The following is a 115,343-nucleotide window of genomic DNA, read 5'->3' as shown; positions in this document are numbered from 1 at the left end:
GAGCAGGTATGGGGTCGTGATCTCTCCGATTACGATCCGGACGGTCCACTACCCGACATCGACCCGATCGCCGATGCCGCCATCAGTCAGGGGCGGGTCCGCCATGCCGATCCGGTCGCCGTCGCCCGCCGGTACCGCGAGCGCTCCCAGGCCGAGAACCTCTCGATCCGTGAGCTGGTCATCGCGGTGACCAGCCGTCAGCAGTTCGTCGGTACCCCCTCGCACATCGCCGACGAGATCGACCGCTACGTTCAGGCCGATGCCTGTGACGGGTTCATCCTGGTGCCACATCTGACACCGCACGGTCTGGATGAATTCGTCGACCGGGTGGTGCCGCTACTGCAGGAGCGCGGCGCCTTTCGCACTGCCTACACCGGTCAGACGCTGCGAGACCATCTGGGGCTTGCGGGTTTGCCCAGCTAGTGGGCGTGGCCACCAGAACCAGCGGCCCAATAGCGTTGCGACGGCGGGCATCATGAACGACCGCACGACGAGGGTGTCGAACAGCAGCCCGATCATGATCGTGGTTCCGATCTGGCCCACCACGCGTAGATCGCTGAACAGCATCGAGCCCATGGTGAAAGCGAAGACCAGGCCGGCGGTGGTGACGACGCGCCCGGTGCTGGCCATCGATCGAATCATGCCGGTTTTGAGGCCGGCACCGATTTCCTCCCGAAACCGGGCGACCAACAGCAGGTTGTAATCCGAACCGACGGCCAGCATGACGATGATTGCCATCGGTAGCACGAGCCAGTGCAAGGGCATATGCAGGATGTGTTGCCAGATGAGCACGGACAGCCCGAACGCTGAGCCCAGCGACAGGGCGACTGTGCCGACGATGACCGCGGAGGCGACCGGGCTTCGGGTGATGCCCAGCATGATGATGAAGATCAGGCAGAGCGCGGCAACGACCACGATCATCAGGTCATACGTGGTGCCCTCGTGGATGTCCTTGAATGTGGCCGCGGTGCCGGCCAGGTAGATGTGAGCCGCCTGCAGCGGTGTTCCCTTCACGGCCTCGTCGGCGGCCAGCATGATCTTGTCGATATGTGAGATGCCTTCGGCGGTGGCGGGATCACCCATGTGGGTGATGACGAATCTGGCCGAGGCGCCGTCGGGGGACAGGAACAGCGTCAGTCCGCGCTGAAAGTCTGGGTTCTGGAAGGCTTCTGGTGGCAGGTAGAAGGAGTCGTCGTTTTTTGACCCGTCCAGTGCCTGGCCCATCTGGGTCGAGTTGCGGGTCATGTCCTCCATTTGAGTGATCAGTGCCGAGAAGGTGCTGGCCAGGGTTTAGGCAAGCGTCTTGACGGTCTGCATCGTGGCGATCAACTGGGGTAGTTGCGCGAGCAGCTGTGGCTGGATCATGTCGATTCGATCCGTGGCACGAGCCATACCGCCGACGTCCTCGCTGAGCTTGTCGACACCGTCGATGGCGTCGAACAGGGACCGCAGCGACGCGCAGATCGGGATATCGAAGCAATGGCGTTCCCAGTGCAGATAGTTTCGAATCGGCCGCCACGTGTCGTCGAAGTCCGCGAGCTGGTCGCGGAACTCGTTGGTGTTCTGCTCCATCCGCCTGGTATGAGCGGTGACGTCGTGGTTTGCCTCGGTGAGCTGTCGGGTTAGGTACTCCTGACGCTGGGTGATGTCGATCATGCGTTGAATCTGATCGGTCAGCGTGGACAGATCGGTGACGCGTTCTTTGAGGTCGCTGAGGTTCTCGAGTGTCACCGCGCTTTGCATGTTGAGCTGGAACGGGATCGAACTGTGCTCGATGGGGGAACCCAACGGCCTGGTGATGCCCTGTACTCGGGCGATGCCGGGGGTGTGGAAGATGCCTCTGGCGATTCTGTCCAGGATCAGCATGTCTGTGGGGTTGCGCAGGTCGTGGTCTGCCTCGACCATCAGAAGCTCTGGCTCCATGCGGGCTGGTGGAAAATGCCGGTCTGACGCTCGGTAGCCGATGTTGGAGGGTGCCTCGGCGGGGATGTAATGGCGCTCGTCGTAATTGGTCTCGTACTTGGGCAAGGCGAGCAACCCGATCAGCGATATCAGCAGGGTGGCCACCAGCACCGGGCCGGGCCAGCGGACCACGATGGTGCCGATGCGTCGCCAGCGGCGGGTGGTGGTCGCGCGCTTGGGGTCGAACGCACCGAAGCGGCTGGTGAGCACGATCACGGCGGGCGCGAAGGTCAGCGAAGCCAGGACTACCACGAACAGACCTATCGAGCACGGCAGTGCGAGGGTTTGAAAGTAGGGAAGCCGGGTGAAACTCAGGCAGTACATCGCGCCGGCGACGGTCAGGCCCGAGGTCAGGACTACGTGACCAGTGCCGCGAAACGTGGTGTAGTAGGCCAGTTCTCGGTCCTGGCCAGCAGCTACCGCCTCCTGGTAGCGGCCGACCAGAAAGATGATGTAGTCCGTTGATGCGGCTATCGCCAGTGCCACCAGGACATTGACGGTAAACGTCGACAGGACCATCAGTCCGTTGGTGGCAAGCACCGCGATGACGCCACGGACCGTGATGAGTTCAATCCCGACCGTCAGTAGCGTGAAAAGAACCGTCCAAAGTGAGCGGTAGGTAATTGCCAACATCAGTGCGATCACCGCGATGCTGATACCGGTAATCACTTGCAGGCTTCGGTCGCCGTAGATGACGCGATCGGCGCCTAGCGGGCCCGGGCCGGTTAGATATGCCTTGATACCGGGCGGCGGCGGCATGTCGCCGATGATGCGTTGCACAGCGGTGACCGACTCGTTGGCTTGCGAGCCGCCCTGATCCCCGGCGAGATAAAGCTGGACGTAGGCGGCTTTGCCGTCGGCGCTCTGCGAGCTGGCCGCGGTGAGCGTATCGCCCCAGAAGTTATCGATATGTTCGACATGAATCTTGTCTTGCGCCAGCTTGCCTACGAGCCTGTCGTAGTAGCGGTGCGCGTCCTCGCCCAATTCGTGCTGCCCTTCCAACACCACCATCGCTATGGTGTCGGACTCGAATTGCTGAAAGTTCTTGCCGATGCGCTTCATTGCGAGTAGCGACGGAGCGTCGTGTGGCCCCAGCGCCACCGAACGCGCCTTGACGACCGCTTGCAGTTGCGGTGCGATGACATTCACGAGGACGGCTAGCCCCACCCAGAACAAGACGATCGGCAGCGACAATCTCCGCACCCACCGGGCGGCGCCAAGTACGTACCCGGTTGAATTCAAGGAACTCATGCCGATTTCACCAGGCAGCTTGTATGAGCGTTATATGACTCGACTTCCCGTTCGGCGCGGACCACGCCATTGACGGTGATGCGACAACCCAAAGATGTACTGTCGCTTCGCGCCACCACATTTGCGATGACGGCTGAAAGTGTGGTCACGACGGTAAGCGACCACGGTATCGCCGTATTGGTGACTTCGTGTGGTTGGGCCTCGGCGTCCAGGTAGTTGATGGTGGCCAACGATCCTGGCGGGCCGGTGACTTCGTACAGGACGCGCTTCGGATTAAATGCAACAATCGAATCGGCATTGCTCGCCGCCGTCGTTGTGCGACTACATGGAGCATTCGGCTCGCCTCGGAATCGGCCGGGCACACCGACCACCAACAACGCCGGAGCCCTGAGTAGGGCCGCTATGGGACTTTCTCGCCGAGAAGAAATCGGCAATCACCGAATATCCGGCTCGCAGGTTGGGTGCGGCAGCGGCGGACTGGCTCGGCGACGAACAAGAGACGATCTATGGCTGTTTCTTGGAAGACGTCGAAGGATTCGACAACAAGTTCTTTGACATTCCGCCGGATGAAGCCGCGCTGATGGATCCGCAGCAGCGCTTGCGGCTGGAGACGTCATGGGCCGCGCTGGAGCACGCGGGGATTCTTCCCAAGACATTGAAGCTTTCTCACACCGGGGTATTTGTCGGGGTCTCGTCGACCGACTATGTGCGGCTCTTGTTCCCCGGCGGGCGAAAGCCCACCATTTGGGACAACACGGGTGGATCGTCAAGCATCATCGCCAACAGGCTTTCGTACTTCCTGGACGTGAACGGGCCGTCCCTCGTTATCGACACGGCTTGCTCATCGTCGCTGGTCGCCGCACACCTGGCCCGCAAGAGCCTGGCTTCGGGGGAATGCGACCTGGCCGTCGTGGCGGGAACAAACGTTCTTATCTCGCCGGAAGTATGGCGCGGATTTCAAGAAGCCGGCGTGGTGTCGCCCACCGGATCCTGCCGCGCTTTCGACGCGCGAGCCGACGGAATGGTGCGCGGTGAGGGGTGTGGCGTTGTCGTCCTGGAACGTCTCAGTGATGCGCGACGTGCCGGGCGAACCGTGCTGGCGGTCCTGACCGGTTCGGCAGTCAATCAGGATGGCCGGTCCAACGGGATCATGGCCCCCAATCCCAGAGCGCAGATTTCTGTTCTTGATAGCGCCTGCAAGTGTGCCGACATCGATCCCGCGGAAATCGACTATGTCGAAGCCCACGGCACCGGAACATCGGTGGGCGACAGGATCGAGGCGCACGCGCTAGGCCAAGTCTTTGGCCGCGGGCGACAGGCGGCCAAGCCCCTGATGATTGGCAGCATCAAGCCCAATATCGGGCATCTGGAAGGCGCAGCCGGAATCGCCGGCCTGATAAAGACCGTCTTGATGCTGCAGCGCGGACAGTTGTTGCCCAGCGGCGCGTTTGAGGTTCCGAACCCCAATATTCCGTTCGCAGAATTGGGACTTGCGGTCGTCGAAGAGTTTCAGGAGTGGCCGGCGGTGGTGGGGCGGCCGCGGCGGGCTGGGGTGTCCTCATTCGGTTTTGGTGGCACGAATGCGCATGTGATTGTTGAGCAGGCTGTTGAGCGGGTTGTTGAGCGGGTTGTTGAGGTGGGTCCGGGTGTGTTGGCGTGGGTGGTGTCGGCGCGGACGGCGGCGGGGGTGGGTGCTCAGGCGGGGCGGTTGTTGGAGTTTGTGCGGGCTGGTCGGGAGCTTGATGCGGGGGATGTTGGGTATTCGTTGGTGACGACGCGGTCGTTGTTTGAGCATCGGGCGGTGGTGGTCGGTGCGGGCCGTGATGAGTTGTTGGCGGGGTTGGCTGAGGTGGTTGAGGGCCGTCCGGGTGTTGGGGTGGCTAGTGGTGTGGCGATGCCTGGGGGCAAGACGGTTTTCGTGTTTCCCGGTCAGGGTGCGCAGTGGCTGGGTATGGGTCGGGAGTCGTGTGCGGGGTATCCGGTTTTCGCTGCGGCTTTTGATGCGGTGGTTGCTGAGTTGGATCGGCATTTGGCTCGTCCGTTGCGTGAGGTGGTGTGGGGTGCTGACGCGGAGCTGTTGAACACCACCGAGTTTGCGCAGCCGGCGTTGTTTGCCGTGGAGGTGGCGCTGTATCGGTTGTTGGAATCGTGGGGGATGCGGCCGGGTTTGGTGATGGGCCATTCGGTGGGGGAGTTGAGTGCTGCTCATGTCAGTGGGGTGCTGGATTTAGCGGATGCGGCGTTGTTGGTGGTGATGCGGGGGCGGTTGATGCAGGCGTTGCCCGGTGGTGGGGTGATGTATGCGGTGCAGGCTGGTGAGCAGGAGCTGCGGCCGTTGCTGGGTGAGCAGGTCAGTGTGGCCGCGGTCAATGGTCCGGGGTCGGTGGTGCTTTCCGGTGCCCGGGAGGCGGTCAGTGTGGTCGTGGATCGGTTGGCGGCTCAGGGGCGGCGGGTGCGTCGGCTTGCGGTGTCGCATGCTTTTCATTCGGTGTTGATGGAGCCGATGCTCGAGCAGTTCCGGGCGGTGGCTGATGAGGTGTATGCGGGGCGGCCGGCTATTCCGGTGATCTCGAATGTGACCGGTCAGTTGGTGGCTGAGGATTACGGGTCGGCTGATTATTGGGTGCGCCACATTCGGGAGGCGGTGCGTTTTGCCGACAGTGTGTGTTTCGCGCATTCGGCGGGGGCTACCCGGTTTGTTGAGGTGGGGCCGGCCGGTGGTTTGACGCCGTTGATCGAGGAGTCGTTGGCGCAGGTGTCGGTGGTGGCGGTGCCGACGTTGCGTAAGGATCGGCCCGAGCCTTTCGCTGTGGTGGGCGCGGTGGCGCAGGCGTTTGTCCGGGGTGCGGGTGTGGATTGGGCTTCGGTGTTGGCCGGGTGTGGTGGGCAGCGGGTGGGGTTGCCGACCTATGCCTTTGCCCATGAACGGTTTTGGCTGGCCGATCGGTTCGGGGTGGGGCAGCAGGTTTGTGTTGGGCAGGTGCTCGCCGATGAGGCCGGTCCGGGCGCCCACGAGGCTGCTGGCGCGGCGGTGGGCCAGGGGTTTGCCGCCCGGTTGCAGGGTTTGTCCGATGCCGAGCAGCAGGCGGCGGTGCTGGCGATGGTGTGTGAACACACCGCGGCGGTGTTGGGTCGTGACGGGGCAGCCCAGCTCGATGCCGGGCAGGCGTTTAGCGACGCCGGGCTCACCTCGCTGAGCGCGGTCGAGTTACGTAACCGGCTCAAGACCCTGACCGGGGTAACACTTTCAGCCACCACCGCTTTCGACTACCCCACCCCAACCCAACTAGCCGATCACCTGCTATCGCACCTACACCACCAAAACCCCACCGGTGCAACGCCAGAACTCGATCGAGTCGATGCGCTCACCGACCTGTTTCTTCAAACGTGCGACGCGGGTCGGGATGATGACGGCTGGCAGATCGTCGCGCTGGCGGCCAACGGCCGCGAGCGGATGACCACGCCGGTCCCCAAGCGGGAGTGGAAAGAGGTCGTTCTACTAGCGGGCGGCGGATCGGATGTGGCCGTGGTGTGCCTGCCCACCTTGACAGTCCTGTCCAGTCCGCATGCGTATCTCGATGTTGCGCGTGCGATGGCGGGCCGCCATTCAGTCCACGCTCTTTCGCTACCTGGTTTCGATCCCGACGACGCGTTGCCCCAAGACCGAGAGGTGGTTCTCGAAGGCGCCGCCCAGGCAATCCTTCATGCCGTGGGCGACCATCCGCATTTGGTGCTGGCCGGCTCTTCCTCGGGTGGGGTGTTGGCCCATGCCCTCGGCTCCTATCTGGCCGAGCGACACCAACGGACACCGCTCGGAGTCGCCCTCATCGACACCTATCTGCCGAGCCAGATCGTGAACGCCGACAACCCCGATCAGGTCGGCGTCAACGAAACGGGAGCCCTCTTTTCCCGGCGAGTGACCAGCATGGCCCGCGAGCTGGATCAACTGAATGCGACCCGGTTGACCGCTGCCGCAAGCTACGCCGCGCTCTTTGGTACCTGGGAACCCGTCGTGTCGGCTGTTCCGCTGCTCAACATGATCGCGATGGACGAAACAGCTGCCTGCGAGCGGGTGCGCGCAGAACGGATCAATCGCTGGCGAGTCGCCACCGCAGAGGCTTCCTACTCTGTGGTTGAAGTCCCCGGTGATCATTTCGACATGATCACCACATCCAGTGATGCGACAACGACGGCGCTTCACGGGTGGATTTCTGGATTGATCCGCGCCGGGTAAAGGGCGCGATCCCAGACGCCGGCTCAGCGTTGGGCGCGAGCCCGGGCCTCCTCTGTGGCCAACCGAATTGGCCCGCGCCAGAGGCTCCCATGGCCGGGCGCCAAGGTGTCTGCTTCCACCTGGGCCAGCGTGGACAGGCTGCGGATGCACCTTTCCTGGACCTTGCTGAACACCGCCGGTAGCAGTTGGGGCCCCCGATGGCGCAGCATGGGATGACCGGTGATCAGTGCGTCGCCGCTGGCTAGTACGCCGTCGACCAGATATGAGCAATGTCCGCTGGTGTGACCCGGCGTGGGAATGGGTATCGGGTGACCTGGCAGGGCCGCAGCCACTTCGGCGCTCAGGGCCTGCGTGCTCGGAACGCCGGCGCGCCGTAGGCCGCCCCTAAACACCAGATGAATGCCCCACAACGCGGTGCGTGGGCGCCAACTGCGCAACACGACGTCGAGCGGCGAGGCGCTCTCGTGGTACTCGCGCTTGGCGTGCCCGACTTCGTTGGCATCGCAGTACACCGGGGTGCCGTGCTGGGCGGCGAACCAGATCGCGGTGCCCAGGTGATCGATGTGGGCGTGAGTCAGCAGGATCGCGCGTACGTCGCCGGGGCCGTAGCCCAGCGTGCGCAGCGACGTCAGCACGTTGTTGCGGTCGCCGGGATAGCCGGCATCGATCAGCATGACACCGGTCTCGTCGGTGACCAGCACCCAGTTGACCGCGGGTCCTTGGGCGAGATGGACCTTGTCGGTGACCTGGACGAGCTCCGTGCGCTGGTGGGGCATGCCCGCGAGTGTAGGACGGGCGCGGCGGGTCGCGACCGAGGGCGTGGAGCGATCGCGAGCGCGGCGGAGCCGGGCGCGGCGGGTCGCGACCGAGGGCGTGGAGCGATCGCGAGCGCGGCGGAGCCGGGCGCGGCGGGTCGCGACCGAGGTCCTACTCCCAGCCCGAGGGCCTAGGAGTAGAAAGAACTAGTGGCTGAACTGAAACTCGGATACAAGGCATCGGCCGAACAATTTGCGCCGCGTGAGCTCGTCGAGCTTGCCGTGGCCGCCGAAGCGCACGGCATGGACAGCGCCACCGTCAGCGACCACTTTCAGCCGTGGCGTCACGAAGGTGGGCACGCCCCGTTCTCGCTGGCCTGGATGACCGCGGTGGGCGAGCGGACCAAACGGATGCAGTTGGGGACCTCGGTGCTGACCCCCACCTTCCGCTACAACCCCGCCGTCATCGCCCAGGCGTTTGCCACCATGGGCTGTCTCTACCCGAACCGGATCTTCCTCGGCGTTGGTACCGGTGAGGCGCTGAACGAGGTTGCCACCGGCTACCAGGGCGTCTGGCCCGAATTCAAGGAGCGATTCGCCCGGCTACGCGAATCGGTGCGATTGATGCGCGAACTGTGGCGCGGCGACCGCGTCGACTTCGACGGCGAGTACTACCGGCTCCGAGGGGCTTCGATTTACGACGTGCCGGAAGGGGGAGTGCCGGTCTACATCGCCGCGGGCGGTCCGGCGGTGGCCAAGTATGCGGGCCGTGCCGGCGACGGTTTTATCTGCACCTCCGGCAAGGGCGAGGACCTCTACAGCGAGAAGCTGATGCCAGCGGTCCGCGAAGGCGCCGCGATCAACAACCGCAATATCGACGACATCGACAAGATGATCGAAATCAAGATCTCCTACGACCCCGATCCTGAACTGGCCTTGAACAACATTCGGTTCTGGGCGCCGCTGTCGCTGAGCGCCGAGCAGAAGCGCAGCATCGGGGACCCGATCGAGATGGAGGCGGCCGCCGAAGCACTGCCCATCGAGCAGATTGCCAAGCGCTGGATCGTGGCCTCGGACCCCGACGAAGCCGTCGAGAAGGTCGGCCAGTACGTGGCCTGGGGTCTGAACCATCTGGTGTTGCACGCGCCCGGCCACGACCAGCTCCGGTTCCTGGAACTGTTCGAAAAGGACCTGGCCCCCAGATTGCGGCGACTTGGCTGACCAACAGGTGTCGACCGGCTCGGGCGCCACCGGCATATACATCGCCGCCCCGGAACCGGAGAGCGGCAAGTCAACCATTGCCCTGGGTATCCTGCACAGATTGGCCGCCACCGTGGCCAAGGTCGGTGTGTTCCGGCCGATCACCCGCCGCGGCGAGCGGCGTGACTACATTCTCGAATTGCTGCTGGAGCAGACCACTGCCGGACTGTCCTACGAGCAATGCGTCGGCGTCACCTACCAACAGCTGCACGACGACCTCGAAGCCGCGATAGCGGACATCGTCGCCGCCTACCACGCGATGGCCGATGCGTGCGACGCGGTGGTGATCGTCGGCAGCGACTACACCGACGTCACTACGCCCACCGAGCTGTCGGTCAACGCGCGCATCGCGGTCGACCTCGGAGCCCCGGTGCTGCTGGCCGTGAGCGCAAAAGGCCGTGACGCGGATCAGGTCTCCGGAGTCGTCGCGGTGTGCCTGGCCGAGCTGGCCGCACAGCACGCCCACACCGCGGCCGTGGTGGCCAACCGATGTGAGCCCGCGCAGTTGGCGGCCGTCGGTGATGCGTTGCGGGCCTTCGCCCCGCCCAGCTATGTGCTGCCCGAAGAACAGTTGTTGTCCGCGCCGACGGTGTCCGAGTTGGAGAAGTCCGTCAACGGAACACCGATCAGTGGCGATGCCTCGCTGTGGGGCCGGGAGGTCACCAGCCTGCTGGTCGCCGGGATGACCGCCGATCATGTGCTGGAGCGGCTGCGTGACGGCATGGCCGTGATAACTCCCGGTGACCGCTCCGATGTGGTGCTCGCCGTGGCCAGTGCCCATGCGGCCGAGGGCTTTCCATCGCTTTCCTGCATCGTCCTCAATGGCGGGTTCGAGTTGCACCCGTCGATCGCCTCGCTGGTTGCCGGGCTGCGGCTGCGACTGCCCATCATCGGAACCGATCTGGGCACCTTTGACACCGCCAGCGCTGCCGCGACGGCTCGCGGCCGGGTCAAGGCGACGTCGCAGCGCAAGATCGACACCGCTCTGGGATTGATGGACCGCTACGTTGACATCGAGGATCTGTTGGCGAAGCTTGCGATCCCGATCCCGACGGTCACCACACCGCAGATGTTCATGTACCGCGTGCAGCAGCAGGCGCGTTCGGATCGCCAGCGCATCGTCTTGCCCGAAGGTGAAGACGACCGGATTCTCAAATCCGCTGGGCGGCTATTGCAGCGCAACGTTGCCGATTTGACCATTCTCGGTGACGAGGCCGAAATCCGTTTGCGTGCGGCTGAACTCGGTGTCAGCCTGGATAGCGCCACGGTGATCGACCCGCGTACCAGTAGCTTGTGCAACGAGTTCGCCGATCAGTATGCGCAGCTGCGTAAGGCCAAGGGGATCACCCACGAGCAGGCCCGCGAGATCATGAACGACGCAACCTATTTCGGTACCATGCTGGTATACAACGGCATGGCCGACGGCATGGTTTCCGGCGCCGCACATACCACGGCCCACACGGTTCGCCCCGCGCTGCAGATCATCAGAACCGTTCCGGGCGTGTCCACCGTCTCCAGCATCTTCTTGATGTGCCTGCCCGATCGGGTGCTGGCCTACGGTGACTGCGCGATCATCCCGAACCCGACCGTCGAGGAGCTGGCCGATATCGCTGTCTGTTCGGCGCGCACCGCCGCGCAGTTCGGCGTCGAGCCGCGAGTGGCCATGCTCTCCTACTCCACCGGCGCATCGGGATCCGGGGCGGACGTCGACAAGGTAAGAGCGGCAACCGAACTAGTGCGCGAAAGGGATCCGCAGCTAATGGTGGAAGGCCCCATCCAGTACGACGCCGCGGTGGACCTGTCGGTCGCGGCTACCAAAATGCGCGATTCTGCGGTTGCCGGCCGGGCGACGGTGCTAATCTTCCCGGATCTCAACACCGGCAACAACACCTATAAGGCGGTGCAGCGCAGCGCCGGTGCGGTGGCGATCGGCCCGGTACTGCAGGGCCTGCGCAAGCCGGTCAACGACTTGTCCCGGGGTGCTCTGGTGGAGGACATTGTCAACACCGTCGCTATCACCGCAATTCAAGCTCAGGGTGTTCATGAGCGCTAGCCGTCCGAATCGTGTTGTGCTGGTCCTCAACTCTGGATCCTCATCCCTGAAGTTTCAGCTCGTCGAACCCGATTCAGGTATGTCACGGGCGACGGGAAACATCGAGCGCATCGGCGAAGAATCGTCATCGGTGCCCGACCACGACGCGGCCCTGCGCCGAGTGTTCGAGATCTTGGCCGAAGACGACATCGACCTTCAGTCCTGCGGCCTGGTCGCGGTGGGGCATCGGGTAGTGCACGGCGGCAAGGACTTTTACGAACCGACGTTGCTCAACGATGCGGTGATCGGCAAGCTCGATGAGCTATCGCCGCTGGCCCCGCTGCACAATCCGCCCGCGGTGTTGTGCATCAGGGTGGCGCGTGCGTTGCTGCCCGACGTACCGCACATCGCGGTCTTCGACACCGCCTTCTTTCACCAGCTCCCGCCCGCGGCGGCCACCTACGCCATCGATCGCGAGTTGGCGGACGTCTGGAAAATTCGCCGCTATGGCTTTCACGGGACATCCCATGAGTACGTCAGCCAACAGGCCGCGGAATTCCTGGGCAAGCCTATTGGTGATCTGAATCAGATTGTGCTGCATCTGGGTAACGGCGCGTCGGCTTCAGCGGTTGCGGGAGGACGGCCGGTGGAGACGTCGATGGGTCTGACGCCGCTGGAGGGTTTGGTGATGGGCACCCGCAGTGGTGACTTGGACCCCGGGGTTATTGGATACCTTTGGCGCACCGCAAAGTTGGGTGTTGATGAGATCGAATCAATGCTTAACCACCGGTCCGGGATGTTGGGGTTGGCAGGCGAGCGGGACTTTCGCCGGCTGAGGGCAATGATCGACGACGGCGACCCGGCGGCTGAATTGGCTTACGACGTCTTCATTCACCGGCTGCGCAAGTACGTTGGCGCTTACCTGGCGGTGCTGGGCCACACCGACGTGGTGAGCTTTACCGCCGGGATCGGCGAGCACGACGCGGCGGTGCGCCGAGACGCCCTGGCCGGGATGGCCGAACTGGGGATCAGCCTGGATGAGGGGCGTAACGCCTGCCCGTCCGGTGGCGCGCGCCGGATCTCCGCCGACGACTCGCCGGTCACCGTTTTGGTGATACCGACCAACGAAGAACTGGCTATTGCCCGGCATTGCTGCTCGGTGTTGGTCGCCGTATAGGAAGCCGAGCGCGGGAGATCTGTGAGCGTGCGTCCAGGGCTTTGAGCGTGCCTGTCGGGCGGAATCTGCCCAGCCGCGGTGCCGTCGGCGCACGCCCGAAGCCCACAGCGCACACTCGATGCCGAACCTGTGCAAAGACGAAGACGCCGAACGCGGTTGGCGTGCGAGTCTTCGCGTCATGTGTGATTTGAGAGCTCCGTTTATCGGTAGTAAGGCACTGGCGTGTGGAGCGGTTACGCGCCATCAATTGCGGACCCGGTACCGGCCGGTCCTGCCGAACGTCTATCTGTCCGCCGGGGTGCACCCGTGCCTGCAGAGCAGGATTGCCGCCGCCTGGCTGTGGTCGCGCGGTTCGGCGACGGTCGGCGGTGCGGCGGCAGCGGCCTTGCACGGCGCGAAGTGGATTCCCGAGGACGTCCCGGTTGAGCTGATCTGTGCTCGCTCCCGCCCACCTCGTGGCGTGCTGACCCGCCGCGACGTGCTGATCGATGGCGAAACTCAGTTCCTGGGCGGGTACTCGGTCACCACGGCCGAGCGCACCGCTTTCGACATCGGCCGCCGTGGAGCCATGCGTTCGGCGGTGGTACGGCTGGACGCGCTGGCGCGCGCAACCGGGTTCACGGTGGCCGATGTGCTGCAGGTCGCCAGAAACCACCGCGGAACTCGTGGATTGCGGCAACTGGAGACCGCGCTGGAATTGGTCGACCCGGGAGCACAGTCGCCGCGAGAGAGCTATCTGAGGCTGTTCCTGATCGACGCCGGACTCCCTCGGCCTCAGACCCAGCTGCCCGTGCTGGGCGTCAACGGTATGCCCGTCGCGTATCTCGACATGGGGTGGGAGCGGTACATGGTGGCCGTCGAATACGACGGCGATCACCATCGCAGCGACCGCCAGCAGTACGTCAAAGACATTCGGCGCGGTGAAATGCTCGAGCGGATGGGGTGGATCGTCATACGGGTGGTGGCCGAGGACCGCCGCGTCGATATCCTGCGCCGGGTGACCGCTGCCCTGGCTGAGCGCAGATCGGCCGTGCCGTAGCGAGTTTGACTGCGCGTGTGCGGCTTCGAAGGTGCCGGCAGGGATATGGTTCCCGGATTTTTACGCCCGGATCGCACACCCGAGTCCACCGACACACACCCGATGTAAAGAGCGTGAGCGCACCCTAGAACGTGCTGGTGGGCCGCACCTTGTTGGCCATGTCGACCAGGGTGTAGCGGTGCCGCTGGGTGGGGGCGACGCGGGCCAGGCTGCGCAGCGAGGCCTCCACGCCCAGCCGGAGCCCGTGATCGGTGAAGGGAAAGCCAAGGATGTGGTTGGTGCTGGCCTCGTTGTCCTGCAACCAGTCCATCGCGCCGCCCAGTACCAGGGCGCGGATCTGCAGCACACGCGGTTCGGTAGGTGGCAGTGCCTCGACTCTGCGTGCGGCGTCGCGGATCTGTTCTTCGGTGATCTCGCCGTGCGACCGTCCCGAGAGCAGGGTCACCGCACTGGTCAACCGCGCCGTGGTGAAATGCCTCGAGCTAGGTGGGACTTCATCGAGGGTGCGTACCGCACCGGCGCGTTCGCCTTGCGCGGAAAGGGTTCTGGCCAGTCCGAATGCCGCCGAGATGACGCCGTCGTTGGTGCTCCACACGGTCTGGTAGAAGTTGGTCCCGTCGGTGTATCCGGCCAGTTCGGCGGTCGCGGCCAGCGCCAGTTTGGGCGCAAGTTCACCCGGGAAGGTGTCCAGAACTTCGGTGAAGTGTTTGATCGCGGCGTCATAGGCGCCAGTGAGTAACTCGGAGACGGCCCGGTACCAGACCAGCCGCCAGCGCCAGCCCACCCGCTCGGACAGGTCGTCGAGTTTGCGGGTGGCCTTGGCGACGTCGCCGAGATCCAGCAGGGCACGAACCTCCATCAGCGGCAGTTCCACCGATTCGGAGAGGTCGGTGCCGTCGGAGTCCAGCGCGCCGTGTCGGGCGGCGCGCAGTGAGTCCAGGGTCTGGACGGGCTGGGAGAGCACCGTCGCCTGCAGGACGGAGGCCGCGACGTCGGTCCGATCGACCAGCGGTACCTGCAGTGCCGTCACGATCTCCTTGGCGGTCAGCTTCTCCGAATGCACCTGACCGTCCTGATATACGTCAGTGTGCGCGACCAGCAGGTCAACCCCAAACGTCGAGCGGCTGGGGCTGAACACTGTCGACAGGCCGGGGCGGGGGACCCCGGTGTCTTGGGCAACCACCTCGCGCAAGACACCCATCAGCTGCCCGGACATCTCCTCGGCGCTGGCGAACCGCCGCCGTGGGTCCGGGTCGATGGCGCGGCGCAGCAGGCGGCCGAACGAGTCGTAGCTGGCCAGCACCGGATCGTCGTCGGGCAATCCATCGAGGTAGCGGCCATTGCGGGTAGGCAGGTTCAAGGTGAGCGCGGCCAGCGTGCGCCCCACCGTGTAGATGTCGGTGGCCACGGTGGGGCCGGTCCGCACGATCTCGGGCGCCTGGAAGCCGGGAGTGCCATAGAGGTAACCGAAGGAGTTGATCCGCGACACCGCACCCAGGTCGATGAGCTTGAGCTGTTCTTCGGTGAGCATGATGTTCTCCGGCTTCAAGTCGTTGTAGACCAGGCCGAGAGCATGCAGGTAGGCCAATGCCGGAAGGATTTCCAGGAGATAGGCGATCGCCTCGGAGACCGGAAGCTTCTCGCCCTTGCGCCGTTTGAGCGACCGCCCGCCGACGTACTCCATGACGATGTAGCCGACCGGATCCCCGTGCTTGTCGGTGTGCTCGACGAAGTTGAAGATCTGCACGATCGACGGGTGGACCACCTCGGCGAGGAACTGTCGCTCCGCCATTGCGATGGCCTGGGCCTCGGCATCGCCCGAATGCACCAGGCCTTTGAGCACGACTGGCCGGTCGTTGACGTTGCGGTCCAGGGCCAGGTATATCCAGCCCATTCCGCCGTGCGCGATGCAGCCCTTGACCTCGTACTGGCCGGCAATGGTGTCACCGGGGCTGAGCTGGGGCAAGAAGGAATACGGGCTGCCGCAATACGGGCACCAGCCTTCCGATGCCCCCTTGGTCTCCGAGTCGCTGCGGCCGACCGGACGCCCGCAGTTCCAGCAGAACCGCTTGGCTTCCGGGACTACCGGATCGGTCATCAGCGCTTTGAGCGGATCGGTATCGGGCACCCTCGGGATCTCGACGAGGCCGCCGCCGAGTCGTCGGACCGGTAGCCGCGCTCGCGTCGCGGCCGCCAGCGGTCCCTGCGGCTGCATATCGAGGGTGCCCAGCGTGATGTCGTCTTCGTCGTCATCGTCGAAATTCGGCCGGAACAGTGCCTGGGTGCCGATCGGCCGGCTCCAGGCGGCCGCGCCGGTCTGCACGTCGGCCGGCGGCGTTCCGGGGCCCGCTTCCTGTTCGTCTTCGGCGGGCCGCGGATTCTCGGTTCCCGACGTGTCTTGCAGGCCCTTCTTGACCGCCTCGGCCATCAGTCCACGTACCTAGGCCGGGGCGGTGCGGGCGCCGGCCCGAGCACCGACAACCATTTGCGGTAGAGTGTGTTCCAGGTCCCGTCATTGCGGATGCGTTCGAGCGTGCCATTGACGAATCGGACGAGTCCGGTGTTGTCCAGATTGATCCCGATGCCGTAGGGCTGATTGGCCATGTTTGGCCCGACGATATGCAGGTAGGGGTCCTCTTCCACCAGCCCGGCCAGGATCGTGTCATCGGTACTGACGGCGTCGATCTCGCGTTGCTGCAGTGCCACCAGGCAGTCAGCCCAGTTCACCACCGACACGATGACCGGCGGCGGTGCGATCTCGCGGATGCGGCGCAACGACGTGGTGCCGCGGGCCACGCAGACTCGCTTGCCGGACAGGTCGGACACCTTGAAAATCGGCGAGTCGCGTGAGGTCAGAATCCGCTGGTTGGCGTCGAGGTAGACGGTGGAAAAGTTCACCAGCTTGCGCCGCTCGCAAGTGATCGTCATGGTCTTGACCACCACGTCGACCTGGGAGCTCTGCAGCGCGGTGATGCGTTCGGCCGCCGACAAGATCCGGTACTCGACATGGGTGGGGCCGCCGAAGATGTCGCGTGCCACTTCGCTGGCGATGTCGACGTCGAAGCCGGTGATCTCGCCGGTGATCGGGTCGCGGAAACTGAACAGGTTGCTGCCGATGTCGAGTCCGACGATCAGCCGTCCCCGCGCGCGGATGTCGGCCACCGCGGCGTCGGCCTCGGCTTTGGCGGGAAAGGGGCGCAGGCTGGCGGTGGGATCGCAGTCCTGGCTGGAGCTGTCCGCTGGAAGCGGAGGCTCCGGCGGCATGACTTCCATGCCGACCGGGGTGGGCAGCGGCAGGGTGGGCGTCGACTCGACTTTCAGCGGCTCGGAGTGACCACACCCGTCCAGCGTGATGACCAGGGCGAGCACTGCGAGCGCAGATGCCGCCCTCCGGAGTCCGGGCAGGCGCCTCATCAGCGATATTCTTTCAGCCTGGGCCACAGACCGAGGGCCACCGCGATCGCGGCGCTCAAGCTCAGCACGACACCACCCATTTGGGCGCCGGCCAATCCTCGGCGCGCGTTGCGGACGTCGGTACGCAGGTGATTGCGGCTTTGATCCATGGCCCTGGTCAGCGCTTCGTCGAGCTTGTCGAAAGCCGGGGTGGAATCGTCCTCACTCTCGCCCAGTGCCACCTGGGTAGCGGCACGATAGTTGCCGACCGAGATGTAGGAGTTGATCCGGTCGTTGGCCTGTTGCCAGCGCACCAACAGCTGTTCGGCGCCCTGTAAGTCGGGCTTGTCGACCGCATCGGGGCGGGCCATGTACTCGTCGAGCTGGCGATGCATGTCCTCGATGCGCTGGTAGAAGGATTGCTTGCGGACCTCTTGATCACCGCGCCGGATCAGCGACAGCGTTTCATCGGCTCGTGCCTGCTGGGCGGTGATGGCCAAGTTGGTGACCGTCTTGAGGGACTCGGCCGCGGTGTCTTTAGCGATACGGCTCGCGGCCGTTGAGAGTGTCAGCGCAGTTCCTACCCACACCACCATGACGAGAATACCGAGCGCTCCGACCACAAGGCCGGGGTTGATTCGTCGCCTGGTCCGGCGGGCCAGCCAGCGGTGCGCGAATGCGCCGAACGCCACCGTGGTGGCAACGACGAGGATCACCGGAGCCGGGATCTGGGTGGACGCGATGGTCTCGCTGTCCACTCGCGTCGATGTCGCCTCGTAGAGCTGTTGCGCGTCGGGCAGGATCGTCGACTGCATCAGTCCCGATGCTTCGGACAGATACGAGGACCCGACCGGGTTACCCGCTCGGTTGTTGGTGCGCGCGATCTCGACGAGTCCGGTATAGACGGACAACTCGGCGTTGATTCGGCCCAGCAGCTGCACCAGCGATTCATCGGTGAGGCCGCTGGACGCGCGGGTCACCGCCACCGACGCGTCGGTGATGGCCTGTTCGTAGCGGAGCCGGACGGCGCGGGGTTCGGCCTGTGCGATGAATGCGGTGGCCGCCGCGGCGTCAGCCACCGACAGCGTGGTGTAGAGCCGTCCGGCCGCGAACGAGAGCGGCTCGGTGTGGTCGAGCACCGTGGTCAGCACCTGCTGGCGGTGGTTGATGGTCGTCGAGGTGGCAAACGCGCTGGCAACGCCAAGCGCCGCCAACACGATGCCAATCGTCAGAATGCGCCCGGGCGTCGTCGAGACGAACCACCAGCGGGGATGGGCCGGCTCGGCCGGTGACCGCGATCCCAGCGGTTCGGTCGACGGGTGCGCCAACTCAACCGTCACGTCTGCTTGGACCTCGTCTTTCGGCCGTGTCAGGAAACCGTATAAGCGGATTCTAAGAGAATGTTCCGACAGATGCCGGTGGCGACGGACCAAATTTGGCCCCCAAATTCCCCGGAACTTCGTTGAACCTCCGCCTGCCTATCCTTGATCCGTGCGGGGCGACGGCGACGGTTGGGTCATCTCCGAGAGCGGTGTGCACTACTGGGGCCGATTTGGCTCGGCCGGGCTGCTGCTTCGAGCGCCGCGACCCGACGGCACCGCAGCCGTGTTGTTGCAGCATCGAGCGTTCTGGAGCCATCAAGGCGGCACCTGGGGCTTGCCGGGGGGCGCCCGCGACAGCCACGAGACTCCGGAACAGACGGCGCTGCGCGAAGCCCACGAAGAGGCACGACTGCCGGCCGAGCGGCTGACCGTGCGGGCGGTGACGGTGACGGCCAGGCCCAGCGGCACCGCATGGACCTACACGACGGTGATCGCCGACACCCGGGAGTTGCTGCACGCGGTCCCCGATCGGGAGAGCGCGGAGCTGCGCTGGGTTGCCGAGGCCGAAGTGGTGGACTTTCCGTTGCATCCCGGATTTGCCGCCAGTTGGCAGGGGCTGCGCTGCGCCCCGGTGACCGTGCCGCTGGAGCGGGGCGATCAACGTCGTGAACTCCTGCCGCGCACTGTGGAGGTTGAGCCGGGCGTGTTCGTCTGGTGCATGCCCGGGGACGCCGATCAGGTGCCCTCGCAGCTGAGTCCGCGGGTCATATCGCTGCTAGAAGCTCTGACTTGAGCTTTGCCGCGGCCTCCCGCGGGTCGTCGGCCGCGGTAATCGCCCGCACCACCACGATCCGTCGGGCACCGGCGGCGAGAACCTCGGGCAGGCGCACCCCGTCGATGCCGCCGATGGCAAACCACGGTTTGGCGCCGGCGACGTCGGCGGCGAAACGGACCAAGTCCAGGCCCGGCGCCGTGCGGCCCGGCTTGGTCGGGGTGGGCCAGCAGGGCCCGACGCAGAAATAGTCGACCGCCCCGATCGCGGCCGCGGAAACCTGGTCGCGGTCATGAGTGGATTGGCCGATCAGCGTGGCCGGTCCGGTGATTGCGCGTGCCACGTCGACCGGAAGGTCACGCTGACCGAGGTGCAGCACGTCGGCGCGCGCCGCGCGGGCGATATCGGCGCGGTCGTTGACCGCGAACATGGCTGCGTGTCGAGCGGCCGCGTCGGCCAGGATCTCGCAGGCGGCGAGCTCGTCACGCGCTTCGAGGGGGCCAAACCGCTGTTCACCGGCCGAACCTTTGTCGCGCAGCTGGATGATGTCGACACCGCCGGCCAGGGCGGCGTCAGCGAAATCAGCCAGGTCACCGCGCTCACGGCGGGCATCGGTGCACAGATAAAGCCTTGCGGTAGCCAGTCGGGAGTGCATACCGAGACGTTAGCGCGCTAGCTTAGAACCGGAGCGCAACCCTGAAGAACACGGGAATCCCGGGTAACCAGCGGGGCTGAGAGTGGGCACAGCCGGTGTACAACCGGGCCTGTCCTGACCGTCACACCTGATCCGGGTCATGCCGGCGAAGGGAGCAGTAGATGTCATCCCCATCCATGGGGTCGCTGGCTGTCATTGGTGGCGGCGTTATTGGCCTGTCGGTGGCACGGCGGGCAGCACAGGCCGGATGGGCCGTGCGGGTACATCGCCGTGCCGAACCGGGCGCCTCCTGGGCAGCCGGTGGAATGCTTGCCCCGCACAGCGAGGGTTGGCCCGGTGAAGAACGGTTGCTGCGGCTCGGGCTGGAGTCGCTGCGGCTGTGGCACGAGAGCGGCTTTCTGGACGGGCTGCCACCGCAGGTGGTTACCGCGCGGGAATCGCTGGTGGTGGCGGTGGACCGAGCCGACGTCGCTGACCTGCGCACCGTCGCGGATTGGTTGTCCGAGCAGGGGCACCCGGCGAGTTGGGAATCGGCCGCCCGCGATGTCGAACCCCTGCTGGCCCAGGGCATCCGGCACGGCTTCCGTGCCACCACCGAGCTGGCGGTGGATAATCGCGCCCTGCTCGACGCACTGGCCGTCGACTGTGAGCGACGTGGCGTCACCTGGGCGGGGCCGGTCGCCGATTTGTCCGATGCCACCGGTGACGCGGTGGTGATTGCCAATGGCATCGACGCTCCCGCCTTGTGGCCGGGCCTGCCGGTTCGTCCGGTGAAGGGTGAGGTGCTGCGGTTGCGTTGGAGAAAGGGTTGTATGCCTTTGCTGCAGCGGGTGGTACGCGCCCGCGTACACGGGCGCCAGGTGTATTTGGTGCCGCGCGCGGATGGGGTGGTGGTGGGGGCGACCCAGTATGAGCACGGACGTGACTTGGCCCCGGTGGTGTCGGGCGTGCGTGACCTGCTCGAGGATGCTTGTGCGGTAATGCCGGCCCTCGGCGAGTACGAGTTGGCTGAGTGCACAGCCGGATTGCGTCCGATGACACCGGACAACCTGCCCATCGTGGGCCGCCTGGACGCACGCACGCTGGTGGCCGCGGGCCTAGGCCGATCGGGATTCCTGTTGGCACCGTGGACCGCCGAGCAGATCGTGTCCGAGCTTGTTCCGATCGGAGCGCACTCATGATCGTCGTTGTCAACGAGCGCCGTGTCGAGGTCGAGGAGCAGACCACCGTGGCAGCGTTGTTGCAGTCGTTGGGTTTCCCCGATCGGGGCATCGCGGTGGCATTGGACTTGGCGGTGCTGCCACGATCTGACTGGGCGACAGAGCTTTCCGAAGGTGATCGACTCGAGGTGGTAACGGCGGTGCAAGGTGGTTGAGTCCAAGCTGACGATCGCCGACCGCAGCTTTGCTTCGCGGCTCATCATGGGCACCGGGGGAGCGAGCAATCTGGCGGTGCTGCAGGAGGCGCTGGTGGCTTCGGGTACCGAACTCACCACCGTCGCGATCCGCCGGGTTGACGCCGAGGGCGGCACCGGACTGCTCGACCTGCTCAACCGGCTCGGGATCACGCCGTTACCCAACACCGCCGGGTGCCGCAGCGCGGCCGAGGCGGTGCTGACCGCGCAATTGGCTCGCGAGGCGCTCGCCACCAATTGGGTAAAGCTCGAGGTGATCGCCGACGAACGCACCTTGTTGCCCGATGCGATTGAATTGGTCAGAGCGGCAGAACAGTTGGTCGACGACGGCTTCGTCGTGCTGCCCTACACCAATGACGACCCGGTGCTGGCCCGTCGCCTGGAAGACGCCGGTTGCGCGGCAGTGATGCCGCTGGGATCGCCGATCGGGACCGGCCTGGGGATCACCAACCCGCACAACATCGAGATGATCGTTGCCAGCGCGGGTGTTCCCGTGGTTCTGGATGCGGGTATCGGCACCGCCAGTGATGCGGCGCTGGCGATGGAATTGGGTTGTGACGCCGTGCTGTTGGCCACCGCGGTGACGCGGGCGGCGGACCCGGCGGCGATGGCCGCGGCGATGTCGGCCGCCGTCACCGCCGGCTACCTGGCGCGTCGTGCCGGCCGGATACCGAAGCGCTTCTGGGCCCAGGCGTCGAGCCCCACCCTGGTGACGACGCAGTCACCCGGTGCGGAGTCGGGCAATTGAGTTCCATCCCCACGGCGATGAAACGTTATGTCGCCCTCGGTAGTTCGATGGCGGCAGGTCCAGGCATCTCCCCGCGCGCACCGGGCGCGCCTCGGGGATCGGGGCGATCGGCACGCAACTACCCGCACCTGGTGGCCGAACGACTGAATCTGGATCTGGTCGACGTCACCTACTCGGGTGCGACCACCGCTGCCGTGCTGACCGACAACCAGCGGGGGGCGCCGCCCCAGATCTGCGCATTGGACGGATCGGAAGCCCTGGTAACAGTCACCGTCGGGGGCAACGACGTCGGCTACATCCCGTTGCTGATAGTCGCCTCGCTGCCCAACTTCGCGCGGCGACTACCGATGCTTCGCGGCTGGGTAGCAGATCTGCTTGACCGTGACGCCCGGGATCGTGCCTTGGCAACGGTATTCGATTCACTGTGTGAGGTTGGCCGTTCGATACGGAAGCGATCTCCAAGTGCCCGGGTTCTGTTTGTCGACTATCTGACGTTGTTGCCGCCGGCGGGAGTTGGCGCCCCGCCGTTGTCCGAGGCCGACGCGGCGCTTGGTCGCCATGTCGCCGAAACGCTGGAGCGACTCACCGCCGAGGCCGCCGTCGAGACGGGTTGCGAGATCGTGCGTGCCGCGGCGGCCAGCCGCGACCATCACGCGTGGTCGGTGCAACCCTGGGCGGAAAAAACCGGGAGACTCGCGAGATACGTTGTCCCGCTGCTGGGCCGGCCTGCGCCACTTCACCCTAACGAGGCCGGGATGCACGCGGTGGCGCGGGCGATCACAGCGCAGTGGGGGCGGTGAGGTCAGCCGTTGTTCTGCCACCACCGGTAGAGCGAGGGCACGTCGGTATTGGCGCCACGTATGTCGCTGAGAACGTTTTTGGCATCGGTGGTCCAGATGATCTCGGCCGCACCGTCGTGGGTGCCGCAGGCCACCTGTCCAGCTGTCCCGGAGGTGCCCTGGTGCCAGGTGGTGGGTGACTGGCTCTCCCCACAGGAGGTCAGTGTCTCGTCGTTGAGACCCGCTTTGAACTTGCCGTTCATGGCGTCGGTGTTGGCAAACAGGATGTACCTGGCCTCAGCGGGTCCGGCGGAGTCGGCGCTCTGGTCGCACACGAGTTCGGCCAGCTCGCCTGGGTTGATGGGTTGGGGGGCGCAATTGGTGAGGTCGTAGCCCTTCGACAATGACTCGGCAAGCGTGTCCACATCGGCCGGGTTGCCGTTGGCGGATTCTGCGCTTGCGGTACCGATGCCAATACCTAGGTAGGCGAAGCTTCCCATCAGTGCGGCAGTCGTGGCGGCGCGCAGCACGGTGGTGAGGTGAGTCATCCATGACTCCTTCGGGTCGTCGGGGCGAGGCGGATTCACGCTGGCACCCAGGAGTTTATTTGTGTTGCACATGGGAAAACAGACCCTTTCCGGCAATTGGCGGCATGACGATGTGACCATGCAACATGTTCCGATAGCAATTGTCTGTCTTGGAATCGATAGTGATACGCGGTGCACGCGCTCGTATTCGCGACTGTTTCGAGGTACCTCCAGGCGAGCCCCGGCGCGAGCTGATGTCTCGCTGAAATAACAAGGGGAGCAGTCTATTTAGTGGATACTCCGGGGCGGCGAAACCGGCGTCGAGGCTCGGCCGAACGGGCCTGGTTCAGGCTCCGGCGCGGCGGCCAAGCGGGGCCGAAAATTTCGACGAGTGCATGGGTGCTTGGACCGCAGATGCGTGGCCGCACAATTTGCTCGTAGTTGCTGCCATCGAGACGGTCACTCCGGTATGGTAGGCACCGCTTTACGTCAGCTAACTTCTCTTGATCTGGAGAATCCATGACACAGCCACCACCGCCCGGATACCCGCCGCAGCAGCCGCCTGCCGGGCAGCAACCCGACAACTATTTGGTCTGGTCCATTCTGGTGACGTTGTTCTGCTGTCTTCCCCTCGGGATCGTTGCGATCGTCAAGTCCACGCAGGTGAGTGGCTTGTGGGCGCAAGGGCGTTACGCGGAGGCCCAAGCGGCTGCTGACTCTGCCAAGAAGTTCACCATGTGGTCGGCGATCGCCGGGATCATCGTGTTCGTCATCTACGGCATCCTGATGGCCGTGGGCGCGCTGAACGCGGGGACGTCGAACGCTGCGATGCTCGCGGCGGGGATGTTCTAAGCAGGGTTGAGTTCATGGTGACCCACCAAGGGGCGGTCCGGCTGAGTCTGGGCGCGCCGCTGTCGGTGGCGGCGTCCACGACATTGGTGTGCGCCGCCATCTGGGTGGGGGATCCAACCACTCCGCACGGCCCACTACCGGTGTGTCCCACCAAGGCACTACTGGGAATTGACTGCCCGGGCTGCGGCAGCCTGAGAATGCTGTACAGCCTGATGCACGGCGATCTGTTGGCCGCAGCCAGATTCAACGCGCTTGGTCTGGCGGCCACAGCGCTCTTGGTGTGGGCCTACCTGGTTTGGACGTACGGTCGTTTGGTTGGCCGGCGAATAGGCGGTTGGCAACGCAGTCGCTGGGCAGCACCAGTGACGTTGTCGCTGGTGCTGGTCTGGTTCGTGGTGCGCAACATACCGGTTGCGCCGTTCAACGCGCTGTTCGTCTGATTTGATTTGGTACGCCACGAAAGCCGTATCCGCTTGTGCGGGTGCGGCTTTCGCAATAGGGAAGGGTTCACGCCCCGGTCCGGCGGCCGGTCAAGCGGCGAAGCGCATCCGATGCGGTCTAATCTGGGCGCGATGGTGAAAAAATCACGGACCATGCCGGCGATGGTTGCCGTGGCTGTTGTTGCTTTCCTTGTGGTGGGTTGCGTTCGCTGGTCGACGCAGACGCAGACGCAGACGCAGACGCAGACGCAGACGCAGACACAACCGCAGCCTGCTATCAGCAACCCCGCCGCAGCCGAGTTCGCCGAGGCGTTACGCAATCGGGTGACCACCGAGGCCATGATGGGGCACCTGGCCAAGTTGCAGGAGATCGCCGACGCGAACAACGGCACGCGGGCGGTGGGCACGCCTGGCTATGAGGCCAGTGTCGACTATGTGGTCAACATCCTGCGCAACAGTGGTTTTGACGTGCAGACGCCCGAGTTTTCGGCCCGGGTGTTCCATTCCGAAAAGGGATCGGTGGACGTCGGCGGGATGACTGTGGAGGCGCACGCGCTGGAGTACAGTCTCGGCACCCCGCCGGACGGGGTAACCGGGCCGTTGCTGCTCGCGCCGTCGGATGACAGCCCGGGTTGCACTCCCTCCGACTACGACAACCTGCCGGTCAAAGGCGCGGTGGTACTGGTGGACCGCGGCGAGTGTCAGTTCGCTCAGAAAGAAGACGCCGCCGCGCAGCGCGGCGCCGTTGCACTGATCATCGCCGACAATGTCGACGAGCAGATGATGGGCGGCACCTTGGGGGTGAACACCGACGTCAAGATCCCGGTAGTGAGTGTCACCAAGTCGGTGGGGCTGCAGCTGCGCGGCAAGTCCGGGCCCGCGACGATCAAGCTCACGGCGAGCAGTCAGAGCTTCAAGGCCCGCAACGTCATTGCTCAGACCAAGACGGGGTCTACCAGCGATGCCGTGATGGCGGGTGCGCATCTGGACAGCGTGCCGCAGGGGCCAGGCATCAACGACAACGGTTCGGGCGTGGCTGCGGTATTGGAAACCGCGGTACAGCTGGGTAATTCGCCACACGTGCACAACGCTGTTCGCGTTGCGTTCTGGGGCGCCGAGGAGCTGGGCCTGATTGGATCGCGCAACTACGTCCAGTCCCTGGACCTCGATGAGCTCAAGAACATTGCGCTGTATCTGAACTTCGACATGCTGGCCTCGCCCAATCCCGGATATTTCACCTATGACGGTGATCAGTCGCTACCGCTGGATGAGCGCGGCCAGCCGGTGGTGCCCGAAGGTTCGGCGGGAATCGAGCGCACTCTGGTCTCCTATCTCAGGTTGTCCGGCAAGATCGCGCAGGACACCTCGTTTGACGGTCGTTCCGACTACGACGGATTCACCTTGGCGGGGATCCCGTCGGGCGGCCTGTTTTCCGGTGCTGAGGTCAAAATGACCGAGGAACAGGCAAAGCTGTGGGGCGGCACCGCCGATGAGCCCTTCGATCCCAACTATCACCAGAAATCCGACACCATCGACCACATCGACCGCACGTCGCTGGGCATCCAGGGAGGCGGCGTGGCCTACGCCGTGGGTTTGTACGCGCAAGACCTGACCGGCCGAAACGGCGTTCCAGTCATCGGGGACCGTACCCGCCACGTGCTCGCCAAACCATGATCCGGGCAACGGTGCAGCGTTTCGGCGCGACACTGGTACTGGCTTGTGCGTTGGCGGGATGCGCGGCGCCTAAATCACTACCCCCGACCGCGGCGCCGGACCTCAGTCGTGACCTGGCGGCAAAGGTCACCGGCGACGGCATGTTTGCGCATCTGCGGGCGCTGCAGACAGTCGCCGACTCAAACGGCGGAAATCGGGCAACGGGGACACCGGGTTACGACGCAAGCCTCGACTACGTGGTGAAAGCGTTAAAGGCCAAAGGATTTGAGGTAACCACCCCGGAATTCCAACGGTTGTACACCGTGTCGGAGGGGAAACCGACACTGACGGTCGCCGGCCGCAGCTATTCGGTGGACCAGGCCTCGCTGCTGGTCCAGACGCCACCGGGCGGGCTGGCCGGACCGCCGGTCCGGCCCAGCCGGTCAGACGGTTGCGCCGTGGCCGACTACCCGCCAGCGCTGCCCGACAACGCGATCGCCGTGGTCGACGATACGGGGTGTTCGGTGGTCGATAAGCACAACAGTGCGGTGGCCAAGGGCGCTGCCGGGCTGATCGTGATCAGTGCGGCACCGGATCGGGGAAGCTCGGCCAACCTGTTCGGTCCCGGTTACTACAACCAACTCAAGGTGCCGGTCGCGGTGGTCGGCGTCAGCGGCGCCGCAGCCCTGGCCCGCACCAACGCGCCGATCCGGCTGGTGCTCGATACCGAGAACATCCAGATCAAGTCCCGGAATGTGCTGGCACAAACCAAAACCGGCACGCCGGATGAGGTGGTCATGGTCGGCGCGCGCCTGGACAGCCCGCCGGGAAGTCCGGGGATCAACTCCGCGGGTTCCGGGGTGGCCGCTGTGCTGGAAACGGCGTTGCAGTTGGGTCCGCTGCCGCCGGTGACCAATGCGGTGCGGTTCGCTTTCTGGGGGGACGGGATCAATGGCGCCATGGACTACGTCTTCGGAATGGATAGCGAACAGCTCAACAGCATCGCGTTGTATTTGAACTTCGACATGCTTGGATCCCCCAACGCCGGCTATTTCACCGATGACGGTGATCAGTCCGGTCTGCCCGGGACCGGCGTGAGATCGGCAGATGTGCCGGAAGGCTCAGCGGCCATTGAGCGGACGTTGGCCGGGTATTTGAACCTGGCGGGAAAGCGCCCAGCGGACATGCCGCTGAGTATCAGGTCCGACTACCACCCGTTTCTGGTGGCGGGGGTGCCGATCGGGGGCATGACCACCGGCGCCTCGCAGACGAAAACTACTGTGCAGGCCAGGCTTTGGGGTGGACAGGCCGGTGTCGCGTTCGATCCCGAGTATCTGAGCGTCGGCGACACCATCGACAACATCAACAGACAGGCATTGGAGGTCATGGGCTCGGGAGTGGCGTTCGCGGTGGGGGCGTATGCGGAGTCCATCAGGGGTGTCAACGGCGTCACCCCGCACGACAAGCGCCACCGCGCGCGAGTGTCGTGATGATGGCCGACATCGCTCGTCGGCGCATTCCGACGGTAACCGCAGGGCAACCGAACTAGGATAATTTCCTTTGTTGCTGCCGTGCAGACCAGTGTGGGACGGGGTTGGTCGAATGGATAATCGCGGGCGGAAATGGCTTGGTGTGCGTCGGTCGCGCCACAGCGGGCTGATCGCCTCGCTGTGGGCGGCCACGGCCTTCCTGACAGCACTGTTGGTGGTGGCTGGCTGTACCACGATCGTCGACGGACGTGCGCTGTCGATCCTCAACGATCCGTTCCGGGTCGGGGGTCTACCCGCGACCAACGGGCCTAGCGGCCCTCGGCCGGATGGACCCCCGCCTACCGGCACGGTGATCAATACCAACAACGGCCCGATCGACAAGCTCTCGCTACTGTCGGTCAACGACATCCAGGACTACTGGAAAACCAACTACGAGCCCCTGCAGGGCACGTTCAGGCCGGTCAGCAAACTGGTGTCCTACGACTCCAACGACCCCAACAGCCCGATTGTCTGCCACAACGACACCTACGAGCTGGTCAACGCCTTCTTCACCTCCCGCTGCAACATGATCGCCTGGGACCGCGGCGTCTTCATGCCGGTGGCGCAGGAGTATTTCGGTGAGATCTCGGTGACTGGCGTGCTGGCGCATGAGTTTGGGCATGCCCTGCAGGTGATGGCCAAGCTGGTCACCAGGCGCGACCCCACCATCGTCCGTGAGCAGCAGGCGGACTGCTTCGCGGGCGTCTATCTGTACTGGGTGGCCGAAGGTAAGTCGCCCCGGTTCCGGTTGAGCACCGCGGACGGGCTTGACCACGTGCTCGCCGGGATCATCACGACGCGGGACCCGGTGATGGATACCGATGAGCAAAACGACGACGAGCATGGGTCGGCGCTGGACCGGGTCAGCGCGTTTCAGATGGGCTTTCTCAGCGGCACCCCCGCCTGTGCGGCGATCAACGAGTCGGAGATCGTGCGACGCCGCGGAGATCTGCCGACCGGCTTGCGGGTGGACAGCAGCGGGAACCCGGAGACCGGTGAGGTACCGATCAATCAGGACACCTTGACCACGCTGATGGAGCTGCTGGGCAAGATCTTCTCGCCGACGGATCCGCCGACGTTGTCCTATCAGCAGGCCGGTTGTCCGGACGCGAAACCCAGCCCACCGGCGTCCTATTGCCCGGCTACCAACACCATTACGGTCGACCTGCCCGCCCTGGCCGCGATCGGCAAGGTCGCCGACTCCAAACAGCACAGCCTGCCGCAAGGCGACGACACCGCACTGTCCATCGTGATGTCGCGATACGCGCTGTCAGTGCAGCATCAACGTGATCTGCCGATGCAGAGCCCGTGGACTGCGCTGCGGACCGCGTGCCTGACCGGAGTCGTGCACCGCGAGATGGCCGAGCCCATCGAGTTGCCGTCCGGGCAGCAACTCGTCCTCACCGTCGGGGACCTCGACGAAGCGGTTTCAGGGCTGCTTACCAACCGCATGGTCGCCAGTGATGCCGACGGAATCAGCGTGCCGGCCGGGTTCACCCGGATCGCCGCGTTCCGTGCCGGAGTCAGTGGCGACATGGAGGCGTGCTACTCCCGGTATCCGGGATAACGCTTCGGCGCGCGATCAACGGGGACGACATCAGGCCGGCCGCCGCGCATCGGTGCGGAGCGCGCGGGCGCTGCGGTCAATGGCGCGGCCGGTGGTCTGACCGGCCGGCCCCGATCGCAGCAACGGAATGATCTGTGGCAGTGCCGCACGGGCCGCGGCGCGCCCGGCCTCGCGGGCGGCGTCGATCTGGTGGAATTCCAGCAGTCCAACCGCACGGGTGTCCGGCCGGATGACGACCAGAGCCTCCGCTTGTGCGGCGTCGGCCACCGTGCGGCTGCCCATCATCATCGTGCGCATCAGGGTGTCGCCAATGCCGGGCACCTGTATCGGGCCGCTGCGTCGGGGCTGGCCACCGGACGGGTTTCCGCCAAACCCCACGCTCACCGCGATCATCGGGCCTTCGGCGCGGGTGAGCGCCGTGACCGGCAGGTTGTTGAGCACTCCGCCGTCCACGTGTAGCTGGCCGTTGTAGATCTGGGGTGGGTAGAGTCCCGGCACCCGCAGGGAACACCCGACCACCTCGGCGACCGGCCCACGCCGGTGCACGACGGCCTGCCGGGCGAGCAAATCGACACTGACGCAACGGAATTCCTTGGGCAGCTCCTCGACCATCCGTCCCGAATAGGCTTCGCGCAGCAGGGCCATCGTGCGCCGGCCACGAACCAACCCCTTGCTCGGCAGCGTGTAGTCGCCGAGTGGGTTGTGCCGCACCAGGTATTCGAATACGTGCGCGTCCACTCCGGCCGCGTCGAGGCCACTGGCGGCCAGCGCGGCGATCACCGCCCCCATGCTGGTGCCGGCGAAGCGGTCGACGACGATTCCGGCGGCCTCCAGTTCGTCGAGAACACCTAGGTGGGCGAAGGCCCGCGCGCCGCCGCCGCCGAGCACCAGTCCGACAGAGCCGCCGGTGATGCGTGCGGCGAGCGGGCGCACGTCGTCCTTGAGGCTGCGGTAGCTGACCGAATGGACCGAGCGCGGTGAGATCAGCTCTTCCCATCGGCTGCGATCCTCCTGGCTGGCGGGGGCACCGATCAAAACCAGGTCGGCGCCCACGGCACGCGCGGGCAGCTGCGTGTCCCGCGGCGCCGGCCCCTCCGACACCAGCACGATTCGATCCGCTGCGCGCAAGCAGAAGTCGCGCCAGCCGCTGTCATTGGCACTGGCATGCAGCACCACCTTGTCCGCGGAGGCTTCCGCGCGCTCCAGGCCGGCGCGGTCGACCCGACCGGGATCGACCGCGGTGACCCGCGCTGAAAGCGCATTGAGCAGCGCCAGGGCCACGGGTCGTACCGGCACCGCGGCGCCGAGACCGATTACCGCGATGACCGCTTCCGGCGACGCCGGGCGGCCAACGGTGGGTGGTGGTGCGGTGTGCAGCCGAGTGGCCAGCGTGCCGACCAGTGCCGCCAATACGCCCCGGTCGGCAATCCGATTGAACTGCGCCTTGCTCAGCCGTATCAGCACGGAGTCACGCATCGCCTGAACCGACGCCGAGCGCGGCGCATCGATGAGCAGCCCGAGTTCGCCGACGACTTCGCTACGGCCCAGTTCGCGAAGCACCAAGTCGCGCTGCACCACCCGCAGGCGGCCACTGCGCACCACGTAAAGAGCATCGGACGGGTCGGCCTCGTGAAACAGGTACGAACCCGCTTGCAGCTCAATCTCATCGGTGTGGTGCCTGAGTTCGGCCATGGTGGCCGCGGGCAGTCCGGCAAATAGCGGCAATTGCCTGAGGAGGTCGCCGTCGGCCGTGGTCTGAGGCAGCCGCGCTGGCGCGGCGGCGGGCCGTGGGGTAACCGGCTGCGGCCGGGCCGGCGCACGGGCGACGCCGGACTCGGGCGCACCGGCGACGTCGGCGCCCTGTTGGGTGCGGCCCAGAAAACCGGCCAAGACCGCCACCGCGGCGAAGCACGCCGCCGCCAGCACCCAACCGTGTCGCAGCGCGTCGACGCCGGTGCCAGGAGCCGGTTTGCCGATCAGGATGACCAGCAGCGCCACGCCTATCACGGCACCGAGCTGGCGGGTGGTGCTGACCACAGCCGACGCCGTGGCGTAGCTGCCTCCCTTGGTCAGACCTGCCAACGCGGCACTGCCCAGCACCGGCAGGGTCGTGCCGACTCCGATCCCCTGCAACAGCTGGCCCGGCAGCCATTCCCGCAGAAAATTGGGTTCGGTCCCGACCCGTTGCAGGTACCACACCAGGCTGCCGGCCCAGATGATCGCGCCGGCCATGACGACCAGCCGGTGGCCGCGCTGGTCGGCGATGCGCCCCAGCACGGCCGCGACCACCGCGGCGATCAGCGCCGCCGGTGCGATCGCGAAACCCGCCTTGAGCAGCGAGTAGTGCCATACATAATTGAGGTAGAGCACGTGGGTCAGGACGTAGCAGTAGAAGCCGGCCGCCGCGACCAGGGTCAGTAGGTTGCCTGCCACAAACGAGCGGACTCGCAGGAATGCCGGGTCGATCAGCGGTGTGGGATGAGACCGCGAACTCGCGACGAATGCGACCAGGGCGACGGAGCTGGCCACAAACGACCCGATGGTTGCGGTGCTGATCTAGCCCCACTCGGGGCCCTTGACCAATCCGAGGGTCATCAGGCCCAGGGCGACACCGAGCAGCATCGCACCCCGCAAGTCGGGTACTCGCCGTCGTCCCGACGCGCGACTTTCGGTGAGCACACGACCGGCCACCAACACCGCGACGATGCTGAGCGGAATGTTGACCAGAAACACCAATCGCCAGCTGGATGCCTCGACCAGCATCCCGCCGACCGGCGGGCCCAAGCCGGATGCGACGGCCGCCGCCGCTCCCCACAGCCCAACCGCATGCGCACGGTGCGAGGCATCGAATCCCTCGACGACCAGGGCCAGCGAGGCCGGTACCAGCACCGCCGCGCCGATGCCCTGCAGCACCCGGAAGCCCACCAACTGTTCGACGTCACCGGCGACGGCGCACAGCCCGGATGCGATCGTGAAGAGCACCACTCCGAACACGAACATTCGTTTGCGGCCCAGCACATCGGCCAGCCGACCCGACGCGACCAGGAAGGCCGCGAAGACGATGGTGTAGCCGTTGAGGATCCAGGACAGGCTGCTGATGTCGTAGGACGGGAACGATCTCTGGATGTCGGGGAAGGCGATGTTGACGATGGTGGAGTCGAGAAACGCCAGGAATGCCCCGAACGATGCCACCAGCAGCACGGCGGTGGCCGAAGGTTGGCGGCGGCTGGTGAGCGCGCTGCGTTCCGCCGGTGCCGAAAGGTGCACTCGCGCCGGTGTTCCGCCCGCGCTCGTGCGGTGACGGGGCGTCACCCTATCTGCGGTCTTGATGGTCATTGATGTTGGTGTAGTTGCCATTTTTACTTCTCTTTTTCACGCTGCGAGATCGGTGTCTAAGCTAAACAAATTCACCATTGTCTCCATTCACCTCGTGTCTATCGTGAATCGGACTGGGTGGCCGGTAGTCTACGATTAACAGCGCGCAAGTAAACCCCTTTAAATCATTTTCATAATTCTTTATCTGGTGAATTTCCGACGCCCAGATCGGCCGGTGAACAGTGCGTATACGCCGCGTTTCGGCCAGGTAATAATTCGCCGTAGCTGGAATTAGAATTCATCGTACTGGGAATAAAAAAGCAATATTTCGAGTGGAATTTGGGCTAGGTTGAACGTATTCTGCGCAACAACCAAATCAGGGTTGCCGCCAGGGTTGCTGCGACCACGCGGAGAACCCAGTCGCCGTAGGGGGCGTGTGATGCACGTGAACGGTTTTGGAGGCCTCGCGGCGCAGCAGGTGGCCGCATCGCCGATCTGCTGTGCGCCCCTGGACGAGCGATCCGCGATACCGGGTCCCCAGCCGCCGGTGCGACTTCTCGTGGTCGATGATGCCGACGGTGTGGAGACGCTGTTCGGGGCCCGCTTTCGCACTGAGCTGCGCTGCGACGAATATGACTTGAGCTTCTCCAACGACCCGGTTCAGGCGCTCAAGATGGTCGGGGACAGCCCAGACATCGAGGTCCTGGTCACCAATCTCAACATGCCGCAGATGAACGGACTCGACCTGCTGACGGAAGTCGCCAAACTCGGGCGCCCGCTGAAGACCATCGTGCTCACCGCCTGCAATGACCTGGCAAACATCCGAGCGGCAATGATGCGCGGCGCCTTCGACTTTCAGCTGACACCGCTGGATTTGGAAGATCTGCGGGTCACGATCTCCAAGGCGGTCACGATTGTGCGGGAACTGCAGGCCGGTGAAGCGGCACGCCAGCGCGCCCTGGAACTCGCCGACCAAAATCGCCGGGTGGAAAACATCTTCGGCCGCTATGTGAGCGAGGAGGTGAAGACGCACCTGTTGGCGTGCCCGGAAGGACACCAGAACAGCGAACGGCGCACGTTGACGATGCTGATGGCCGACATCCGAGGTTTCACCCGACTGTCGGAGATACTCTCGCCCGAACGAGCGCTGCAGGTGCTCAACGCATACCTGGAACGCGCGACCGATGTCGTCATCCGCTGGAACGGGACGATCAACGAAATCCTCGGCGATGGTCTGCTCGTCTTCTTCGGTGTGCCCAACACGGACGGCGAAGCGGCGGAGCATGCGGTAGCGGCCGCTCTGGAGCTACAGCTGGCGATGGGCGAGCTCAACGTCAGCCACCGCGAACAAGGGCTTCCCGAGCTGGGGATCGGGATCGGTGTTCACACCGGCGAGGCCGTGGTCGGCACCATTGGCTCACCGCGCCGGCAGAAGTACACGGCGATCGGCAAGAACGTCAATCTGGTGGCCCGGATCGAGTCGAATACCGTCGGCGGGCAGGTGCTGGTTTCCGAGTCGACCTATCACGAGATCTGCGCGATCGCAGACACTTCGGGCTCAACTCAAGTGCGGGTCAAGGGGCTCACCGAACCCATCACCGTGCACGACATCACCGGGCTGGCGGGCAGGAACAACCTTCGGCTTCCCAGCATCGACCGGAAGGTAATTCCGCTTGTGGTGCCCAAGCCGATCGGCATCGCGGTCATCGAGAACAAGATCATCGGCGCCGCGCATCCGGCGGAAGTGGTCGGCAGCGGCGACGGCGCGGTTCGGGTGCGCACCGGCCTGCAGGTCGCGCCGTTTTGCGACCTGGTGCTCGATGTGGCCGGCGCGCAGGTATTCGCCAAGGTCGTCGACTGCGGCGTCGATGGCGGGATTTGCGAACTGATGGCGGTGTTCACGTCGGTCTCCGACGATATCCGCCGGGCGCTGGCAGCCCCCAGCACCGCCAACTCGCTCAGCTGAGCTGTTCTTCGCGCTGACCGTGGTGCACCCAGCTCACCAGGAACGCCGTGACCAGCAGCCATCCAATGGCAACGGCCGGAATCGCCCAGGCACGGCGGAACAACAACGCACTGTCGCACTGATCCACCAGGGCGCCACCGCCACCTTGGGTCGCCTGGGTGAGGTCTGAGGTGAAGCCCCGGCCGCAGCTGACCTTCATGCCATACAGGTCGTAGTGATCGAGATAGACCGGCAGCCATAGCGCGAACAGACCGATGATCCCCACTACAACGCCGGCGATTCCCAGGTACAACTGGCGATGAGTCACAGCTTCTCCACGGCTCTCTATGTGAATGCCTGATCCTGCCGTTGGGGTCATGTCATGCACACATTCGAGAACAGCAGAACCGGCCACGACACGATCGACCCCAAGAACGACACCACCAGATCCATTCCGTGCATCTGGTGTAAATGCTCAGCGTGTGTCGTTGACCATATGACACCCACCAGCAGATATGGCGTGCCGAAGGCCAGTGCAATGCCGAGAAGTTGGCCGATGGAGAGCTGGTAGGCCAGCACTCGGCGTACGTTCTCCAACACGCTTGGTCCCTCCGGCGATAGGTCCGGGAAACCGCCTGCGGCCCCCCGGTGGGGATTTATGTTAATGGAGATTCTGCAACCGCGATAGGTCGTTGGAGGGTTTGGTCGGGACGGATTCGGGTTATGGTGAGGTGATGTCCGCTGCCAGCGTCTCGCCCGGCGCGGCCGCAGACGGTATTCGCCGGCGGTCCAAGGACCGCAAGGCGCAGATCGCCCGTGCGGCAGCTGAGTCGTTCAGCGCGCAGGGCTATCACGCGGTGAGCATGGAGACCATCGCGGCCAAGGTCGGCGTCTCGGCGCCGGCGCTGTACCGGCACTACGCCGGCAAGTACGAGCTGTTCCGCGGTGCCGTGCTGGCGCTGAGTCAACAACTGGTCGACTGCACGCAACTGGATGACTCCGACGATCCGGCGCAGCTGCTGGACCGGTTGATCGCGTCGCTGATCGAGGTGACGCTGGACAACCGCCTGTCCGGAGGCTTGTACCGCTGGCAGTCCCGGTATCTGCGGGCCGAGGATCAGGCCGCGGTGGCCGATGTGCTCAAGGTGGTCAACCGCAGAATCCAAAAGCCGCTCACGGTGATTCGTCCGTCATTGCGGCCCGCCCAGCGGTGGATGCTGTCGGCGGGCGTGCTGAGCGTGATCGGCAGCATTGTCGATCATCCGGCGCGGCTGGCGGCCGACGAGATCCGGGCATTGCTGGGCGAGGCGGCGTCGGCGATTGTCTGCGCCGAGCTTCCGGAGCCAGGAGACGTCGCGGTGCGCAAAGCCAGTTGGCGGATCTTCGCCGAGGATGCCAGCGTCTATGAAACGTTGCTGCACGCCTCGATGGTCTTGTTCAAAGACCGTGGCTACGCCCAGACCAGCATGGCGCAGATCGCGTCGGCGGCGGGGGTGCCGGTGTCGGGGATCTATCGGTATTTCTCCGGAAAGTGCGAGATCTTGGCGACCGGACTGCGCCGGGCGGCCGATCGGGTGTCCGGCCAGCTCTCGCCGATCGTGGGCGCGCTCACCGAACCGCGCCAGGCTTTGACGCTGCTGATCGACGCCTATGTGGCGACGTCGTTCGCCAACCCGGAACTGGCGGCCGTCTACTACACCGAGCGGGCCAACCTGACACCTGCCGACCAGATGCTGCTGCACAATATTCAGCTGTCGATCATCGATTCGTGGGTGCGGCTGCTGACTTCGGCGCGCCCGTCGCTGTCGGCGACGCGGGCGCGCTTCCTGGTGCATGCCGCCATGGCGTTGGTGGTCGACTTGGGCCGGATGGTTGACCCGCAAGACTCGGCGGGACAGTCCGCCTACGTGCAAGCATGTGTGCGGGAGCTGATGGAGCTCACCTTGTTTGGCCCTACGCCGGCCCAAGCAGACGCAGCGCCGCCGCCACCGCCAGGCCGGCGACGTCGAGGGTCTTCGAACCCAGGTCATGTCGCGCGCCGGTGATCTCGACGACCTCGGTAGGTGCGGCGATCAGCGCCGCGGCGGCGCGGACCTCGGCGGGCGTGCCGAACGGATCCGACGTGCCGTGGGTGAAGACGGTGGGCACGGTGATGTCCGGCAGGTGTTCGGTGCGGGCCCGCTCCGGCTTGCCGGGCGGATGGACGGGGTAGGAGAACAGCGTCAGCACATCCACCGGGGCCTGTGCGGCGGCCACCACCATGGATGTCTGCCGACCGCCATAGGAGTGCCCGCCGGCGATCAACGGGCCCTCGGCCAGGCCGCGGCACAACTCGATCGCTTCGACGATGCCGGCCCGGTCGGTGGCCGCTGACCCCGATGGCGGCCCCTTGGGGCGCCGGCGCCGGTAGGGCAGGTTGTATCTGACCGCAAGCCAGCCGCGTTGTGCCCATGCATCGCAAACCTGTTGCAGCAGTAGTGAATCCCGGTTTCCTCCGGCGCCGTGGGTGAGTATGACTATGCCGTTTGGTGGCTGGCCGGGGCCGGTCACGGGTTCGTGTGCGATACCGGCGATCTGATCGAGGTTCATGACAGCCTGAACAGGGGTGAGACCGGGCCATGGCCGCGGCCCAGCGGATAGGCGGCGCGAATGCACTCGGTCACCCACTTTTTTGCAAAGCTGACCGCGTCGGGCACGGTGAACCCGTGTGCCAGTGCGCACGCGGTCGCGGCCGCCAGGGTGTCGCCACCGCCGTGGTCGTTGCCGGTGGCCACTCGCGGCGCGTCGAACTCGAAGAAGTCGGTGCCGTCATAGAGTAGGTCGCAACTGCGCGTCGAGGATCGCAGGTGTCCGCCCTTGACCAGTACCCACCGCGGGCCCAGCCCGTGCAAGGCCCGCGCGGCCGCGTGCTGCGACTGGGTGTCGATCACGTCGATGCCGACCAGCAGGCGCACCTCATCGAGGTTCGGTGTCACCAAGGTGGCCAGCGGAAACAGTTGTTCCCGAAGCGATTCCAGCCCGGACGCGGCCAACAGCGCGTCGCCGTGCATGGATGCGCAGACCGGGTCCACGACGAGCGGAACCGCCACTTCGAGCTGACGCCAGGTGGCCGCGACCGCATCGATGATGCGGGGCGAGGCCAGCATCCCCGTCTTGGCTGCCTGGATGCCGATATCCTCGACCACCGCGGTGATCTGGCCGGCCACCACGTCCTCGGGTGTTTCGTGAAAACCTTTGACGCCCAGCGTGTTCTGCACGGTCACCGCGGTCACCGCAACGCAGGCGTGGACGCCCAGCAGTGCCATGGTCCGCATGTCGGCCTGGATGCCGGCACCGCCACCGGAATCAGAGCCGGCGATGGTTAGCGCACGCAACGGCGTCGCCCCGGGCGGCGCCAACGGCAACCAACTCACTGGGTGATCGGCAGGTACACCCGGTTGCCGTGGTCGGCGAACTCGGCTGACTTCTCCGCCATCCCCGCTTCCAGGGCCGCCTCAATGGCTTCCTCACTGTCCAGCCCGTGCTTGGCCGCGTAGTCGCGGACATCCTGGGTGATGCGCATGGAGCAGAACTTCGGCCCGCACATCGAGCAGAAGTGGGCGGTCTTAGCGGGCTCGGCCGGCAGTGTCTCGTCGTGGTACTCGCGCGCCGTGTCGGGATCCAGCGACAGCGCGAACTGATCGTTCCACCGGAACTCGAAACGCGCCTGTGACAAGGCGTTGTCGCGCTCCTGCGCATGCGGGTGGCCCTTGGCCAGGTCGCCGGCGTGCGCGGCGATCTTGTAGGCGATGACCCCGTCCTTGACGTCTTTGCGGTCGGGCAGTCCGAGGTGTTCCTTGGGAGTGACGTAGCAGAGCATCGCGGTGCCGGCCTGCGCGATGATCGCTGCGCCGATCGCCGACGTGATGTGGTCGTATGCCGGGGCGATATCGGTGGCCAGCGGGCCCAGCGTATAGAAGGGAGCCTCCTCGCACAGCTCTTCTTCCAGCCGCACGTTCTCGACGATCTTGTGCATCGGAACGTGCCCGGGGCCCTCGATCATCACCTGCACCCCATGGGCTTTGGCGATCTTGGTCAGCTCGCCCAGGGTGCGCAACTCGGCGAACTGCGCGGCGTCGTTGGCGTCGGCGATGGAGCCCGGCCGCAGCCCGTCACCAAGCGAGAAGGTCACGTCGTAGCGCGCGAGAATGTCGCAGAGTTCCTCGAAGTTGGTGTACAGGAACGATTCCCGGTGGTGCGCCAGGCACCACGCCGCCATGATCGACCCGCCGCGCGAAACAATTCCGGTGACCCGCTTGGCGGTCAGCGGCACGTAGCGCAGCAGCACCCCGGCGTGCACGGTCATGTAGTCCACACCCTGCTCGCACTGCTCGATCACGGTGTCGCGGTAGAGCTCCCAGGTCAACTCGGTCGGGTCGCCCTTGACCTTCTCCAGCGCCTGATAGATGGGCACCGTGCCAACCGGCACCGGCGAGTTGCGCAGGATCCATTCCCGCGTCTCGTGAATGTTCTTGCCGGTGGACAGGTCCATGATGGTGTCGGCCCCCCAGCGGGTGGCCCACACCATCTTGTCGACCTCCTCGGCGATCGAGGACGTCACCGCGGAGTTGCCGATGTTCGCGTTGACCTTCACCGCGAAGGCCTTGCCGATCATCATCGGCTCACTCTCGGGGTGGTTGTGGTTGGCCGGGATCACCGCACGGCCGAGGGCCACCTCGTCGCGCACCAGCTCGGCGGACATGCCCTCACGGGCGGCGATGAAGGCCATCTCGGCGGTGATTTCGCCGGCGCGGGCGCGCTGCAACTGGGTGCCACGGTCGCGGACCAGCCCCGGCCGGGCCGGCAGGCCGACGGCAAGGTCGATCACGGCATTCGGGTCCGTGTACGGCCCGGAGGTGTCGTACAAGTCGAAGTCGGCGCCGGTGGACAGGTGTACCCGCCGCAACGGGACGCGCAGCGTAACCCCGTCGGGGCCGGCCACCTCGCGATAGGCCTTGCTGCTGCCCGCGATGGGGCCAGTCGTGATGGACGGCTCAACAGTAACGGTCATTGTCATCTCCCTGTCATCTCCCTACGCCGGCATTATCCGGTCAGGTTCCTACGGTCGACGGCCTCCAGCCGTCCTCTCAGCGCAGTTGGTGTGCGCTCCCGCGTGCGTTAATTGGGTCGGCCTCCACGCTAGCGCAGTGCGGCGCCGGTGTGCAGGTGCGTCTTGGATCGTGGTGGCTGCCAGGCGGGTCGGGTGCGATGATTTCAGACGTGCAGCAGACCGCCCACACCGGCGAGGAACGCCCTGACCGCGGTACGCCCTCGTTTGCCACCCCGATATCGGGGGCGGTCGATAACCATCTGAGCATCGGCAGTTTCCGTTTCTGGTTCATCGGCCAGCGCTGGGAGTGGTCCGACGAGGTGGCCAGGATGCACGGATATGAGCCCGGCGCCGTGATGCCGACGACGAAACTGTTGTTGTCGCATAAGCATCCCGACGATCGTGCCCACGTCCAGGACTTGCTGGACTATGCGTTGCGGTCGGGGGAGTCGTTTTCCAGTCGCCATCGCTTTGTCGACACGGCGGGCGTGGTGCACGACGCAATCGTGGTGGCTGACCGCATGGTGAACGAATCCGGCGTGGTCCAGGGAACATCCGGCTATTACATCGACCTCACCAACACCTTCGACGAAACGCGTCAGGAGGTGCTTGACGAGGCGCTGCCCGACCTGTTCGAGAACCGCGCCGCGATCGAGCAAGCCAAAGGTGTGCTGATGGCCGTCTACCGGGTCAGCGCCGAGCAGGCCTTCCGGGTGCTGCAGTGGCGGTCGCAGGAGACAAACACCAAGCTTCGTGCGCTGGCCAAACAAGTGGTCGCCGAAGTCGCGTCCTTGCCGCCGGTGTCGGCGTTGGTGCAAAGCCAGTTCGACCACTTGCTCTTAACGGTGCACGAGCGTATTCCCGCCGAGTCCGCGAGCTGATCGTCGCGGGTTGCAGACCGCGCGGTGGGGATCGGGTTAGGCTCTAGCTAATCCTGGACGGTGCAGACGGTGGATCGGGCTCCCTGTCTCAGCCGCCTAACGTTTGACACATTCGCGGGCGGTGAAGGCCATGGACCTGCTGGCGGTCGAGCATGAGGTTCGCCAGGACACCGTCGTGGTGCGGGCCAAGGGTGATGTCGATTCGAGCACCGTCGAGCAGCTCGTCGTCCATCTGGCGGCTGCCATGCAATTGGCGGCGACCCACCCTGCGCGCCTGGTCGTCATCGATCTGCAGCCGGTGACCTTCTTCGGTAGCGCGGGATTGAACGCGGTGCTGGAGTGTCATGAACAGGGGATGGCGGCGGGCACATCGGTGCGGCTGGTGGCCGACCACGGGCAGGTGCTTGCGCCGATCCAAGTTACCGAGCTGGATCGCATCTTCGAGATTTACCCGACGCTGGCCGGGGCATTGCGGCCCGGCAAACCCGGTGAGCACGATCTCGAGGATGTCGAGCGGCCACGATGAGCGCCAACGCTGCGGCCCCGGGGACGCCCAATAGGCAACCGTTGCCCGAGGACCTGCAGGCCGCGATCGCGCTGGGCGGCGAGATGGGGCGCCGCTTCGCCGAGTTCGACTGGGCACACCATCGGTTGGGCCCGCCCGGGGACTGGGCACCCGAAGTGCGTGCGGCGGTGGCGATGACCCTGACTTCGCGGTTTCCCATCGTGTTGTGGCTGAGCCCGACCGACCTGTTCCTGATGTACAACGACGCCTATGCCCAGATCTTGGGCGACAAGCACCCGGCGGCGCTGGGCAGTGCCGGGAAGGCGGTGTGGCCCGAGATTTGGACGGGGATCGGGCCGATGCTCGCCGGCGTCGTTGCGACCGGCAAGGCCACCTGGTCGACCGATCTGATGCTGCTGTTGATGACGGCAGGCGTTCCGCAAGAGCGCTACTTCACCTTCACCTACAGCCCGATCATCAGTGGCGGGGCCGTCCCGGCCATCTTCTGCGCGGTCATCGAAACGACGCAACGGGTGTTGAGCGATCGGCGTCTGCATCTGCTCAATGCGGTGGCGTCGGCCGTGCTGGAGACCCACACCATCGACGACGCGATCGGTGCGGCCGTCACCGCGTGTGCCGCGCAGCCCGCGGACCCTCCGTTCATCGCGGTGTATGTGGCCGCCGACGGTGCCGATGCCGGCGCCGGCCAGCATCGGATCACGCTGCGGGGAGCCACACCGTCGGTTTTGCCCGTCTTGCCCCAGCTGCTGGCCGAGCTGACGGACTGGGACATGGCTTCGCGGTCACGGGAGTCGGCGCATGTGGTCGGTGAGCTTGCCCGGGTGATTCCCGGCATCTGCGAGGTTTTCACCGACGACTGCCCGACCCAGGCGCTGGTGTTGCCGTTGAGTGAGGGCTCGACCCCCGGGGCGGTGGTGATCGGCATCAGCCCGCGGCGCCCATTGGATGCGCTGTATCGGGGCTTCTGCCAGCTGCTCGTCGATCAGCTGTCGGCGGCGCTGGCATCGGTGGTCTCCTACGAACGGCAACGGCAGCGAGCCGATGCGCTAGCGGAGCTCGATCGCGCCAAGACCGCGTTTTTGACCAACGTCAGCCACGAGTTCCGCACTCCGCTAACCCTGTTGCTCGGTACGGTCGAGGATGCGCTCGCCGACGCCGGCGGCGACACCGTCTTGGCCGATCGGCTCGATACCGCACGACGCAATGCGCGGCGTTTGCAACGGATGGTCGACTCGCTGCTGGCGTTCTCGCGGATCGAAGCCGGTCGCGCAACCGCGCGGCTGGTGTGCACCGACGTGGGCACGCTGACGTCGCATATCGCGTCGTCGTTCACCGAACTCTGCGCCCGCGCCGGGCTCGACCTTGCACTCGACTGCGCGCCAGCGCTGGCCGATGTCGATCCGGGCATGTGGGAAACCATCGTGCTCAATCTGCTGTCCAACGCGGTCAAATACACAATGAAAGGATCGACCGCCGTCGAGGTGCGCAGCGAGGCCGCGCACTGCCGACTCGTGGTGCGCGACACCGGAACCGGGATTGCGCCAGCCGACCTGCAGCGTCTGTTCGAGCGGTTCTATCGCGCCGAGAATGCCGGCGACCGCAGTGCCGAGGGCAGCGGGATCGGGCTGTCCCTGGTACGCGGTCTGGTTGAGCTGCAACGCGGAACCGTGCACATCGACAGCGAACCGGGGCGCGGCACCGCGGTCACCATCCGGCTGCCGAGGTCGCCGACCGGTGCGGCCGCCGACCAGTCGCCGGCCGCCTTGCTTGATGAGACCAACCCGTACGTGGAGGAGGCCAGCCAGTGGTTGGTCTCATCGCCCGCGCAGGTACAGGCGGCACCGGAACAGCCCCGCCAGCTGGTGCTGATCGCCGACGACAACGCGGACATGCGGGCCCATCTGCATCGAGTGCTATCGCCGCATTGGGAGACCGTTCTGGTCGCCGATGGTGAGTCCGCGCTCAACGCAACCCGCAGCCTGCACCCCGACCTGGTGGTGACCGATGTGATGATGCCCGGTCTGGACGGTTTCGAGTTCATCGCCGCCATCCGCGCGGATCCGGGCTGGCGGCCACGCCAGTCCGGATGTTGTCGGCCAGGGCCGGAGCGGAGGCCGTCAGCGATGGCTTCGCCGGTGGCGCCGACGATTATCTGTTGAAGCCCTTCCGTTCCCAGGAGCTGGTGGAGCGGGTGACCTCGCGGCTGGCCGCCGTTGCCCGCGAGCGCACCCGTCAGGGACTCGCCGCCAGGCTCATGCAGCTCGACGCCGCCCTACAGGCCACCGACTCGGTGGCCGGAATCCTCGCGGCCGTCCTGCACTACCGCCTGGCGTCGGGTGACGCGGCCGCGGCGGCAATCGGAGTTGTCGACGGGGACTATGTCCGGTTCGAGTATGCCGGCGCAATCCCCGCGGAATTGCGCGATCGCTACCACGTGGCCAGGCTGGACAGCCCGCTGGTGGGAACCGACGTCATTCACCGCGGCGAGCCGATGCTGATCACCGACACGCTGGACCTGCCCCCGCGCTATCAGCACGCGGTGCAGGACACCGCCGAAATTGTTCGGGCCTGTGTCGCCCAACCGCTGCGCAACGCCGACGGACGTGTCATCGGGGTGCTGACCCTGCTGTGGCCCACTCCGCGACAATTCGACGCGTCCGAACTCGAGATGTTCACCCGGACCGCCGAGATTACCCAGATCGCACTGGATCGGGTGCGCGTCATGACCCGCGAACATCGCATTGCCGTCGACTTCCAGGAGCATCTCCTGGACCTGGACCGGGGATCGACCAGCGCGGTGGTATCGGCGGTGTACCAACCGGCCGGCGAAGCGATGCGCGTGGGTGGTGACTGGTATTCGGTGACGCCGCTGGCGCATCCGGGCAGGATCGCGATATCCGTTGGTGACGTCGTCGGTCACGGCCTGGCCGCGGCGATCGTGATGAGCAGACTTCGTGCCGCCGTGGCCGCCTCCGCGCTGAACACCGCCGAACCCGCCGATGTTCTGGGAGCGCTGGACAAATATGCGGCAACCGTTCCCGGCGCCAGCTGCGCCACGGTCGCCTACGCCCTGATCGACACCACACCGGCGGGTGCCGGCGCCATGAGCTACATCTGCGCGGGACATCCGTATCCGTTGGTGGTCTCCCCGAATGCCAGCCCGGTCTTCCTCAAGTCGGGACGGCGTCCGCCGGTGGCCACCCGTGGGACCGACTCGACCGACGTCACCGCGCGTGCGGACCTGCCCGCGGGAAGTTTGATCATCTTCTATACCGACGGGTTGATGGAGCGGGCGGGGGGAGACTCTCGACGACGGCTTTGCCCGGCTGGCGGATGCGGCGGCGGACTGCTCCGCCATGCCGGTGGCGGCGGTGTGCGCCGAACTCCTGCACCGGATGTGCCCGGCCGAGGGCTACCGCGATGATGTCGTGGTGCTGGCGCTGCGTCCCAGCCATGCCGGTCCGCGCAGCTTCGCCACCGTGTTGACCGCCGTCCCGGCCGAGATCCCGGTGGCGCGCCGGCGGATGGCGCAGTGGCTGACCGCGATCGGGGTCGAACCCGTGCGCAAGGGTGCCATCCTGCTCGCGACGGGCGAGGCGGTCACCAATGCGATCGAGCACGGCAGCGGCTGTGACGCCGGCAAGACGGTGTCCGTCGAGGCATTCCTGGATCAGGATGCGATTGCGGTCACCGTCAGTGACCAGGGCCGGTGGACCGGAGACCCGTCGGCCAGCCTGCGCAGCCAGCGGCGCGGGCGCGGTCTCACGGTGATGAGCGGGCTCGCGAACCAGGTCGAAACCGTCCGTACCCCGCAGGGCACACGAGTCGTGTTGCAGTTCGACGCCGCCACCGTGGACTGGCCGTGAACTGGCCGTGAACTCTGGCCGTGAACTAGCTAGGCCTCCTCCATCGCCTCGCCGAGCTCCTCGAGGAGCCGGTTGTGGTGATTGCTCGCCATGACGTGACCGGCGGCGATGACCACCGCTACCGGCCATTCGATGAGTTCGAGTGCGGCCAGTGCGGCCAGACCGCCGTAGTAGGCCAGCTGCTCAGGCCGGGGGACCTCAACCTGGCCGACGAATGGCAGATTCACCACGAAAGTCTCGCCTTCCCTGATTTTCTTCACCGCATCGCGCTGTGAAACCGCTCTGCGCGCCTGCTTTTCCACCATCATTTGCCTTCCAGTAACGAAGGGTTTGCCGCCGAGCAGGGTCGTGCGGTCACCGTCTGAAGTATGTCGAGGACCGACGCCCTGGCCGATCCGCTAGTTTCGTCGTTTGCTGCGGTGCTGACTGTGCCGTTGCGGGAGATTTATGCGCTGTCGTGGCGCGTCGGGCTCGTGGAGATCGTCCAGCGGGAGCCGTCGCGGGTTCGGGTGTCGGTGACGTGCTCGTGTTGGGTGCAGGAGGGGCTGGAGGATCCGGCTGCTGAGCACGACCATCCAGAACACGGTCCACAACGGCCATCGCGGCGGTCGCAGCAGCGGCGGCTCCCAGGGCCTGCGCCCACCCGACCGGGTCGAGCGGGGTACAACCGAGCAGTTCGCTGACGATAGGAATACTGATCAGGGTACCCATCGCGGCCAGTGAGCCCAGCGCGGTGAGGACCACCAGCCAGTCGTGTGAGTCCAGCAGGGTTTGGCCCAGCTGCGCGCTCACCAGGGCGACCAATCCCACCGTGGATGCCCGACGCGGCAATCCGGTCACCCCGGCCATAATCCAGGCGGCGGTGGCCGCCGCAGCGGTGGTGGTGCCGCGAACGCCGACCGCTCGCCACAGCGCCTGCTGATCCGGTCCGCGCGCGTTGGGGTCGGTCTGGCCGCGCGGCTTGCTGACCGCCAGCGCCGCGGCGGGTAGCGCATCGGTGAGCATGTTCACCAGCAGCAGTTGCCGGGTGTTCAACGGCGAGGTTCCCGTGATGGCGCTGCCGATGATGGCGAATGCCACTTCACCGGCGTTGCCGCCCAACAACACTGAAACGGCCGCCTGCACCCGCTGCCACAGTTCACGCCCTTCCAGGATCGACGGGAGCAGTGATTCGATGCGACCGTCGAGCAACACCATGTCGGCGGCCACGCTGGCGGGGTCACTGCCATGCGCGACGACACCGATGCCCACGGTGGCCGCCCTGATCGCGGCGGCGTCGTTGGAGCCGTCGCCGACCATCGCGCAGACCCGCCCGACACGCTCTAGCGTCTGCACGATCTGCACCTTGTTCTCGGGTGTCATCCGGGCAAAGATCACGCGCTCGGCGACCGCACGCTCCTGGTCCTTGCGCGACAGGGCATCCCACTGCGCGCCGCTGATGATCTGTTTGGCGCTCACCCGCAGGCCCAGCTCTTCGGCGATGGCCGCGGCGGTGATGGGGTGATCACCGGTGATCAGCCGCACGTCCAGCCCGTGTCCGCTCAACTCGGCGAGCAGACCCGCTGCCGTGGGGCGCGGCGTGTCGGACAGCCCTAGAAAGCCCACCAGGGCCAAGCCGTCGTGGCAGAAGTTAGCGATGGCGTCCGGGTCGTCGACAACGGTCCGGGCCTGCTGTGGGCTCAGCTCGCGCCGCGCCACCGCGATCACCCGCAGCCCGTCGGCGGCCAGTTCAGCGACCTGGCGGTCAATGCTCGGGCCGTTGGCTCCGCAGGCGGCCAACACCACCTCCGGGGCGCCTTTGATGCCCAGTTCGGTGTCTGACACCGAGGCGGAAAACGACCTGCCGGAGCGGAATGGCAGGTGAGCGTCGGACCGGTCGAGTTCGGCGGCCAATTCCGGTGGTGCCGCTGCCACGATCGCGACATCGGTGGCGTGTACCTGCGGTCCACCGTTGGCGGCCGGCGCGGCATGGACCGCGCAGCGCAGTACATCGTGATCCGAAAAGCCGGGGCCGGGATGTACTTGCGCCACGCGCAGCCGGTTCTCGCTGAGCGTTCCGGTCTTGTCGAAGCAAACCATGTCGACGCGACCGAGGGCCTCCACCGATCGCGGGATGCGGACCAGGGCGCCGAAGTGGGTGAGCCGGCGCGCCGAGGCTTGTTGCGCCAAAGTCGCCACCAGCGGCATGCCTTCGGGCACCGCGGCCACGGTGACGGCAATGCCGCTGGCCACCGCTTGGCGCAGGCCTTGGCGACGCAGCAGACCGAGTCCGGTGACCACGGCGCCGCCGGTCATGCTGACCGGCCAGGCCCGGTTGGTGAGCTGGCTGAGCTGGTGTTGCAGACCGACGTTGGACAGGTCGCCGGACACCAGGTCGGCGGCCCGCCGCTCCTGGGTGTCCGCCCCGACCGCGGTCACCACCGCAACTGCGGTCCCGGCTACCACGGTGGTGCCGGCATAGAGCATGCAGCTACGGTCCGCCAGATCGGCTCCGGGTGTGGGCTCGACCTGTTTGGTCACCGACAGCGATTCGCCGGTGAGCGCGGACTCGTCGACTTCGACATCGGTCTCGTCGATCACCCGGGCGTCGGCGGGAACCACCTCGTGGGTCCGGACCTCGATAACGTCGCCGGGCCGCAGTTGTTCGGCGACGACGTCGACGTAGCCAGGCTGTCCGTCCTGGCCGGTGACCACCTTTCGCGCGGGCGGAATTTGCAGCGCCAGTAGGCGGTTGAGCCGGCTCTCGGCGCGGAGTCGCTGCGTTGCGGCCAGTATCGAGTTACCGGTCAGCACCGACCCGACCATCACCGCGTCAACGGGTGAGCCCAATACCGCGCTCGCCGTTGCGCCCAGAGCCAGCATCGGTGTCAGTGGGTCGGAAAGTTCTGCGCGGACCGCGCCGAGGAACTGTCCGATCGCCTGCATGGGCTCGGCGCCGAGTTGTGCGCCACGCTTTGCCGCGTGCGCGCCGCTGCTGAGGGCGCGGGTCGCCAACGTCGAATGGGGTGCGCCCGGTTGAGGCGAGGTGTCGGTTGGCGGCAACAGTTTCTGGACCTGCTCAACGGACATGGCATGCCATTCGTGGAACGCGGCGGGTCGAGGCGGGCGCGCGCCGACAACCTTTCGCGCCAGCAGATACCCCGACAGCAGTCCGGCGCCCGCGCCGGTGGTCACCGGTCCCGGGCCGAGTCCGCGAACGCCCGGCACCATCAGTAGGGCACCCAAAGCCGATGCGCCACCGGATATTTCGATACCCCGCCGGCGTGCCGCCTTGGCGGCAGGAATCGCATGCATGATCCGCCATGCGGCACCAAGATCGGGCAGCAGCACATCGGCGTACCAGGGTGGGACGGCGTCGGCGGTCCGCGGCAGTACACCAAGTGCCACGTCGGCCAACGAAATGGCGCGGCTCTGCGACGACAACAGCGCAACGGTGCGCCCCGCCTGCCTGAGTGCGACCACCGCGTCGGTCAGGGCGTCATCGATGGATCCGTGTCGCAGCGGCCGGATGTCGTCGAATGCCGGCCGCAGCTCGCCCAGCGAGTCGTCATCGACCGACACCAGATCCGCTCCGGTGCGATGCGCCTCGGCGACCACGGCCGAGGCGAGCGGATCATGCGCGGGCAAAAAGAGTGCTTCGGCTTCGAAAACCCCGGTGCTATCCGGATTTTCCGGGACCGCATGCCACCCCGGGCTCAGATCGTCGCGCTCCAGCAGCAACTGGGCCCGGTTCCACGCCGCCGACAGTTGGTCCTCATCCGCGCCGCGAATCCGGGCGACCCGTAGCTTGTTGGTGCACAGCACTCGCGGGTCGATGACGACCGCGTCGACCTCGTCGAGGCGGCGCAGGCAATCCGGCCGCATGGGCAAGACCCCGTGCCGCTGTGCCAGACCCTGACCAAGCGCAGCGGCAAACGCCTCCGGGGTGGTTCGGCTGGCCTTCGGGGTCGCCACCAGCGCGGCGGTCGCCGCCATGTCCATGTTGCGGGTGGCCAGCCCGACCAGCGCCGCGCTGATCGTCTGAATGTGCGCAAAGCGATCGGCATTTCGTTCGGCGGCACGCGCCGGTGCCGGCCGGGGCGCGGTGTAGGGCGCGCTGGTCGCCGGTTGCTCCGCGTACTGGGCCAACTCCGGTTCGTGGTGCTGCCAGGCCAGTGCCCCCGCCCGGGCTTCGGCGGCTTTGAGGGTTTGCATCGCCAGCCCCACCGACAACGATGCCGGTGCCTGGGTGAGCGTTTCTGCCGCGGCTACGGCCAATGTCATGACCGTGTCCGTCGCCGGCCCGCCGATGCGGTCCTCGAGCAGGCTGCGCAGCCGGGGCTGGTAGTCGACCGCCACCACGCCGGCCAGCAAGGTGATCGGCACCCGCGGCCAGCGCAGCGCCCGGCCGGTGAGTGCCAGCCCGAGCCCGGCGGCGTTGGTGGCGACGGTCACGGCCCGGTTCACCAGTACCACGCTGTCGCCCGGCAGGCTGATAGCGGGCGTTGGCCGGTAAGTGTCTTGCGTTGCGCGATAACGCTTTTCGGTGTCTTCGACTAGGCGGCATAGCTGCGGCAACGAGGTAGCCGCATCGATGTCCACGACAACCCGCGACAGCGGGTAGTTGATCCGAACCGACGCGATGCCCGGGTGGGTGCGCATGGCCTCGCGCACCATGCGTGCGAGTTCACCGTCGGGTGTGTCATTGAGGCCGCGAACCTCGATCCAGGCGCGGCCCGCACCGCGCCAGCAGTGCCGGGTGAGTGTCTCGGGGGACAGCTCACCGGAGAGCGCCTTGGCGCCCTCGCGTAGCGGCGCGGCACCGAACTCCAAACACGCCTTGGTTACCGAACCGGTCGTCCTGCCCAGGGTTGCGGCGACGGCTGCGGTGGTCATCACCGACGCGGTGGCCATCGCGCTGGTTGCCTGGATGCCCGTGGCGAGCGCGCGCAGCGGCAGAGCCCCTTTTATGGATGTAGCAATGCTCAATGGGTGCTCAGCGCCGCCATCAATTGGTGCTGCGCAGTTCGGCGGCGCCCGCTCGACGGCCGGTTGACTTCTTGGCCGCGGTCTTGGCCGGCGCCTTTTGCGGGGCGGCCTTGGCCGGCTCCTCCTGGTCGGGTACCGGCGCGAGTTTCGCCTTTGCCGCTGGTGCGGAGGCCTCGGGCCGCTGACTCATCCGGCGCAACAGCAGCGCGCTGCCGCCGACGGCGAGCAGGATCGGCCATTCCACGATGCCCGCGACTCCCAGCGCGCCCATGGCCAAGGCGGCGGCCGGTGTCGACTTGCTGCCGGTGCTGAGCCCGCGCTGGATGCCTTCGGCGGCTCCCTTGACGCTACCGACGACGCCGTTGACCGCCGCGCCGCCCACCGCACCCGCGGCCGCCGTCGCGGCCCGATTCACCGTTTGACCAACGTTGCGGACTGCTCCGCCGACGACTCCCATAATTGCTCCCTGACTTCTCACCGATCTATCGCTGCGTCCCATGCTGCACAACATCGACAGCGCTGTCTTCAGCATGCATCTATTAGAAGCCTGCCACGTTACAAACGCGCAGACAACGAACATTGTTAGGGAGTGTCCAGTGGCTAGGCGGCTGGGCCGGGGCGCAGGTCGACGAAAACCGGTGCGTGGTCGCTGGGGGCTTTGCCTTTGCGCTCGTCCCGAACGATCTGCGCGTCGACCACGCGGCCGGCCAATGCCGGCGAGCCCAGGATGAAATCGATGCGCATTCCCTCCTTTTTGGGGAACCGCAGCTGCGTGTAGTCCCAGTAGGTGTAGACACCCGGCCCCGGGGTGAAAGGCCGTACCAGATCGGTGAACTGTGCATCGACAATGGCGTTGAACGCCTTGCGTTCTGGCTCGGAGACGTGGGTGGCCCCGGTGAAGAACTCGGTGCTCCAGACGTCCTCATCGGTGGGGGCGATGTTGAAGTCGCCGGCCAGCGCTATCGGCGCGCCGGGATCGTTTTTCAGCCAACATTGGGCCGTATCCCGCAGCGCAGCAAGCCAATCCAACTTGTATGTGTAGTGCGGATCCTCCAGCGCGCGGCCGTTCGGCACGTACAGGCTCCACACCCGAACGCCGCCACAGGTTGCGCCCACCGCGCGAGCTTCGGCGGCCGCGGCGACCTCTGGCTTGCCGCTCCAGGCGGGCTGGCCATCGAAGCCGATCTGGACGTCGTCGATGCCGACGCGCGAAGCGATGGCCACGCCGTTCCATTGATTGAAACCAACGTGGGCGACCTCGTAGCCGAGTTCGAACAGCGGCAGCGCCGGAAACTGGGTGTCCGAACACTTGGTCTCTTGAATGGCCAGGACATCGACGTCGGCGCGCTCCAGCCAGTCCAGGACGCGGGGTAGGCGGGTGCGAATGGAGTTCACGTTCCAGGTGGCAAGCCGCAGGGTGCCATCGGGCATGGCTAGAGGCTAGCGGGTGTCCGCAGATAGCGACGACGATGGTGCGGCCGCAACCCCAGCGACTCGGCCCAGCCGGGCGTGGCGGTGCCGGGCACGCAGGTGTAGCCACGGGTCGCACCTCGGCCGGCGCCCCAGGCCAGCAACGCCGTGTAGAGCAGGGCGGCCGGACCGGTCGGGGACTGGTCATCGATGGTGCAGGCGGCCGACACCCCAACCCAGCGGGTGCCGTCCGGCGCGTCGGTTACCGCCGCGCGTGCGACCACCGCTTGCGGGCCGGAACCGAATGCAAGCTCGCCGTCGATGACCGCGGTGAGGGCATGCTCGGCGATCTCGCGGTCGCAGTGGCCTCGCCACACATCGTCGGGCCGGGGCGACACCGTGATCGACGGGTCGGCTTGGCGGGTCGCGACCTCGCCGACCAGGACACGTTCGGTGTGCTCACCGGTCAGGCCGGCCGGATCCGGCATGAGCCGGTCGGGAATGGCCAGCCGCGGCGTGCGGCCGCGCTGCGTGTACCAGTCGAGGATCGCGGGTATCGAGTCGGGGCGGGCCGAAATGTCCAGCGGGACCGCCGAATTAGCGCATAGCGGGGCTCCGTGGCAGGCGCGTAGCAGCCAGCCGTCCAGCCAGCTCCGGTCGGTGCCGGGCCACGCCGCGGCCGCCGCATGTTCGAGGGCCCTGATCTCGGCGGTGCGGATGGGCGCATCGGTGAGCACCCGCAGTGCCACCACGTCGGCCGGCGCGAACTCGGCGATCGCTCCGGTCTTCGTTTGCACGCGCACCGTCGGGGCAATCGCGAGCAGATGTCCCACCGCATCGGTCAGCGGCGGGACGGACCCGGCCGGTCGGCGGTAGCGAATCGTGACTCGCGTTCCGAGGTCCGGCCACGGCGCCGTCATCAGTGACCGAACGGATCGGGCCCCTCGCCCGGCAACCACGACAGGCCGGGAACCCCCCAGCCGTGTGACTTGACCGCACGCTTTGCGCTGCGGGCATGCCGGCCGATGAGGCAGTCCAGGTATAGATAGCCGTCGAGGTGCCCGGTTTCGTGCTGCAGCATGCGCGCGAACAGGCCGGAGCCTTCGAGCTCGACGGGGTTCCCCTCGGCATCGAGCCCGGTAACGCGGGCCCAGGTGGCGCGGCCGGTAGCAAACGACTCGCCGGGAACCGACAGGCACCCTTCGTCGTCGTTGTCCGGGTCGGGCATGTTCTCGGGGATCTCGGACGTCTCGAGCACCGGGTTGATGACCACGCCCCGGCGGTGCGCGGCCTTTCCGCGATCGTCGGCACAGTCATAGACAAACAACCGCAGGCCGTATCCGATCTGGTTGGCGGCCAAGCCGACGCCGTGCGCGGCATCCATGGTCTCGTACATGGTGGCGATCAACTCGGGCAGATCGGCAGGTAGCGAACCGTCGGCTCCGACCGGGACGGGAGAAGTCGGAGTGTGCAGGACTGGATCGCCCACGATCCGAATAGGAACCACTGCCATGGTCGGCTAGCTTATGCGGGGCGACTGGGCCCGGTGACGACGCCCGCCGCTCGGCGGCGGAGGAGTCGGGTGGTTGGGCGCGACGCCGGGTCGGAGGCAATCCGCCCAATCTGCCGACTCGCGGGTCGCGGTTACGGGGCAACAGTTCCCGGCGTGGTTGAATACGTCGGAACATGCCCCTTTGTAGGTCAAGTCATTCGAGCAAATAAAGCAAATAAGCATTCGCCGGAAGGGTCCAGGGGAAGCGATATGGACGGCGCTATGGCGCGGGCAAATCGAGCGGGGGACGACTCTGAAATTGCCGACGGTTTGACCCGTCGGGAACATGACATCCTGGCGTTCGAACGCCAGTGGTGGAAGTTCGCGGGTGTCAAGGAAGACGCCATCAAGGAGTTGTTCTCGATGTCGGCGACGCGCTACTACCAGGTGCTCAATGCGCTGGTTGATCGGCCGGAGGCGCTGGCGGCGGATCCGATGCTGGTGAAGCGGTTGCGCCGGCTGCGGGCCAGCCGTCAGAAGGCGCGGGCCGCCCGGCGGCTCGGCTTCGAGGTGACCTGACACTGGTCCCGGTTTTGTCCGTGCTTTTTCAAGTTCTGGGCCTCTCCTGGCTACAGTGGGCTCGATGAACGAGCGCGTACCCGACTCTTCGGGGCTTCCTCTGCGGGCCATGGTGATGGTGCTGCTGTTCCTGGGCGTCATCTTCTTGCTGCTGGGTTGGCAGGCCCTGGACTCGTCCGGGAAGGCGGTGGATGACTCATCGTCGCTAACCACGATGCCGACGTCGCCCAGCGCCACGAAGTCGCCGACCTCGACGAGTGCCAAACCCGCTGCCCCCCAGGCGGAGGTGCGGGTCTACAACATCTCTGGTCTCGAGGGTGTCGCTGGGCGCACCGCCGACCAACTCAAAGAGGCCGGCTTCAATGTGACTGAGGTCACCAATCTTTCGGTATCGGACGTGCCGGTCACCACCGTCTATTTCGGCGATGCCGAAGGCGAACAGACCACCGCCGAAGCGGTGGGTGAGAAGCTGGGCGTGCCCGTCGAACGGCGGATAGCCGAAATTTCCGACCAGCCCCCCGGCGTCATTGTCCTGGTCACGGAGTGAGCCGGCGCGACACCAGCCCGGGTCGTTTCGGCCCGCTCGATGACTCGAGGGTCGCCAGGTTAGGCTCTCGCTATGCCTAAGCCAGCCGGTCATCGCAATGTCGCAGCTGTCACCATGTCCGCTCTGTCCGCGACCGCTTGTGTCGCGTTGTTGAGCGGGTGTTCGTCGCCTCAACATGCGTCGACGGTTCCGGGCACCACACCCTCGGTGTGGACCGCTTCACCCGCGCCGGCCGGCACCAACGAGCATCGCGAGGGGGCGTCCGAATCGGAGGGTCTGGCGACTCAGCTGCGGGCACCGGATGGCACCGAGGTTGCCACGGCCAAGTTCGATTTCGCGGACGGATTCGCCACCGTCACCATCGTGACTACCGGCACCGGCTACCTGGCCCCTGGCTTTCATGGAGTGCACATCCACAAGGTGGGCAAGTGCGAGGCCAATTCGGCCGGTCCGACCGGCGGCCCGGTGGGTGACTTTCTGTCTGCGGGAGGACACTTGCAGGTGTCCGGGCGCCCCGTGCCCGGGCAGTCCAGTGGTGACCTGACGTCGCTGCAGGTGCGTAGTGACGGCAGCGGGACGCTGGTGACCACGACCGATGCATTCACCATGGATGACCTGACGAGCGGGCAGAAAACCGCGATCATCATTCACGCCGGCGCCGACAACTTCGCGAACATTCCGGCGGATCGCTATAACCAGACGAACGGGACCGCGGGTCCCGATCAGACCACGCTCGCCACCGGTGATGCCGGTAAGCGGGTGGCGTGCGGTGTCATCGGCTCCGGCTAGCTCGTCGGCGGGTCGGACCGCAAACCGGATAGATTTCGCGCGTTCGCAGCGGCCGACCGTAGGAGTGGAGTGGGAGTTCGCCCTGGTCGACGCCGAGACCCGGGATCTGAGCAATGAAGCCACGGCGGTCATCGCCGAGATCGGTGAAAACCCCCGGGTGCACAAGGAGCTGCTGCGCAACACCGTCGAGGTGGTCAGCGGTGTGTGCGGCTCTGCCGGCGAGGCGATCGAGGATCTGCGCACCACCCTGGGCCCGGCCCGCCGGATCGTGCATGCCCGTGGCATGGAGCTGTTCTGTGCGGGCACCCATCCGTTCGCGCAATGGTCCACCCAGAAGCTCACCGACGCACCGCGTTACGCCGAGCTGATCAAGCGCACCCAGTGGTGGGGCCGCCAGATGCTGATCTGGGGCGTCCATGTCCACGTCGGCGTCTCCTCGGCGAACAAGGTGATGCCGATCATCTCTGCGCTGCTCAACTACTACCCCCACCTGTTGGCGCTGTCCGCCTCCTCGCCCTGGTGGGGTGGCGAAGACACCGGTTACGCCAGCAACCGGGCGATGATGTTTCAGCAGTTGCCTACCGCCGGGCTGCCGTTCCAGTTCCAGACCTGGTCGGAGTTCGAAGGCTTCGTGTATGACCAGAAGAAAACCGGCATCATCGATCACATCAACGAAATACGTTGGGATATAAGGCCTTCGCCGCACCTGGGCACCATCGAGCTGCGGATCTGTGACGGTGTTTCCAATCTGCGCGAGCTCGGTGCACTGGTGGCCTTGATGCATTGTCTCGTGGTGGACCTGGATCGCCGGCTTGATGCCGGTGAGACGCTGCCGACGATGCCGCCCTGGCACGTCCAGGAGAACAAGTGGCGCGCCGCGCGCTACGGCCTGGACGCGGTGATCATCTTGGACGCCGAAAGCAACGAACGGCTGGTTACCGACGACCTCGACGATGTGCTGACGCGGTTGGAACCGGTTGCGCGGTCGTTGAGTTGCGCGGACGAGCTGGCCGCGGTCGCAGAGATCCCGCGAGTCGGCGCCTCTTACCAGCGCCAGCGGCGGGTGGCCGAGGAACACGACGGAGACTTGCGGGCGGTGGTAGACGCACTGATCGCCGAGCTGGATATCTGACCTGCCGGACACGCCGTCGGATGGATTCGCGCGCTAGTTCGACCGCCACGCTCGCCCCCGCGATGCGGTGGGCGCACACGACCGGATCCGGGCTGCCGCCGGATTTAGGCGCGCAGTCGCGCGATGAACACCTGTGCCGCCGCCTCTGCGCGCTGTGGGTCACCGGCGATGATGGCCTCGACCAGCTCGGTGTGTTCGCGCTCGTATGAGGTGCATGTCCCCACCGGGCCCGCTTCCACCGCCCGATGGATGGTTGGCAACAGCAGGTCATAGAACTGTAGATATATCTCGTTGTGGCTGGCCGCGACGATGGCGCGGTGCAACGCCGTGTCGGCCGAAGTCATCTCGGTGCGTTCTTTGTCGTTCGCCGGCTCTCGGCTCCACAGTTCGTTGCGCCGGGCGAGCAGGGCCCGAAGGTCCTCGATGTCGGCGGCATCACGCCGGCGCGCGGACAGGACGGCGGCGGTGACCTCTACCGCCTCGCGCAGTTCCCAGAGATCACGTTCGCGGGCGGCCGCGAAATATTCGGCGAGGGCGCTGCCTTGTTCTACGTCGGCAATGACGTAGGTGCCCGACCCTTGTCGTCGCTCGAGTATTCCCACGTGCACCAGGGCCTGCACGGCTTCGCGCACCGTGTTGCGGGCGGTTCCGGTCATCTCGCAGAGTTCGGGTTCGGTGGGAATGCGATCACCGACTTTCCAGCGCCCTGACGTGATCTCATCGCGCAGCTGATCGCTTACCTGGGCGATGAGTGTCCGGCGGCGCACTGTCTGCATGCCACCAGCATAGGCAGTTTGCCCAATACATCCATTCATCCCATGATGCCTACCGTTGTCCAACACTGGATTGGGGGAATTCCGATGACTGCTGTGGCGGCACCGGTGATCCACGACCCAACCGCCAGCCGGTCGTTGTTTGCCAGCAGGGTGACGGTCTTGCTGGCGATCGCACTGTCCGCCTTCACCATACGGTCCGCCGTCACCTCGATGGCGCCCCTGCTGGCGAGGGTCGCAGACACGATGGGCTTCGGCGGTACCGTCATCGGCGTCTTCGGGATGCTCCCCACCGCCATGTTCGCCTTGGCCGGGTTCGCCGCGCCCCTGAACCGCCGGTTCGGCCCGGAACGTCTGGCGCTGCTCAGTGTCTTGGCCACAGCGGCGGGGACTGCCGGCCGCTCGATGGCGTCCGACACGTCCGAGCTGATGGCGTTCACCACGCTTGCCCTCGTCGGCATGGGCATCGCAAACATTGTGGTCCCGCCGCTGGTCAAGAAGTACTTCAACGATCGCGTCGCCTTGATGAGCGCGATCTACCTCGCCTGCCTACAGCTGGGCACCATCATGCCGGCCGTGGCCGCGGTGCCACTGGCCGAGTCCTATGGATGGCGGGCCTCGCTCGCAATCTGGGCGCTCATTCCCGCGGTCGCAGTTCTACCGTGGATACTCGTCCTCGTCCGCCGCCGCACCAATGGCACCGATCACGCTGCCCGGACGGGAAAAAAGATCGGGCCGATCTGGCGCTCGCCGATCTCCTGGGGCCTGACCTTCATGTTCAGCATGACGTCGCTGATCACCTATGCGATGTTTGCCTGGCTTCCCGTGATCGTGACATCTGCCGGAGGCAGCGAAGCGCTCGGAGGCGCCATGGTTGCGACTTTCTCCGGCGTCGGGTTCCTTGCAACGCTGGTCACGCCCAGGCTGTGCGCTAGGGCTGCCAACCCGTTCCCCATTGTCGCCGCTTCTGCGTTGTGCTTTCTCGTCGGTTTCGCGGGATTGCTGTGGGCTCCGCTGACCGCGCCCATCGTCTGGGCGATATTTCTCGGACTCGGCCCAAGCACCTTCCCGGCCGCGATCACCCTCATCAATCTGCGGTCGCGCACCGAAAGCGGCTCCGCGGCGCTGTCCGGTTTCACCCAGGGCATGGGCTATCTGTTGGCCAGCCCAGGACCACTGATCTTCGGAATCCTCTACAACGCCACCGGACGGTGGGAACTGTCGTTCGGATTTCTCCTGGTCCCGCTGATTGCACTGCTGGCCGGTGGGTATCACGCCTGCAAGCCCCGCTATCTGGAAGACACGTTGACCCCTTCCCGGAAGTCGGGATCGGACGCTGTCGAGGACGTTGTCGAGGGAGAACGTCTGCAGGAGTGTTCGACGAGCTGCGCTTGACCTTGCGACCGGCCGGTGAGCCGGGGCTTGGTGATCACCCCGCCTTGCGCGATACGCTGCCTTTCTGCACAACCCTGCGATCGTGGCGTGGCCGCGACTGTTGTCTGGCAGGTGTGGCAGACCCGGATTGAGGGGGCATGGTGGCCGTTCCGAAGCCCTTCGAAGCACCGATGTTTCCGCTGGAGGCGGCGATGCTGCCCGGCCAGGATCTGCCATTGCGCATCTTTGAGCCTCGCTACAGCGCGCTGGTGCGACACTGCCTCGATACTGGTGATCCGTTCGGTGTGGTCCTGATCGCCGGTGGGCGCGAGGTGGGTGGCGGTGAGTCACGATACGACGTCGGGACGCTGGCCAGGATCACCGAATACGTCGACGAGGGCGCGGGTCGTTATCAGTTGTTGTGCCGCACTGGGGAACGGATTCGGGTATGTGACTGGCTCCCGGACGACCCCTATCCGCGCGCGACGGTACAGATCTGGCCAGATGAGCCGGGCGCAGCGGTGAGTGCGGCCCAGTTTCGCGACACCGAAGACCGGGTGATGGCGTTGTTCGAACGGATCGCCACCGCCCGTGGCATCGAGTTGCCGGGTCGCGATGTGGTGTTCGACTACCAGTCCGACGACATCGCCGCTGACGCGGGAACGTTGTTGTACGAGTTGGCGTCTCGGGTTCCGATGGGCCCGGCCGACGGCTACGCGGTGTTGTCGGCGCGGTCGGCCGCTGATCGGCTGGCCGCACTTGCCGAGGCGGTGGACTCGGTCGAGGCGATGGTCGATTTCCAGCTGTCCGACTAGTCCGGCTCAGAGCTCTTCGCCGAACGCGCGCAACGCATCCACCTGCAGCGGATCCAATGACGGGCGGACGGCCTGGCGCGCGGCGGCGAGGTCCGCGGCGGTGACGTCGGCCGCGTCGATGGAACGGCGCATCGCGGTCAGCGCCGCCTCGCGCAGCAATGCCACGCAGTCGGCGGCGCTGTAGCCGTCGAGCCCCGCGGCCACCTCATCCAGGTCGACGTCGGCGCTGAGCGGGATGGACTTGCCTGCGGTGCGCAGGATCTCGAGGCGCGCCTCGGCATCGGGCGGCTCGACGAACACCAGACGTTCCAGCCGGCCCGGGCGCAGCAGCGCCGGATCGATCAGATCGGGGCGGTTGGTCGCCCCCAGCACCACCACGTCACGCAGCGGCTCGATGCCGTCGAGCTCGGTCAGCAGGGCGGCGACCACCCGATCCCCAACACCCGAATCGAAGCTTTGCCCGCGTCGGGGCGCCAGGGCATCCACCTCGTCGAGAAACACCAACGACGGCGCCGAATCGCGGGCCCGACGAAAAAGCTCACGGACGGCTTTTTCCGAGGAGCCAACCCATTTGTCCATCAGCTCGGAGCCCTTGACCGCGTGCACGCTCAACTGCCCGGTGCTGGCCAATGCCCGGACCACGAAGGTCTTGCCGCACCCGGGAGGGCCGTAGAGCAGTACCCCCCGCGGGGGCTCCACCCCTAACCGGGCGAACGTGTCCGGATGCTGCAAGGGCCACAGCACCGCCTCGGTCAGGGCCTGCTTGGCCTGGGCCATGTCCCCGACATCGTCGAGGGTGATGCTTCCCACCGCGACCTCCGAGCTCGCCGAGCGCGACAGGGGGCGGATGACGGTCAGCGCGCCAAGCAGGTCTTCCTGGTTGAGCTCTGGTGGCTGACCATCGGTACTAGCTCGCGAAGCGGCCCGCAGCGCCGCCTCGCGCAGCAGCGCGGCCAGGTCGGCAACTACGAACCCCGGCGTCCGGCTGGCTATTTCGTCAATATCCAAGTCGCCGGTAGGTACGTGCCGCAGCAGGGCTTCCAGCAGGGCCTTGCGGGTGGCCGCGTCGGGCAGCGGCAACCCCAATTCCCGGTCGCACAGGTCGGGCGCGCGTAACCGGGCGTCGAGCTGGTCGGGCGCGGCGGTAGTGGCGATCAGCACCACGCCATCGGTGGCGACCGCGGTGCGCAGCTCGCCGAGGATCAGCGCGGCAACCGGTTCCGCGGTGGCCGGCAGCAGCGCGTCCACGTCGGTGATCAACAGCACCCCGCCGCCGTCGCGAACCGTCGCGACGGCGGCGGCCACGGCCTTGAGCCGATTCTCCGGGGCCAGCGCACCAACCTCGGGACCGTCGAGTTCGACCAGCCGGCGTCCGGCACACACCGCGCGCACCAGCGTCACCTTGCCGACGCCAGCCGGACCGGACACCAGCACGCCCAGATTGGTGCCCGCACCCAAAGACTGCAGTAGATGAGGTTCATCGAGGGCGAGCTTGAGCCATTCGGTGAGCTTGGCCGCCTGCGGCTGGGCACCCTTGAGCTCCTCGACCTGGATCTCCGGGGTCGCCACGCTGACCCGCTCGGCCTGGGATGACTGCGCGGTGTGGGGCACCCCGGTGCCCCAGGTGACCAACGTGTTCGGCTGCACACTGACCGGCGCATCGGGATCGACGCCGGTGACGGTCAACAGCTCCGATGTCCAGCTGATGCCGACCGCCGACGCCAAGGCCTGGCTGGCGGCCGAAGTCGAGGTGCCCGGGCCCAGGTCGCGGGGCAACAGCGACACCGCGTCGCCGACGGTCATCACCTTGCCCAGCAGCGCCTGGCGCAAGGTGATCGGCGAAAGCGATTGGGTGGCCAGCGACGAGCCGCTCAGCGTCACGGTCCGTGCACCGTAGACGGTGACCGAGTTGACCAGCACCGCAGTGCCTTCGCGTAGTCCGGCGTTGGACAGGGTCACGTCGTCCAGCAATATGGTGCCGACCGGGACCTGGTCATCAGCCATGCCGGCCACCGCCGCGGTCGTTCGGGACCCGGTCAACGAAACCGCATCCCACTCCCGGATCCCGAGGGCGGCAATGGCGCTCGGGTGCAACCGCACCACGCCGCGACGTGAGTCCACCGCCGACGTGTTCAGCCGGGCGGTCAGCGTCAGCTGTGGAGCCCCATAGGGGCTGGTCACAACCGCCCGCCCGGCTTGCGCAGCCCCAGCCGCGCCACCGAACGGCGCGCCACCGACCGGCGATGCGGCTGCGCTCTGCGAATCGCGCGCCGCGCGGCGCGTCGTTGCTTGGGTTTGTCGCCCCACACCTCGGGATGCTCGGCCAGCCAGCGCTTGCTGCGCACCGCGAACGGAATGTGACACACGTAGGCGATGATGATCACCCAGATCAAGATGTAGGGAGCCAGCACCGCGGCGGCCGCCATGATGGCCAGCACCGCCAGCAGCACCGCGGCCAGATTGGGCGGCACCGCCACGGCATGCATCTTCTTCATGGGGATCCCGCTGACCATCAGCATCGATGTGCCGGTGATCCAGAAAGCCAGGAACCACACCGAGGTCCACCAGCCCTCACCGAACTGCATCTTCAAGGCCAGCAGGCCGATCATGGAAACCGCGCCCGCCGGTGCGGGCATTCCGACGAAGAATTCGTGTGCGTACGCGGGCTGGGTGCCGTCATCCAGCAGCGCGTTGAAGCGCGCCAGCCGAAGCACGACGCACACCGCGTAGAGCAGCACCACAACCCAACCGACCTGCCACTTCGACAGCATCGTGACATAGAGCACCAGCGCGGGCGTCACGCCGAAATTCACCGCATCGGCCAGGGAGTCGATTTCTGCGCCCATGCGCGACTGGGCGTCCAGAATGCGGGCCACCCGGCCGTCGAGTCCGTCCAGAATGGCCGCCGCCGCGATCAGCGCCATCGCGGGCACCGGCTGGTGTTCGAGGGCGAATTTGATCGAGGTCAGCCCGGCGCAGATGGACAGCACCGTCATTGCGCTGGGCAAGATCTGCAGGTTTACCGCGCGCCTGCTCCGAGGCTTGGTCGTCATGGCAGGTCAGCCAATATGGTCTCGCCGGCAATCGTGCGCTGGCCAACTATGACCACCGGCTCGGTGCCCGGTGGCAGGTAGGTATCCAGGCGAGAGCCGAAACGGATCAGACCGTAAGTGTCGCCGATCGCCAATTTGTCTCCGACGTGTGCGTCGCACACGATGCGGCGCGCTACCAGCCCGGCAACCTGTACCGCGACCACTTCAGCACCGTTGGCGGTGCGGATGCGCACGCTGTTGCGTTCGTTGTCGTCGCTCGCCGCGGGCAGGTCGGCCGACCCGAAGCGGCCGGGCCGGTGCTGGACGGCGACGACCTCGCCGCTGACCGGGGCCCGCTGCACGTGGGCGTCGAATACCGACAAGAAGATGCTGACCCTGGGGAGCGGCGCGTCGCCCATACTGAGTTCGGCCGGTGGTGCCGCGGTGTCGATCACGCAGATCACGCCGTCGGCGGGTGCCACGATGGCGCCGGCCCGGCTCGGTGGTACCCGGGGCGGGTGACGGAAGAAGCCGGCGCAGGCGCCGGCGGCCAGCAGCCCCGTCCGGCGCGCCCAGCGGTGCCGGTATCCGACACCGGCCACGGCTAGGCCCGCAGCGATGAAGGGGCGCCCGGCCGGGTGTATCGGCGGGATGGTGGATCGCACCAACGCCAGCAGATGCTGCGGGCTCAGAGTCGGTTCCGCGGAGGATGAGTCGGAACGGCGGGGACGTCGTGCCACGCGGCCATCTTACGGAGCGCCGTGGCGGTCAGTGTACGGACGGCGCCCCGATGTGCCTGAGCACACCGGGGCGCCGTCAACAAGGTCATGCGCCGTCGTGCCCGTTCTCGCCTATCAGTGTGCCGCCAGTGCCTCCCGTTCCGGCGGTGCCCGGTGGCAAACCAAGACCGAGAATGCCTCCATTGCCGCCCGTGCCGACCAACTGGGCGTCGCCGCCCTTGCCGCCGTCACCACCCGGCGCAGCCCCGAGGCCGATCCCGCCCGCGCCGCCGTTGCCGCCGTCTCCGATCAGGGCGCCGGTGCCGCCGTTGCCGCCGTCCCCGGAAGTGATACCGCCAAAGCCGCCGTCGCCGCCGGTCCCGCCGTCGCCAAGGAGCCCGCGAGCCCTGCCGCCGTCGCCGCCGGTCCCGCCGGTGCCGCCACCTGCGCCGTTTCCGCCTGCCCCGCCGGACCCGCTGAGCCCCCGCCGGCTCCGCCGGCCCCGCCAGTCACCAGGCTGAACCCGCCGGTGCCGCCATTGCCGCCGGCCCCGAACAGTCCAACGCCTCCAGCGCCGCCGGCCCCGCCGCTCTGGCCGCCTCCGCCCTCACCGCCGGCACCGCCGGCGGTGAATAGACCTGCCATGCCGCCCGTGCCACCGGCCCCACCGAGAACGGCCCCGATTCCGCCGGTGCCACCGACCCCTGCGCCGCCCGACAGCAGCCCCGCGGCCCCGCCGTTGCCGCCGGCCTGGCCGGTTCCCAGGCCGTTGACCGCGCCGGAACCACCGGCGCCACCGTTGCCGAACAAGATCCCACCGTCGCCGCCGTTGGCCCCGCTTCCCGCGGCGCCGTTGGCGCCGTTGCCGATCAGCGGGCGATCCAGCAGCGCCTGGGTGGGCGCGTTGATTAAGTCGAGAAGAGCCTGGTTTGACGTGGCCAGCCCGGGAGCGCCGGCTTCGCCCGCTGTCCCAGCTGGGACGCCCAAGCCGGGATTGCCGCCGTTGCCGCCGGTTCCGAATAGCTGGGCGTCACCGCCTCGGCCCCCGTTACCGCCGGGGTCCACGGTGCCGGATCCGCCCGCGCCGCCGTTGCCGCCGCTGCCGATCAGTGCTGCCTTGCCGCCGGCCCCACCGTCGCCGCCGGCCCCACCCGCGGTGGCCAGGCCGCCGTTGCCGCCGGTCCCGCCGTCGAGCCCGGCGGCGCCGCCGTTGCCGCCGGCCCCGCCGGTGAGGCCGGTCGCGCCCGATCCGCCGGCCCCGCCATTGCCGATCAGTATTCCGCCGTCGCCACCGCTCGCGCCGGTTCCCGCGGCCCCGTTGGCTCCGTTGCCGATCAACGGGCGATTCAGCAGCGCCTGGGTGGGGGCGTTCACCAAGTTGAGCAGATTTTGCGACGCCGCCTCGGCGCTCGCGTATGAGCTCGCGCCGGTGGTCAAGGCCTGCACGAATTGATCATGAAATAGTGCCGCTTGGGAGCTGACTGCCTGGAAAGATTGGCCGTGCGCGCCGAAAAGCGCCGCGATCTGCATTGATATCTCATCGGCGGCGGCGGATATCACCGCGGTCGTCGGGGCGGCCGCCGCATAGCTGGCCTGGCCGATGGTGTTGCCAATACCGGCCAAATCCGTTGCCGCCGCGCTCAATAAATCTGGTGTCGCTATCAGATAAGACATGCGTATCCCGTTCGTTTCCCTGGCTTTTGGCGATTAAGCAGCAGTCAAACGGATCGTATTTGTTTCGCATTCTTGATCACTCTGGAGATCTGTCAAGAGTTATCAAAACGTTATATTTAGTAGGCTAAATGTAAAGCCTTTTTACAGAGGCGGGTTTATGCCAGATCCATAAATGTAATTGTCGAGACAATATCGTCTCATTTTTGCGTTCGGTATCTCATTTTCTGGGGATAGTCGATCCGCGGGCTCCCGGCCTGGATCCGGGGCGCGATCAGTCGGGCGTTGGACCGATATCGGGCGCGGTCGCCGCGGTTTAGGTCAAATCCCAGACTTGTACCTGGGTTCCGGCGGACACCTCCACATCATCCTCCGGAATCTCCAGCAAGGCGTTGGCCGAGGCCAGCCAGCGCAAGTGGTGCGAGGCCGGCGGCCCGTAGCTGGTGACCTGTCCGGTGCCTATGTCGAGGATCGCGCGCCGGAACTGCCGCTTGCCGCGCGGTGAGGTGACCGTCTCGGTCATCACCGCGGTCCGCTGTGGTCGCCGCGGATCCGGCAGACCCATGGTCAGGCGCAGCGCGGGACGGATGAACACCTCAAAGGACACCAGCGCGCTGACCGGGTTGCCGGGCAGGGTCACGATCGGCGTGCCGGCCACCAGGCCGACGCCCTGGGGCATTCCCGGTTGCATCGCCACCTTGACGAACTCGACGCCCTGATCGCCTTCGCGGCCGAAGGCGTCTTTGACAACCTCATAGGCTCCGGCACTGACGCCCCCGCTGGTGATGATCAGGTCCGCGGCACCCGCGTGTCGGTCGAGAATCGCGACGAACTGCGCGACGTCGTCCCCAGCGGTGTCGGTGGCTACCACGACCGCACCGGCGTCGCGGGCCGCGGCAGTCAGCATGACCGCGTTGGACTCGTAGATCTGTCCGGGTTGCAGTGGCGTGCCCGGCGGTACCAGCTCCGTGCCGGTGGAGACCACCAGCACGCGCTGGCGGGGGATCACGCTGAGCTCGGCCAGCCCCAGCGCGGCGGCCAAGCCCAGCGCTGCCGGTGTCACCAGCTGGCCGGCTTGCAGGACGGTGGTACCGGCGGCGACATCTTCACCCGCGCGCCGGATGTGCTTGCCCGCGACAGCGGGCTGGCCGATCTGTACCGTCTCGAGGCCCCCGTCGGTGGCTTCCACCGGCACGATCGCCGTCGCGCCGGCGGGTACCGGCGCCCCGGTCATGATCCGGTGCGCCGTCCCCGGGTGCAGCCTCAGTTGGTCGACGCGCCCCGCCGGAATGTCCTCGGCCACTGGCAACACCACCGGGTGCTGCGCACTCGCGCCCACGGTGTCCTCGGCCCGCACCGCGTAGCCGTCCATCGCGGAGTTGTCGAACACCGGTAGCGGCAGTGAGGCGACCACGTCGTCGGCGAGCACCAGGCCCTGCGCTTGCTGCAATGGGACCTTGGCGACGGGACGGGCCCGGACCATGTTGGTGACGACCCGCTGATGCTCCTCGACCGACCGCATGCGGCCATTATCGGCCCGCTAGACGGGGAAGCTGACCCCGGTGAGCTCCTCGGAGACCGTCCAAAGCCGACGTTGCAGGTCCTCGTCGTGAGATTGAGCGCTGGACTGGACGATTTTCGGGTGGCCGCGCTGCTCGGCGAAACCGTCCGGACCGTAGTACTGGCCGCCGGCCGCCGAGGGATCGGTGGCGGCGCGCAGCGTCGGCAGAGCACCCATCTGCGCGCTCTGGAACAGCGCCGGGCCGAGAATGTTGGCTAGCGGAACCAACATCCGTGGCAGGTTTCGGGCCAGTTCGGTATTGGAGCCGCCGGGGTGGGCCGCGACGGCGATCGTCGCGGCCTGGGAGTCCGCCGCGAGCCTGCGCTGCAGCTCGTAGGTGAACAGCAGGTTGGCCAGCTTGGACTGTCCATATGCCGCGACTCGGTTGTAGCTGCGTTCCCACTGCAGATCGTCGAAGTGGATCGCGGCCCGAATGCGGTGGCCCAGGCTGCTGACCGTGATCACCCGCGAGCCGGGTACCGGCAGCAGGTGATCGAGCAACAACCCGGTCAGCGCAAAGTGGCCCAGGTGGTTGGTGCCGAACTGCATCTCGAAGCCGTCCTTGGTCACCTGCTTCGGTGTCCACATCACGCCGGCGTTGTTGATCAGCAGGTCGATGCGTGGGTAGGCCGAACGCAGTGCATCGGCGGCGCTGCGCACCGAGTCCAGTGAGCTCAGGTCCAGGGCCTGCAACGTGACGTCGGCCTGGGGCTTGGCCGCAACGATCTGTGCCACGGCGGCGTTGCCCTTCTCGGGGTTGCGTACCGCCAGCACGACGTGGGCGCCGCGGCCGGCCAGCGCCTCGGCGGTGTGGTAGCCGAGCCCGGTATTGGCGCCGGTGACCACCACCACCCGGCCGCTTTGATCCGGGATGTCGGAGGCCGACCAATGACTCTTGGCTTTCCCCTTAGCGCTCATGGCCAGAACATACTCACTTCCGGCCCGGGCGGCCCGGCCGCCAGAACTATTGGACCCAGAAGTTGTCGTGCGCGACGAAGAACTCCCGGCGTTGGTCGTCGGTCATGTCGGCCAGGCCCGGGAACCCCTCGAAGTAGTCCTCGCGCGGGGCGCCGGGGGCGAACAGGATCAGGATCGATGCCGGCTGGTCGGACTCGTTGCGGAAGCCGTGCACTCCGCCGGGCGGTACATAGAGGTAATCGCCGGCGGATGCGTCGACCCAGTCTCGCCCGTCGTGCATGCGCATCGACCCGGACAGGACGAAGAAGGACTCCGACATCGTCTTGTGGAAATGCGGACCCGGCCCACCTCCGGCCGGTGCGATATCGACGCGGTAGAGCCCAAAATCGCCGTCAGTGGTTTTCTGGGTGGCCAGGTAGTGGTACTTGGTGCCGCCCAACTCCAGGTTGGGAGGTTCGTCCCGACGTTTCAGCCGAGCACTGACCTCTCCCTTCTCGCCGGTGTAGCGCGCTGGCGGATAGGGCGGGTAGGCAGGCATGGCGAGCGACATCACCCCAGTGTGGCCCAACGCTTCACGCGACAGGCTGTTGTTCGGGCCGAGCGCCCGCCCGCCGCGGCGCGCGCCGTATCGTCGGCGGGTGGGGGCGTCCTTGCACTCGACATAGGCGAGTGCTAAAAATGACGTTGGCACTCGCGACCCGCGAGTGCTAGGTCGGGACGGTGAGAACGGGCCTGGTCGTGATCTGCGACCTGGCTTCGGTCGTCCGTCGCGGGCACTGCGCCCGGCCAGCGTAAGTAACGGGGTTGCCATTACCCGGTGACCCCCGTTTCATTCCCAATCCGGAGGAATCACTTCGCAATGGCCAAGACAATTGCGTACGACGAAGAGGCCCGTCGCGGCCTCGAGCGGGGCCTGAACGCCCTCGCCGACGCGGTAAAGGTGACGTTGGGCCCCAAGGGTCGCAACGTCGTCCTGGAGAAGAAGTGGGGTGCCCCCACGATCACCAACGATGGTGTGTCCATCGCCAAGGAGATCGAGCTGGAGGACCCGTACGAGAAGATCGGCGCTGAGCTGGTCAAGGAAGTTGCCAAGAAGACCGACGACGTGGCCGGTGACGGCACGACGACGGCCACCGTGCTGGCCCAGGCGCTGGTCAAGGAAGGCCTGCGCAACGTTGCGGCCGGTGCCAACCCGCTCGGTCTGAAGCGCGGCATCGAGAAGGCAGTCGAGAAGGTCACCGAGATCCTGCTCAAGTCGGCCAAAGAGGTCGAGACCAAGGAGCAGATCGCGGCGACCGCAGCCATCTCCGCCGGCGACCAGTCGATCGGCGACCTGATCGCCGAGGCGATGGACAAGGTGGGCAACGAGGGCGTCATCACCGTCGAGGAGTCCAACACCTTCGGCCTGCAGCTCGAGCTCACCGAGGGGATGCGGTTCGACAAGGGCTACATCTCGGGCTACTTCGTCACCGACGCCGAGCGTCAGGAAGCGGTCCTGGAGGACCCCTACATCCTGCTGGTCAGCTCCAAGGTGTCCACTGTCAAGGACCTGCTGCCGCTGCTGGAGAAGGTCATTCAGGGCGGCAAACCGCTGCTGATCATCGCCGAGGACGTCGAGGGCGAGGCGCTGTCCACCCTGGTCGTCAACAAGATCCGTGGCACCTTCAAGTCGGTGGCGGTCAAGGCCCCCGGCTTCGGTGACCGCCGCAAGGCGATGCTGCAGGACATGGCCATCCTCACCGGTGGTCAGGTCATCAGCGAAGAGGTTGGCCTCTCCCTCGAGACCGCCGACATCTCGCTGCTGGGTAAGGCCCGCAAGGTCGTCATCACCAAGGACGAGACCACCCTCGTCGAGGGCGCCGGTGACTCCGACGCCATCGCTGGACGGGTGGCCCAGATCCGCGCCGAGATCGAGAACAGCGACTCCGACTACGACCGTGAGAAGCTGCAGGAGCGCCTGGCCAAGCTGGCCGGCGGTGTTGCGGTGATCAAGGCCGGGGCTGCCACCGAGGTGGAGCTCAAGGAGCGCAAGCACCGCATCGAGGACGCGGTCCGTAACGCCAAGGCTGCCGTTGAGGAGGGCATCGTCGCCGGTGGTGGCGTCGCCCTGCTGCACGCGGTCCCGTCGCTGGACGAGCTGAAGCTATCCGGTGACGAGGCCACCGGCGCCAACATCGTCCGGGTGGCTCTCGAGGCTCCGCTGAAGCAGATCGCTTTCAACGGTGGCTTGGAGCCCGGTGTGGTGGCCGAGAAGGTCCGTAACTCGCCCGCCGGTACCGGCTTGAACGCCGCCACCGGTGTGTACGAGGACCTGCTCAAGGCCGGCGTTGCCGACCCGGTCAAGGTGACCCGTTCGGCGCTGCAGAACGCGGCGTCCATCGCGGGTCTGTTCCTGACGACCGAGGCCGTTGTCGCCGACAAGCCGGAGAAGGCGGCCGCTCCCGCGGGCGACCCGACCGGCGGCATGGGCGGCATGGACTTCTAAGTCCGCAAGGCGCGCAAGTTCGCAAGCACGAAAAAGCCCGGTTCCCTTCGGGGGGCCGGGCTTTTTCGTGTGTGTACGGGCGCGCTAGGAAGGCTCGGAGAACACGACGCAGTCATGCAGGCAGCCGCTGGCTGTGGCGGCAGAGTCGGCGTTGCGGTGCAGCAACGCCTTGGTGGGCAGCACAGCGCACTGGGCCGTTTCGGTGCCGGCGTCGGATACCTCGGCGCGCCCATCAACGATCAGCGAATAGCCGCCGGGTTCGGGTGGCGGCCACAGGAGCGTGGCATCACCATGGCTGGTCAGGTTGGCGCGGGTGCGGCCGCCGATCAGCCCGACCTCGATGACCGCGCGCGGTCCGTCCGGTCCGTCGGGCAGGCCACGCAGCACCGGTTCCACGGTCACCGTGTGCACGTGGTGGTCGTCGTCAACGGTGATCAGGTAGGCGAACGGGTAGTCGGTCAAGGCGTCGGCCAACCGCTTGAGGTCCACCTTCTTGGCAGCCATGCAATCGAGGATAGATGCCGGCCGGATGGGGTGTGACTACTCCGTGCGCAGCGGCAGCTGGATGTCGGCTTCGCTGTCAGCCGTCTCGCGGTTCGGATAGAAGCTGGACCTGGGGATGCCCGCACCGGCGTTTGCCGGCGCTTCACGGGTGGCGACGCTTCGCGCACCCGCATCGCTGTTAGCCGAGTTGTACAGGCCGGAGTATCCGGCAGCCGGGCTGCGTAGGCCCGCGCCCGCGGTGGAGCCACTGTTTGCACCCGCAGAGACGGGGCCGGCGTCGGCAGCCGCCGCCGCTACCGGCGCCGCGGCCGCGGGAGCGGCGGCAGCCGGGGTGGCTGCGGTGGGGGTCAATCCGCCGGCCAGCGCCGGATTCAGGCCGCCGGTGTGTGCCAGCGCCGAACTCAGGATCCCCGAGCTCAAGGTGGCCGTGCCGCCCGTTGCGTAGGTGGCCGAGCTGGCCAAGCTGGTAGAGCTTGCCATGTCGCTGCCGTGCATCGATTGCCACATGCCGCTGCTCATGCTGGCGGTGCCGAAACCGGTGCTCATGCTCCCGGAGTTGCCCAGGCCCGAATTGAGGGAGCCTGAGTTGCCGATACCCATGTTTCCGTTGCCGGAATTGAAGAAGCCGACGTTGCCGGTGCCCGAGTTTCCGATTCCGACGTTGCCGCTACCCGAGTTGAAGCCGCCGAAGCCGAACTGATGATCGCCGGTCAGGCCGAACCCGAAGTCGCCGTTGCCGGTGTTGCCGAAGCCGACGTTCCCGCTGCCCAGGTTGCCCAACCCGACGTTGCTGTTACCGGTGTTGCCGCTACCGATGTTGCTGCTTCCGGTGTTACCGGTGCCGACGTTGCTGCTTCCGGTGTTGCCGCTGCCCCAGTTGTTGTTGCCGACGTTGTTGTTGCCGACATTGCCGGTGCCGCTGTTGCCGAAGCCCAGGTTGATCTGGCCGTTCTTGCCGATGTCGATACCGAGGTTGCGCAGCACCTGCTTCCAGGGCGCCAGCGCCGAAGCGGCCGCCGACGCTTCGGCGTGGTAGGCGGCCATGGCCGCCACGTCGAGCGCCCACATCTGCTCGTAGGCGGCCTCGATGTCCATGATCGCGGGGGTGTTGAAACCCAGCCAGTTCGTGGCCGCCAGCACCTGCATCAGCCCGCGGTTGGCCGTGACCACCGCGGGCTGCACCGTCGCCGCCAGAGCCGATTCGAACGCGCCTGCCGTGACAGCGGCCTGTGCGGCCGCCTGCTCCGCCTGTGCCGCAGCCGCACCGAGCCACGCCATGTATTGGGTGGCGACAGCCATCATGGCTGCCGCCGAGGGGCCCAGCCATGAGCCACTGGTCAACTCGGAGGTGACCGAGCTGAATGACGACACCGCTGACGCCAATTCCTCGGCCAAACCGCCCCAAGCCGCGGCAGCGGCAAGCAGCGGCCCCGCTCCGGGACCGGCGAACATTAGTGCCGAATTAATCTCTGGCGGCAACCACGCAAAATGCGGGTTTGTCACCAGCCCAAACTACCTGGCGACGGCCGCTACCGTGGCCGTATCGGCATCGGAAAAATGTCGATCCATAGGGGGTTTACAGGAACCCCCAAGTTCCCTCACGCCGGGACCGGGGCTGGCTGCCGTCCGCGGACCAGCTTGCCGGGCCGGGCAGCGGTCGGCACCCCGTTCTCGGCGATCACCTGACCCGATACCACGGTTGCAACATAGCCCTCGGCGGTCTGATCCAAGCGCCGCCCGCCCGCGGGCAGGTCGTACCTGATGACCGGCTTGTGCAGTCGGAGTGCGGCGTGGTCGATGACGTTGAGGTCGGCCTTGTAGCCGACCGCGATGCGTCCGCGGTCGCCCAGGCCGGCCACCCGGGCCGGCACGGATGTGAGTTCGCGGACGGCTTCGGCCACGCTGAATCGCCCGGATGCCCGATCGCGAACCCAGTGCGTCAGAAAGTAGGTCGAGTAGCTGGCGTCGCAGATCATCCCGTAGTGGGCGCCCCCGTCGCCGAGACCGAGCACCACGTCTTCGCGATGCAATAGTTTGCCGACAGTGTCCAGCGAGTTGTTCTCCATGTTGCTGGTCGCGACCAGCAACATGGCGTGCCCGTCGTCGTCGAGCAGCCGGTCGTAGGCCTCCTCCATCGGGCTGACGCCGCGGGCGCGAGCCCGAGCCCCGATGCTGTCGGCCGCCGCCGGCTCGTAGTTGGGGTCCTCAGTCAGCGGAAAGATCCAGTCCCAGGCCTGCGCCACATACAGAATCGGATGCCCGACGCCGGGCTTATCGGCCAGGATGCGGGCCCGGACGTCGGGTTTGCGCATTTCGGCGACACGCTCGGCCAACGGCAGATGTGCGATCTCGCGGTAGCTGGGATAGAGCACAAATGGGTTTGCCGACAGCTGCAGTCCGATGATCAGCCCGATCGGACGGGGCAGTAGCTGCGCGGTGAAGCGGGTTCCCTCGCCCGCGTTCTTGTTCGCGTTCTCGACCATTGTGATGGCATCGGGCCAGCTGGGTTCGCCGACGTTGCCGACCACCAACGAGAACGTGACTGGCAGCCCGACCTCCTCGGCGACATCGAACACGGTCTGCAACACCGGCTGGTAGCCGCCGGCTGGGATGTCGGGCACAAACTGCAACAGGCCACCGCCGCCGTCGACGACGCCCTTGGCGATCTCTTCGATCTCCGCACGGGCGGCGTCGTAGCTCGGAATCGGCGATCCGCTCTCGGTTTTGTGGATGGTCAGCCGCGACGACGCGAACCCCAGCGCACCGATCTCGATGGCCTGTTTGGCCAGTGCCCGCATGGTGGCCAGGTCTTCGGGGGTGGCCGGCTCGCGGTCGGCGCCGCGCTGACCCATGACATAGACCCGCAGCGGGGAGTGCGGCAGAAAGGCGGCCACATCGATGTCGCGTGCTCCCGCCTCCAACGCGTCCATGAATTCGGGGAACGTCTCCCAGGTCCAGGGCAGGCCATCGGTCATGACAACGCCGGGGATGTCCTCGACACCGGCCATCACGTCGACGAGCACGTCGTGGTCCTGCTGGCGGCACGGCGCAAAACCCACCCCGCAATTGCCCATCAGCACGGTCGTCACGCCGTGCGCCGATGATGGTGTCAGTCGGTCTGACCAGATTGACTGACCGTCGTAGTGGGTGTGCAGGTCGACGAACCCCGGGGTGACCAGCAGGCCGCTGGCGTCGATCACCCGCCCGGCGGCGTCGCCGTTGACCGAGTCGTCGGGTGGCCCGACGGCCACGATGATGCCGTCGCGTACCGCGACGTCGCCGACGTACGGCTCACCCCCCAGCCCGTCAACGATGGTTCCGTTACGGATGAGGAGGTCGTAGCTCATCTAATCAATTTACGACCGCGGCGGTCGGTGGTGCCAGGTCCGATGGCGCTCGTAGAGTCGGCCGTATGGCTACCTCCGATGCCGCGGCCCGCGAGCTGCTGCGCGACGCGTTCACCCGAGTGATCGAACACGTCGATGAACTCACCGACGGTCTGACCGAGCAAGTGGCCAACTACCGGCCAACACCGGCCGCCAACAGCATCGCCTGGCTGATCTGGCACAGTGCGCGGGTCCAGGACGTCCAGGTGGCCGACATCGCCGGGGTCGAACAGGCGCGGACTCGTGATGGCTGGGTGGACCGGTTCGGGCTGGACCTGCCCCGCGGCGACACCGGCTACGGGCACGGCGCGCAGGATGTGGCTAAAGTGCGTGCGCCGGCCGAGCTGCTGGCCGACTACTACCACGCGGTGCACGCCCTGACGCTGCAGTACGTCGCGGGTGTGACCGCCGAGGAACTGTCCCGCGTGGTGGACACCCATTGGGATCCGCCGGTCACCGCGAGCGTCCGATTGATCAGCGTGGTCGACGACTGCGCCCAACACCTGGGACAGGCTGCCTACCTGCGCGGGATCGCCCAGTAGGTTCTAGGCGTGCGATTGCTTGCGACGGTGGTCTTATGGCTGGCCACCACGGTCGCGCTGGCGGTGGCGGTCCCGGCCGCGTGGGCGCAGACACACATCATCGATCGTGACGGCTACACCGCGCTGGCCGGCCGGGCCGCCGATGATCCGGTGCTGCAGTCGGCGATGGCCGCTGAACTCAGCACCCGTGCCATGGCGCTCATCGCCAAGCGCGGCGGCCAGCACGACGCGATCGACGGGTCGGCGGTGCAGGAGGCGGCCATGTCGTTTACCACCAGCGCAGCATTTCCGCCGTTGTTCGCTCAGGCGAATCGGGTGGCACACGACTGGTTGTTCAGCGAAGCGCAGTCCGCGGCCGACGGCGAGCGCTGGGTGGTCGACCTGGCGCCGATGCTCAACGACAGTTCCATCCAGCAGGTCTTGAGCAGCTATCACGTGACGGTGCCCGACACCTTGCGAGTTCCGTTGACGGTGTCGACTCCCCAGCCCCTGCATCAAGGCCAATTGCGCCGAGTCGCGGTCTGGGGTCCCTGCGTCAGCATCGGGGCGGCGGCCCTCGCGGTGGTCTGCGGGCTGCTGACGCTGATCACCGCCCGCCGCCGCGGCAAGGCGCTGAGCAGTCTGGGTGTCTCGGCGCTAATGGTCGGCGCTGCCGGCTGGGCGGGCATCGAAGTCGGCGGCCGATACGTCAACGAAGCGCTCAACCGCACCACGGGTGACATCCGCCGCATCGCCGATGTCATGGTCAATACCGCGGAGGGCAGCCTGCATCTATGGCTGAATTTGACGCTGCTTGCCGGCGTCGCGCTGGTGGTGGTGGGTGCCGTGGCCGCGATGATCAAGAGCCTGTGGAACTAGCGCCGGACGGGTCAGCGTAGCGGCAGCTCGGCCAGCACCGTGCCGGTCGGCTTGGTCGAACCCGTGCCGGGCTCGACGGTGAACGCCAGCGTCGTCGAGTCGCCGAGATAGGTCAGCGTCGCTTTTGTCGACGGCGTGACCGCCGTGGGGCCCATGGTTCCCGCCGATGTCGGCCCCTTGGCGTCGACCAGCCACATCTGATAGACGGTGCCCGGAGACGGCGGCGGCACATTGTTCATCACCAACACACCCGCGTTGCGATCGCGGGAGAACATCACGGTGGCCGTTCCGCCGCCGAGCCGGCCGGAGACCGTCTGCACATCCGGCGCGGCCAGCACCTGCTCGGCGACCGTCGGCGATGCCGACGGTCGGGTCAGGACGCCCAGGCCGAACGCGCCCAGCCCCACCGCGATCGCCGCGGCGGAAGCGAAAACTGCAGTGCGCCAACGTGGTTGACGGCGGCTCTGAGCGGGCTCCGCGGCTGCGAGCAGCGCCTGGCGCAGCTCTGCTGGTGGCTGCGCGGCCGTGGCGGCCGATACCACCGACATCGTTTCGCGCACCGACCGAACTTCTTCGTCGAATGCGGCGGCCACCGGCGCCGGTGCTGCGCTAAGCCGGCGCTCGATGTCGAGTCTCTCCTCGTCGGAGACCGCATGCAGGGCATACGGTGTCGCCAGCTCGAGCAGTTGGAAGTCGGTCGGCTCGGTCATGACGCATCCAGGCAGTTGCGCAGACCGCGCAGCGCGTCGCGCATGCGTGATTTGATCGTCGAAAGATTGGTGGCCAACCGCTGCGACACTTCGGCATAGGTCAGCCCGCCGTAGTAGGCCAGCTCGATGCACTGCCGCTGGGTATCGGTCAGCCCATCCAGGCACTCCACCACCCGGCGACGTTCATCACCGGCGATCGCCGAATCGGCGACCACGTCACTGGCCAGATCGACATTGGCCGCGCCATAGCGCGACTCCCGCTGGCTGCCGGCCTGCTCGGCGCGCACCCGGTCCACCGCGCGCCGATGCGCCATGGTCAGCAACCAGGCCAGGGGAGAGCCCTTGGTGGCGTCGTAATCCGATGCCGTCCGCCACACCTCGAGATAGATCTCCTGGGTGGTTTCCTCGCTGTAGCCGGCATCACGCAACACCCGTGCCACCAGTCCATACACCCGCGTACAGGTGTGGTCGTAGAACATGGCGAACGCGTCGCGCTCGCCCCGCGCGATCTGGCGCAATAGGGCGTTGAGGTCGTCGCTGCGCCCCGGCGGTCCGGTCATCGATCGGTAGCCTATCGCCAGTTGGCGCCAAGATCGTCGGGCCGGTCATTGATGACGCGCCGATCGAGGCGGCCGGGGCACGAAATACGCCGTCCGCCGTTGATATTCGCCGAATCCGGGACGATCCTTCATGTACTTCTCGGTCAGTCGCGCGCCGCTGACGTCGACCAGGAAGTACGTCATCAGCAGCGGTGAGCCCACGGTGATCAGCGGGACCCAGCCGGTGATGGTGACCAGCCACAATCCCCACCAGACGCAGGCGTCGCCGAAGTAGTTGGGGTGGCGCGTCCAGGCCCACAGGCCGCGATCCATGATGGCGCCCCGGTTGGCGGGGTCGGCCTTGAACGCCCGCAACTGGTGGTCGCCCAGGGCCTCGAAGACGACGCCGAGCAGCCACACCGCTACGCCCAGCGCCCCGACGGCCAGCAGCGGCTTCGGCGTCGGCCCGGTGACGGCAGACAGCTGCAACGGGAAGGAGATGAACAGCGTCAAGAATGCTTGCAGCACGAACACTTTGCGCACCACCTGCCCCAGCGTGGCGCCGCGGAGCAGATCCGTGTAGCGCGGATCTTCTCCCTTGCCGACCGTCTTGCGGTGGATGTGCCAGCTCAGCCGCAAACCCCAGATAGCCACCAGCGCCAGCAGTAGCCACCGGCGGGTCGGGTCGCCGCTGCCCAGTACCGCCGAAACGGCGGCAACGGCGACGAACCCCAGACCCCAGGCCGCGTCGACGACGTTGTAGCGGCCGATGCGGTGGCCGATCGCAAATGTCACCGAATGCACGACGATCAGCGCGGCGGCCGATGCGCCGGAGATCAGCAGAATTCCGTCTCCGATCACCGGCCATCCTCACGTTCGAACGTCCACTGGTAGACGTCGAGGTAACCCGACCGGAATCCGGCCTCCGAGTAGGCCAAGTACAGCTCCCACATCCGTTTGAACACGTCGTCGAAGCCCAACTGTGCCAGCTCACCCTGGCGCTGCAGAAACCGCTCCCGCCACAGCCGCAAGGTCTGCGCGTAGTGCGGTCGTAGTGAGGCCGTGTCGATGGTGCGCAAGGCGGTGTGGCGCTCGGTGATGTCTGCGATCGCCTGGGTGGACGGCAGCAGTCCGCCCGGAAAGATGTACTTCTGCACCCAGGTCAAGGTATTGCGGCTGGCCAGCATCCGGTCATGGGGCATGGTGATCGCCTGGATCGCCACCTTCCCGCCCGGCCGTACCAGCCGCTGCAGCGCGGCGAAATACTTTGGCCACGAGTGGTATCCGATCGCCTCGATCATCTCGACGGAGAGCACGCTGTCATAGGCTGCGCCCTCGCTGCCGACATCGCGGTAGTCGCACAGGTCGATCTGGACCAGATGGGATAGGCCCGCCTCGGCGACCCGCCTGCGCGCCAGCCGCTGCTGTTCGACCGAGAGGGTTATCGATCGGACCTGCGCGCCCCGCGACGCCGCCCGGATGCACAGCTCGCCCCAGCCGGTGCCGATCTCGAGCACCCGGCTACCGTCGCGAACCTCGGCCATATCGAGTAACCGATCGATCTTGCGCCGTTGGGCCGCAGCCAGATCCGGCCAGGCGGCGGGTAGCTGGTCGAAGAGCGCCGACGAATACGTCATGGTGTCGTCGAGGAACTGCGCGAACAGCTCATTCGACAGGTCGTAGTGTTCGGCGATGTTGCGCCGGGCCTCATCGCGGCTGGGGTCTCGCCAGCGCGGCCGAAAAGCCGGTGCAATGGGTCGCAGCCACTGGAGGGAGGGTGGTATCAGCTCGGCCACCGACTCGGCGAACACCGTCAGCGCCGCGGCGAGATCGTTTGATGACCACTCCGCGGCCATGTAGGACTCGCCGAAGCCGATCAGGCCGTTTCGCCCGATCCGCCGGGCCAGCGCGGCCGGCTGGTGCACCACGATGGTGGGCCCATCGGCGGCACCGATCGAGGTGCCGTCCGGGTAGACCAGTCGTAGTGGCAGGCGGGCAACCGCGCGGCGCAGCAGGCGGTGCGCGATTGCGGCAGCCACCGCGGAAAGCGGGCCCGACGGCGGCTTTGCCACCGCCGGCCAGCGCCGCGAATCGATGACTTCGGAGCGTTCTTGGAGGGGCTCGCGGACGGTGTCGACACTCATCGCGGTACCACCGGAACTCGACGCAACCACAATTTGATCCCCTGTATCCGGATGCGGGCGGCCACCACCAACGGGGCCAACGGCGCAATGATTTGCATGATCGCGACTTGCTTGGTTGTCGCTGGTAGTCGTTTCCCGTGCAGGTTGGCGGTGAAGCTCTGCCGGTTCTCGCGGTGCAGCGAAACCGTGACGTCCACCTCGGCTTCGGGCCGTGGCGCTTGTATCAGGTAGTACCCGTCGACCTGGTTGAACGGTGAGACGTAGAAATTCTTGACGGCGGCCACCGGCAGCTCGGCCGGCGGTAGCAGGTAGGCATGGCGTCCCCCGTAGGTGTTGTGCACCTCTGCCACCACGTGGCGCAGCCTGCCGTCGCGGTCGTGGCACCAAAAGACGCTCAACGGATTGAAGACGTAGCCGAATACGCGCGCCTGCAGCAGCGCGGTCACGCGGCCGTCAGGGATTTCGGCGCCCTGTTCGGCGAAGAAAGCCTCCAGGCGGTCCCGAAGGGATCCCTGCGGCGGGGAGATGAAGTGGTCATCGGCGTGGAACCGGGCCATCGGCCGTAGCCACCACGGCAGCCGGGGTAAGTCGTCAACGTCGACATACCAGCTGTAGCTGCGGTATCCGAACGAGTGGTGCACCGGGACCCGCCGCGCATGGGTGATGGTGGTGCGGTAGATCGCCGGTGCCATTACCCGGGTTTGAGTCAGCATGACAACATCGCCTCCGGTCGGGTTCGGGCCGGCCAGTCGGCTCCGAGCCGCCGCGCCGCGCGTAGTCCCGATGCGGCGCCGTCCTCGTGGAATCCCCAGCCGTGGTAGGCCCCGGCGAACACCACCCGATCGTCGTCGAGCGTCGGCAAAACACGCTGGGCGGCAACCGATTCCGGCGTGTAGAGGGGATGGCTATAGGTCATCTCGGCGATCACCGATCGGGTATCCACCCGGTCGTGGCCACCGAGGGTGACCACGAAACGGCGGTTGCCGCCAATGCGCATCAACCTGCTGACGTCGTAGCTGACCACCACATGGTCCTGTCCGGGGGCCACCAGGTAGTTCCACGATGCCCGGGCCCGGTGGTGCCGTGGCAGCACCGATTCGTCGGTGTGCAGCAGGGCGCGATTGGTCGAGTAGGGGATTGCCCCCAAGACGTTGCGCTCCCAGGTCGTCGGATCATCGAGCAACAGCAGGGCTTGATCGGGGTGCACGGCGACGACAGCGGCATCGAAACAGCGGGGCGCGTCGCCACCGGCCCGTATCACGACCCCGTCGGCCGTCCGGCGCAGCGAATGCACCGCGGCGCCGGTGCGAACCTCGTCCAGACTCGAGGCGATGGCACGCACATAGTTGACGCTGCCGCCGGTGACAGTGCGCCACGTCGGTGACCCGAACACCGACAACATGCCGTGATGCTCGAGAAAGACGAACAGATACCGGGCCGGGTAGCGCAACGCATCGCCAGCGGCACACGACCACACGGCGGCCACCAACGGCGTGATGAAGTAGTCGACGAAGAACGACGAGAAGCGGTGCCGCTTGAGAAACGCCTCCAGCGTCTCCAGATCGTCCCCAGCGCTGCCGGCGGTGTCCTCGCGCAGCAATCTAGAGGCGGCCCGGTGGAAGCGCAGGATCTCGGCCAGCATCATCAGGTAGCGCGGCCGCAATGCCGCCGAGCAGGCAAACAGGCCGCGCGGTCCCAGCGCTCCGGCATATTCGAGCCCGATGTCGTCGGCGCGCACCGACATCGACATCTCTGACTCTTGGGTGGCCACGCCGAGCTCGGCGAACAATCGGCACAGCGTCGGGTAGGTCCGGTCGCTATGGACCAGAAACGCCGAATCGACGCCCACGAACGTGCCGTCGCCGGCGTCCAGACAGTGGGTATGGGCGTGTCCGCCGAGTCGGGTGTCCGCCTCGTAGAGGGTGACCCGGTCACGTCCGGACAGCAGGTAGGCGGCGGTCAGTCCGGCGACGCCGCTGCCGATGACGGCTATCGAACGCTGGGTGAGAGTTTTCTGCTGCACATGAGGTATTCGGAGCCGCCGGCCGCTTGGTTGGCCGCTCCGGAAATGCGCAACATCGTTAGCGTTCGCCGCTCATGGCCAAGGCCCGGTCGGGCTCGGGGTCTGCCGTCGGCGACGACGGGGTTCGAGCGGGCCGAGTGCGCACCCTCATCGGCCACCAGAACCAGCGGCCCAGCAATGCCGCGATGGACGGGGTCATGAAGGCCCGAACGATCAAGGTGTCGAACAGCAGGCCCAGGCCGATGGTGGTGCCGACCTGGCCGATCACCCGCAGATCGCTGACGGCCATGGACGCCATGGTGAACGCAAACACCAGGCCTGCGTTCGTCACGACCTTGCCGGTACCGCCCATCGCGCGAATGATGCCGGTCTTCAACCCGGCCGGTATCTCCTCTTTGAACCGGGACACCAGCAGCAGGTTGTAGTCGGACCCCACCGCCAACAACACGATGACCGACATCGCGAGCACCATGTAATGCAAATCGATGTTGAGGATGTGCTGCCACAACAGCACCGACATGCCGAATGAGGCGCCCAGCGAAAGCGCCACGGTACCGACGATGACCGCGGCCGCGACGAAGGCACGGGTGAGGATCAACATGATGATGAAGATCAGGCACAGCGACGATATCCCCGCGATCAACAGGTCCCAGTCGGCGCCTTCGGAGATGTCCTTGAAGACCGATGCCGTGCCGGCCACATAGATCTTGGCGTCCTCCAAGGGGGTCCCCTTGAGTGATTCCTCGGCCGCGGTTCGAATTTGGTCGATGCTCGCGATTCCCTGGGCTGATTGGGGATCTCCGCGGTGCAAGATGATGAAGCGGGCGGCATGCCCGTCGGGGGACAGGAACGATTTCATCGCGCGCTTGAAGTCTTCGTTCTTGAAGACCTCGGGCGGAAGATAGAACGAATCGTCGTTCTTGGCGGCGTCGAAAGCCTTGCCCATGGCGTTGGCGTTTTCGCTCATCTCGCTCATCTGGTCGTAGAGACCAGACATGGTGCTGTGCATGGTGAGCATCATCAGGCGCATGCTCTCCATGGTTTCGATCATCGGCGGGAACGTCTCGATCATCTGGGGCATCAGCCGATCGAGCTCTTTGATGTCGACGACCAGGTTGTCCAGCTTTTCGTCGATCTGATCGATTCCGTCGAGCGCGTCGAATATCGACCGGAACGACGAACAGATGGGAATGTCGTAGCAGTGCTTTTCCCAGTAGAAGTAGCTGCGGATCGGACGGAAAAAGTCATCGAAATTAGCGATATGGTCGCGCAGTTCTTTGGTTATCTGCTGCATCTCGATCGTGTCGCCGACCATCTTGTGGGTGTTGTTGGCCAGCTGGGTCATGAGGCCGTACATGCGTCGCATCAACGCGATGGTCTTGGCCATTTCCTCGGCCTGCGTGAGCATGTCGTTCATGCGGTCGCGCTGGTACTTCAGCGTCTGGATCTGCCCGGCATTTTGCATGCTGATCTGAAACGGTATCGACGTGTGGTCCATCGCCGTTCCGTCGGGCCGGGTTATCGCTTGCACCCGGGATATTCCTGGGACGTGGAAAATTCCCTTGGCGAGTCTGTCGAGGACGAGAAAGTCCGCGGGATTCCGCATGTCATGATCTGACTGGATCATGAGGATGTCGGGCTTCATCCGGGCCTGGGAGAAATGCCGTTCCGCGGCCGTGAACCCTTGATTGGCCGGGATGAAGTTGGGCAGATAGTCACGGTCGTTGTAGTTGGTGCGGTAGCCGGGCAACGCGAGCAGACCCACCAGGGCGACGGCCAGCGTTGCGGCGAGAACCGGCAGCGGCCAGCGCACCACCACGGTGCCGACGCGTCGCCAGCCCCGAACTTTGATCAGGCGCTTGGGGTCGAACAGTCCGAAGCGGCTGCCCACGGTCAGCACGGCCGGACCCAGGGTCAACGCCACCATCACCGCGACGAGCATCCCCACCGCGCAGGGGATGCCCAAGGTTTCGAAGTAGGGCATCCGGGCGAATTTGAGGCAGAAGGTCGCGCCGGCGATCGTCAGTCCAGAACCCAGAATGACGTGGGCGGTGCCTCGATACATCGTGTAGAAGGCCGTCTCTTTGTCCTCACCGGCCTGACGCGCTTCCTGGTAACGCCCGAAGATGAAGATCCCGTAGTCCGTGCCGGCCGCAATCGCCAGCGAGGTGAGCAGGCTTACCGCGAAGGTGGACAGCCCGATGGCCCCGCTGTGCCCGAGCAGCGCGACCACCCCACGCGCGGCGGTTAGTTCGACTCCCACCGTGAGCAGCAGCACGACAACGGTGATCACCGATCGGTAGACCAGCAGCAACATAATGAAGATCACCGCCACCGTCGTCACGGTGATCTTGATCATGGACTTGTCGCCGCTGCTGTGCATGTCCGAAACCAGCGCTGCCGCACCGGTGACATAAGTCGTGACCCCGGGGGGTGCGGGGGTTTCCTTGGCGATCTTGCGCACCGCTTCGACGGACTCATTGGCCAGCGGCTCGCCCTGATTGCCGGCGAGATTGAGCTGTACGTAGGCGGCCTTGCCGTCGTTACTCTGCGCTCCGGCCGCCGTGAGGGGATCGCCCCAGAAGTCCTGGACGCTCTGCACGTGTCGGGGATCGGCCCTCAGTTTGCGGATCAGAACGTCGTAGTACTTGTGCGCGCCATCACCGAGAGCGTCCTTGCCCTCCAGGACGATCATCGCCTGACTGTCGGAGTTGCCTTCGTTGAAGGCGGCGCCGATGCGCTTCATCGCTTCGTAGGAGGGCGCGTCTTTTGGGCCCAGTGACACCGAACGCTCTTGGCCGACCACTTCCAGCGATGGGATGAATACGCTGAGCGCAACGCAAACCGCGACCCAGGCGAGAATGATGGGCACCGCGAACGCGTGAATCATTCGCGCCAGAAACGGCTTTTCGGTGTGAGCGCGGGTGTCCGGGTCGTTCGCGTATTTGACGGTCACGCTGATTTCACCAGGCAATAGGTGTAAGCATTGACCTCGTTGGACACCCGCTCGGCCTTGACCTTGCCGTCTGCCGTGATTCGGCAGCCAATGCTGTTGGTATTTCCTTGTGCGACAAGGTTACCCATCACGGCCGCCAAATTCGTGGTGAAATGCAACGTCCAGGGCAACACCGCACCCTCTACCTGCTGCGGGTCGGAATTGACATCAAAATAGCTGATATCGGCGACCGTGCCCGGAGGGCCAAAGACTTCGTAGGTGATCTCTTTGGGGTTGAAAGGCTTGTTGTCGAGATTGCTGTCGGAATACGATTCGCGTTTTTCCGAGGCAAAGAAGCCGCGGATTCGGTGCACGGAGAATCCCCCGACGATGATCACCGCCACGATCACCAGCACGATCCACGTTCGCGACAGCACCCTGAAAATCTCAAGTCCCCTTTACCGGTTGGCGAAGCTACGGGGCGCACGATACCCGTATGTTCAACGCCGTTCGACCATGTTCAATCTTTGGATCGCGGTGAGGGGTGGGAGTGCCCGCAGGTAGATCCAGTAGATCTAGTGGCTGTCGCAACCTCGGCGGATCTATCGGCCGATTTACGGGTTGTCACCCCGTCTCACCTCGGGCTGGCTGCATCGCGCTGAGACGCGCAACCAAGCCTAGCCTAAGTAAACCATGGCGATGGGCGGAATTGTCGACCCCTTCCGTCATCTTGGGGATGTAACGCATATCACGTGCGTAAAGGTACGGTACCCGGTCGGCATTACCCTCGCAAATCACGCAGTGTGCGTTATCCTCTGGCGGTGGCGCAACTAACCTTCCGGCGCGCGCGCACCGAGGAGAACAAACGCCAGCGTGCGGCCGCTTTGGTGGAGGCCGCGCGCTCGATGGCATCCGAGACCGGTGTTGCGTCGGTCACGCTGACTGCGGTTGCCAGCCGCGCCGGAATCCACTACTCGGCGGTGCGTCGCTATTTCACTTCGCATAAAGAGGTATTGCTGCACCTTGCTGCCGAGGGGTGGCAGCGGTGGTCGAACACGGTCTGTGGGGAGCTGAGCCAGCCCGGTCCCATGACCGAATCGCGGGTGGCCGCGGCGTTGGCTGACGGCCTGGCCGCGGACCCGTTGTTCTGTGACCTGCTGGCCAACCTTCACCTGCACCTCGAACACGAAGTGGAGGTGGACAGGGTTGTGGAGGTCAAGCGCACCAGCACCGCCGCCGTGATTGCGCTTGCTGATGCGATCGAGAACGCACTGCCGGGGGCGTTCGACGTTCTGCTGGCGGCCTACTCGCTGGGGGCCACGCTTTGGCAGATCGCGAATCCGCCGCAGCGGCTCACCGACGTCTACGCCGAGGAGCCCGACGTGCTTCCGCCGGAGTGGAATCTTGACTTCGCGGCCGCTCTCACTCGTTTGCTGACCGCCACCTGTTGCGGCTTGACCGCCAAATCGTCGTAAGTTACCGGCGAATGGGCCATTTGAGCGGGCGTCGGTTCCGGCGCCATCCGTGGAGCGGAAATTCTGCGGCCTACCCCATGGTGTGTTTAAGATGCTTAGCGCAACAAACAAATGGATGGGATGGCTAAGTAAGTCAGCTTTTGTTCCAACACCGTTGGAGTCGCGGCGTGGACACCGTTGTCCAACCTGACGCCTGCGCGCCACGGCTGCAGTACTTGATTGGAACGGACCTGCCCCCTGCTAGCGGAAGGTGATTGGGTGCCCAATATCTCGGTTCTCAACGCGCTGAAGCGAACGTGGATCGCGCTGGTCATCCTGGCCGTAGTCGTGATCGCGGCGTTCAGCGTCAATCGGCTTCGCAGCTACTTCGGTGTCCATGACGACCGTCCCCTCACCAGCGGCGTCTCCGATGACATCAAGCCGTTCAACCCCAAGCACGTGGTCTATGAAGTCTTTGGTCCGCCGGGGACCGTCGCCAACATCAACTATCTGGACGTTGAAGCCCAGCCTCAGCGGGTCAGCGGCGTGACGTTGCCCTGGACGCTGGCGGTGACGACCACGCTCCCGTCGGTCAGCGTCAATGTCGTCGCTCAGGGTGACACCGACCAGATCGGGTGCCGGATCATCGTGAACGGCGAAGTCAAGGACGAAAGGTCCGAGAACGAAGTGAACGCCCAGACCTTCTGCCTGGTGAAATCGGCATGAGCGACGATCAGGCGGTAAGCGAACGTGCGGCCTCGAACGGGGCCTCGAACGGGGCCGGAGCCGAGAACGGGAACGGGAACGGGAACGGGAACGGGAACGGGAACGGGAACGGGAGCCTCCCCTCGATGGCCCGGCTGATCCGCCGGATGGCGGTGCCCATCGTTGTGTTCTGGGTGGGACTGGTCGCCGTCCTCGTGATGTTCGTTCCATCGCTCGAGGAAGTCGGCAAGCAACACACAGTTTCGCTGAGCCCAAGTGACGCAGAGTCGATGATCGCGATGAAGCGTGTCGGAAAGGTGTTCAACGAATTCGACACCGACAGCGCGGTCATGATTGTGCTGGAGGGCGATCACCCACTGGGTGATGAGGCACACCATTACTACGACGAGCTGGTCCGCAAACTCAAGGCGGACAAAGACCATGTGCAGCACGTCCAGGACTTCTGGGGTGACCCGCTGACGGCGGCGGGATCACAGAGCCCGGACGGCAAGGCGGCTTACGTCCAGGCATACCTCGTTGGCAATCAAGGGGAAGCCAAGGCCAATGAGTCCGTCGACGCGGTACGCGAGCTGGTCAACGACACCCCGGCCCCGCCGGGGGTCAAGGCGTATGTCACCGGCCCGGCCGCGCTCATCGCCGATCAATCCACGGCGGGCGATGCGAGTATCCAGCGGGTCACCTTCATCACCATTGGGGTGATCTTTGTGATGCTGCTTTCTGTCTACCGATCATTGATCACCGTGATCTCGGTTCTCGTGATGGTCGGGATCGAGCTGATGGCGGCACGCGGAGTGGTCACCTTCCTAGCGGATAACAACGTCATCGGTCTGTCGACCTTCGCGGTCAATCTCCTGGTGCTGATGGCCATCGCCGCCGGAACCGACTACACGATCTTCGTCCTGGGCCGATATCAAGAGGCGCGCGGCGAGGGGGAGAGTCGAGAGAAGGCTTTCTACACGATGTTTCACGGGACGGCGCACGTTGTCCTGGGCTCGGGCCTCACCATCGCGGGCGCAATGTATTGCCTGAGCTTCACCCGCCTTCCCTACTTCCAGACGCTGGGCGCTCCTTGTGCGGTCGGAATGTTGGTTGCGGTGCTGGCCGCGCTCACCCTGGGGCCAGCGGTCTTGGTAGTCGGGAGTTTCTTCAAACTCTTCGACCCGAAACGCAAGATGCGAACCCGGGGATGGCGGCGGGTGGGAACGGCAATCGTCCGCTGGCCCGGGCCGATTCTGGCGGTTTCCATCGCGATCGCCCTGATCGGGTTGCTGGCCCTGCCCGGATACCGGACCAACTACGACAGCAAGAAGTATCTACCGGCCTCGACCCCGACGAACGTCGGCTATACGGCAGCCGACCGACATTTCTCGCAGGCCAGAATGAACCCCGAATTGTTGATGGTCGAGACCGACCATGACATGCGGAATCCGGCCGACATGCTGGTAATCGACCGCATTGCCAAAGGGGTGTTCCATCTACCCGGAGTCGCCCGGGTGCAGGCGGTAACCAGGCCCCTCGGGAAGCCCATCGAGCATTCGTCGATTCCGTTTCAGATCAGCATGCAAAACACCGTCCAGGTGGAAAACATGCAGTACATGAAACAGCGGATGGCAGACATGCTGATCCAGGCCGCCGCCATGCAGGATTCCATCGACACCCTGGACCGCATGTACGACATCATGGGCAAGATGGTCGAAACCACCCACGATATGGATGGTCTGACCCATGACATGGTCGAGATCACCGACGAGTTGCGGGACCACATCGCCGATTTCGATGACTTTTTTTGGCGTCCCATTCGCAGCTACTTCTACTGGGAGAAGCACTGCTACGACGTTCCCATCTGCTGGTCGCTGCGGTCCATATTCGATGCCCTTGACGGCGTTGACAAGATCACCGAGAAACTGGCCGCGCTCTCCCGTGACATGGATCGGCTCGATATCTTGATGCCGCAGATGCGAGCTCAGATCCCCTTCCAGATCGCGTCGATGAAAACCATGAAGACGATGATGCTGACCATGCACAGCTCGATGTCCTCGCTGTATGACCAGATGGACGAGATGTCCAAGAATTCCACCGCGATGGGGAAGGCTTTCGACGCCGCCAGGAATGACGATTCGTTCTACATTCCGCCGGAGGTGTTCGACAATGCCGATTTCAAGCGTGGTCTGAAAATGTTCCTGTCACCCGACGGGCACGCGGTCCGCTTCATCATCTCGCACGAAGGTGACCCCGCCAGTACCGAGGGCATCTCGCACGTCAAGCCGATCATGGACGAGGCCAAACAGGCCATCAAGGGCACCCCACTCGAGGGCGCCAAGATCTATCTGGCGGGTACCGCCTCGGTCTACAAGGACATGCGGGACGGGTCGCGGTGGGACCTGCTGATCGCGGGAGTTGCTGCGGTCGTCTGATCCTGATCATCATGCTGATCATTACCCGAAGCCTGGTCGCTGCGGTGGTCATTGTGGGCACCGTATTGCTGTCGCTGGGTGCCTCGTTCGGGCTTTCCGTCCTGGTATGGCAGGACATCTTCGGCGTTGAACTGCACTGGATGGTGTTGGCGATGTCGGTGATTCTGCTGTTGGCGGTGGGTTCGGACTACAACTTGTTGCTGGTTTCGCGCTTGAAGGAGGAAATCGGTGCCGGATTGAAGACCGGCATCATCCGCGCGATGGCCGGCACCGGTGGGGTGGTGACCACTGCCGGTCTGGTGTTTGCCGCCACCATGGCTTCGTTCATTTTCAGCGATTTGCGGGTAATCGGGCAGGTGGTTACCACCATCGGGCTGGGGCTGTTGTTCGACACGCTGATTGTGCGTTCGTTCATGACCCCATCCATCGCGGCGCTGATGGGCCGCTGGTTCTGGTGGCCGCAACAAGTCCGCACTCGACCCGCCAGTCAGTTGCTCCGTCCGTACGGACCGCGCCCGTTGGTGCGGGCGTTGCTGCTTCCCCGCAACGGTGATTCCGCCGACGGACCTGAAGACACCAATACCGAGCGGTTGGCGGTGAGTTCGCCGCACTACTGACGCGGTCGGTGACAGCCGCCGTCGGCCCGGGCTAGACCCCGGGCTGGTCGTTGAACCCGCACCGGCGCACGTCGCGGATGATGTCGCCGGGGTCGGACAGCGGGGCCCCGCAGGTCAGACAGTATGCGCCCGACGAGCGGCCCAGACGGTTCACTCGCACCAGCGCTGCGGCTCGGGCGCGCCCGAGGCAGTCGCCGCACAGGATGTCTATGACGTTCCCGAACGGATCAAGATTGGGCCGGTTGCAGTGGTCCAATGCGTGGGTGTGGACGACATGCGTCGCGCGATTTGTGCAACCCGCGTCGGACTGGCAGGTCAGCGTCTGCCAGTCGAGCGCGACCAGAACGCCGGGGACCTCATTGCCGGTTGCCTGACTCATGCGAATACCTCCGACTTTCCGGACTGCATTCGCTACTTGACAAGGTCAGGGAACAATCGGCTGGCCGGAGTACCGCGCGGCCATGTCGGCAATGATCTGCATCCCGGGGGGCTCGGCTCGGTAGAGATACCGTCCGAATTTGGCTACGGATGCCAGTATGGCCACCGCGTGAGCGCACTAGCTGTCCGCCGAACGGCCAATGCAAGACTGAATCACCCATCCCCCAAACAGCGGACGAGAACCCCGGTGAACCGACCCGGCCGGGAGGGTGTTGGTTATGCTCAGTTCCACACGGACATGTCGCCCGCGGGGTATTGGTTGCAGACCTCGGTCGACTTGGCGACAACGCCCTTGTTGTTGAAGAAGATCTTCATGTGGTTGCGCCAGCCCCACCACAGCGGATCGATGGAGTCATAGAAGTGCTCGGAATAGTCCCGGCGATCCGCGGGGCTCAGCGAGAAGAACCAGTGGGCCTTGTCTTGGGTTGCCTGCTGAAACTCCGGGTGGTTGTTGTAGTCGATCATGTACCGCTGGTAGTACACCGGGCTGGTGTCCCTGGTGGCCGCGAGCACCTGCTCGGCGTCGCAGCTGGTCGCGATTATCCGGCGAGGTATCGGGAAGTCGTCTGTTGAGTCGGCTGCGGCGGTCTTCGGAAACACCGCCGCGGCGATCCCGATAGTGAGGAAAACGGCGCCTGCTCGCAGGCTAGAACTCAGCCGAGACATAGTTGCAACGTTAGCACTTCCAGTGCTGGGGCGTAGGGGCCAAGGTCACATTCGTAGTCCATCTCACTATCGGTCGCGATCAGGGACTATCACGTGATTGGGGTTGGGCCGCAGCTCCGGTGGGGCCTGGCTGTAATCACCGAACGGTCCATCTCGACGCTCGACCGCGGCCCGCACTCCCTGGTTTTCGGCGGTTTTGATGAAGTCCAACGCGTCCGGCGTATTGCGCATCAGGCCGTCGAGAATGCCGCCCAGGGTCTGGGTGGATGCCAGCCCCATATTTTCGTAGGCCTGATTGACCATCAGTTTCTGCGCCTGTAGCTGGGACAACGGAATCTGCGCCAGCTCGGCGGCAACCTCGGCGACCCGGGCTTCGAGCCGTTCGAACGGCACCGCCTCGTTGATCAGCTCGATCTGCGCGGCCTGGACGCCGGACAGCGGCCGACCGGTCAAGGAATGCCATTTGGCCTTGGCAAAGCTCAACCGGTAGAGCCACATCCCGGACAGGTACGCGCCCCACATTCGGCTGTACGGGGTTCCGATCACGGCGTCATCGCTGGCAATGACGATGTCGGCGCACAACGCGTAGTCGCTGGCTCCCCCGACACACCAGCCGTGGATCTGCGCGATCACCGGTTTCGACGCCCGCCAGATGGCCATGAACTTCTGTGTCGGGGCGGTCTCGCGGGCGGTGACCATGGCGAAGTCTTTGCCCGGATCCCATTGCCCGTCGGTCATCATGGTTTCGCCCCAATGCTGGAAACCCCCGCCAAAGTCGTAACCCCCCCAGGGCGGTAGGCACGGGCAACTCCAGACCAACGACGAACAGTAACCAACTCGATCGTTCTCCAGATAGCCCGTGCCTACACTCCGGCCCCAATAGCGCGGCACCAAAGATCATCAACCCAGCTCACAAGCCTGCTAATCAACAACGCCGGAGCCCTGGTAACCCCCCGAGAAGGCGCGGCCGGCACCGCGTAACACGATGACTTTGATGCCCTGGTCCCGTTCGGCCAGCCCCACGGCTGCCTCGATCTCATCGGGCATGGGCGGAACGATCGTGTTGAGGTGCTCCGGGCGATTGAGCGTGATGGTCGCCACCGGGCCCGCTGTCGAGTACAGCAGCGTCTGGAACTCAGGAGTTGGCATAGCCGAAGCGAAGCCGCTGCAGGGCGCCAGTGTCAAGCATCGACATGCCGTGTCAACTGGCGCCGTGCCGGCGCAGTGGCCAAGCGGGAAACTATTTCCGGCTGCCCAGCATTCGCCACAGGAACGAGTAGCTCAGCGCCGATTTGAACGCGAGTTGCTCGTTGTCGGCCGCACCCCCGTGCCCGCCCTCGATGTTCTCGTAGTACCAGACCTGGTGCCCGCTGACCTGCAGCGCGGCGGTCATTTTGCGGGCGTGGCCGGGATGCACCCGGTCGTCTCGGGTGGATGTGGTGATCAGGATCGGGGGATAGGTCCGGTCCGCTGAGATGTTTTGGTAGGGGGAGTATTCGGAGATGAACGCCCAGTCGTCGGGGTTGTCGGGGTCGCCGTATTCGGCGACCCACGAGGCGCCCGCCAACAGCAAGTGGTAGCGCTTCATGTCCAGTAGCGGCACGTTGCAGACCAGCGCGCCAAACTTCTCCGGGTACTTGGTCACCATGATGCCCATCAGCAGTCCGCCGTTGCTGCCGCCCTGCGCGCCGAGCTGGTCGACCGTGGTGATGCCGCGCCGCACGAGGTCGTCGGCTACGGCTACGAAGTCTTCGGCCACCTTGTGCCGGCCCTCCCGCATCGCCTGGGTATGCCAGCCGGGCCCGTATTCACCGCCGCCGCGGATATTGGGCAGGACGTAGGTGCCGCCGCGGGCCAGCCATAGCCGGCCCATCACGCCGCTGTAGCCCGGGGTATTGGATGTCTCGAAGCCCCCGTAGCCGTAGAGCAAAGTCGGGCCGGGTCCATCGGAGCCGGTGGGGCGCACCAGGAAGTACGGGATCGACGTTCCGTCTTCGGATGTCGCGAAATGCTGTGATACCGAGATGTTTTGGGCGTCGAAGAAGGTGGGTGCGGACTTGATCTGCTCCAGCTGCGTCGTCGCGGAACCGGCGGTGCCGCGCAGCAGCCGCGACGGTGCATCGAAGCCGCTGGAGTCCAGGAAGAACTCGTCGCCGGTGTCGTCGGCGGCGACGATCACGGTGTTGGTCGATGCGGGGATGCCGGCGATGGGTTCGCGGCGCCAACTTCCCGGCGTGACGATTTCGACTTGGCTGGCCACATCGGCGAGTGAAACCATCAACAGTCGGTCCCGAACCCAGGCGTAGTGGTACAGGCAGGTGTGTTCGTCGGGCTCGAAAACGACGTGCAAATCGCTTGTGCCGCTGAGGAAATCATCGTAGTTCGCGGCAAGCAGCGAGCCGGCGCGGTAGGTCTTAGCGGCGTCGTCCGCGCCGGCTTTGGGGGACCAGTCGGTGCGTAGCTCGATCAGCAGCCACTCGCGGTGAACCGACATGCTGCTGGCATCGGTGGGCACGTCGAGGGGGATCAGTTCTGTCCCCCGCAATTCGTAGCGCTGTCTGTTCCAGAAGTCCAGGGACCGCGATACGAAAGTGCGTTCAAAACCGGGTGTGCGATCGGTGGAACCGCCCGCGCTGACATCGGTGTGTGCGCCCTGGAAAATCATTTCCGCGTCGCTCAGTGGTGTGCCTCGCCGCCACCGCTTCACGATGCGTGGGTATCCGGACTCGGTCATCGAGTCGGGACCGAAGTCGGTACCCACCAGGATGGTGTCCGGATCGTCCCAGCCGACTTGCGACTTGGCCTCGGGCAGCTCGAATCCGTCGGCGACGAATTCGCGCGTCACCATGTCGAATTCGCGCACGATGACGGCATCCGAACCACCGGGGGACAGGCTGATCAGTGCGCGGGTGAACTCGGGTTCGATCACGTCGGCGCCGGCCCACACCCATTTCTTGTTGTCCGTGCGCCCTAGTTCGTCCACGTCGATGAGCACGTCCCACTCCGGTGCGTCGGTGCGGTAGCTCTCCAGCGTGGTTCGCCGCCACAGCCCGCGGGGGTTGTTCGCGTCGCGCCAGAAGTCGTAGAGGTAGTCCCCGCGCCGACGCGCGTATGGGATCCGGGCGTCGGTGTCGAGCACCTCGAGTGCCTCGGTGCGCATCCGCTCGAATTCGTCCTCGGACTCACCGCCGCAGAACTGCGCCTTGGTCGGTTCGTTGCGTGCGCGAACCCAATCCAGTGCCTCTTCGCCGGTGACGTCTTCGAGCCACAGATACGGATCGGTTGTGGTGTCTGCCGCGTCGGGAGCTTGGGGAGCCTCAGGAGCCTTGGGAGCCATGGAAGCCATTGTGGCCCCGGCGGTAGTGTGAGCTGTATTACATGAACTAACGAGGAGCCGATCAGATGACCATGTTTGCACGTCCGGGTTCGGCCGGGGCGCTGATGTCGTTTGAGTCCCGGTACGGAAATTTCATCGGGGGTGAGTGGGTTGCCCCGGCGCGGGGCCGTTACTTCGAAGACCTGACCCCGGTGACCGGCCAGCCATTTTGCGAGATACCGCGCTCTGATGAGGCCGATGTCGAGATGGCGCTCGACGCCGCACATGCGGCGGCCCCGGCCTGGGGCAAGATGGCCCCGGCCGAGCGAGCCGCGATCCTGAACAAGATCGCCGACCGGATCGATGAAAACAGGGCCGCGCTGGCGGTGGCCGAAGTCTGGGACAACGGCAAACCGGTCCGAGAGGCAATAGCCGCTGACATCCCGCTGGCGGCGGATCACTTCCGCTACTTCGCAGCGGCGATCCGGGCCCAGGAAGGTTCGCTGTCGCAGATCGATCAGGACACGGTCGCCTACCACTTTCACGAGCCGCTCGGGGTGGTGGGGCAGATCATTCCGTGGAACTTCCCGATCCTGATGGGTGCTTGGAAGCTGGCGCCGGCGCTGGCGGCCGGTAACGCGGTGGTGCTCAAACCCGCGGAGCAGACGCCCGCGTCGGTGCTGTACCTGATGTCGCTGATCGGCGACCTATTGCCGCCCGGGGTGGTCAACGTCGTCAATGGTTTCGGCGCCGAAGCGGGCAAGCCGCTGGCGTCCAGCAACCGAATTGCCAAGGTCGCGTTCACCGGAGAGACCACCACCGGGCGCCTGATCATGCAGTACGCCTCACAAAACCTGATCCCGGTAACCCTGGAACTCGGCGGCAAGAGCCCCAACATCTTCTTTTCTGATGTGATGGCCAAGCCCGACGACTTCCAGGACAAGGCGCTGGAGGGTTTCACGATGTTCGCCCTCAACCAGGGCGAGGTGTGTACCTGTCCGTCGCGCAGCCTGATCCAGGCCGACATCTACGACGAGTTCCTGGAGCTGGCGGCGATCCGGACCAAGGCGGTTCGGCAGGGCGATCCCTTGAACATCGAGACGATGCTGGGGTCACAGGCCTCCAACGACCAGCTGGAAAAGGTGTTGTCCTACATCGAAATCGGCAAGGAAGAGGGCGCCAAGGTCATTACCGGCGGCGAGCGCGCCGAACTCGGCGGTGACCTGTCCGGCGGCTTTTACATGCAGCCGACGATCTTCAGCGGCACCAACAAGATGCGGATCTTCCAGGAGGAGATATTCGGTCCGGTGGTGGCGGTCACGCCGTTCACCGACTACGACGACGCGATGGGTATCGCCAACGACACCCTCTACGGGTTGGGGGCGGGGGTGTGGAGCCGCGACGGCAACACGGCCTACCGGGCCGGCCGGGACATCCAGGCGGGCCGGGTGTGGGTCAACTGCTATCACGTCTACCCGGCGCACTCGGCGTTCGGTGGCTACAAGCAGTCCGGCATTGGCCGGGAAGGCCATCAGATGATGCTGGGCCACTATCAGCAGACCAAGAACCTGTTGGTGTCCTACTCGGATAAGGCTTTGGGGTTGTTCTGATGCCGGAGCCGTCGGCACCGTCGGGGGTGGTGATCACCGCGGGCGCCGCTGAATTGCTCGCCCGATTGCAGGACCGGCACGGTCCGGTGATGTTCCATCAGTCGGGCGGCTGCTGCGACGGGTCCTCGCCGATGTGTTACCCGCGCGGCGACTTCCTCGTCGGTGATCGCGACGTATTGCTCGGGACGCTTGATATCGGCAAGCAGACCGGGGCAGAAGGCGTCGCGGTGTGGATCTCCGGTCCGCAATATCAGGCGTGGAAGCACACCCAACTGGTCATCGATGTGGTGCCGGGCCGTGGCGGCGGGTTCAGCCTGGAAGCGCCGGAGGGTATGCGGTTCCTCAGCCGCGGCCGAGTCTTCACCGGCGAGGAGCAGGCGCTGCTGGAAGAGACGCCGGTGATAACCGGTGCCGCCTATGAGCGTGGTGAGCGTCCGGCGGTGCCAGGTGAGGTGGTGGCCGACAACGCGCCGGGTGCGTGCCCGGCCAGTCGGCCCTAGCCGCAGTAAGGTCGTAAGGCGTGATACCCCTTCCACGTGCGTGGCTGCTGACAAGCGCCATGCTGGTCGGTGGCGCGGTCGGGCAATTGGCCGGGGTGGGATCCAGCATTCTGGTTCACACCCGGGTCCGGCCGGACCTCGTTATTGCGCTGGTGGTTGGGATTCCCAGTGTGATTGGCATGTTGGTGATCTTGTTCTCGGGGCGCCGCTGGGTGACGGTGTTGGGCGCGTTCATCCTCGCGTTGGCTCCGGGTTGGTTGGGTGTGCTCGTTGCGATTCAGGTGGCCTCTCATGGCTAAAGACGATCTCGATTCGAACCCGGGAACCGAGCCGTTCGTGCCGGAGTTCGATACCGGTGAACGCTCGGTGCCGTTCGTGCCGGATTTCGATACGGACTCCAAGCCGTTTGCCGGTTTGGCCGCGGTGGTGACGGAGTCGAAGAAGTCATCGGTCGAGCTGGTGGACCTGTCCGAGGTGTCGGCGCCGCTGACAACTCTGGATGGGGATTCTCTGGATGGGGATTCGCCGGCCGAGGGCACCGCTACCCCGGCGCCATCGGTTACCGTGCCGAGTCGGTACGTCTACCTGAAGTGGTGGAAGTTCGTGCTGGTCGTGCTGGGCGTGTGGTTCGGCGCGGCCCAGGTCGGGCTCAGCCTGTTCTACTGGTGGTTTCACACCATCGACAAGACGCTGCCAGTCTTCGTGGTGCTGGTCTACCTGGTGCTGTGCGCGGTGGCCAGCTTGCTGCTGTCAATGGTTCAGGGCAGGCCGCTGATCACGGCGTTGTCGCTCGCGTTGATGTCGGCACCGTTTGCCTCGGTCGCGGCCGCGGCGCCGCTGTATGGCTCCTACTTCTGCGAGCATGCGAGCCGCTGCCTGGCCGGCGTCATTCCCTATTAGGCCACGGGCTGCTGAAGCGCCGCGCCTGCGCCTTCCGGAATATCGGGGGCTTATCGGTCATGGTCTGTTTATCGTTTCCCGGACCAGCCCGGCGGTCGCAACCAAATCGGACACCGAATGGTTCACATTGATGAAGAACCGAAGGCGGGTCGCATCCTTGGATACCGCGGGATACGTGATCGGAAATACTCGTATGCCATTGCGCATGAGTTCGTCATAAAATGCATAGACGCGGTTGAAATCGGCGATCACGGGAACAATGGGGGTGGTCTGGTTGGGCGTGTCCTGTCCTAATGCGCGCCGAAAAGATTCGCTTTTCATCTGTAGCTCCGAAACTAATTCCGGTCGATCTCTGAGTAGCTCTACCGCGCGCAGTGCGGCCGCGGCGAGCGGGCCGGGTAGCCCGGTGCTAAACACGAATCCAGGGCAATTGTATTTTAGATACATAATTAAGTCGGCCGACCCGGCGATGTATCCTCCGCAGCTGCCGAAAGTCTTGCTCAGCGTGCCCATCTGAATATCGACTACTTGGGGTGGCAGCCCGAAGTGTTCGGTGATGCCGCGGCCGGTCTTTCCGACCGTGCCGATGGCGTGTGCCTCGTCAACGAACAGCAGAAACCCGTACTTCTCCTTCAGCTCCGCGATCTCGGCGAGCGGTGGCAGGTCGCCGTCCATGCTGTAAAGGCCCTCGATGCACACCGCCACTCGTCCGGGATGGTCCTTGTGCTGCTCGAGTAGGGATGCGAGGGCGCCGACATCGTTGTGCGGGAAGTGCAGCGACCTGGCCCGTGCCAGCTTCACGCCGACGGCGATGCTGTTGTGGACCCAGTGGTCGCAGATGATCACGTCTTCCTCGGAGAGCAGGAAGCCGAGGGTGGAGACGTTCGTGTTGTATCCGCTGACGAAGGCGAGCGCTTTCTCCTGTCCCAGCAATTCGGCCAGGGCATTTTCCAGGGCGCTGTGAATGTCGAACTCGCCGGCGACAAGTCGGGAAGCGCCCGCGGAGCAGCCGTATCTTTGCGCCGCCGCGGTAGCGCCCTCTTTAACGCGGGGATCCGCACTCAGTCCTAAATAGTCATAGCAGGCAAAGTTGAGGACCGGTCCGTTGCTTCCCTCATATTTTGCGATGTTGCCGTGTGACAGGCTTTGAAAATACGGGTATTCGTCGGTAATGTCCTCGATGCGCTCCAGCAGCTCCATGGGCTCGTAGTAGCTTCGCAATTTCCATGTTGACACTGGCATTCTGATTCCTTGGGTCGCTCGGCCTGGGGTGGAGGCTGCGGAATATTTCTGGATCGAGGCGCAGTTCATCGGCGGCGGTTGCCGAATCCTGGAAACCAGCAGGCGGCCCGACGCGTGTATGTTAGCGAGACTAAAATTTTCGGTGCGGGTAATGGCGTGGTTGAGCTTAAGTGGAATTGTCCACATCGATATACGTTTCCGCACGATCCGACCTTGTGAATGTGCAAATTAGAATTAGTTTCGATTATTAGAAATCATTCGCTTCGCGGGATCTAACTTCACTCCGGACGCGCGCAATGCCGGGCAGCTGATTGGGTGATGGGGCCGGTGTCACCGGCCCGCACCCGCCTCACCCGATGCCGCTGCGGTACGGGCGTGCCGACCGGGCCGCGGTGTTGACCCGGTAGGTCGGTCCAACGCCGTACCCGGCCGTTATGGTGGGTGCCGTGACCCACTATGACGTCGTCGTCCTCGGAGCCGGTCCAGGCGGATACGTGGCGGCCATCCGTGCCGCACAACTTGGCCTGAACACCGCAATCGTCGAACCGAAGTACTGGGGCGGAGTCTGCCTCAACGTTGGCTGCATCCCGTCCAAGGCGCTGCTGCGCAACGCCGAACTTGCGCACATCTTCACCAAGGACGCCAAGGCTTTTGGCATCAGCGGCGAGGCCACCTTCGATTATGGTGTGGCGTTCGACCGCAGCCGGAAAGTGGCCGAGGGCCGCGTGGCCGGTGTGCACTTCCTGATGAAGAAGAACAAGATCACCGAGATCCACGGCTACGGGAAATTCACCGACGCCAACACGCTCTCGGTGGATCTCAATGACGGCGGTACCGAGAAGGTGACGTTCGACAACGCCATCATCGCCACCGGCAGTAGTACCCGGCTGGTGCCCGGCACCTCGCTGTCGACCAACGTGGTGACCTACGAAGAACAGATCCTGACCCGCGAATTGCCCAAGTCGATCATCATCGCCGGAGCCGGTGCCATTGGCATGGAGTTCGGCTACGTGCTGAAGAACTACGGCGTTGACGTCACCATCGTGGAGTTCCTGCCGCGCGCACTGCCCAACGAGGACGCCGAGGTGTCCAAGGAGATCGAGAGACAATTCAAGAAGCTGGGCGTCAAGATCCGGACCGGAACCAAGGTCGAGTCCATCTCCGACGATGGCTCTGCGGTCACGGTGGTCGTGAGCAAGGACGGTAAGTCCGAGGAACTCAAGGCCGACAAGGTATTGCAGGCCATTGGGTTCGCCCCGAATGTCGAGGGCTACGGGCTGGACAAGGCCGGTGTCGCGTTGACCGACCGCAAGGCCATCGGTATCGGCGAGTACATGCAGACCAGCGTCGGGCACATCTATGCGATCGGTGATGTCACCGGGCAGCTGATGCTGGCGCACGTGGCTGAGGCCATGGGGGTCGTGGCGGCCGAGACCATCGCCGGCGCTGAGACCCTGTCCCTGGGCGACTACCGCATGCTGCCGCGCGCCACGTTCTGCCAGCCGCAGGTAGCCAGCTTCGGGCTCACCGAACAGCAGGCGCGTGATGAGGGCTACGACGTCAAGGTTGCCAAGTTCCCATTCACGGCCAACGGAAAAGCCCATGGCCTGGGCGACCCCAGTGGCTTCGTCAAACTGGTGGCCGACGGCAAGCACGGCGAGCTGTTGGGTGGGCACCTGGTCGGACACGACGTGTCGGAGCTGTTGCCGGAGCTGACCTTGGCGCAGAAGTGGGACCTCACGGCAACAGAGTTGGCGCGCAACGTGCACACTCACCCGACGATGTCCGAGGCGCTACAGGAGTGCTTCCACGGCTTGGCCGGGCACATGATCAACTTCTGAGCATGATTCGCACCGAAGCGGTGTTGGGCGGGGCCGGCGGTGTGACCGCCGGCTACCTCCTGTGGCTGGTGGCCATATCGATCGGTGATGATCTCACGACGGTAGGTCAGTGGAGCCTGGTCATATTGCTGCTGTCGGGTCTGCTCGCGGTTGGTGCGGCGCTGGTGGGTTTGCTGATGCGCTGGCGTAACAGGTACGGCTGGTCGGCATTCGTGTTCGGCCTGCCCGTGCTGCCGGTGGTGCTGACCCTGGCCGTGCTGGCCGACATCTACTTCTGAGGCTTTCAGCTGTTGGTGCTGGTCAGAAGTGGGTTGCCGAGCCGATTTGGCGATCCACGTGGACAGGATTTCGCGGTGGGTTGCGGTGTGCGCGGATTGAGCCATGCCACCGCGGCGCCGCTGCGGCCTTCGTGCCGCCCCAGAGGCCGCTGATCACCGTCCAGGTAGACCAGCCCGGAGTCCCGCGAGCCGATCCGCACCCACTGGACCGGTAGCTATCCTCGCCGCGATGGGGTTGAACTACCGGTCCGGGGCGTCGGAATCCAGATTATTTATGTGGGTAATGCCCTACCGCTGGTCGCTTCGGTCAAGCCGTGTTCCCAGGCGGCCGGCAACATCGGCACTCGTGAACCATGGCCGGACTCGCCATTGCCCAGAATCGTCAGCCCCGCGGGCGATTGAACGGGTCGATTGACAGCGGTACCGGCAAAGCCCATTGCATTTTGCCCGGAAGCCACTTCCGGAACCTTGCCGATGGTCGGGGCAGGCATTGTAATTGACGCCAGCCCGGCGTCGGGCATGCCACCTAGCTGCCAATTATCTTCCGCTGCCGCAAGCTCGGTACCTGCGGTTTCTTGGCGTTGGTCGACGGACTTCGTCTCCAAACGTGTCTGGTCAGCAAGGTACTGGCCGATGCCGACCGGCAAGGCGATCGGCAACGTCGTCGCAAGCGCAATCGGTATTCCGATCAGCGAGCTGACGAGCGCAACTGGCAACAGGGCCGCCAAAAGCGGAGGCGTCACGATAATTATCGCGATAGCGATGTAAAACGCGAAGACGACCACAGAAAACGCGAGGGCAATAAGAATCGGGATGAGTAAAATTGCAAAAATTATTGTGCACGCGTTGATTGCGAAAACCAAGAAGAATGTTATCGCAATGAGGTTGATCAATATCGCAAGAATGATTTCGATAATATCCAACGGTTGTGCCAGTAGGGGGGGCGCGACGTTGGTGGCTGTGCCGATCTGGGTGTTGAGTATGGGCGGGGCTGGTGTGGTGTGGGGCATCGAGGCCAGCGTCGTGCCCGAGACGACTTGATAGGCACTCATGGTGGTGGCCGCTTGGACCCACATCCGCGCGTAGTCGGCTTCGTTGAGCGTGATGGGGATGGTGTTGAGCCCAAAGAAATTGGTCGCGACCAGCGCCGTGTGGGTGGTGTGGTTGGCGGTCAGCTCCGCCAGTGTCGGCATCGCAGCCAGCGCACTGGTGTAGGCCCCGGCCGCCACCTCGTGCTCGGCCGCCGTCGCCGCGTAGTCGGCGCTGGTGGTGGTCAGCCACGCCAAGTACGGCGCGTGCGCGTCGACATAGCTCTGCGCGCTGGTCCCCTGCCATGCTGCGGCCTGTACCCCGCCCAGCAAGGTGGTGAGTTCTTCTGCCGCCGAGGTGTGTTCGGCGCAAAGTGCCGTCCATGCCGTCGCGGCCTCGTGCAGGGGCCCGGGGCCCGGTCCCGCGCTGAGCAACGCCGAATGTACCTCCGGCGGCGAAGCCATCCAGACGGATGCTGTCACAGTATTCCTCCCGAAATTTGATCCGCCACTGAACATCTCCACGACCAACGCAAGATCAAGCGACGCCTACCAGGCAACGGCGTAGTGCGAGAACGGGTCTCCCTCGCGCCGCAGCGTCAGAATTGTCGTGGGGTGCTGAAATTTACCAGGGCGTAGATGAGACCGGTAACCGAGTCCCGTGGGCACGCGGGTCCCATCTTGTGGCGCCTGCTGCTGCTGTGCGCGACGGCCTAGCGGGGGTTGTCCAGCGGTACGCCAAGCGCGGTGATTGTCGCCGCCAACGCATCGTATTGGGTTGCCAGCAGGCAGAACTCGATCAACCGGCGGCGGTTGAGGTGAATCTCGAGCTGCTCCCAGGTGGCGGGTGTGACCGATCGGTTCTTGATCAGTTCGTCGGTGGCAGTGAGCAGCGCCTGTTGTCGGGAGCTGAGGACCCTTCGGGGGCCGTCTCCCTGCGGAGCGTCAGGCCACGCGAAGATCGTGGCCTGCGCCTGGGCGTCCAGCCCGGCGGCGCGCGCCATCCGGCGGTGATGCTGCAGCTCGTACTCGCAGGACCGCAGGTGCGCTACCCGCAGGATCACCAACTCGGTATCGATCCTCGGTAGCCGTCCGTGCAGCAGACGCCCCGAGTAGATCGCCCAAGTCCAGAACAGGTACTGCCGGTAGCCCAGCGCGGTGAACAAGTGCATTTCCGGCGCCCGGACCGAACGGGCGGCCAGCTTGGCCAGCGCCCAGTTGACGGGCCCGAGCTGGCGGATGCCGCCCGACGGGATGCGCGCGACCTGGTCCCCCGTCATGGCTGCTTCACCAGGTAGGGGGACACGGTGCTGCGATGCTCGTCGAGATCGAGTGCGCGCCCGAGGGCGGGGAATGCCCGTTGGGGACAGTTGTCGCGTTCGCAGACTCTGCAACCGGCGCCGATCGGCGTGGCCGCGATATTCGGATCGCCGGACAAATCGAGTCCTTCCGAGTAGACGAGCCGGTGCGCGTGGCGAAGTTCGCAACCCAACCCGATCGCGAACGTTTTACCCGGCTGACCATACCGGGCTGCGCGACGCTCGACGGTCCGGGCCACCCACATGTAGTTACGGCCATCGGGCATCTGCGCGATCTGCACCAGGATTTTGCCCGGGTTGGCGAAGGTCTCATAGACGTTCCACAGCGGGCAGGTTCCGCCGCTGGAAGAGAAGTGAAAACCCGTGGCGGACTGCCGTTTTGACATGTTGCCGGCACGGTCGACCCGGATGAACGAAAACGGGACGCCGCGCATCGACGGTCGCTGCAGCGTCGAGAGCCGGTGCGCGATGGTTTCATAGCTCACCGAGTAGAACGCCGACAGCCGCTCGACGTCGTAGCGGAAATTCTCGGCGACGTCATGAAACTGGCGGTAGGGCAGTACCGCGGCCGCGGCGAAGTAGTTGGCCAGTCCGAGGCGCGCCAGCGTGCGTGACTCATCACTGGTGAACTTGCCGTCGGTCACCATGGCGTCGATCAGATCGCCGAACTCGAGATAGGCGAGCTCGGCGGCCATCTTGAACACCTGCTGGCCCGAGGCGAGGTGATTGCTGATTTCCAGCGTCTTGGTCGCGGGGTCGAAGCGATGCAGCACCGTGTCGCCCAGATCGATCCGTCTGGTGATTCGCACGCCGTGCACCTCGGTGAGGCGGCGCGTCAGCTCGCTGCGCAGATCGCCATGGTGCAACCGCATCTGGATTGTCAGATCCTCGGCCGCGGCGTCGAGCTCGTGCAGATAGTTCTGGCGTTGGTAGAAGTAGTCGCGCACCTCTTCGTGGGGCATGGTGATCGACCCGGTACCGCTGCCGTCGGAGTAGCGCTCCTCGGTAGCGGCGGCCAGCTGTGCGGTGGTGATTCGGTAGCGGCGGTGCAGGTTGACCATCGCGCGGGCCAGGCTGGGATGCGCGCTGACCATTTCGGCGACTTCGGTCGGGTCGACGCTGATGTCCAGATCCCGGTCCATCGTCACCTCGCGTAGCTCGGCGACCAGCCGAGTGTCGTCTTGCGAGGAGAAGAAGGTGGCGTCGACTCCGAATACCTCAGTAATGCGCAGCAGCACCGCGACCGTCAGTGGGCGAACGTCGTGCTCGATCTGGTTGAGGTAGCTCGGCGAGATTTCCAGTAGCTGGGCGAGCGCGGCCTGGCTGAAGCCCCGCTCGTTACGGAGCTGGCGGACCCGCGAGCCGACGAACGTCTTGGACACGCAAGCGAGCCTAGTGAGACAGGTCGGGTCATGTGAAGGCCTGGTTAGCAGAGTTGGCACGCCGACGGGGACAGGTAGTCGATTGGTGTTTCCGGTGCGTCGTTGGCATGATTCGCAACGAGACTCCCAGGGATTAGCTGGGGTTCACGCTAGGAGGAAACGGGGAGTTAAGCCGTGAGCCTGGACAAAGAAATGATGCCGGTGCCGGACGGTCACCCTTCGGTGTTCGATCGTGAGTGGCCGCTGCGCGTCGGCGATATCAACCGCACCGGAAGGTTGCGGTTGGACGCGGCATGCCGGCACATCCAGGACATCGGTCAAGACCAGCTGCGGGAGATGGGTTTCGAGGAAACCCATCCACTCTGGATCGTTCGGCGCACCATGGTCGACCTGATCCGCCCCATCGAATTCCAGGACATGCTGCGGTGTCGGCGTTGGTGTTCGGGAACCTCCAACCGGTGGTGTGAGATGCGTGTTCGCATCGATGGCCGCAAAGGCGGGCTGATCGAGTCGGAGGCGTTCTGGATCCACGTTAATAAGGAAACCGAGATGCCGGCGCGCATTGCCGACGACTTCCTGGCGAGTCTGCACAAGACCACCGCCGTGGAGCGGCTTCGCTGGAAGGGCTACCTCAAGCCCGGTAGCCGCGACGATGCAACCGAGATACACGAGTTCCCGGTCCGGGTCACCGACATCGACCTGTTCGATCACATGAACAACTCCGTGTACTGGAGCGTGATCGAGGACTACCTGGCCTGCCACAGCGAGTTGCTGCAGGCGCCGCTGCGAGTCACCATCGAGCATGAGGCGCCGGTCGCGCTGGGCGACAAGCTCGAGATCATTTCGCACGTTCACCCGGCCGGCTCCACCGATAAGTTCGGCCCGGGCCTGACCGACCGCACTGTTACAACTCTCACATATGCGGTTGGCGACGAGACGAAAGCCGTCGCCGGACTCTTCTCGCTTTAACCGGACAAGCGTACGGGTAAATCCCCTTTGATCTGCGAATTTTAGTTACTGGCGGGTAGCTTCTGTAACGGTTCAGTAATCACCCGACTTCGCAAGCTTTGCAAAATGGCCGGAAGTCGTAGCCGAAATTTGCAAGTGAAATGGGTGGACCAGGGGGAATGGGCTATGTCATGGTCGTGTTAGCACACGAGTGAAGTTGAGCCCACGGAGAACTTTCTAGATGTCTTCTAGAAGCTCTCTAGGCCGCCGCCCGGCGGTGGTGGTCTCAGAAATTCAGCAATGTAGTGACCGTAAAAGGAGCCGTCCAATGTCTGTCGTTGGCACCCCGAAGAGCGCTGAGCAGATCCAGCACGACTGGGACCACAACCCCCGGTGGAAGGGCATCACCCGCACCTACACCCCGCAAGACGTCGTCGCCCTGCAGGGCCACGTCGTCGAGGAGCACACCCTGGCCCGTCGCGGCTCCGAGGTGCTCTGGGAGCAGCTGCACGACATGGACTTCGTCAACGCGCTGGGCGCGCTGACCGGCAACATGGCCGTCCAGCAGGTGCGTGCCGGCCTGAAGGCCATCTACCTGTCGGGTTGGCAGGTCGCCGGTGACGCCAACCTTTCCGGCCACACCTACCCGGACCAGAGCCTGTACCCCGCCAACTCGGTGCCGCAGGTCGTCCGTCGTATCAACAACGCGCTGCTGCGCGCTGACGAGATCGCCAAGGTCGAGAACGACCGCTCGGTCGACAACTGGCTGGTGCCGATCGTCGCCGACGGTGAGGCCGGCTTCGGTGGTGCGCTCAACGTCTACGAGCTGCAGAAGGCCATGATCGCCGCCGGTGTCGCCGGTTCGCACTGGGAGGACCAGCTGGCCTCGGAGAAGAAGTGTGGCCACCTGGGCGGCAAGGTGCTGATCCCCACCCAGCAGCACATCCGGACCCTGACCTCGGCCCGTTTGGCAGCCGACGTTGCCGATGTCCCGACCGTGGTCATCGCCCGGACTGACGCCGAAGCGGCCACCCTGATCACCTCCGACGTTGACGAGCGGGACCGCCCGTTCATCACCGGCGAGCGCACCAAGGAAGGCTTCTACCGGATCAAGAACGGTCTGGAGCCCTGCATCGCCCGCGCCAAGGCCTACGCGCCCTTCTCCGACCTGATCTGGATGGAGACCGGCACCCCGGACCTGAAGCTGGCCAAGCAGTTCGCCGAGGGCGTCAAGGCGGAGTTCCCCGACCAGATGCTCGCCTACAACTGCTCGCCGTCCTTCAACTGGAAGAAGCACCTCGACGACGAGACCATCGCCAAGTTCCAGAAGGAGCTGGGTGCGATGGGCTTCAAGTTCCAGTTCATCACCCTGGCCGGCTTCCACGCCCTGAACTACTCGATGTTCGATCTGGCCTACGGCTACGCCCGCAACCAGATGTCGGCCTACGTCGAGCTGCAGGAGCGGGAGTTCGCCGCCGAGGAGCGCGGCTACACCGCAACCAAGCACCAGCGTGAGGTGGGTGCCGGTTACTTCGACCGCATCGCCACCACGGTGGACCCGACCTCGTCGACCACCGCGCTTGCCGGTTCGACCGAAGAGGGCCAGTTCCACTGAGCTGACTGATTGCCGAGCAGACGCAGACTCGCACTTCTGCAGCGCAGTTGATGTGAGTTTGTGTCTGCTCGCCAGGGAAGTTGACAGCGTAGGCCCCGCCCAGCCAACCTGGGCGGGGCCTATTGCAATGCGTCACAAAATCGATTCGCGGGAGAGAAAATAGATGGGCAGCGATGCAGCAATCCAGCGAGTAGGGGTTGTCGGTGCCGGACAGATGGGATCCGGCATTGCGGAGGTCTCGGTGCGTGCCGGCGTCGAAGTCACGGTGTTCGAGACCACCGAGGCGTTGATCACCGCGGGCCGCAACCGCATCGTCAAGTCGCTGGAGCGTGGCGTCAGCTCAGGCAAGGTCACCGAGCGTGAGCGTGACCGCGCCCTGAGCCGGCTGACGTTCACCACCGACCTGAATGACCTGGCCGACCGGCAGCTGGTGATCGAGGCCATCATCGAGGACGAGGCCGTCAAGACGAAGGTCTTTGCCGACCTCGACCGCGTGGTCACCGATCCTGACGCGGTGCTGGCGTCGAACACGTCGAGCATCCCGATCATGAAGGTTGCCGCGGCCACCAAGAATCCGCGGCGAGTGCTGGGGCTGCACTTCTTTAATCCGGTACCGGTGCTTCCGCTGGTCGAGTTGGTCAGCACGCTGGTCACCGACGAAGCCGCCGTGGCTCGCACCGAGGAGTTTGCTAGCGCGGTGCTCGGGAAACAGGTGGTGCGCTGTTCGGATCGCTCCGGCTTTGTGGTGAACGCACTCCTGGTGCCGTATCTGCTGTCGGCGATCCGCATGGTGGAGGCCGGATTCGCTACCGTCGAAGACGTCGACAAAGCGGTTGTTGCCGGGCTGTCTCATCCAATGGGCCCGCTGCGGCTTTCCGATCTTGTCGGCTTGGATACCCTGAAGTTGATTGCCGACAAGATGTTTGAGGAATTCAAGGAACCGCATTATGGTCCGCCGCCACTGTTGTTACGCATGGTAGAGGCGGGTCAGTTGGGTAAGAAGTCGGGCCAAGGTTTTTATACCTACTGAAATTTCCAGCTGCCTCACATGCGGCTCACGTGAAGGTCACAGCCCCGAGGTGGCGTCGTTGCAGTCGTGTGACAGGCGTTTTGAACATCGGGTAGTATTTGCCCCGGATCGACAGATGAGAGGTAGTTTTCCGGAATGACCGAGCTGAGGCCGTTTTACGAAGAATCGCAATCAATCTACGACGTTTCGGATGAGTTCTTCGCGCTATTTCTAGACCCGACGATGGCGTACACCTGTGCGTACTTCGAGCGGGACGACATGACGCTGGAGGAGGCGTCCAACGCGAAGTTTGACTTGGCGCTGGGCAAGCTGAACCTCGAGCCCGGGATGACTTTGCTCGACATCGGCTGCGGCTGGGGCGGCGCGCTGCAGCGGGCGGTAGAGAAGTATGACGTCAACGTCATCGGTATCACGCTGAGTCGCAATCAATTCGAGTACAGCAAGGCCAAGATGGCCAAGATTCCCACCGAGCGCACCGTCGAGGTGCGGCTGCAGGGATGGGAAGAATTTGAGGACAAGGTCGACCGCATCGTCACCATCGGCGCTTTCGAAGCGTTCAAGATGGAGCGCTACGCGGCCTTCTTCGAGCGCTCGTACGACATTCTCCCCGACGACGGCCGGATGCTGCTGCACACGATTCTCACCTATACGCAGAAACAGCTTCATGAGATGGGCGTCAAGGTGACGATGAGTGACGTCCGATTCATGCGATTCATCGGCCAAGAGATATTTCCCGGCGGACAGTTGCCGGCGCAGGAAGATATTTTCAATTTTGCGCAGGCGGCCGGATTTTCCGTTGAAAGAGCGCAATTGCTGCAGCAGCATTACGCGCGGACGCTCAACATCTGGGCGGCGAATCTGGAGGCCAGGAAGGAAGAGGCCATCGCCATGCAGTCCCAGGAGATCTACGACAAGTACATGCACTACCTGACGGGATGCGAGAACTTCTTCCGCAAGGGCATCAGCAACGTGGGGCAGTTCACCTTGGTCAAGTAGGTCACCCAGACCTGGAAGTACGCGGTACGCCCGGCGGATGATTCCGTCGGGCGTTTCTGCGTCAATTGGGGGGTGTCAGACGGGTCAAGCTGGGGCGGCGGGGCCGCGGCGCGATACACCAAGACACTCGCAAGCGCTCATGCGGCCGGCGCACGGCCCGTTCCCGACAACGCCAACGCCAAGCCGCCGATCGCGTCCCGCGGAACGCGACCGGGCGGCTAGCCGGTGTGGCTACTTCTCCAAAGTGAACTGATCGATGTCGGTGTAGCCCTGGCGGAACAGCTTCGCGCAACCCGTGAGGTACTTCATGTAGCGGTCGTAGACCTTCTGCGACTGGATGGCGATGGCCTCTTCCTTCTTGGCTTCCAGCGCGGCGGCCCAGATTTCCAGCGTCCGTGCGTAGTGCAGTTGCAGCGACTGCACCCGAGTCACCTTGAAGCCCGCCGCGGTCGCGTGCTCTTCGACCGTCGGGATTGTTGGCAGCCAGCCGCCGGGGAAGATCTCGGCGAGGATGAATTGTGAGAAGTGCACGATTTCGTGGGTCAGCGTCAGCCCCTTCGCCCGGGCCTCCTTGAAGGTGGGGCGGGCGATGGTGTGCAGCAACATGATTCCGTCGGCCGGCAGCGCTTGGTAGGCCATCTTGAAAAAGTGCGCGTAGCGCAGGCGGCCGAAGTGTTCGAAGGCGCCGATCGAGACGATGCGGTCGACGGGCTCGTCGAACTTCTCCCACCCTTCCAGCAGCACCCGACGGCTGCGGGAGGTGTCGATCTGGTCGAACATCTGCTGAACGTGGGCGGCCTGGTTCTCCGACAACGTCAGGCCGACAACATTGACGTCGTACTTCTCAATGGCACGCCGCATCGTGGCGCCCCAGCCGCAGCCGATGTCCAGCAAAGTCATCCCGGGCTCGAGGTTCAGTTTGCCCAGCGCCAGATCGATCTTGGCGATCTGCGCCTGCTCGAGGGTCATGTCGTCACGCTCGAAATATGCGCAGCTATAGGTCTGGCTCGGGTCGAGAAATAGCCGGAAGAAATCGTCAGACAAATCGTAATGGGCTTGCACATTGCCAAAATGCGGCGTGAGCTGGACGGACATAGTGATGGAGCCTTTCTGTTCCACAGGGCTTAGCTCAGCGCACGCTGGCGTGCCCCCCGGTTGCCCCCATGAATGGTAGCTGCTTTACAGCGGTACAGAACCCACGCCGGTATCCGGCGGATATCGCGGATGCCTGGTAGGAGGCTAGGCAGTTGCCTAGTCGTCCACCCGTGGGGGCACGATCGGCGACGGGTGCGGCTGGTCACGGAACTTCTCCAGAGAGCCGCCGGCCTCCACGATGCCGCACAGTGCGCTCCAGCTCAGCATTGTCAGGTAGTCGATGAGTTCGTCGCTGGTCATCCGCGGGTCCGACATCCAGGAGTGGGTAGCCAGCTGCACACCGCCGACGATCAGGTATGCCCACGGTTCCACGCCGCCGGTGTCCATCCCGGCCTCGGCCATGCGCCGGCGCAGCATCACCGCGAGCATGCGGGCGATGATGCGCTCCGAGTCGGCGATGACTTTGCTCTTGCTGGCCGAGCTGTTGGCCATCACGAACCGATACGGTTCCGGTTCGGCGGCGACGGTTTCGACATAGACCCGGATGATCTCGCGAGCCAGGTCGAAGCCGTCCAGGTTGGAGGACAGCGCTGCCGCCATGTTGGGGATCAAGGTGGTTTGCGCAAAGCGCATTATCACCGCGGTCGTCAGATCGTTCTTGTCGACGAAGTAGCGGTAGAGGACCGTCTTGGAGACCCCGATCTCGGCCGCGATCTCATCCATGCTCAGGAAGCGGCCGTGTCGGCGGATCGCGACGATCGTGCCGTCGACAAGCTCGTTGCGCCGCTCCACCTTGTGTTGGTGCCAGCGCCGCTTGCGACCATCTGTTTTCCCCGTCATAGCCGGGATACGCTCTACCACTTTCTGCTGGTTTCCACTTACTAGACGCCCTTGATACTACGGCTTGTGCAGTTACATATGGCGCATCGGCGGTGCGTGCGCGAGGCCCCACAACAGTGCAGTCACACTAACCCGTGGCAGTTATAGCGGATGATGGTGTGGTGGCACACAGAGCCGAGCCTTCGAGTTCGCCGCCGGCATCGATACACCGGATGTCTTTTGCTGAGTCGTTCGCCGGCGCCGATCCGCAGGAAGATGCGGCCCGGCGGGTGGGCCTGCGTCGGATGAAACTGGTGGCGCTGGGGTTCCTCGTCGGCGCCACCATCGTGTTCCTGGCATGTCGGTGGGTGCAGGCTCAAGGTGGGGCGCCGCTGTGGGTCGGTTACCTCGGTGCCGCCGCGGAGGCCGGCATGGTCGGTGCGCTGGCCGACTGGTTCGCGGTGACGGCGCTGTTCAAGCATCCACTGGGGATCCCGATCCCGCACACCGCAATCATCAAACGCAAGAAAGACCAGCTGGGCGAGGGGCTGGGCACGTTCGTCCGGGAGAACTTCCTGTCGGCCCCGGTGGTGGAAACCAAGTTGCGCGATGCGCAGGTCCCCGGCCGGCTGGGGAAATGGCTCGCGGATTCCGGGCATGCCCAACGGGTGGCGGCCGAGGCCGCCACGGTGCTGCGGGTGCTGATGGAGCTACTGCGCGACGATGACGTCCAGCACGTGATCGACCGGATGATCGTGCGTCGTATCGCCGAGCCGCAGTGGGGTCCGCCGGTGGGGCGGGTGCTGCAGACCGTCCTGGCCGAGAACCGGCAGGAAGCCCTGATCCAGCTGCTGGCCGACCGTGCCTTTCAGTGGTCACTGAACGCGGGGGTGATCATTCAGCGGGTGGTCGAGCGCGACTCGCCAACGTGGTCGCCGCGATTCGTCGACCACATGGTTGGCGACCGCATCCACCGCGAGTTGATGGATTTCACCGACAAAGTTCGGCGCAACCCCGATCACGAACTGCGCCGTTCGGCGACCCGCTTCCTGTTCGAGTTCGCTGACGATCTCCAGCACGATCCGAGCACCATTGCGCGCGCCGACACCATCAAAGACCAGTTGATGGCCCGCGACGAGGTCGCCAATGCCGCGGCGACCGCATGGAAAACCATCAAGCGGCTGGTGCTCGAGGGCGTTGACGACCCGTCCAGCGTCTTGCGCAGCCGGATCGCCGAAACGGTGGTCCGAATCGGCGAATCACTGCGCGACGACGGCGAGCTGCGCGACAAGGTGGACGACTGGATGGTGCGGGCGGCGCAGCACTTGGTCTCGCAGTATGGGGTCGAGATCACGGCAATCATCACCGAGACGATCGAGCGTTGGGACGCCGAGGAAGCCAGTCGGCGCATCGAACTACACGTCGGCCGTGACCTGCAGTTTATTCGGATCAACGGCACGGTTGTGGGGGCGCTGGCCGGTTTGGTGATCTTCGCTATCGCGCACTTGCTGTTCTGAGGGTGCTAACAAGCGCTTGCAAAAGCAAGCACCTCTCCGTACCCTTGGGTGCGTAAACGACTACCACTAGCGAGGGAGTGCACCGATGCCGGGGGAGGAAAAGCTGGGCGCCAAGGTGTCCGCGGTGTCCTCTAAGGCCTCCGATATTGGCAGCTTCATCAGGACGCAACGCGAGAATGCGCACGTCTCGATGCGGCAGCTTGCGGAGCGCTCCGGTGTCAGCAATCCTTACCTGAGCCAAGTCGAGCGTGGGCTGCGCAAGCCGTCCGCTGATGTCTTGGCCCAGATTGCGAAGGCGCTGCGGGTATCCGCCGAGGTCCTTTATGTGCGTGCCGGGATTCTCGAACCGAGCGAGACCAGCCAGGTGCGTGACGTCATCATCACCGACACGGCCATCACCGAGCGTCAAAAGCAAATTCTGTTGGATATCTATGCGTCGTTTACCCAGCAGAACGAAGCCGTCCGTGAGGAGTGTTCGAGCCCATCTGAAATTGACGATTGATTAAGTGGTCGGCCGCCAGATGTGAGATTGGCGACGTCTAGAGCGCCGGCCGTCGGGTAACTCAATAGGGATAGACGTTGCGAATGCGCCGTCGAGTACGCGTCTGCGGGTTTGTGTGACCGGCAATCGCGAACCGCGGGAACGGGTTCTGACCAGCGAAAAATCAGGCCTGTATTGGCAACTGGAAACTGGACCGTCCACCGATCCGACGACTCAGGAGGTTCCCCGCAATCCGCGCGCTACGGCAATCCGTGGGTCTTGACTATTCCCCCAGAGGAGCCGACGCATGCCCCAACTTCCATTTCAAGTCTCGATAGCGCCAATAACGACAAACAATCCATGAAAGGAAACAACATGGCTGAAAACACGAACATCGAGGACCTGCGGGCGCCGCTGCTTGCCGCGCTCGGTGCCGCCGACCTGGCTCTGGCCACCGTCAACGACCTGATCGCCAACCTGCGTGACCGCGCCGAAGAGACCCGCACCGACACCCGTAGCCGGGTCGAGGAGAGCCGCGCTCGCCTGACCAAGCTGCAGGAGGACCTGCCGGAGCAGTTCACCGAACTGCGTGAGCGTTTCACCTCCGACGAGCTCCGCAAGGCTGCCGAGGGTTACCTGGAGGCCGCCACCGGCCGGTACAACGACTTGGTTCAGCGCGGCGAGGCCGCCCTGGAGCGGTTGCGTAGCCAGCCGGCCTTCGAGGACGTGTCGGCTCGCGCCGAGGGTTACGTGGACCAGGCTGTGGAGCTGACCCAGGAGGCGCTGGGCACCGTCGCGACGCAGACCCGCGCCGTCGGTGAGCGCGCCGCCAAGCTGGTCGGCATCGAGCTGCCGAAGAAGGAAGAACTCGAGGCTCCCGCCAAGAAGGCTCCCGCCAAGAAGGCTCCGGCCGCCAAGAAGGCGCCTGCCAAGAAGGCTCCGGCCAAGAAGGTCACCCAGAAGTGATCCGGGCCGAGCTCGGCTCGGACCGATAACATTCACGATTCGACTCCGAGTCGCCCAGTCGGGCGGCTCGGAGTCGGCGTTTTTGGCCCGCGAGTCGCCGGTAAGGCGGCTCGGAGTCGACGTTTTGGCCAATGCCCGCATAGTCTTTAGGGGTGAGCCAACTCGTAGGTACCGTCCTGTTGGTCCTGCAGATCGCCGTCCTGGTAACGGCCGTGTACGCGTTTGTGCATGCAGCGATGCAGCGGCCTGATGCCTATACCGCCGCTGACAAGCTGACCAAGCCGGTGTGGTTGGTGATTCTCGGCGCGGCTGTGGCACTGACCTCCATCCTGGGCTTCGTCTTCGGCGTGCTCGGGATGGCGATAGCCGCGTGTGCGGCCGGGGTCTATCTGGTCGACGTGCGGCCCAAGCTGCTCGAGATTCAGGGCAAATCCCGCTAGCCGGATGAAAGTCCTGTTGGCCGCGCCAGTCGCGGTGCTTATCGCCATGCTGAGCGCGCCTGATGCTGCGGCCGATGCGGGTGCCGGAGATGCCAGCGCCGCGCAGCCAGTTCATTCGCCGCCGTTCGTGGACCACACCGAATGGGCGCAGTGGGGGTCATTGCGGGGCCTGCGCGTGTTCCCGACGTCGGCCGGGCGCGCGGCCGCCAGCCAGTTCGGCATGACCGCCGCGGCCGCGGAGGAGGCGTGGGCGGAGGTACTGGCGTTGGCTCCGGAGGCCGACACCCCTGGCATGCGGGCACAGTTCGTCTGTCACTGGGATTTCGCCGAGGTCGCAGCACCCGGCAAGAGCAGCTGGAATCTCGAGCCGTGGCGCCCGGTGGTCGATGACGCCGAGATGTTTGCCTCAGGCTGCAATCCGGGCGGCCCTGAAGAGGCCGAACTTTCACGGGCGGTTGTGTCGTCTGCAGACGGGGGTCAGTCTTGATGCCGGGTCAACCAACCCGAGACCAGGTGGCGGCGTTGGTGGATCACACCCTGCTCAAGCCCGAGGCTACTGCCGCCGATGTGGTGGCCCTGGTGGCAGAAGCCGCCGACCTCGGCGTTTACGCGGTCTGCGTTTCGCCGTCGATGGTGCCCGCCGCGGTCTCGGCCGGCGGCGTCCGGGTAGCCACGGTGGCGGGTTTCCCGTCGGGCAAGCATGCCTCGGCGATCAAGGCGCATGAGGCGGCGCTTGCCGTTGCCTGCGGTGCCGTTGAGGTCGACATGGTCATCGATGTCGGTGCCGCGCTGGACGGGCACCTCGATGCGGTGCGGTCCGACATCGAGGCGGTGCGTTGCGCGACCTCCGGGGCGGTGCTGAAGGTGATCGTTGAGTCGGCGGCGCTATTGGGTCTGGCCGACGAGTCCACGCTGATCGGCGTGTGCCGGGTCGCCGAGGACGCCGGAGCGGACTTCGTCAAGACGTCTACCGGCTTTCATCCCGCAGGCGGCGCCTCGACGCGCGCCGTCGAAGTGATGGCCAGCGCCGTCGGCGGACGACTCGGGGTCAAGGCCAGCGGCGGCATCCGGACCGCCACCGACGCGGTCGCGATGCTCAGTGCCGGTGCAACCAGGCTGGGCCTGTCCGGCACCCGAGCGGTCCTCGAGGGGCTCGGCCAGAACTGATCTGCGGTTACACCGCGCTCAGAGGTTGGCGAAACAGGGATTCTGGCTACCGGTCGGGATGGTGGCGTTGCGGGTGGAGAAGTGGCTGACCACACCGGTCGTGGTGACTTGAACGCTGTCCGCGTGGATCCCCAGCGGATAGTTCCTGGTCAAGTCTGCGGTGAAGTCGTTCAGTGTCGACTGCACCGCTTCCTTCGGCAGTGAGAAGCCCAGCGTATTGAAGCTCACGATCTGCAGCTCCAACCCCTTGCCGGACACCACTGGCCTGGCGATGATGTCGTTGAGCATGCCCTTGAGTTCGATGGTGCCGTCGGCGGGGTGTGTCACCACGCTGTTGGTGACGAACTCGCCGAGGATCGGGATCGCGTTCTGCACCGATTCCTTGATGCCATCCGATGTCCAGGAAATGGTGGCATCCAGTGCTCCAAGTGTGCCCGCGGAGTTCGGCGTGCTCTTGAGATGGACATCTTGAATGCTGATTCGAAGCTTCATGCCCTTGGCGTCACGCACCTGGTTGCCCGCCGTCTCGACCGTGATGTTGGTGAAGTGGCGGGTTGCCAACTGCCACAACAACAGGGGCGCCACGCCGAACGACGCGGTGGCCTTGTCTTTGACCTCACATGCCACCGCGGCGGCAACCTTGCCGTTGGCGACATGGCGAGCGTAGAGCTCGCTGGCGATCACGCCGGCGAGGACCAGCGAGAACACGATGATCAGAATCAAAAAGATGGATAGTGGGTCCCGGCGTGAGCGTCGTTTGCGCGTTCCCGCCAGCGGCTCTTCCTCTGGCGTGGCAACCGACGTCGTCTTACTGGCGCTCGAGGCGGGCGGAGAAGTGGATTCCGGCCGCCGCGAATCGGCGTTGCTGGCGGCGATGGGCTCCGTCTGCTGCGGGCCGATGCCGGCCATCGTCGGCGGCTCTTGCTGGGGGTTGGCGGGCTCGCCCGAACGGAACGGCCCACCAGACGGGTCAACCGGGGACGGGGCCCGGCCAAGGGGGCCTTGATTGCTGGGACGCGACCAAGTCGACGGGCCCTCGTTGGGTGGGCCTTGCGGGTTCGTCACCTACGCGATTGTGCCTTATCAGTCTGAGTGAAGCGCGATTGGTTGCGCAGCATTCCTATGTTGTCGCGTGCCGCACCTACCTTGGCGAGGTCGATGTCGGCGACAACGAGTTGCGGGTCCGACCCCGCTGACGCCACCACTTCACCCAGCGGGGAGGCGACCAGGCTGCCGCCCACCCCTCGCGGTGCACCGGAACCTCCGCCCGGATCCGACGCGGTGTCTCCCGGGTCGGCCTGACCCGCCGCGGCCACATAACTGGCCGAATCCAGGGCCCTGGCGCGGGCCAGTAGCGTCCACTGGTCAAGTTTGCCAGGGCCTGAGCCCCAGGAGGCGCTGACCACGATCAGTTCGGCGCCGCGCCGAGCCAGCTCGGTGTAGAGGGCCGGAAAGCGGATGTCGTAGCAAACTGTCAAACCGACCTGGACGTCGTCGACCGTGACCACTACCGGCTCGTGTCCCGGCGCGACGGTACGCGACTCGGCAAAGCCGAAGGCGTCGTAGAGGTGGATCTTGTGGTAGTGGTCATCTGGCTGATTCGGTGCGCCCGGACCCGCTGCGAACAGTGTGTTTGATACCCGTCCGGC

General features: G+C 65.3%; 95 protein-coding genes, 8 pseudogenes and 2 riboswitches (2 of these 105 running past the window's edge). Of the genes and pseudogenes, 52 read left to right on the top strand and 51 right to left on the bottom strand.

Features of this window, described 5'->3' with window-relative positions; translation table 11 throughout:
• Nucleotides 1-423 (top strand): annotated as a pseudogene (locus MMSP_RS24730) (NtaA/DmoA family FMN-dependent monooxygenase) (it extends 908 nt beyond the left edge of the window).
• Here MMSP_RS24730 and MMSP_RS24725 read toward each other — a convergent pair.
• Nucleotides 337-3,213, bottom strand: a pseudogene (locus tag MMSP_RS24725) (RND family transporter). The pseudogenes MMSP_RS24730 and MMSP_RS24725 sit on opposite strands and share 87 nt — an antisense overlap.
• Nucleotides 3,210-3,584 (bottom strand): MmpS family transport accessory protein, encoded by a 375-nt coding sequence (locus MMSP_RS24720; RefSeq protein ID WP_084472704.1) that lies wholly within the window; start codon nt 3,582-3,584, stop codon nt 3,210-3,212. The pseudogene MMSP_RS24725 and the gene MMSP_RS24720 overlap by 4 nt, the downstream one beginning before the upstream one ends.
• Nucleotides 3,585-3,613: 29 nt before the next feature.
• Between MMSP_RS24720 and MMSP_RS24715 the strand changes: the two are divergent.
• A pseudogene (locus MMSP_RS24715) lies at nt 3,614-7,447 on the top strand (type I polyketide synthase); the annotation flags it as partial.
• 23 nt (nt 7,448-7,470) lie between these two features.
• Here MMSP_RS24715 and MMSP_RS24710 read toward each other — a convergent pair.
• A complete protein-coding gene (locus MMSP_RS24710; protein WP_011740723.1) occupies nt 7,471-8,223 on the bottom strand; it encodes an MBL fold metallo-hydrolase in 753 nt (250 codons plus the stop codon).
• Nucleotides 8,224-8,412: 189 nt separating this feature from the next.
• Here MMSP_RS24710 and fgd point away from each other — a divergent pair, with 189 nt between their 5' ends.
• From fgd to MMSP_RS24690, 4 genes are all read left to right on the top strand, one after another.
• Nucleotides 8,413-9,423: a glucose-6-phosphate dehydrogenase (coenzyme-F420) gene (fgd, locus tag MMSP_RS24705; RefSeq protein WP_020788795.1), complete on the top strand. Its 1,011-nt coding sequence runs from the start codon at nt 8,413-8,415 to the stop codon at nt 9,421-9,423.
• Nucleotides 9,424-9,430: 7 nt separating this feature from the next.
• The gene (gene pta, locus MMSP_RS24700) at nt 9,431-11,515 is read left to right on the top strand and encodes a phosphate acetyltransferase (RefSeq protein WP_020788794.1); all 2,085 of its coding nucleotides are present in this window, start codon (nt 9,431-9,433) and stop codon (nt 11,513-11,515) included.
• Nucleotides 11,505-12,671: an acetate kinase gene (locus tag MMSP_RS24695; RefSeq protein ID WP_015354393.1), complete on the top strand. Its 1,167-nt coding sequence runs from the start codon at nt 11,505-11,507 to the stop codon at nt 12,669-12,671. Before pta ends, MMSP_RS24695 begins: the two co-directional genes overlap by 11 nt.
• A 178-nt stretch (nt 12,672-12,849) precedes the next feature.
• Nucleotides 12,850-13,710, top strand: a complete 861-nt coding sequence (locus MMSP_RS24690) for an endonuclease domain-containing protein (RefSeq protein WP_015354394.1) — start codon at nt 12,850-12,852, stop codon at nt 13,708-13,710.
• 124 nt (nt 13,711-13,834) lie between these two features.
• Here MMSP_RS24690 and MMSP_RS24685 read toward each other — a convergent pair whose 3' ends face one another.
• From MMSP_RS24685 to glnX, 3 genes are read right to left on the bottom strand one after another with little or no spacing between them, the layout of a single operon-like run.
• Nucleotides 13,835-16,138, bottom strand: coding sequence for a serine/threonine-protein kinase PknG (locus tag MMSP_RS24685; RefSeq protein WP_020788791.1), 2,304 nt, complete (start codon nt 16,136-16,138; stop codon nt 13,835-13,837).
• Nucleotides 16,138-17,124, bottom strand: coding sequence for a glutamate ABC transporter substrate-binding protein (locus MMSP_RS24680; protein ID WP_036426954.1), 987 nt, complete (start codon nt 17,122-17,124; stop codon nt 16,138-16,140). The genes MMSP_RS24685 and MMSP_RS24680 overlap by 1 nt, the downstream gene beginning before the upstream one ends.
• Nucleotides 17,124-18,443, bottom strand: coding sequence for a protein kinase G-activating protein GlnX (gene glnX, locus MMSP_RS24675; RefSeq protein WP_020788789.1), 1,320 nt, complete (start codon nt 18,441-18,443; stop codon nt 17,124-17,126). The genes MMSP_RS24680 and glnX overlap by 1 nt, the downstream gene beginning before the upstream one ends.
• Before the next feature lie 151 nt (nt 18,444-18,594).
• Between glnX and MMSP_RS24670 the strand changes: the two genes are divergently transcribed.
• The gene (locus MMSP_RS24670) at nt 18,595-19,218 is read left to right on the top strand and encodes an NUDIX hydrolase (protein WP_015354396.1); all 624 of its coding nucleotides are present in this window, start codon (nt 18,595-18,597) and stop codon (nt 19,216-19,218) included.
• On the opposite strand, the gene thiE is transcribed toward MMSP_RS24670, so the two are convergent.
• Nucleotides 19,190-19,852, bottom strand: coding sequence for a thiamine phosphate synthase (gene thiE, locus MMSP_RS24665; protein WP_012392666.1), 663 nt, complete (start codon nt 19,850-19,852; stop codon nt 19,190-19,192). The two genes, MMSP_RS24670 and thiE, sit on opposite strands and share 29 nt — an antisense overlap.
• A gap of 40 nt (nt 19,853-19,892) precedes the next feature.
• Nucleotides 19,893-20,023, top strand: a riboswitch (TPP riboswitch).
• Here thiE and thiO point away from each other — a divergent pair.
• The 4 genes from thiO to MMSP_RS24645 all read left to right on the top strand — a co-directional run bounded on the left by thiO (nt 20,014) and on the right by MMSP_RS24645 (nt 22,814).
• Nucleotides 20,014-21,033, top strand: coding sequence for a glycine oxidase ThiO (gene thiO, locus MMSP_RS24660; protein ID WP_036426953.1), 1,020 nt, complete (start codon nt 20,014-20,016; stop codon nt 21,031-21,033). It overlaps the preceding riboswitch by 10 nt.
• Nucleotides 21,030-21,227 (top strand): sulfur carrier protein ThiS, encoded by a 198-nt coding sequence (gene thiS / locus MMSP_RS24655; RefSeq protein WP_011740713.1) that lies wholly within the window; start codon nt 21,030-21,032, stop codon nt 21,225-21,227. Before thiO ends, thiS begins: the two co-directional genes overlap by 4 nt.
• A complete protein-coding gene (locus tag MMSP_RS24650; protein WP_020788787.1) occupies nt 21,220-22,014 on the top strand; it encodes a thiazole synthase in 795 nt (264 codons plus the stop codon). The genes thiS and MMSP_RS24650 overlap by 8 nt, the downstream gene beginning before the upstream one ends.
• Before the next feature lie 17 nt (nt 22,015-22,031).
• The gene (locus MMSP_RS24645; protein ID WP_036426952.1) at nt 22,032-22,814 is read left to right on the top strand and encodes an SGNH/GDSL hydrolase family protein; all 783 of its coding nucleotides are present in this window, start codon (nt 22,032-22,034) and stop codon (nt 22,812-22,814) included.
• Nucleotides 22,815-22,816: 2 nt separating this feature from the next.
• On the opposite strand, the gene MMSP_RS24640 is transcribed toward MMSP_RS24645, so the two are convergent.
• Nucleotides 22,817-23,341, bottom strand: a complete 525-nt coding sequence (locus MMSP_RS24640; protein WP_020788785.1) for a hypothetical protein — start codon at nt 23,339-23,341, stop codon at nt 22,817-22,819.
• Nucleotides 23,342-23,839: 498 nt separating this feature from the next.
• Here MMSP_RS24640 and MMSP_RS24635 point away from each other — a divergent pair, with 498 nt between their 5' ends.
• The 5 genes from MMSP_RS24635 to MMSP_RS24615 all read left to right on the top strand — a co-directional run bounded on the left by MMSP_RS24635 (nt 23,840) and on the right by MMSP_RS24615 (nt 29,361).
• Nucleotides 23,840-24,172 carry a CD225/dispanin family protein gene (locus tag MMSP_RS24635; RefSeq protein ID WP_012392672.1) on the top strand — a complete coding sequence of 111 codons (333 nt, stop codon included), beginning with the start codon at nt 23,840-23,842 and terminating at the stop codon, nt 24,170-24,172.
• Nucleotides 24,173-24,186: 14 nt separating this feature from the next.
• Complete coding sequence (locus tag MMSP_RS24630; protein ID WP_020788784.1) at nt 24,187-24,612, top strand: DUF2752 domain-containing protein; 426 nt, start codon at nt 24,187-24,189, stop codon at nt 24,610-24,612.
• Nucleotides 24,613-24,744: 132 nt separating this feature from the next.
• On the top strand, nt 24,745-26,286 hold the full coding sequence (locus MMSP_RS24625; RefSeq protein ID WP_036426951.1) for a M28 family metallopeptidase: 1,542 nt from the start codon (nt 24,745-24,747) through the stop codon (nt 26,284-26,286).
• Nucleotides 26,283-27,755 carry a M28 family peptidase gene (locus tag MMSP_RS24620; protein WP_020788782.1) on the top strand — a complete coding sequence of 491 codons (1,473 nt, stop codon included), beginning with the start codon at nt 26,283-26,285 and terminating at the stop codon, nt 27,753-27,755. The genes MMSP_RS24625 and MMSP_RS24620 overlap by 4 nt, the downstream gene beginning before the upstream one ends.
• 112 nt (nt 27,756-27,867) lie before the next feature.
• Entirely contained in the window at nt 27,868-29,361 is a 1,494-nt protein-coding gene (locus MMSP_RS24615; RefSeq protein ID WP_036426950.1) for a peptidase, read from the top strand.
• Between the two features lie 30 nt (nt 29,362-29,391).
• On the opposite strand, the pseudogene MMSP_RS24610 reads toward MMSP_RS24615, so the two are convergent.
• A pseudogene (locus tag MMSP_RS24610) lies at nt 29,392-32,628 on the bottom strand (DHA2 family efflux MFS transporter permease subunit).
• A 487-nt stretch (nt 32,629-33,115) separates the two neighbouring features.
• On the opposite strand from MMSP_RS24610, the gene MMSP_RS24605 reads away from it, so the two are divergent.
• Nucleotides 33,116-34,642, top strand: coding sequence for an adenylate/guanylate cyclase domain-containing response regulator (locus MMSP_RS24605; RefSeq protein WP_036426949.1), 1,527 nt, complete (start codon nt 33,116-33,118; stop codon nt 34,640-34,642).
• Here the strand turns inward: MMSP_RS24605 and MMSP_RS24600 are convergent.
• Together MMSP_RS24600 and MMSP_RS24595 are read right to left on the bottom strand one after the other, a co-directional pair.
• Entirely contained in the window at nt 34,635-34,949 is a 315-nt protein-coding gene (locus tag MMSP_RS24600; RefSeq protein ID WP_011741342.1) for a hypothetical protein, read from the bottom strand. The genes MMSP_RS24605 and MMSP_RS24600 overlap by 8 nt on opposite strands.
• A gap of 47 nt (nt 34,950-34,996) precedes the next feature.
• Nucleotides 34,997-35,221, bottom strand: coding sequence for a membrane protein (locus MMSP_RS24595; protein ID WP_012392680.1), 225 nt, complete (start codon nt 35,219-35,221; stop codon nt 34,997-34,999).
• A 134-nt stretch (nt 35,222-35,355) separates the two neighbouring features.
• On the opposite strand from MMSP_RS24595, the gene MMSP_RS24590 reads away from it, so the two are divergent.
• Nucleotides 35,356-36,666, top strand: coding sequence for a TetR/AcrR family transcriptional regulator (locus tag MMSP_RS24590; protein ID WP_020788777.1), 1,311 nt, complete (start codon nt 35,356-35,358; stop codon nt 36,664-36,666).
• On the opposite strand, the gene MMSP_RS24585 is transcribed toward MMSP_RS24590, so the two are convergent.
• The 3 genes from MMSP_RS24585 to thiC are packed head-to-tail and all read right to left on the bottom strand — an operon-like array spanning nt 36,575 to nt 39,671.
• The gene (locus MMSP_RS24585) at nt 36,575-37,210 is read right to left on the bottom strand and encodes an alpha/beta family hydrolase (protein ID WP_012392682.1); all 636 of its coding nucleotides are present in this window, start codon (nt 37,208-37,210) and stop codon (nt 36,575-36,577) included. The genes MMSP_RS24590 and MMSP_RS24585 overlap by 92 nt on opposite strands.
• Nucleotides 37,207-38,034 (bottom strand): bifunctional hydroxymethylpyrimidine kinase/phosphomethylpyrimidine kinase, encoded by an 828-nt coding sequence (gene thiD, locus MMSP_RS24580; protein WP_012392683.1) that lies wholly within the window; start codon nt 38,032-38,034, stop codon nt 37,207-37,209. Before thiD ends, MMSP_RS24585 begins: the two co-directional genes overlap by 4 nt.
• Nucleotides 38,031-39,671 carry a phosphomethylpyrimidine synthase ThiC gene (gene thiC, locus MMSP_RS24575; protein WP_036427530.1) on the bottom strand — a complete coding sequence of 547 codons (1,641 nt, stop codon included), beginning with the start codon at nt 39,669-39,671 and terminating at the stop codon, nt 38,031-38,033. Before thiC ends, thiD begins: the two co-directional genes overlap by 4 nt.
• A riboswitch (TPP riboswitch) is annotated at nt 39,672-39,783 on the bottom strand.
• Between the two features lie 85 nt (nt 39,784-39,868).
• Between thiC and MMSP_RS24570 the strand changes: the two genes are divergently transcribed.
• The 5 genes from MMSP_RS24570 (at nt 39,869) to MMSP_RS29155 (ending at nt 44,983) form a co-directional block, all read left to right on the top strand.
• Nucleotides 39,869-40,591: a PAS and ANTAR domain-containing protein gene (locus MMSP_RS24570; RefSeq protein ID WP_020788773.1), complete on the top strand. Its 723-nt coding sequence runs from the start codon at nt 39,869-39,871 to the stop codon at nt 40,589-40,591.
• A 130-nt stretch (nt 40,592-40,721) separates the two neighbouring features.
• Complete coding sequence (locus MMSP_RS24565) at nt 40,722-41,117, top strand: STAS domain-containing protein (protein ID WP_015354407.1); 396 nt, start codon at nt 40,722-40,724, stop codon at nt 41,115-41,117.
• Nucleotides 41,114-43,276: a hybrid sensor histidine kinase/response regulator gene (locus MMSP_RS29165; RefSeq protein ID WP_020788772.1), complete on the top strand. Its 2,163-nt coding sequence runs from the start codon at nt 41,114-41,116 to the stop codon at nt 43,274-43,276. The genes MMSP_RS24565 and MMSP_RS29165 overlap by 4 nt, the downstream gene beginning before the upstream one ends.
• Nucleotides 43,204-44,541: a GAF domain-containing SpoIIE family protein phosphatase gene (locus MMSP_RS29160; protein WP_232022749.1), complete on the top strand. Its 1,338-nt coding sequence runs from the start codon at nt 43,204-43,206 to the stop codon at nt 44,539-44,541. Before MMSP_RS29165 ends, MMSP_RS29160 begins: the two co-directional genes overlap by 73 nt.
• Nucleotides 44,489-44,983, top strand: a complete 495-nt coding sequence (locus tag MMSP_RS29155) for an ATP-binding protein (RefSeq protein ID WP_235065835.1) — start codon at nt 44,489-44,491, stop codon at nt 44,981-44,983. Before MMSP_RS29160 ends, MMSP_RS29155 begins: the two co-directional genes overlap by 53 nt.
• Before the next feature lie 29 nt (nt 44,984-45,012).
• On the opposite strand, the gene MMSP_RS24555 is transcribed toward MMSP_RS29155, so the two are convergent.
• A complete protein-coding gene (locus MMSP_RS24555; protein WP_020731710.1) occupies nt 45,013-45,288 on the bottom strand; it encodes a hypothetical protein in 276 nt (91 codons plus the stop codon).
• Between the two features lie 63 nt (nt 45,289-45,351).
• On the opposite strand from MMSP_RS24555, the gene MMSP_RS30030 reads away from it, so the two are divergent.
• Nucleotides 45,352-45,666, top strand: a complete 315-nt coding sequence (locus MMSP_RS30030; RefSeq protein WP_261888009.1) for an Rv1535 domain-containing protein — start codon at nt 45,352-45,354, stop codon at nt 45,664-45,666.
• Here the strand turns inward: MMSP_RS30030 and MMSP_RS30025 are convergent.
• The 5 genes and pseudogenes from MMSP_RS30025 to MMSP_RS24530 form a co-directional block, all read right to left on the bottom strand.
• Nucleotides 45,632-47,788 (bottom strand): annotated as a pseudogene (locus tag MMSP_RS30025) (cation-translocating P-type ATPase); the annotation flags it as partial. The gene MMSP_RS30030 and the pseudogene MMSP_RS30025 overlap by 35 nt on opposite strands.
• 2,182 nt (nt 47,789-49,970) lie before the next feature.
• Nucleotides 49,971-50,408, bottom strand: a complete 438-nt coding sequence (locus tag MMSP_RS24545) for a hypothetical protein (RefSeq protein WP_036426948.1) — start codon at nt 50,406-50,408, stop codon at nt 49,971-49,973.
• Nucleotides 50,409-50,551: 143 nt separating this feature from the next.
• Nucleotides 50,552-51,367, bottom strand: a complete 816-nt coding sequence (locus MMSP_RS24540; protein ID WP_174524090.1) for an exodeoxyribonuclease III — start codon at nt 51,365-51,367, stop codon at nt 50,552-50,554.
• A gap of 17 nt (nt 51,368-51,384) precedes the next feature.
• Nucleotides 51,385-52,281 (bottom strand): hypothetical protein, encoded by an 897-nt coding sequence (locus tag MMSP_RS24535; RefSeq protein WP_012392691.1) that lies wholly within the window; start codon nt 52,279-52,281, stop codon nt 51,385-51,387.
• Nucleotides 52,281-52,874 (bottom strand): peptide deformylase, encoded by a 594-nt coding sequence (locus MMSP_RS24530; protein ID WP_036426947.1) that lies wholly within the window; start codon nt 52,872-52,874, stop codon nt 52,281-52,283. Before MMSP_RS24530 ends, MMSP_RS24535 begins: the two co-directional genes overlap by 1 nt.
• A 249-nt stretch (nt 52,875-53,123) precedes the next feature.
• Here MMSP_RS24530 and MMSP_RS24525 point away from each other — a divergent pair, with 249 nt between their 5' ends.
• The 4 genes from MMSP_RS24525 (at nt 53,124) to MMSP_RS24510 (ending at nt 55,900) form a co-directional block, all read left to right on the top strand.
• The gene (locus tag MMSP_RS24525; protein ID WP_012392693.1) at nt 53,124-53,432 is read left to right on the top strand and encodes a DUF3263 domain-containing protein; all 309 of its coding nucleotides are present in this window, start codon (nt 53,124-53,126) and stop codon (nt 53,430-53,432) included.
• A 64-nt stretch (nt 53,433-53,496) separates the two neighbouring features.
• Nucleotides 53,497-53,979, top strand: a complete 483-nt coding sequence (locus tag MMSP_RS24520; RefSeq protein WP_051153739.1) for a LytR C-terminal domain-containing protein — start codon at nt 53,497-53,499, stop codon at nt 53,977-53,979.
• A gap of 72 nt (nt 53,980-54,051) precedes the next feature.
• Nucleotides 54,052-54,768, top strand: a complete 717-nt coding sequence (locus tag MMSP_RS24515; RefSeq protein ID WP_020788764.1) for a superoxide dismutase family protein — start codon at nt 54,052-54,054, stop codon at nt 54,766-54,768.
• A complete protein-coding gene (locus MMSP_RS24510; RefSeq protein WP_086085300.1) occupies nt 54,725-55,900 on the top strand; it encodes a glutamate--cysteine ligase in 1,176 nt (391 codons plus the stop codon). Before MMSP_RS24515 ends, MMSP_RS24510 begins: the two co-directional genes overlap by 44 nt.
• Before the next feature lie 104 nt (nt 55,901-56,004).
• Here MMSP_RS24510 and MMSP_RS24505 read toward each other — a convergent pair whose 3' ends face one another.
• Complete coding sequence (locus MMSP_RS24505) at nt 56,005-56,676, bottom strand: FadR/GntR family transcriptional regulator (RefSeq protein ID WP_174524089.1); 672 nt, start codon at nt 56,674-56,676, stop codon at nt 56,005-56,007.
• Nucleotides 56,677-56,760: 84 nt separating this feature from the next.
• Here MMSP_RS24505 and MMSP_RS24500 point away from each other — a divergent pair, with 84 nt between their 5' ends.
• Nucleotides 56,761-58,068 (top strand): CynX/NimT family MFS transporter, encoded by a 1,308-nt coding sequence (locus MMSP_RS24500; RefSeq protein WP_036426945.1) that lies wholly within the window; start codon nt 56,761-56,763, stop codon nt 58,066-58,068.
• Nucleotides 58,069-58,205: 137 nt separating this feature from the next.
• A complete protein-coding gene (locus MMSP_RS24495) occupies nt 58,206-58,862 on the top strand; it encodes an LON peptidase substrate-binding domain-containing protein (RefSeq protein WP_015354414.1) in 657 nt (218 codons plus the stop codon).
• Between the two features lie 6 nt (nt 58,863-58,868).
• On the opposite strand, the gene MMSP_RS24490 is transcribed toward MMSP_RS24495, so the two are convergent.
• From MMSP_RS24490 to MMSP_RS24460, 7 genes and pseudogenes are all read right to left on the bottom strand, one after another.
• Entirely contained in the window at nt 58,869-61,043 is a 2,175-nt protein-coding gene (locus MMSP_RS24490; protein ID WP_020788761.1) for an AAA family ATPase, read from the bottom strand.
• A complete protein-coding gene (pssA, locus tag MMSP_RS24485) occupies nt 61,040-61,915 on the bottom strand; it encodes a CDP-diacylglycerol--serine O-phosphatidyltransferase (protein WP_020728031.1) in 876 nt (291 codons plus the stop codon). The genes MMSP_RS24490 and pssA overlap by 4 nt, the downstream gene beginning before the upstream one ends.
• On the bottom strand, nt 61,912-62,634 hold the full coding sequence (locus MMSP_RS24480; protein ID WP_084472646.1) for a phosphatidylserine decarboxylase: 723 nt from the start codon (nt 62,632-62,634) through the stop codon (nt 61,912-61,914). Before MMSP_RS24480 ends, pssA begins: the two co-directional genes overlap by 4 nt.
• 85 nt (nt 62,635-62,719) lie before the next feature.
• Nucleotides 62,720-64,287: pseudogene (locus MMSP_RS24475) on the bottom strand (PE family protein).
• Nucleotides 64,288-64,600: 313 nt separating this feature from the next.
• Nucleotides 64,601-65,806: a gephyrin-like molybdotransferase Glp gene (gene glp / locus MMSP_RS24470; protein ID WP_020788757.1), complete on the bottom strand. Its 1,206-nt coding sequence runs from the start codon at nt 65,804-65,806 to the stop codon at nt 64,601-64,603.
• A gap of 18 nt (nt 65,807-65,824) precedes the next feature.
• On the bottom strand, nt 65,825-66,763 hold the full coding sequence (locus tag MMSP_RS24465; protein WP_015354420.1) for an SDR family NAD(P)-dependent oxidoreductase: 939 nt from the start codon (nt 66,761-66,763) through the stop codon (nt 65,825-65,827).
• A gap of 46 nt (nt 66,764-66,809) precedes the next feature.
• Nucleotides 66,810-67,313, bottom strand: coding sequence for a cupin domain-containing protein (locus MMSP_RS24460; protein ID WP_036427526.1), 504 nt, complete (start codon nt 67,311-67,313; stop codon nt 66,810-66,812).
• A 309-nt stretch (nt 67,314-67,622) separates the two neighbouring features.
• Between MMSP_RS24460 and groL the strand changes: the two genes are divergently transcribed.
• Nucleotides 67,623-69,248: a chaperonin GroEL gene (gene groL / locus MMSP_RS24455; protein WP_015354422.1), complete on the top strand. Its 1,626-nt coding sequence runs from the start codon at nt 67,623-67,625 to the stop codon at nt 69,246-69,248.
• 84 nt (nt 69,249-69,332) lie between these two features.
• Here groL and MMSP_RS24450 read toward each other — a convergent pair whose 3' ends face one another.
• From MMSP_RS24450 to MMSP_RS24440, 3 genes are all read right to left on the bottom strand, one after another.
• Nucleotides 69,333-69,752: a pyridoxamine 5'-phosphate oxidase family protein gene (locus tag MMSP_RS24450; RefSeq protein WP_015354423.1), complete on the bottom strand. Its 420-nt coding sequence runs from the start codon at nt 69,750-69,752 to the stop codon at nt 69,333-69,335.
• Nucleotides 69,753-69,788: 36 nt separating this feature from the next.
• On the bottom strand, nt 69,789-71,255 hold the full coding sequence (locus tag MMSP_RS24445) for a PPE family protein (protein ID WP_012392709.1): 1,467 nt from the start codon (nt 71,253-71,255) through the stop codon (nt 69,789-69,791).
• A 95-nt stretch (nt 71,256-71,350) separates the two neighbouring features.
• Complete coding sequence (locus tag MMSP_RS24440) at nt 71,351-73,099, bottom strand: amidohydrolase family protein (RefSeq protein WP_020788755.1); 1,749 nt, start codon at nt 73,097-73,099, stop codon at nt 71,351-71,353.
• A gap of 65 nt (nt 73,100-73,164) precedes the next feature.
• Here MMSP_RS24440 and MMSP_RS24435 point away from each other — a divergent pair, with 65 nt between their 5' ends.
• Nucleotides 73,165-73,680 (top strand): mycothiol transferase, encoded by a 516-nt coding sequence (locus MMSP_RS24435; RefSeq protein ID WP_020788754.1) that lies wholly within the window; start codon nt 73,165-73,167, stop codon nt 73,678-73,680.
• Nucleotides 73,681-73,689: 9 nt separating this feature from the next.
• Nucleotides 73,690-74,538: a hypothetical protein gene (locus MMSP_RS24430; protein ID WP_020788753.1), complete on the top strand. Its 849-nt coding sequence runs from the start codon at nt 73,690-73,692 to the stop codon at nt 74,536-74,538.
• Nucleotides 74,539-74,549: 11 nt separating this feature from the next.
• On the opposite strand, the gene MMSP_RS24425 is transcribed toward MMSP_RS24430, so the two are convergent.
• Genes MMSP_RS24425 through MMSP_RS24390 form a run of 8 tightly spaced genes read right to left on the bottom strand, consistent with a single transcriptional unit; the run spans nt 74,550 to nt 83,326 of the window.
• Nucleotides 74,550-75,248, bottom strand: a complete 699-nt coding sequence (locus MMSP_RS24425; protein ID WP_020788752.1) for an anti-sigma factor domain-containing protein — start codon at nt 75,246-75,248, stop codon at nt 74,550-74,552.
• The gene (locus MMSP_RS24420) at nt 75,245-75,808 is read right to left on the bottom strand and encodes a sigma-70 family RNA polymerase sigma factor (protein ID WP_011739564.1); all 564 of its coding nucleotides are present in this window, start codon (nt 75,806-75,808) and stop codon (nt 75,245-75,247) included. The genes MMSP_RS24425 and MMSP_RS24420 overlap by 4 nt, the downstream gene beginning before the upstream one ends.
• A gap of 45 nt (nt 75,809-75,853) precedes the next feature.
• Nucleotides 75,854-76,627, bottom strand: a complete 774-nt coding sequence (locus MMSP_RS24415; protein ID WP_119571754.1) for a DUF1295 domain-containing protein — start codon at nt 76,625-76,627, stop codon at nt 75,854-75,856.
• Between the two features lie 17 nt (nt 76,628-76,644).
• On the bottom strand, nt 76,645-77,931 hold the full coding sequence (locus MMSP_RS24410; RefSeq protein ID WP_020788750.1) for a class I SAM-dependent methyltransferase: 1,287 nt from the start codon (nt 77,929-77,931) through the stop codon (nt 76,645-76,647).
• Complete coding sequence (locus MMSP_RS24405; protein WP_020788749.1) at nt 77,928-78,644, bottom strand: DUF1365 domain-containing protein; 717 nt, start codon at nt 78,642-78,644, stop codon at nt 77,928-77,930. Before MMSP_RS24405 ends, MMSP_RS24410 begins: the two co-directional genes overlap by 4 nt.
• Nucleotides 78,638-79,954 (bottom strand): NAD(P)/FAD-dependent oxidoreductase, encoded by a 1,317-nt coding sequence (locus tag MMSP_RS24400; RefSeq protein ID WP_015354431.1) that lies wholly within the window; start codon nt 79,952-79,954, stop codon nt 78,638-78,640. The genes MMSP_RS24405 and MMSP_RS24400 overlap by 7 nt, the downstream gene beginning before the upstream one ends.
• Nucleotides 79,955-80,012: 58 nt before the next feature.
• On the bottom strand, nt 80,013-82,910 hold the full coding sequence (locus MMSP_RS24395) for an RND family transporter (protein ID WP_020788748.1): 2,898 nt from the start codon (nt 82,908-82,910) through the stop codon (nt 80,013-80,015).
• Nucleotides 82,907-83,326, bottom strand: coding sequence for an MmpS family protein (locus MMSP_RS24390; protein WP_015354433.1), 420 nt, complete (start codon nt 83,324-83,326; stop codon nt 82,907-82,909). The genes MMSP_RS24395 and MMSP_RS24390 overlap by 4 nt, the downstream gene beginning before the upstream one ends.
• Nucleotides 83,327-83,692: 366 nt before the next feature.
• Here MMSP_RS24390 and MMSP_RS24385 point away from each other — a divergent pair, with 366 nt between their 5' ends.
• The 3 genes and pseudogenes from MMSP_RS24385 to MMSP_RS24375 all read left to right on the top strand — a co-directional run bounded on the left by MMSP_RS24385 (nt 83,693) and on the right by MMSP_RS24375 (nt 88,100).
• Entirely contained in the window at nt 83,693-84,364 is a 672-nt protein-coding gene (locus MMSP_RS24385; protein ID WP_036426942.1) for a TetR/AcrR family transcriptional regulator, read from the top strand.
• A 258-nt stretch (nt 84,365-84,622) separates the two neighbouring features.
• Nucleotides 84,623-85,069, top strand: coding sequence for an MmpS family protein (locus MMSP_RS24380; RefSeq protein ID WP_020788746.1), 447 nt, complete (start codon nt 84,623-84,625; stop codon nt 85,067-85,069).
• Nucleotides 85,070-85,194: 125 nt separating this feature from the next.
• A pseudogene (locus MMSP_RS24375) lies at nt 85,195-88,100 on the top strand (RND family transporter).
• Nucleotides 88,101-88,131: 31 nt separating this feature from the next.
• On the opposite strand, the gene MMSP_RS24370 reads toward MMSP_RS24375, so the two are convergent.
• The 4 genes and pseudogenes from MMSP_RS24370 to MMSP_RS24350 all read right to left on the bottom strand — a co-directional run bounded on the left by MMSP_RS24370 (nt 88,132) and on the right by MMSP_RS24350 (nt 92,541).
• Nucleotides 88,132-88,479, bottom strand: coding sequence for a hypothetical protein (locus tag MMSP_RS24370; RefSeq protein WP_011739572.1), 348 nt, complete (start codon nt 88,477-88,479; stop codon nt 88,132-88,134).
• Nucleotides 88,480-88,760: 281 nt separating this feature from the next.
• A complete protein-coding gene (locus MMSP_RS24365; RefSeq protein WP_036426940.1) occupies nt 88,761-89,204 on the bottom strand; it encodes a DUF5078 domain-containing protein in 444 nt (147 codons plus the stop codon).
• A gap of 66 nt (nt 89,205-89,270) precedes the next feature.
• Nucleotides 89,271-90,353 (bottom strand): annotated as a pseudogene (locus MMSP_RS26510) (crotonase/enoyl-CoA hydratase family protein).
• Nucleotides 90,354-90,444: 91 nt separating this feature from the next.
• Entirely contained in the window at nt 90,445-92,541 is a 2,097-nt protein-coding gene (locus MMSP_RS24350) for a prolyl oligopeptidase family protein (protein WP_020788739.1), read from the bottom strand.
• A gap of 65 nt (nt 92,542-92,606) precedes the next feature.
• Between MMSP_RS24350 and MMSP_RS24345 the strand changes: the two genes are divergently transcribed.
• Genes MMSP_RS24345 through MMSP_RS24330 form a run of 4 tightly spaced genes read left to right on the top strand, consistent with a single transcriptional unit; the run spans nt 92,607 to nt 95,530 of the window.
• Nucleotides 92,607-94,130 (top strand): aldehyde dehydrogenase family protein, encoded by a 1,524-nt coding sequence (locus MMSP_RS24345; protein ID WP_020788738.1) that lies wholly within the window; start codon nt 92,607-92,609, stop codon nt 94,128-94,130.
• The gene (locus tag MMSP_RS24340; protein ID WP_012392726.1) at nt 94,130-94,630 is read left to right on the top strand and encodes a DUF779 domain-containing protein; all 501 of its coding nucleotides are present in this window, start codon (nt 94,130-94,132) and stop codon (nt 94,628-94,630) included. The genes MMSP_RS24345 and MMSP_RS24340 overlap by 1 nt, the downstream gene beginning before the upstream one ends.
• 20 nt (nt 94,631-94,650) lie before the next feature.
• A complete protein-coding gene (locus MMSP_RS24335; RefSeq protein WP_012392727.1) occupies nt 94,651-94,929 on the top strand; it encodes a putative holin in 279 nt (92 codons plus the stop codon).
• Nucleotides 94,922-95,530, top strand: a complete 609-nt coding sequence (locus tag MMSP_RS24330) for a hypothetical protein (protein WP_012392728.1) — start codon at nt 94,922-94,924, stop codon at nt 95,528-95,530. Before MMSP_RS24335 ends, MMSP_RS24330 begins: the two co-directional genes overlap by 8 nt.
• Nucleotides 95,531-95,587: 57 nt before the next feature.
• Here MMSP_RS24330 and MMSP_RS24325 read toward each other — a convergent pair whose 3' ends face one another.
• On the bottom strand, nt 95,588-96,730 hold the full coding sequence (locus tag MMSP_RS24325) for an aminotransferase class I/II-fold pyridoxal phosphate-dependent enzyme (RefSeq protein ID WP_235065834.1): 1,143 nt from the start codon (nt 96,728-96,730) through the stop codon (nt 95,588-95,590).
• 488 nt (nt 96,731-97,218) lie between these two features.
• On the opposite strand from MMSP_RS24325, the gene lpdA reads away from it, so the two are divergent.
• Entirely contained in the window at nt 97,219-98,613 is a 1,395-nt protein-coding gene (gene lpdA, locus MMSP_RS24320; protein ID WP_015354438.1) for a dihydrolipoyl dehydrogenase, read from the top strand.
• Between the two features lie 2 nt (nt 98,614-98,615).
• Nucleotides 98,616-98,891 (top strand): hypothetical protein, encoded by a 276-nt coding sequence (locus MMSP_RS24315; protein WP_011740227.1) that lies wholly within the window; start codon nt 98,616-98,618, stop codon nt 98,889-98,891.
• 272 nt (nt 98,892-99,163) lie between these two features.
• Here the strand turns inward: MMSP_RS24315 and MMSP_RS24305 are convergent, their stop codons facing one another.
• The 3 genes from MMSP_RS24305 to ramB form a co-directional block, all read right to left on the bottom strand.
• The gene (locus MMSP_RS24305; protein WP_020788734.1) at nt 99,164-100,402 is read right to left on the bottom strand and encodes a PPE family protein; all 1,239 of its coding nucleotides are present in this window, start codon (nt 100,400-100,402) and stop codon (nt 99,164-99,166) included.
• A gap of 230 nt (nt 100,403-100,632) precedes the next feature.
• Nucleotides 100,633-101,199 carry a carboxymuconolactone decarboxylase family protein gene (locus MMSP_RS24300; protein WP_012392733.1) on the bottom strand — a complete coding sequence of 189 codons (567 nt, stop codon included), beginning with the start codon at nt 101,197-101,199 and terminating at the stop codon, nt 100,633-100,635.
• Nucleotides 101,196-102,620: an acetate metabolism transcriptional regulator RamB gene (ramB, locus tag MMSP_RS24295; protein WP_012392734.1), complete on the bottom strand. Its 1,425-nt coding sequence runs from the start codon at nt 102,618-102,620 to the stop codon at nt 101,196-101,198. Before ramB ends, MMSP_RS24300 begins: the two co-directional genes overlap by 4 nt.
• A 174-nt stretch (nt 102,621-102,794) precedes the next feature.
• Between ramB and MMSP_RS24290 the strand changes: the two genes are divergently transcribed.
• From MMSP_RS24290 to MMSP_RS24275, 4 genes are all read left to right on the top strand, one after another.
• Complete coding sequence (locus MMSP_RS24290; protein WP_015354445.1) at nt 102,795-103,589, top strand: acyl-[acyl-carrier-protein] thioesterase; 795 nt, start codon at nt 102,795-102,797, stop codon at nt 103,587-103,589.
• 307 nt (nt 103,590-103,896) lie between these two features.
• Nucleotides 103,897-105,183 (top strand): isocitrate lyase, encoded by a 1,287-nt coding sequence (gene aceA / locus MMSP_RS24285; protein WP_012392736.1) that lies wholly within the window; start codon nt 103,897-103,899, stop codon nt 105,181-105,183.
• A 163-nt stretch (nt 105,184-105,346) separates the two neighbouring features.
• Nucleotides 105,347-106,213 carry a 3-hydroxybutyryl-CoA dehydrogenase gene (locus MMSP_RS24280; RefSeq protein ID WP_012392737.1) on the top strand — a complete coding sequence of 289 codons (867 nt, stop codon included), beginning with the start codon at nt 105,347-105,349 and terminating at the stop codon, nt 106,211-106,213.
• 135 nt (nt 106,214-106,348) lie between these two features.
• Complete coding sequence (locus tag MMSP_RS24275; RefSeq protein WP_020788733.1) at nt 106,349-107,209, top strand: cyclopropane mycolic acid synthase family methyltransferase; 861 nt, start codon at nt 106,349-106,351, stop codon at nt 107,207-107,209.
• A 231-nt stretch (nt 107,210-107,440) separates the two neighbouring features.
• Here the strand turns inward: MMSP_RS24275 and pcaA are convergent, their stop codons facing one another.
• Together pcaA and MMSP_RS24265 are read right to left on the bottom strand one after the other, a co-directional pair.
• Nucleotides 107,441-108,304 carry a cyclopropane mycolic acid synthase PcaA gene (pcaA, locus tag MMSP_RS24270; RefSeq protein ID WP_011742094.1) on the bottom strand — a complete coding sequence of 288 codons (864 nt, stop codon included), beginning with the start codon at nt 108,302-108,304 and terminating at the stop codon, nt 107,441-107,443.
• A 156-nt stretch (nt 108,305-108,460) separates the two neighbouring features.
• A complete protein-coding gene (locus tag MMSP_RS24265) occupies nt 108,461-109,165 on the bottom strand; it encodes a TetR/AcrR family transcriptional regulator (RefSeq protein ID WP_084472644.1) in 705 nt (234 codons plus the stop codon).
• Between the two features lie 137 nt (nt 109,166-109,302).
• Between MMSP_RS24265 and MMSP_RS24260 the strand changes: the two genes are divergently transcribed.
• The 6 genes from MMSP_RS24260 (at nt 109,303) to deoC (ending at nt 113,694) form a co-directional block, all read left to right on the top strand.
• Complete coding sequence (locus MMSP_RS24260) at nt 109,303-110,640, top strand: DUF445 domain-containing protein (RefSeq protein WP_020788731.1); 1,338 nt, start codon at nt 109,303-109,305, stop codon at nt 110,638-110,640.
• Nucleotides 110,641-110,725: 85 nt separating this feature from the next.
• Nucleotides 110,726-111,142, top strand: coding sequence for a transcriptional regulator HbhR (hbhR, locus tag MMSP_RS24255; protein ID WP_012392742.1), 417 nt, complete (start codon nt 110,726-110,728; stop codon nt 111,140-111,142).
• Between the two features lie 354 nt (nt 111,143-111,496).
• Nucleotides 111,497-112,087 (top strand): heparin-binding hemagglutinin HbhA, encoded by a 591-nt coding sequence (gene hbhA, locus MMSP_RS24250; RefSeq protein WP_020788730.1) that lies wholly within the window; start codon nt 111,497-111,499, stop codon nt 112,085-112,087.
• A gap of 152 nt (nt 112,088-112,239) precedes the next feature.
• Entirely contained in the window at nt 112,240-112,527 is a 288-nt protein-coding gene (locus tag MMSP_RS24245) for a DUF2516 family protein (protein ID WP_015354451.1), read from the top strand.
• 4 nt (nt 112,528-112,531) lie between these two features.
• A complete protein-coding gene (locus tag MMSP_RS24240) occupies nt 112,532-113,014 on the top strand; it encodes a DUF2599 domain-containing protein (protein WP_020788728.1) in 483 nt (160 codons plus the stop codon).
• Complete coding sequence (deoC, locus tag MMSP_RS24235; RefSeq protein WP_020788727.1) at nt 113,014-113,694, top strand: deoxyribose-phosphate aldolase; 681 nt, start codon at nt 113,014-113,016, stop codon at nt 113,692-113,694. Before MMSP_RS24240 ends, deoC begins: the two co-directional genes overlap by 1 nt.
• Before the next feature lie 18 nt (nt 113,695-113,712).
• Here deoC and MMSP_RS24230 read toward each other — a convergent pair whose 3' ends face one another.
• Nucleotides 113,713-114,759 (bottom strand): DUF2993 domain-containing protein, encoded by a 1,047-nt coding sequence (locus tag MMSP_RS24230; protein WP_174524118.1) that lies wholly within the window; start codon nt 114,757-114,759, stop codon nt 113,713-113,715.
• Nucleotides 114,756-115,343 carry the 3' portion of a carbon-nitrogen hydrolase family protein gene (locus MMSP_RS24225; RefSeq protein ID WP_020788726.1) on the bottom strand. The gene runs 255 nt beyond the window's last position, so the window shows 588 of its 843 coding nt (coding positions 256-843); its start codon lies beyond the right edge, outside the window; it ends in the stop codon at nt 114,756-114,758. The genes MMSP_RS24230 and MMSP_RS24225 overlap by 4 nt, the downstream gene beginning before the upstream one ends.

The organism is Mycobacterium sp. 012931 (assembly GCF_000419295.1).
Classification (GTDB): Bacteria; Actinomycetota; Actinomycetes; order Mycobacteriales; family Mycobacteriaceae; genus Mycobacterium; species Mycobacterium marinum.
The sequence above is the reverse complement of the archived record's forward strand: the minus strand, read 5'-3'. Positions and strand labels throughout refer to the sequence as shown.

What these genes read in the sequence shown, in the direction of transcription:
- MMSP_RS24495 (WP_015354414.1), top strand. Translation starts at nt 58,206, where the DNA reads ATGGTGGCCGTTCCGAAGCCCTTCGAAGCACCGATGTTTCCGCTGGAG.
- glp (WP_020788757.1), bottom strand. Translation starts at nt 65,806, where the DNA reads ATGCGGTCGGTCGAGGAGCATCAGCGGGTCGTCACCAACATGGTCCGG.
- MMSP_RS24565 (WP_015354407.1), top strand. Translation starts at nt 40,722, where the DNA reads ATGGACCTGCTGGCGGTCGAGCATGAGGTTCGCCAGGACACCGTCGTG.
- MMSP_RS24315 (WP_011740227.1), top strand. Translation starts at nt 98,616, where the DNA reads ATGATTCGCACCGAAGCGGTGTTGGGCGGGGCCGGCGGTGTGACCGCC.
- MMSP_RS24645 (WP_036426952.1), top strand. Translation starts at nt 22,032, where the DNA reads ATGAAACGTTATGTCGCCCTCGGTAGTTCGATGGCGGCAGGTCCAGGC.
- MMSP_RS24440 (WP_020788755.1), bottom strand. Translation starts at nt 73,099, where the DNA reads ATGAGCTACGACCTCCTCATCCGTAACGGAACCATCGTTGACGGGCTG.
- MMSP_RS24405 (WP_020788749.1), bottom strand. Translation starts at nt 78,644, where the DNA reads ATGCTGACTCAAACCCGGGTAATGGCACCGGCGATCTACCGCACCACC.
- thiS (WP_011740713.1), top strand. Translation starts at nt 21,030, where the DNA reads ATGATCGTCGTTGTCAACGAGCGCCGTGTCGAGGTCGAGGAGCAGACC.
- MMSP_RS24510 (WP_086085300.1), top strand. Translation starts at nt 54,725, where the DNA reads ATGCCGGTAAGCGGGTGGCGTGCGGTGTCATCGGCTCCGGCTAGCTCG.
- pcaA (WP_011742094.1), bottom strand. Translation starts at nt 108,304, where the DNA reads ATGTCCGTCCAGCTCACGCCGCATTTTGGCAATGTGCAAGCCCATTAC.
- MMSP_RS24365 (WP_036426940.1), bottom strand. Translation starts at nt 89,204, where the DNA reads ATGTCTCGGCTGAGTTCTAGCCTGCGAGCAGGCGCCGTTTTCCTCACT.
- MMSP_RS24625 (WP_036426951.1), top strand. Translation starts at nt 24,745, where the DNA reads ATGGTGAAAAAATCACGGACCATGCCGGCGATGGTTGCCGTGGCTGTT.
- MMSP_RS30030 (WP_261888009.1), top strand. Translation starts at nt 45,352, where the DNA reads ATGTCGAGGACCGACGCCCTGGCCGATCCGCTAGTTTCGTCGTTTGCT.
- MMSP_RS24690 (WP_015354394.1), top strand. Translation starts at nt 12,850, where the DNA reads ATGTGTGATTTGAGAGCTCCGTTTATCGGTAGTAAGGCACTGGCGTGT.
- MMSP_RS24525 (WP_012392693.1), top strand. Translation starts at nt 53,124, where the DNA reads ATGGACGGCGCTATGGCGCGGGCAAATCGAGCGGGGGACGACTCTGAA.
- MMSP_RS24330 (WP_012392728.1), top strand. Translation starts at nt 94,922, where the DNA reads ATGGCTAAAGACGATCTCGATTCGAACCCGGGAACCGAGCCGTTCGTG.
- MMSP_RS24555 (WP_020731710.1), bottom strand. Translation starts at nt 45,288, where the DNA reads ATGGTGGAAAAGCAGGCGCGCAGAGCGGTTTCACAGCGCGATGCGGTG.
- MMSP_RS29165 (WP_020788772.1), top strand. Translation starts at nt 41,114, where the DNA reads ATGAGCGCCAACGCTGCGGCCCCGGGGACGCCCAATAGGCAACCGTTG.
- MMSP_RS24350 (WP_020788739.1), bottom strand. Translation starts at nt 92,541, where the DNA reads ATGGCTCCCAAGGCTCCTGAGGCTCCCCAAGCTCCCGACGCGGCAGAC.
- MMSP_RS24640 (WP_020788785.1), bottom strand. Translation starts at nt 23,341, where the DNA reads ATGACTCACCTCACCACCGTGCTGCGCGCCGCCACGACTGCCGCACTG.
- MMSP_RS24505 (WP_174524089.1), bottom strand. Translation starts at nt 56,676, where the DNA reads ATGCAGACAGTGCGCCGCCGGACACTCATCGCCCAGGTAAGCGATCAG.
- MMSP_RS24570 (WP_020788773.1), top strand. Translation starts at nt 39,869, where the DNA reads ATGATTTCAGACGTGCAGCAGACCGCCCACACCGGCGAGGAACGCCCT.
- hbhR (WP_012392742.1), top strand. Translation starts at nt 110,726, where the DNA reads ATGCCGGGGGAGGAAAAGCTGGGCGCCAAGGTGTCCGCGGTGTCCTCT.
- MMSP_RS24300 (WP_012392733.1), bottom strand. Translation starts at nt 101,199, where the DNA reads ATGACGGGGGACCAGGTCGCGCGCATCCCGTCGGGCGGCATCCGCCAG.
- MMSP_RS24605 (WP_036426949.1), top strand. Translation starts at nt 33,116, where the DNA reads ATGCACGTGAACGGTTTTGGAGGCCTCGCGGCGCAGCAGGTGGCCGCA.
- MMSP_RS24420 (WP_011739564.1), bottom strand. Translation starts at nt 75,808, where the DNA reads ATGACCGGACCGCCGGGGCGCAGCGACGACCTCAACGCCCTATTGCGC.
- MMSP_RS24590 (WP_020788777.1), top strand. Translation starts at nt 35,356, where the DNA reads ATGTCCGCTGCCAGCGTCTCGCCCGGCGCGGCCGCAGACGGTATTCGC.
- MMSP_RS24325 (WP_235065834.1), bottom strand. Translation starts at nt 96,730, where the DNA reads ATGGAGCTGCTGGAGCGCATCGAGGACATTACCGACGAATACCCGTAT.
- deoC (WP_020788727.1), top strand. Translation starts at nt 113,014, where the DNA reads ATGCCGGGTCAACCAACCCGAGACCAGGTGGCGGCGTTGGTGGATCAC.
- MMSP_RS24370 (WP_011739572.1), bottom strand. Translation starts at nt 88,479, where the DNA reads ATGAGTCAGGCAACCGGCAATGAGGTCCCCGGCGTTCTGGTCGCGCTC.
- MMSP_RS24340 (WP_012392726.1), top strand. Translation starts at nt 94,130, where the DNA reads ATGCCGGAGCCGTCGGCACCGTCGGGGGTGGTGATCACCGCGGGCGCC.
- thiO (WP_036426953.1), top strand. Translation starts at nt 20,014, where the DNA reads ATGTCATCCCCATCCATGGGGTCGCTGGCTGTCATTGGTGGCGGCGTT.
- MMSP_RS24630 (WP_020788784.1), top strand. Translation starts at nt 24,187, where the DNA reads ATGGTGACCCACCAAGGGGCGGTCCGGCTGAGTCTGGGCGCGCCGCTG.
- MMSP_RS24435 (WP_020788754.1), top strand. Translation starts at nt 73,165, where the DNA reads ATGGCTACCTCCGATGCCGCGGCCCGCGAGCTGCTGCGCGACGCGTTC.
- MMSP_RS24685 (WP_020788791.1), bottom strand. Translation starts at nt 16,138, where the DNA reads ATGGCCGAGGCGGTCAAGAAGGGCCTGCAAGACACGTCGGGAACCGAG.
- MMSP_RS24275 (WP_020788733.1), top strand. Translation starts at nt 106,349, where the DNA reads ATGACCGAGCTGAGGCCGTTTTACGAAGAATCGCAATCAATCTACGAC.
- MMSP_RS24515 (WP_020788764.1), top strand. Translation starts at nt 54,052, where the DNA reads ATGCCTAAGCCAGCCGGTCATCGCAATGTCGCAGCTGTCACCATGTCC.
- MMSP_RS24460 (WP_036427526.1), bottom strand. Translation starts at nt 67,313, where the DNA reads ATGTCGCTCGCCATGCCTGCCTACCCGCCCTATCCGCCAGCGCGCTAC.
- MMSP_RS24710 (WP_011740723.1), bottom strand. Translation starts at nt 8,223, where the DNA reads ATGCCCCACCAGCGCACGGAGCTCGTCCAGGTCACCGACAAGGTCCAT.
- MMSP_RS24530 (WP_036426947.1), bottom strand. Translation starts at nt 52,874, where the DNA reads ATGGCAGTGGTTCCTATTCGGATCGTGGGCGATCCAGTCCTGCACACT.
- hbhA (WP_020788730.1), top strand. Translation starts at nt 111,497, where the DNA reads ATGGCTGAAAACACGAACATCGAGGACCTGCGGGCGCCGCTGCTTGCC.
- thiE (WP_012392666.1), bottom strand. Translation starts at nt 19,852, where the DNA reads ATGCACTCCCGACTGGCTACCGCAAGGCTTTATCTGTGCACCGATGCC.
- MMSP_RS24240 (WP_020788728.1), top strand. Translation starts at nt 112,532, where the DNA reads ATGAAAGTCCTGTTGGCCGCGCCAGTCGCGGTGCTTATCGCCATGCTG.
- MMSP_RS24535 (WP_012392691.1), bottom strand. Translation starts at nt 52,281, where the DNA reads ATGACGGCGCCGTGGCCGGACCTCGGAACGCGAGTCACGATTCGCTAC.
- groL (WP_015354422.1), top strand. Translation starts at nt 67,623, where the DNA reads ATGGCCAAGACAATTGCGTACGACGAAGAGGCCCGTCGCGGCCTCGAG.
- MMSP_RS24585 (WP_012392682.1), bottom strand. Translation starts at nt 37,210, where the DNA reads ATGAACCTCGATCAGATCGCCGGTATCGCACACGAACCCGTGACCGGC.
- pssA (WP_020728031.1), bottom strand. Translation starts at nt 61,915, where the DNA reads ATGACGACCAAGCCTCGGAGCAGGCGCGCGGTAAACCTGCAGATCTTG.
- MMSP_RS24280 (WP_012392737.1), top strand. Translation starts at nt 105,347, where the DNA reads ATGGGCAGCGATGCAGCAATCCAGCGAGTAGGGGTTGTCGGTGCCGGA.
- MMSP_RS29160 (WP_232022749.1), top strand. Translation starts at nt 43,204, where the DNA reads ATGTTGTCGGCCAGGGCCGGAGCGGAGGCCGTCAGCGATGGCTTCGCC.
- MMSP_RS24345 (WP_020788738.1), top strand. Translation starts at nt 92,607, where the DNA reads ATGACCATGTTTGCACGTCCGGGTTCGGCCGGGGCGCTGATGTCGTTT.
- MMSP_RS24465 (WP_015354420.1), bottom strand. Translation starts at nt 66,763, where the DNA reads ATGAGCGCTAAGGGGAAAGCCAAGAGTCATTGGTCGGCCTCCGACATC.
- MMSP_RS24680 (WP_036426954.1), bottom strand. Translation starts at nt 17,124, where the DNA reads ATGAGGCGCCTGCCCGGACTCCGGAGGGCGGCATCTGCGCTCGCAGTG.
- MMSP_RS24425 (WP_020788752.1), bottom strand. Translation starts at nt 75,248, where the DNA reads ATGACCGAGCCGACCGACTTCCAACTGCTCGAGCTGGCGACACCGTAT.
- aceA (WP_012392736.1), top strand. Translation starts at nt 103,897, where the DNA reads ATGTCTGTCGTTGGCACCCCGAAGAGCGCTGAGCAGATCCAGCACGAC.
- MMSP_RS24500 (WP_036426945.1), top strand. Translation starts at nt 56,761, where the DNA reads ATGACTGCTGTGGCGGCACCGGTGATCCACGACCCAACCGCCAGCCGG.
- MMSP_RS24695 (WP_015354393.1), top strand. Translation starts at nt 11,505, where the DNA reads ATGAGCGCTAGCCGTCCGAATCGTGTTGTGCTGGTCCTCAACTCTGGA.
- thiC (WP_036427530.1), bottom strand. Translation starts at nt 39,671, where the DNA reads ATGACCGTTACTGTTGAGCCGTCCATCACGACTGGCCCCATCGCGGGC.
- MMSP_RS24615 (WP_036426950.1), top strand. Translation starts at nt 27,868, where the DNA reads ATGGATAATCGCGGGCGGAAATGGCTTGGTGTGCGTCGGTCGCGCCAC.
- MMSP_RS24635 (WP_012392672.1), top strand. Translation starts at nt 23,840, where the DNA reads ATGACACAGCCACCACCGCCCGGATACCCGCCGCAGCAGCCGCCTGCC.
- MMSP_RS24450 (WP_015354423.1), bottom strand. Translation starts at nt 69,752, where the DNA reads ATGGCTGCCAAGAAGGTGGACCTCAAGCGGTTGGCCGACGCCTTGACC.
- MMSP_RS24620 (WP_020788782.1), top strand. Translation starts at nt 26,283, where the DNA reads ATGATCCGGGCAACGGTGCAGCGTTTCGGCGCGACACTGGTACTGGCT.
- MMSP_RS24520 (WP_051153739.1), top strand. Translation starts at nt 53,497, where the DNA reads ATGAACGAGCGCGTACCCGACTCTTCGGGGCTTCCTCTGCGGGCCATG.
- MMSP_RS24410 (WP_020788750.1), bottom strand. Translation starts at nt 77,931, where the DNA reads ATGAGTGTCGACACCGTCCGCGAGCCCCTCCAAGAACGCTCCGAAGTC.
- MMSP_RS24545 (WP_036426948.1), bottom strand. Translation starts at nt 50,408, where the DNA reads ATGGGAGTCGTCGGCGGAGCAGTCCGCAACGTTGGTCAAACGGTGAAT.